The 111,556-nt window shown below is 61.6% G+C and carries 113 protein-coding genes, 4 tRNA genes, 3 rRNA genes, 1 riboswitch and 1 other annotated feature (2 of these 122 only partly in view); of the genes, 96 read left to right on the top strand and 24 right to left on the bottom strand.

Going from position 1 to position 111,556, the window contains the following annotated elements; genetic code table 11:
- The 37 genes from DN611_RS08425 to DN611_RS08245 all read left to right on the top strand — a co-directional run.
- On the top strand, positions 1-149 hold the 3' portion of the coding sequence (locus tag DN611_RS08425) for an ROK family protein (RefSeq protein ID WP_036631297.1). It extends 1,000 nt beyond the left edge of the window; only the last 149 of its 1,149 coding nucleotides appear in the window; its start codon lies off the left edge, out of view; it ends in the stop codon at positions 147-149.
- Between the two features lie 156 nt (positions 150-305).
- Entirely contained in the window at positions 306-1,238 is a 933-nt protein-coding gene (locus tag DN611_RS08420) for a carbohydrate kinase family protein (RefSeq protein ID WP_119311085.1), read from the top strand.
- A gap of 284 nt (positions 1,239-1,522) precedes the next feature.
- On the top strand, positions 1,523-2,182 hold the full coding sequence (gene tenA, locus DN611_RS08415) for a thiaminase II (RefSeq protein ID WP_119311084.1): 660 nt from the start codon (positions 1,523-1,525) through the stop codon (positions 2,180-2,182).
- 2 nt (positions 2,183-2,184) lie between these two features.
- Positions 2,185-2,940 carry an ABC transporter ATP-binding protein gene (locus DN611_RS08410; protein ID WP_025545093.1) on the top strand — a complete coding sequence of 252 codons (756 nt, stop codon included), beginning with the start codon at positions 2,185-2,187 and terminating at the stop codon, positions 2,938-2,940.
- Positions 2,937-3,692: an ABC transporter permease gene (locus DN611_RS08405; protein ID WP_025545092.1), complete on the top strand. Its 756-nt coding sequence runs from the start codon at positions 2,937-2,939 to the stop codon at positions 3,690-3,692. Before DN611_RS08410 ends, DN611_RS08405 begins: the two co-directional genes overlap by 4 nt.
- A gap of 64 nt (positions 3,693-3,756) precedes the next feature.
- Positions 3,757-4,770 (top strand): ABC transporter substrate-binding protein, encoded by a 1,014-nt coding sequence (locus DN611_RS08400; RefSeq protein WP_326131160.1) that lies wholly within the window; start codon positions 3,757-3,759, stop codon positions 4,768-4,770.
- A gap of 10 nt (positions 4,771-4,780) precedes the next feature.
- Entirely contained in the window at positions 4,781-5,962 is a 1,182-nt protein-coding gene (locus tag DN611_RS08395) for a M20/M25/M40 family metallo-hydrolase (protein WP_119311083.1), read from the top strand.
- Between the two features lie 149 nt (positions 5,963-6,111).
- Positions 6,112-7,173, top strand: coding sequence for a M23 family metallopeptidase (locus tag DN611_RS08390; RefSeq protein ID WP_021751258.1), 1,062 nt, complete (start codon positions 6,112-6,114; stop codon positions 7,171-7,173).
- The gene (locus DN611_RS08385; RefSeq protein ID WP_119311082.1) at positions 7,157-7,750 is read left to right on the top strand and encodes a peptidase M50; all 594 of its coding nucleotides are present in this window, start codon (positions 7,157-7,159) and stop codon (positions 7,748-7,750) included. The genes DN611_RS08390 and DN611_RS08385 overlap by 17 nt, the downstream gene beginning before the upstream one ends.
- 139 nt (positions 7,751-7,889) lie before the next feature.
- Positions 7,890-8,231 (top strand): 50S ribosomal protein L19, encoded by a 342-nt coding sequence (gene rplS, locus DN611_RS08380; protein ID WP_021751256.1) that lies wholly within the window; start codon positions 7,890-7,892, stop codon positions 8,229-8,231.
- Between the two features lie 138 nt (positions 8,232-8,369).
- Complete coding sequence (gene lepB / locus DN611_RS08375; RefSeq protein WP_119311081.1) at positions 8,370-8,963, top strand: signal peptidase I; 594 nt, start codon at positions 8,370-8,372, stop codon at positions 8,961-8,963.
- Between the two features lie 70 nt (positions 8,964-9,033).
- Positions 9,034-9,651, top strand: coding sequence for a signal peptidase I (lepB, locus tag DN611_RS08370; protein ID WP_025543971.1), 618 nt, complete (start codon positions 9,034-9,036; stop codon positions 9,649-9,651).
- Between the two features lie 68 nt (positions 9,652-9,719).
- Positions 9,720-10,616 (top strand): ribosome biogenesis GTPase YlqF, encoded by an 897-nt coding sequence (gene ylqF / locus DN611_RS08365; RefSeq protein ID WP_025543972.1) that lies wholly within the window; start codon positions 9,720-9,722, stop codon positions 10,614-10,616.
- Positions 10,617-10,629: 13 nt separating this feature from the next.
- On the top strand, positions 10,630-10,866 hold the full coding sequence (locus DN611_RS17300; RefSeq protein WP_025543973.1) for a PF20097 family protein: 237 nt from the start codon (positions 10,630-10,632) through the stop codon (positions 10,864-10,866).
- 62 nt (positions 10,867-10,928) lie between these two features.
- The gene (locus DN611_RS08355) at positions 10,929-11,165 is read left to right on the top strand and encodes a PF20097 family protein (RefSeq protein ID WP_025543974.1); all 237 of its coding nucleotides are present in this window, start codon (positions 10,929-10,931) and stop codon (positions 11,163-11,165) included.
- A gap of 7 nt (positions 11,166-11,172) precedes the next feature.
- Positions 11,173-11,796 (top strand): ribonuclease HII, encoded by a 624-nt coding sequence (locus tag DN611_RS08350; protein WP_083491062.1) that lies wholly within the window; start codon positions 11,173-11,175, stop codon positions 11,794-11,796.
- Positions 11,793-12,152: a YraN family protein gene (locus DN611_RS08345; protein WP_021751249.1), complete on the top strand. Its 360-nt coding sequence runs from the start codon at positions 11,793-11,795 to the stop codon at positions 12,150-12,152. The genes DN611_RS08350 and DN611_RS08345 overlap by 4 nt, the downstream gene beginning before the upstream one ends.
- A gap of 25 nt (positions 12,153-12,177) precedes the next feature.
- A complete protein-coding gene (thrC, locus tag DN611_RS08340; RefSeq protein ID WP_119311080.1) occupies positions 12,178-13,665 on the top strand; it encodes a threonine synthase in 1,488 nt (495 codons plus the stop codon).
- 104 nt (positions 13,666-13,769) lie between these two features.
- Positions 13,770-14,114 carry a hypothetical protein gene (locus DN611_RS08335; protein WP_021751247.1) on the top strand — a complete coding sequence of 115 codons (345 nt, stop codon included), beginning with the start codon at positions 13,770-13,772 and terminating at the stop codon, positions 14,112-14,114.
- 32 nt (positions 14,115-14,146) lie between these two features.
- Complete coding sequence (locus DN611_RS08330; RefSeq protein WP_021751246.1) at positions 14,147-14,374, top strand: hypothetical protein; 228 nt, start codon at positions 14,147-14,149, stop codon at positions 14,372-14,374.
- Positions 14,375-14,412: 38 nt separating this feature from the next.
- Complete coding sequence (locus DN611_RS08325; protein WP_119311079.1) at positions 14,413-15,099, top strand: metallophosphoesterase; 687 nt, start codon at positions 14,413-14,415, stop codon at positions 15,097-15,099.
- A gap of 90 nt (positions 15,100-15,189) precedes the next feature.
- Positions 15,190-16,662, top strand: coding sequence for a trigger factor (gene tig / locus DN611_RS08320; RefSeq protein WP_119311078.1), 1,473 nt, complete (start codon positions 15,190-15,192; stop codon positions 16,660-16,662).
- Positions 16,663-16,928: 266 nt separating this feature from the next.
- A complete protein-coding gene (locus tag DN611_RS08315) occupies positions 16,929-17,513 on the top strand; it encodes an ATP-dependent Clp protease proteolytic subunit (RefSeq protein WP_119311077.1) in 585 nt (194 codons plus the stop codon).
- 29 nt (positions 17,514-17,542) lie between these two features.
- Positions 17,543-18,865 carry an ATP-dependent Clp protease ATP-binding subunit ClpX gene (clpX, locus tag DN611_RS08310; protein WP_119311076.1) on the top strand — a complete coding sequence of 441 codons (1,323 nt, stop codon included), beginning with the start codon at positions 17,543-17,545 and terminating at the stop codon, positions 18,863-18,865.
- 70 nt (positions 18,866-18,935) lie between these two features.
- Entirely contained in the window at positions 18,936-21,359 is a 2,424-nt protein-coding gene (lon, locus tag DN611_RS08305; protein ID WP_119311075.1) for an endopeptidase La, read from the top strand.
- A gap of 12 nt (positions 21,360-21,371) precedes the next feature.
- Positions 21,372-21,968, top strand: coding sequence for a ribosome biogenesis GTP-binding protein YihA/YsxC (yihA, locus tag DN611_RS08300; RefSeq protein ID WP_021751239.1), 597 nt, complete (start codon positions 21,372-21,374; stop codon positions 21,966-21,968).
- A 149-nt stretch (positions 21,969-22,117) separates the two neighbouring features.
- Complete coding sequence (pyrH, locus tag DN611_RS08295) at positions 22,118-22,834, top strand: UMP kinase (RefSeq protein WP_021751238.1); 717 nt, start codon at positions 22,118-22,120, stop codon at positions 22,832-22,834.
- A 60-nt stretch (positions 22,835-22,894) separates the two neighbouring features.
- Positions 22,895-23,452 carry a ribosome recycling factor gene (frr, locus tag DN611_RS08290; protein WP_021751237.1) on the top strand — a complete coding sequence of 186 codons (558 nt, stop codon included), beginning with the start codon at positions 22,895-22,897 and terminating at the stop codon, positions 23,450-23,452.
- 434 nt (positions 23,453-23,886) lie between these two features.
- Positions 23,887-24,174: a hypothetical protein gene (locus DN611_RS08285; RefSeq protein WP_119311074.1), complete on the top strand. Its 288-nt coding sequence runs from the start codon at positions 23,887-23,889 to the stop codon at positions 24,172-24,174.
- Positions 24,175-24,217: 43 nt separating this feature from the next.
- Entirely contained in the window at positions 24,218-24,535 is a 318-nt protein-coding gene (locus tag DN611_RS08280; RefSeq protein ID WP_119311073.1) for a hypothetical protein, read from the top strand.
- Positions 24,536-24,950: 415 nt separating this feature from the next.
- Positions 24,951-25,697 (top strand): polyprenyl diphosphate synthase, encoded by a 747-nt coding sequence (gene uppS, locus DN611_RS08275; RefSeq protein ID WP_119311072.1) that lies wholly within the window; start codon positions 24,951-24,953, stop codon positions 25,695-25,697.
- Between the two features lie 33 nt (positions 25,698-25,730).
- The gene (locus tag DN611_RS08270; protein WP_025543988.1) at positions 25,731-26,615 is read left to right on the top strand and encodes a phosphatidate cytidylyltransferase; all 885 of its coding nucleotides are present in this window, start codon (positions 25,731-25,733) and stop codon (positions 26,613-26,615) included.
- Positions 26,616-26,672: 57 nt separating this feature from the next.
- The gene (locus DN611_RS08265) at positions 26,673-27,818 is read left to right on the top strand and encodes a 1-deoxy-D-xylulose-5-phosphate reductoisomerase (protein ID WP_021751230.1); all 1,146 of its coding nucleotides are present in this window, start codon (positions 26,673-26,675) and stop codon (positions 27,816-27,818) included.
- Positions 27,819-27,845: 27 nt separating this feature from the next.
- The gene (locus tag DN611_RS08260) at positions 27,846-28,916 is read left to right on the top strand and encodes a M50 family metallopeptidase (protein ID WP_021751229.1); all 1,071 of its coding nucleotides are present in this window, start codon (positions 27,846-27,848) and stop codon (positions 28,914-28,916) included.
- A 9-nt stretch (positions 28,917-28,925) separates the two neighbouring features.
- A complete protein-coding gene (locus DN611_RS08255) occupies positions 28,926-29,444 on the top strand; it encodes a GNAT family N-acetyltransferase (protein ID WP_021751228.1) in 519 nt (172 codons plus the stop codon).
- On the top strand, positions 29,441-30,481 hold the full coding sequence (gene ispG / locus DN611_RS08250; protein ID WP_119311071.1) for a flavodoxin-dependent (E)-4-hydroxy-3-methylbut-2-enyl-diphosphate synthase: 1,041 nt from the start codon (positions 29,441-29,443) through the stop codon (positions 30,479-30,481). The genes DN611_RS08255 and ispG overlap by 4 nt, the downstream gene beginning before the upstream one ends.
- 146 nt (positions 30,482-30,627) lie before the next feature.
- Positions 30,628-34,638 carry a PolC-type DNA polymerase III gene (locus tag DN611_RS08245; protein WP_119311070.1) on the top strand — a complete coding sequence of 1,337 codons (4,011 nt, stop codon included), beginning with the start codon at positions 30,628-30,630 and terminating at the stop codon, positions 34,636-34,638.
- Positions 34,639-34,733: 95 nt separating this feature from the next.
- On the opposite strand, the gene DN611_RS08240 is transcribed toward DN611_RS08245, so the two are convergent.
- The 6 genes from DN611_RS08240 to DN611_RS08215 all read right to left on the bottom strand — a co-directional run bounded on the left by DN611_RS08240 (position 34,734) and on the right by DN611_RS08215 (position 40,497).
- Positions 34,734-35,132: a thioesterase family protein gene (locus DN611_RS08240; RefSeq protein WP_025543991.1), complete on the bottom strand. Its 399-nt coding sequence runs from the start codon at positions 35,130-35,132 to the stop codon at positions 34,734-34,736.
- A 117-nt stretch (positions 35,133-35,249) separates the two neighbouring features.
- A complete protein-coding gene (locus DN611_RS08235; RefSeq protein ID WP_249390886.1) occupies positions 35,250-36,368 on the bottom strand; it encodes an ABC transporter substrate-binding protein in 1,119 nt (372 codons plus the stop codon).
- 74 nt (positions 36,369-36,442) lie between these two features.
- The gene (locus tag DN611_RS08230; protein ID WP_051320072.1) at positions 36,443-37,273 is read right to left on the bottom strand and encodes an ABC transporter permease; all 831 of its coding nucleotides are present in this window, start codon (positions 37,271-37,273) and stop codon (positions 36,443-36,445) included.
- Between the two features lie 32 nt (positions 37,274-37,305).
- Complete coding sequence (locus DN611_RS08225) at positions 37,306-38,187, bottom strand: ABC transporter permease (protein ID WP_025543993.1); 882 nt, start codon at positions 38,185-38,187, stop codon at positions 37,306-37,308.
- Positions 38,177-39,361 (bottom strand): ABC transporter ATP-binding protein, encoded by a 1,185-nt coding sequence (locus tag DN611_RS08220; RefSeq protein ID WP_119311068.1) that lies wholly within the window; start codon positions 39,359-39,361, stop codon positions 38,177-38,179. Before DN611_RS08220 ends, DN611_RS08225 begins: the two co-directional genes overlap by 11 nt.
- A 164-nt stretch (positions 39,362-39,525) precedes the next feature.
- Positions 39,526-40,497 carry an RluA family pseudouridine synthase gene (locus tag DN611_RS08215; RefSeq protein WP_119311067.1) on the bottom strand — a complete coding sequence of 324 codons (972 nt, stop codon included), beginning with the start codon at positions 40,495-40,497 and terminating at the stop codon, positions 39,526-39,528.
- A 106-nt stretch (positions 40,498-40,603) separates the two neighbouring features.
- On the opposite strand from DN611_RS08215, the gene DN611_RS08210 reads away from it, so the two are divergent.
- The 7 genes from DN611_RS08210 to DN611_RS08180 all read left to right on the top strand — a co-directional run bounded on the left by DN611_RS08210 (position 40,604) and on the right by DN611_RS08180 (position 45,575).
- Positions 40,604-40,942 carry a hypothetical protein gene (locus tag DN611_RS08210; RefSeq protein ID WP_119311066.1) on the top strand — a complete coding sequence of 113 codons (339 nt, stop codon included), beginning with the start codon at positions 40,604-40,606 and terminating at the stop codon, positions 40,940-40,942.
- Complete coding sequence (locus DN611_RS08205; RefSeq protein ID WP_021751218.1) at positions 40,939-41,409, top strand: hypothetical protein; 471 nt, start codon at positions 40,939-40,941, stop codon at positions 41,407-41,409. The genes DN611_RS08210 and DN611_RS08205 overlap by 4 nt, the downstream gene beginning before the upstream one ends.
- Positions 41,410-41,528: 119 nt before the next feature.
- Positions 41,529-42,035, top strand: coding sequence for a YceD family protein (locus DN611_RS08200; RefSeq protein ID WP_021751217.1), 507 nt, complete (start codon positions 41,529-41,531; stop codon positions 42,033-42,035).
- Between the two features lie 51 nt (positions 42,036-42,086).
- Positions 42,087-42,281: a 50S ribosomal protein L32 gene (gene rpmF / locus DN611_RS08195; RefSeq protein WP_025543998.1), complete on the top strand. Its 195-nt coding sequence runs from the start codon at positions 42,087-42,089 to the stop codon at positions 42,279-42,281.
- Between the two features lie 156 nt (positions 42,282-42,437).
- Positions 42,438-43,763, top strand: coding sequence for a ribosome biogenesis GTPase Der (gene der, locus DN611_RS08190; RefSeq protein ID WP_025543999.1), 1,326 nt, complete (start codon positions 42,438-42,440; stop codon positions 43,761-43,763).
- A gap of 2 nt (positions 43,764-43,765) precedes the next feature.
- Positions 43,766-44,458: a glycerol-3-phosphate 1-O-acyltransferase PlsY gene (gene plsY / locus DN611_RS08185; RefSeq protein ID WP_119311065.1), complete on the top strand. Its 693-nt coding sequence runs from the start codon at positions 43,766-43,768 to the stop codon at positions 44,456-44,458.
- 112 nt (positions 44,459-44,570) lie between these two features.
- Positions 44,571-45,575, top strand: a complete 1,005-nt coding sequence (locus tag DN611_RS08180) for an NAD(P)H-dependent glycerol-3-phosphate dehydrogenase (RefSeq protein WP_119311064.1) — start codon at positions 44,571-44,573, stop codon at positions 45,573-45,575.
- Positions 45,576-45,751: 176 nt separating this feature from the next.
- On the opposite strand, the gene DN611_RS08175 is transcribed toward DN611_RS08180, so the two are convergent.
- Positions 45,752-46,435, bottom strand: a complete 684-nt coding sequence (locus DN611_RS08175; protein ID WP_025544000.1) for a YjjG family noncanonical pyrimidine nucleotidase — start codon at positions 46,433-46,435, stop codon at positions 45,752-45,754.
- A gap of 113 nt (positions 46,436-46,548) precedes the next feature.
- On the opposite strand from DN611_RS08175, the gene DN611_RS08170 reads away from it, so the two are divergent.
- The 14 genes from DN611_RS08170 to DN611_RS08105 all read left to right on the top strand — a co-directional run bounded on the left by DN611_RS08170 (position 46,549) and on the right by DN611_RS08105 (position 57,220).
- A complete protein-coding gene (locus DN611_RS08170) occupies positions 46,549-47,388 on the top strand; it encodes a dipicolinate synthase subunit DpsA (protein ID WP_119311063.1) in 840 nt (279 codons plus the stop codon).
- The gene (locus DN611_RS08165) at positions 47,385-47,960 is read left to right on the top strand and encodes a dipicolinate synthase subunit B (RefSeq protein ID WP_025544002.1); all 576 of its coding nucleotides are present in this window, start codon (positions 47,385-47,387) and stop codon (positions 47,958-47,960) included. The genes DN611_RS08170 and DN611_RS08165 overlap by 4 nt, the downstream gene beginning before the upstream one ends.
- Before the next feature lie 548 nt (positions 47,961-48,508).
- Positions 48,509-50,039, top strand: a 16S ribosomal RNA gene (locus tag DN611_RS08160).
- Between the two features lie 105 nt (positions 50,040-50,144).
- Positions 50,145-50,220, top strand: a tRNA-Ala gene (locus DN611_RS08155).
- 31 nt (positions 50,221-50,251) lie between these two features.
- A tRNA-Ile gene (locus DN611_RS08150) sits at positions 50,252-50,328 on the top strand.
- Between the two features lie 316 nt (positions 50,329-50,644).
- A 23S ribosomal RNA gene (locus DN611_RS08145) occupies positions 50,645-53,483 on the top strand.
- A gap of 77 nt (positions 53,484-53,560) precedes the next feature.
- A tRNA-Lys gene (locus DN611_RS08140) sits at positions 53,561-53,636 on the top strand.
- A gap of 1 nt (position 53,637) precedes the next feature.
- Positions 53,638-53,712, top strand: a tRNA-Glu gene (locus tag DN611_RS08135).
- 86 nt (positions 53,713-53,798) lie between these two features.
- Positions 53,799-53,914: ribosomal RNA gene (gene rrf / locus DN611_RS08130) — 5S ribosomal RNA — on the top strand.
- The 16S, 23S and 5S rRNA genes sit together here with 4 tRNA genes alongside, the layout of an rRNA operon.
- Before the next feature lie 146 nt (positions 53,915-54,060).
- On the top strand, positions 54,061-54,891 hold the full coding sequence (locus tag DN611_RS08125) for a VanW family protein (protein ID WP_119311062.1): 831 nt from the start codon (positions 54,061-54,063) through the stop codon (positions 54,889-54,891).
- Positions 54,892-54,963: 72 nt separating this feature from the next.
- Positions 54,964-55,230, top strand: coding sequence for a hypothetical protein (locus tag DN611_RS08120; RefSeq protein WP_025545273.1), 267 nt, complete (start codon positions 54,964-54,966; stop codon positions 55,228-55,230).
- Between the two features lie 56 nt (positions 55,231-55,286).
- Complete coding sequence (locus DN611_RS08115; RefSeq protein WP_051320039.1) at positions 55,287-55,700, top strand: DUF2752 domain-containing protein; 414 nt, start codon at positions 55,287-55,289, stop codon at positions 55,698-55,700.
- Positions 55,701-55,809: 109 nt separating this feature from the next.
- A complete protein-coding gene (locus tag DN611_RS08110) occupies positions 55,810-56,304 on the top strand; it encodes an RNA polymerase sigma factor (protein ID WP_025545271.1) in 495 nt (164 codons plus the stop codon).
- Complete coding sequence (locus tag DN611_RS08105; protein WP_119311059.1) at positions 56,297-57,220, top strand: hypothetical protein; 924 nt, start codon at positions 56,297-56,299, stop codon at positions 57,218-57,220. The genes DN611_RS08110 and DN611_RS08105 overlap by 8 nt, the downstream gene beginning before the upstream one ends.
- A 44-nt stretch (positions 57,221-57,264) precedes the next feature.
- Here the strand turns inward: DN611_RS08105 and glyA are convergent, their stop codons facing one another.
- The 4 genes from glyA to DN611_RS08085 all read right to left on the bottom strand — a co-directional run bounded on the left by glyA (position 57,265) and on the right by DN611_RS08085 (position 61,359).
- Entirely contained in the window at positions 57,265-58,518 is a 1,254-nt protein-coding gene (glyA, locus tag DN611_RS08100; protein WP_119311058.1) for a serine hydroxymethyltransferase, read from the bottom strand.
- Positions 58,519-58,687: 169 nt separating this feature from the next.
- Entirely contained in the window at positions 58,688-59,275 is a 588-nt protein-coding gene (locus DN611_RS08095) for a 5-formyltetrahydrofolate cyclo-ligase (protein WP_119311057.1), read from the bottom strand.
- On the bottom strand, positions 59,272-60,486 hold the full coding sequence (gene dinB, locus DN611_RS08090; protein WP_119311056.1) for a DNA polymerase IV: 1,215 nt from the start codon (positions 60,484-60,486) through the stop codon (positions 59,272-59,274). Before dinB ends, DN611_RS08095 begins: the two co-directional genes overlap by 4 nt.
- A gap of 168 nt (positions 60,487-60,654) precedes the next feature.
- Positions 60,655-61,359, bottom strand: a complete 705-nt coding sequence (locus DN611_RS08085; protein ID WP_051320038.1) for an ECF transporter S component — start codon at positions 61,357-61,359, stop codon at positions 60,655-60,657.
- 104 nt (positions 61,360-61,463) lie between these two features.
- Positions 61,464-61,592, bottom strand: a riboswitch (FMN riboswitch).
- A gap of 150 nt (positions 61,593-61,742) precedes the next feature.
- Here DN611_RS08085 and DN611_RS08080 point away from each other — a divergent pair.
- The 4 genes from DN611_RS08080 (at position 61,743) to DN611_RS08065 (ending at position 64,440) form a co-directional block, all read left to right on the top strand.
- Positions 61,743-62,261 (top strand): SLOG family protein, encoded by a 519-nt coding sequence (locus tag DN611_RS08080; RefSeq protein ID WP_119311055.1) that lies wholly within the window; start codon positions 61,743-61,745, stop codon positions 62,259-62,261.
- Between the two features lie 200 nt (positions 62,262-62,461).
- Positions 62,462-63,025 carry a helix-turn-helix domain-containing protein gene (locus tag DN611_RS08075; RefSeq protein WP_025544924.1) on the top strand — a complete coding sequence of 188 codons (564 nt, stop codon included), beginning with the start codon at positions 62,462-62,464 and terminating at the stop codon, positions 63,023-63,025.
- Positions 63,022-63,573: a hypothetical protein gene (locus DN611_RS08070; RefSeq protein ID WP_021748744.1), complete on the top strand. Its 552-nt coding sequence runs from the start codon at positions 63,022-63,024 to the stop codon at positions 63,571-63,573. The genes DN611_RS08075 and DN611_RS08070 overlap by 4 nt, the downstream gene beginning before the upstream one ends.
- Positions 63,574-63,597: 24 nt before the next feature.
- Entirely contained in the window at positions 63,598-64,440 is an 843-nt protein-coding gene (locus DN611_RS08065) for a magnesium transporter CorA family protein (RefSeq protein ID WP_021748743.1), read from the top strand.
- Between the two features lie 60 nt (positions 64,441-64,500).
- Here DN611_RS08065 and DN611_RS08060 read toward each other — a convergent pair whose 3' ends face one another.
- Positions 64,501-65,118, bottom strand: coding sequence for a DUF1643 domain-containing protein (locus DN611_RS08060; protein WP_119311054.1), 618 nt, complete (start codon positions 65,116-65,118; stop codon positions 64,501-64,503).
- Positions 65,119-65,216: 98 nt separating this feature from the next.
- Between DN611_RS08060 and DN611_RS08055 the strand changes: the two genes are divergently transcribed.
- From DN611_RS08055 to hflX, 7 genes are all read left to right on the top strand, one after another.
- The gene (locus DN611_RS08055) at positions 65,217-68,543 is read left to right on the top strand and encodes a PD-(D/E)XK nuclease family protein (RefSeq protein WP_119311053.1); all 3,327 of its coding nucleotides are present in this window, start codon (positions 65,217-65,219) and stop codon (positions 68,541-68,543) included.
- Position 68,544: 1 nt separating this feature from the next.
- Positions 68,545-72,105, top strand: coding sequence for a helicase-exonuclease AddAB subunit AddA (addA, locus tag DN611_RS08050; protein WP_119311052.1), 3,561 nt, complete (start codon positions 68,545-68,547; stop codon positions 72,103-72,105).
- 12 nt (positions 72,106-72,117) lie between these two features.
- On the top strand, positions 72,118-72,534 hold the full coding sequence (locus tag DN611_RS08045) for an SRPBCC family protein (RefSeq protein ID WP_119311051.1): 417 nt from the start codon (positions 72,118-72,120) through the stop codon (positions 72,532-72,534).
- 1 nt (position 72,535) lies between these two features.
- Entirely contained in the window at positions 72,536-73,597 is a 1,062-nt protein-coding gene (locus tag DN611_RS08040) for a TRAP transporter substrate-binding protein (protein ID WP_119311050.1), read from the top strand.
- A 126-nt stretch (positions 73,598-73,723) separates the two neighbouring features.
- On the top strand, positions 73,724-73,927 hold the full coding sequence (gene rpmE, locus DN611_RS08035) for a 50S ribosomal protein L31 (RefSeq protein WP_021748737.1): 204 nt from the start codon (positions 73,724-73,726) through the stop codon (positions 73,925-73,927).
- A gap of 112 nt (positions 73,928-74,039) precedes the next feature.
- Entirely contained in the window at positions 74,040-74,552 is a 513-nt protein-coding gene (locus DN611_RS08030; RefSeq protein ID WP_119311049.1) for a flavin reductase family protein, read from the top strand.
- Between the two features lie 9 nt (positions 74,553-74,561).
- Positions 74,562-75,833, top strand: coding sequence for a GTPase HflX (gene hflX, locus DN611_RS08025; RefSeq protein WP_119311048.1), 1,272 nt, complete (start codon positions 74,562-74,564; stop codon positions 75,831-75,833).
- Here the strand turns inward: hflX and DN611_RS08020 are convergent.
- Positions 75,775-76,038, bottom strand: a complete 264-nt coding sequence (locus tag DN611_RS08020) for a hypothetical protein (protein ID WP_119311047.1) — start codon at positions 76,036-76,038, stop codon at positions 75,775-75,777. The genes hflX and DN611_RS08020 overlap by 59 nt on opposite strands.
- A gap of 85 nt (positions 76,039-76,123) precedes the next feature.
- Here DN611_RS08020 and DN611_RS08015 point away from each other — a divergent pair, with 85 nt between their 5' ends.
- Positions 76,124-76,342, top strand: coding sequence for a helix-turn-helix domain-containing protein (locus tag DN611_RS08015; RefSeq protein ID WP_119311046.1), 219 nt, complete (start codon positions 76,124-76,126; stop codon positions 76,340-76,342).
- Between the two features lie 26 nt (positions 76,343-76,368).
- On the top strand, positions 76,369-77,013 hold the full coding sequence (locus DN611_RS08010; RefSeq protein WP_119311045.1) for a YigZ family protein: 645 nt from the start codon (positions 76,369-76,371) through the stop codon (positions 77,011-77,013).
- Between the two features lie 40 nt (positions 77,014-77,053).
- Here the strand turns inward: DN611_RS08010 and DN611_RS08005 are convergent, their stop codons facing one another.
- Positions 77,054-77,269 carry a heavy-metal-associated domain-containing protein gene (locus tag DN611_RS08005; RefSeq protein ID WP_021748731.1) on the bottom strand — a complete coding sequence of 72 codons (216 nt, stop codon included), beginning with the start codon at positions 77,267-77,269 and terminating at the stop codon, positions 77,054-77,056.
- A gap of 40 nt (positions 77,270-77,309) precedes the next feature.
- Positions 77,310-77,456 carry a hypothetical protein gene (locus DN611_RS16815; RefSeq protein WP_174232997.1) on the bottom strand — a complete coding sequence of 49 codons (147 nt, stop codon included), beginning with the start codon at positions 77,454-77,456 and terminating at the stop codon, positions 77,310-77,312.
- Positions 77,457-77,734: 278 nt separating this feature from the next.
- Between DN611_RS16815 and nifJ the strand changes: the two genes are divergently transcribed.
- Positions 77,735-81,262 (top strand): pyruvate:ferredoxin (flavodoxin) oxidoreductase, encoded by a 3,528-nt coding sequence (gene nifJ / locus DN611_RS08000; protein ID WP_119311044.1) that lies wholly within the window; start codon positions 77,735-77,737, stop codon positions 81,260-81,262.
- Between the two features lie 72 nt (positions 81,263-81,334).
- Here the strand turns inward: nifJ and DN611_RS07995 are convergent, their stop codons facing one another.
- Positions 81,335-82,123: a GntR family transcriptional regulator gene (locus DN611_RS07995; protein ID WP_025544698.1), complete on the bottom strand. Its 789-nt coding sequence runs from the start codon at positions 82,121-82,123 to the stop codon at positions 81,335-81,337.
- 104 nt (positions 82,124-82,227) lie between these two features.
- Entirely contained in the window at positions 82,228-82,416 is a 189-nt protein-coding gene (locus DN611_RS07990) for a hypothetical protein (RefSeq protein WP_025544699.1), read from the bottom strand.
- Between the two features lie 105 nt (positions 82,417-82,521).
- On the opposite strand from DN611_RS07990, the gene DN611_RS07985 reads away from it, so the two are divergent.
- The 6 genes from DN611_RS07985 (at position 82,522) to DN611_RS07960 (ending at position 88,197) form a co-directional block, all read left to right on the top strand.
- Positions 82,522-82,806: a hypothetical protein gene (locus DN611_RS07985; protein ID WP_021749321.1), complete on the top strand. Its 285-nt coding sequence runs from the start codon at positions 82,522-82,524 to the stop codon at positions 82,804-82,806.
- 19 nt (positions 82,807-82,825) lie between these two features.
- Positions 82,826-83,071 (top strand) — a binding site (T-box leader).
- A gap of 71 nt (positions 83,072-83,142) precedes the next feature.
- Complete coding sequence (gene tyrS, locus DN611_RS07980; protein ID WP_021749320.1) at positions 83,143-84,378, top strand: tyrosine--tRNA ligase; 1,236 nt, start codon at positions 83,143-83,145, stop codon at positions 84,376-84,378.
- Between the two features lie 128 nt (positions 84,379-84,506).
- A complete protein-coding gene (locus DN611_RS07975) occupies positions 84,507-85,010 on the top strand; it encodes an RNA polymerase sigma factor (RefSeq protein ID WP_036630373.1) in 504 nt (167 codons plus the stop codon).
- Positions 84,985-86,067, top strand: a complete 1,083-nt coding sequence (locus DN611_RS07970; protein ID WP_145985077.1) for a hypothetical protein — start codon at positions 84,985-84,987, stop codon at positions 86,065-86,067. The genes DN611_RS07975 and DN611_RS07970 overlap by 26 nt, the downstream gene beginning before the upstream one ends.
- A gap of 113 nt (positions 86,068-86,180) precedes the next feature.
- A complete protein-coding gene (locus DN611_RS07965) occupies positions 86,181-87,191 on the top strand; it encodes a YeiH family protein (RefSeq protein WP_036630365.1) in 1,011 nt (336 codons plus the stop codon).
- Positions 87,192-87,384: 193 nt separating this feature from the next.
- Positions 87,385-88,197, top strand: a complete 813-nt coding sequence (locus DN611_RS07960; protein ID WP_119311042.1) for a helix-turn-helix domain-containing protein — start codon at positions 87,385-87,387, stop codon at positions 88,195-88,197.
- A gap of 103 nt (positions 88,198-88,300) precedes the next feature.
- Here DN611_RS07960 and DN611_RS07955 read toward each other — a convergent pair whose 3' ends face one another.
- Positions 88,301-88,867, bottom strand: coding sequence for a DUF5662 family protein (locus tag DN611_RS07955; protein WP_119311907.1), 567 nt, complete (start codon positions 88,865-88,867; stop codon positions 88,301-88,303).
- 118 nt (positions 88,868-88,985) lie between these two features.
- On the opposite strand from DN611_RS07955, the gene DN611_RS07950 reads away from it, so the two are divergent.
- The 9 genes from DN611_RS07950 to DN611_RS07910 all read left to right on the top strand — a co-directional run bounded on the left by DN611_RS07950 (position 88,986) and on the right by DN611_RS07910 (position 95,076).
- The gene (locus tag DN611_RS07950; RefSeq protein ID WP_021749314.1) at positions 88,986-89,429 is read left to right on the top strand and encodes a hypothetical protein; all 444 of its coding nucleotides are present in this window, start codon (positions 88,986-88,988) and stop codon (positions 89,427-89,429) included.
- Between the two features lie 28 nt (positions 89,430-89,457).
- Positions 89,458-89,649 (top strand): hypothetical protein, encoded by a 192-nt coding sequence (locus DN611_RS07945; RefSeq protein ID WP_119311041.1) that lies wholly within the window; start codon positions 89,458-89,460, stop codon positions 89,647-89,649.
- Positions 89,650-90,034: 385 nt separating this feature from the next.
- Positions 90,035-90,487, top strand: a complete 453-nt coding sequence (locus tag DN611_RS07940) for a hypothetical protein (protein ID WP_119311040.1) — start codon at positions 90,035-90,037, stop codon at positions 90,485-90,487.
- A gap of 70 nt (positions 90,488-90,557) precedes the next feature.
- On the top strand, positions 90,558-93,221 hold the full coding sequence (gene alaS / locus DN611_RS07935; protein WP_119311039.1) for an alanine--tRNA ligase: 2,664 nt from the start codon (positions 90,558-90,560) through the stop codon (positions 93,219-93,221).
- Positions 93,222-93,295: 74 nt separating this feature from the next.
- Entirely contained in the window at positions 93,296-93,919 is a 624-nt protein-coding gene (locus DN611_RS07930) for a hypothetical protein (RefSeq protein WP_119311038.1), read from the top strand.
- Positions 93,916-94,260 carry a TIGR04076 family protein gene (locus DN611_RS07925; protein WP_119311037.1) on the top strand — a complete coding sequence of 115 codons (345 nt, stop codon included), beginning with the start codon at positions 93,916-93,918 and terminating at the stop codon, positions 94,258-94,260. The genes DN611_RS07930 and DN611_RS07925 overlap by 4 nt, the downstream gene beginning before the upstream one ends.
- Positions 94,261-94,318: 58 nt before the next feature.
- Positions 94,319-94,516 (top strand): DUF4250 domain-containing protein, encoded by a 198-nt coding sequence (locus DN611_RS07920; RefSeq protein WP_025544731.1) that lies wholly within the window; start codon positions 94,319-94,321, stop codon positions 94,514-94,516.
- A 2-nt stretch (positions 94,517-94,518) separates the two neighbouring features.
- Positions 94,519-94,857, top strand: coding sequence for a histidine triad nucleotide-binding protein (locus DN611_RS07915; protein WP_021749307.1), 339 nt, complete (start codon positions 94,519-94,521; stop codon positions 94,855-94,857).
- 141 nt (positions 94,858-94,998) lie between these two features.
- Positions 94,999-95,076 carry an HIT domain-containing protein gene (locus tag DN611_RS07910; protein ID WP_084192840.1) on the top strand — a complete coding sequence of 26 codons (78 nt, stop codon included), beginning with the start codon at positions 94,999-95,001 and terminating at the stop codon, positions 95,074-95,076.
- A 134-nt stretch (positions 95,077-95,210) separates the two neighbouring features.
- Here the strand turns inward: DN611_RS07910 and DN611_RS07905 are convergent, their stop codons facing one another.
- Positions 95,211-96,674 (bottom strand): S-layer homology domain-containing protein, encoded by a 1,464-nt coding sequence (locus tag DN611_RS07905; RefSeq protein WP_119311036.1) that lies wholly within the window; start codon positions 96,672-96,674, stop codon positions 95,211-95,213.
- Between the two features lie 396 nt (positions 96,675-97,070).
- Here DN611_RS07905 and DN611_RS07900 point away from each other — a divergent pair, with 396 nt between their 5' ends.
- The 4 genes from DN611_RS07900 (at position 97,071) to DN611_RS07885 (ending at position 101,336) form a co-directional block, all read left to right on the top strand.
- On the top strand, positions 97,071-99,320 hold the full coding sequence (locus DN611_RS07900; protein WP_119311035.1) for a DNA internalization-related competence protein ComEC/Rec2: 2,250 nt from the start codon (positions 97,071-97,073) through the stop codon (positions 99,318-99,320).
- A 9-nt stretch (positions 99,321-99,329) separates the two neighbouring features.
- Positions 99,330-100,385 (top strand): DNA polymerase III subunit delta, encoded by a 1,056-nt coding sequence (gene holA, locus DN611_RS07895; RefSeq protein ID WP_021749854.1) that lies wholly within the window; start codon positions 99,330-99,332, stop codon positions 100,383-100,385.
- Positions 100,382-100,978 (top strand): toprim domain-containing protein, encoded by a 597-nt coding sequence (locus DN611_RS07890; RefSeq protein ID WP_119311034.1) that lies wholly within the window; start codon positions 100,382-100,384, stop codon positions 100,976-100,978. The genes holA and DN611_RS07890 overlap by 4 nt, the downstream gene beginning before the upstream one ends.
- Before the next feature lie 109 nt (positions 100,979-101,087).
- On the top strand, positions 101,088-101,336 hold the full coding sequence (locus tag DN611_RS07885; protein ID WP_051319917.1) for a DUF6514 family protein: 249 nt from the start codon (positions 101,088-101,090) through the stop codon (positions 101,334-101,336).
- Between the two features lie 75 nt (positions 101,337-101,411).
- On the opposite strand, the gene DN611_RS07880 is transcribed toward DN611_RS07885, so the two are convergent.
- Positions 101,412-102,170, bottom strand: a complete 759-nt coding sequence (locus DN611_RS07880; protein WP_119311033.1) for a helix-turn-helix transcriptional regulator — start codon at positions 102,168-102,170, stop codon at positions 101,412-101,414.
- Positions 102,171-102,268: 98 nt separating this feature from the next.
- On the bottom strand, positions 102,269-103,018 hold the full coding sequence (locus DN611_RS07875; protein WP_025544539.1) for a GNAT family N-acetyltransferase: 750 nt from the start codon (positions 103,016-103,018) through the stop codon (positions 102,269-102,271).
- A gap of 262 nt (positions 103,019-103,280) precedes the next feature.
- Here DN611_RS07875 and DN611_RS07870 point away from each other — a divergent pair, with 262 nt between their 5' ends.
- Positions 103,281-104,978, top strand: coding sequence for a glutamine--tRNA ligase/YqeY domain fusion protein (locus tag DN611_RS07870; RefSeq protein ID WP_119311032.1), 1,698 nt, complete (start codon positions 103,281-103,283; stop codon positions 104,976-104,978).
- A 45-nt stretch (positions 104,979-105,023) separates the two neighbouring features.
- Here the strand turns inward: DN611_RS07870 and DN611_RS07865 are convergent, their stop codons facing one another.
- Positions 105,024-105,434 (bottom strand): PaaI family thioesterase, encoded by a 411-nt coding sequence (locus tag DN611_RS07865; protein WP_021749861.1) that lies wholly within the window; start codon positions 105,432-105,434, stop codon positions 105,024-105,026.
- A 121-nt stretch (positions 105,435-105,555) separates the two neighbouring features.
- Here DN611_RS07865 and DN611_RS07860 point away from each other — a divergent pair, with 121 nt between their 5' ends.
- Positions 105,556-107,145, top strand: a complete 1,590-nt coding sequence (locus tag DN611_RS07860) for a carbohydrate-binding domain-containing protein (RefSeq protein WP_160117415.1) — start codon at positions 105,556-105,558, stop codon at positions 107,143-107,145.
- A 33-nt stretch (positions 107,146-107,178) separates the two neighbouring features.
- Here the strand turns inward: DN611_RS07860 and sigG are convergent, their stop codons facing one another.
- A complete protein-coding gene (gene sigG / locus DN611_RS07855; RefSeq protein ID WP_021749864.1) occupies positions 107,179-107,949 on the bottom strand; it encodes an RNA polymerase sporulation sigma factor SigG in 771 nt (256 codons plus the stop codon).
- A gap of 156 nt (positions 107,950-108,105) precedes the next feature.
- Here sigG and DN611_RS07850 point away from each other — a divergent pair, with 156 nt between their 5' ends.
- Positions 108,106-108,390 (top strand): YlmC/YmxH family sporulation protein, encoded by a 285-nt coding sequence (locus DN611_RS07850; protein WP_025544543.1) that lies wholly within the window; start codon positions 108,106-108,108, stop codon positions 108,388-108,390.
- A gap of 54 nt (positions 108,391-108,444) precedes the next feature.
- Here the strand turns inward: DN611_RS07850 and DN611_RS07845 are convergent, their stop codons facing one another.
- The gene (locus tag DN611_RS07845) at positions 108,445-110,274 is read right to left on the bottom strand and encodes a DUF4261 domain-containing protein (RefSeq protein WP_249390746.1); all 1,830 of its coding nucleotides are present in this window, start codon (positions 110,272-110,274) and stop codon (positions 108,445-108,447) included.
- 321 nt (positions 110,275-110,595) lie between these two features.
- Here DN611_RS07845 and rpsB point away from each other — a divergent pair, with 321 nt between their 5' ends.
- Positions 110,596-111,336 (top strand): 30S ribosomal protein S2, encoded by a 741-nt coding sequence (gene rpsB, locus DN611_RS07840; protein ID WP_036630655.1) that lies wholly within the window; start codon positions 110,596-110,598, stop codon positions 111,334-111,336.
- A 51-nt stretch (positions 111,337-111,387) separates the two neighbouring features.
- Positions 111,388-111,556: the 5' portion of a translation elongation factor Ts gene (gene tsf / locus DN611_RS07835; RefSeq protein WP_021749870.1), read on the top strand. It continues 749 nt past the right edge of the window; only the first 169 of its 918 coding nucleotides appear in the window; its start codon is at positions 111,388-111,390; its stop codon lies beyond the right edge, outside the window.

Genomic DNA, 111,556 nt, shown 5'->3' with positions numbered 1-111,556 from the left:
CCGCCATTGCCCGCCTGCGCCCAGCGGATGGGGGCGGCAGAGTCCTGGTGAGAAAGCCGCGCTTCCTGGGGGAGGGAGCGCTTCTGGGGGCGGCCTGCGGCGGGATCGCCCGGATCTTCTCGGGGGAGCTACCTCTTCAAAACGGGTGATTTCCCGGGGCGGCTTGCCGCAATATCGGAAATCCCACAAAAAGTACATTTTTCTCCTATAAAAACATCAGCTAAACGATTGACATTGAACGCTGGAAATGGTTTAATAATCGATGCGAATGATTGCAAAACCACCTCAGACAAGGAGGACCACTGGTGGACCTTTACAGCGTTGGCGAGATGCTAGTTGACTTTTTGCCGGGCAGTGAGCCCGGAAGCTATATTCGAAACGCCGGGGGCGCCCCTGCAAATGTGGCCATCGCCGCCGCCCGGAACGGGTTGGAGGCGGCCATGTGCTGCTCTGTGGGGGATGACGACTTCGGGCGGTACCTGCTGGGCACCCTCCGGGAAAACAGGGTGCGCTGTATCCGGCGGGAGCCCTGCCGGGAGGCGGTCACCACCATGGCGTTTGTCTCTTTGACGGAGGAAGGGGAGCGGAGCTTCACCTTTGTCCGCAAGCCTGGAGCGGATATGTTCCTTCGGGAGGAGGACGTACGGGAGGCGGACATCCGGGACACGGTGATCGTCCACGCCGGGTCGTGTTCTCTCTCCGCCTCCCCAGCGGCAGAGGCCACAGCCAAGGCCCTGCACCTGGGTCGGGAGATGGGCAGGCTGGTGAGCTTTGATGTGAATTACCGGGACATGATGTGGAACGGCAGTCAGGAGGCCTGCGCCGCAAAGGTGCGGGAGATCCTGCCGGACGTGGATCTGCTGAAGATCTCAGAGGAGGAGGCCGATATGCTGGGGGGCGAGGCGGAGCTGCCCGCCCTTATGGAGCGGTACGGATTGACGCTGGTGGTGCTGACCCTGGGCGGTCAGGGTGCCAGAGGATATTTCCGGGGGCGGCGCCTCGCTGTCCCGGGTCGGCGGGCCCACTGCGCGGATGCAACCGGCGCCGGAGACGCCTTCTGGGGCGGAATGCTGTCTCAGATGCGATTCCGGGGTGTCACCCAGGCGGAGCAGCTGACGGAGCCGCTGGTGCAGGAGGCGCTGGAGTACGGCAACGTCAGCGGATGGCTCTGTGTTCAGGGCAGAGGGGCGATCCCCTCCCTGCCCACCCGGCAGGAGATCGAGCGGCATCTGGTGTAAATGCGGGATTTTTACCGAAAACCGGGAAAAATTTATTGACAAAAAGAAGACGGGCTTTTATAATAAAACGTGCAAGGGAGCTTCCGCGAGGAGGCTGAGATGAGGGGCCGGTCCCTCGACCTGACCTGATGTGGGTAATGCCAACGTAGGGACGCAGCACAAGCTATTCGTGCGGAGTCTCTTCCGCACGGAAGAGATAGGATTGGAGCGAAGGCGGGGTGTCCCAAAGGGGACCCCGCCTTTTTGCATGGGGGCGGACCGGCCATTGGATAGGAGGAATACGAATGAGAACGACACAGCGGCTGTACGAGGCCGCCCATCCCATCTGGGAGCAGTGCCATGACCATCCCTTTGTCCGGGGGATTGGAGACGGCAGCCTGGACCTGGAGAAGTTCCGGTGGTTCCTGCTGCAGGACTATCTGTACCTGTTCGACTACGCCCGGGTGTTCGCCTACGGTGTAGTGAAGGCCCGGGACCCCGGCCTGATGCGGACCTTCTCCGCCAATGTGGACGCGATTCTGGGCGGGGAGATGAAGGTCCACCGGGCCTACATGGCCCGGTTGGGCATCACGGAGGAGCAGGTGTTTTCTGTCCAGCCGGCCCTCTCCAATTTGTCCTATACCCACTACATGCTCTCCTGTGCCGCCGCGGGCGGGCCGGCGGAGATCATCGCCGCCATCCTCTCTTGCTCCTGGAGCTATGCGGAGATCGGCACGCGCTTGGCGGCCATCCCCGGCGCGGCGGACCACCCCTTCTACGGCGAGTGGATCCGCAGCTACGCGGGGGAGGACTACCAGAAAACCAACGACGCGCTGGTGGAGCTGATGGACACCCTGGCGGAGAGCTGCACGGAGGCGGAATACCAGCGGCTGGAGGAGATCTTCATCAACTGCAGCCGGTATGAGCTGGGCTTCTGGGAGATGGCCTGGACGCTGGAGCGATGACCATGCTGGAATTTCAGAACGTCTCCTATCAGTACCCCAGCGAGGACTTCGATATCATCGACCACCTGAGCTTTGCCGTGGAACCCGGCTCCTTCCACTGCATCATCGGCATCAGCGGCTGCGGAAAGAGCACCATATTCCGCATGACCAACGGACTCCTAAAGCCCAAGGCGGGGACCATTCTGGTGGAGGGGAAGTCCATTGTGGGACGCAAGCACTACTGCGGCTATATGCCCCAGAAGGACCTGCTGTTCCCCTGGCGAACCGTGGGAGAAAATGTGGCGCTGCCCTTGGAGATCCAGGGGGAGCTGACCCGTGCGGAGCGCCGGGACCGGGCGGAGGCGGCGCTGGCCGACGTGGGACTTGCCGGCTGCGGCAGCAAGATGCCGGACGAGCTCTCTGGCGGGATGCGGCAGCGGGCGGCCTTTGCCCGCACCATGCTGACGGGCTGCGACCTGCTGCTGCTGGACGAGCCCTTCTCCGCCCTGGACTTCCTCACCCGGATCTCCATGCAGGAGTGGCTGCTGGACCAGTGGCAGCGGCACAAGAGGACCATCCTCTTCATCACCCACGACGTGGAGGAGGCGCTGTTCCTCTCCTCCAGCGTGCTGGTGGTGGAGCGCACCCCCATCCGGGAGCTGGCGGAGATTCCGGTCCCCGCGTCCTTCCCACGGGACCGCTCCTGCCTCAAACTGCCGGAGATGGTGGAGCTGAAGGAGCATCTCATCGACCTTCTGCGAAAGCAGGTGACCCCATGAAAAAGGCCTGTAAAGCAAATCTACCTGCCATGATTTTTCTCTTCGCCCTGTTGATTCTCTGGCAGGCGGGGGCCATGGGATTAGACGCGGCCTATATCCTGCCGTCTCCCACCCAGATCCTGGCGAAGCTGTGGGAGCTGCGGGATGTCCTCTTCACTGTTCATCTGCCCGCCACCATGCTGGTGACGGCCATCGGCCTGGGGATCTCTCTGGTGCTGGGCCTGGCCCTGGCGGTGGTGATGGACGAGAGCGACCTGGTCCGCAAGATGATCTATCCCATCGTGGTGGTGTCCCAGACCATTCCCACCACCGCCATCGCACCGCTCTTTGTGCTGTGGTTCGGCTACGGCATCTGGAGCAAGGTGCTGGTGACAGTGCTCATCACCTTTTTCCCCATCACCATCACAGTGTACGACGGGCTCCGCTCCGCCAAGACGGAGATGGCGGAGCTGCTGGAGACTTACGGTGCCACGAAGAAGGACATCTTTTTGAAGATCAAGGTGCCCTGCGCCCTGCCATACTTCTTCTCCGCCGTCAAGATGGCGGTGCCCATGAGCATCATCGGCGCGGCCATCGGCGAGTGGTTGGGGGCCAAGAGCGGCCTGGGCTACTTCTCCCGCCGCATGATGACCCAGTTGGACGGCGCCGGGGTGTTCGCCCCTATTGTGCTGCTGTCCGCGGCGGCCATCCTGGCGGTGGCCGTTGTGAACCTGCTGGAAAAGCGGTTCGTCCGCTGGAGGGGAGAGTCCTGAAACCTGCGGGGCGGGCCCCGCAGGAATCACCTGGATCCAGTTTATAAAGAAAGGAAGATTGATGATGAAACAGAAACTTGCGCTGTTGCTGACGGCGCTTCTGCTGCTCACCGGCTGCTCCTCCGGCGGAAGCGGGGACACGGCGGACGGGCAGGACGATGGAGAGCTGGAGACCATCGACGTGGTGCTGGACTGGTATCCCAACGCCGTCCATGCTTTCCTCTACGAGGCGGAGGAGAAGGGCTACTTTGCGGAGGAGGGCCTGCAGGTGAATATCCTGTTCCCCTCTAACGCCAGCGATCCCCTGACCATGACGGCGGCGGGCCGGGCGGATATCGGCTTCTACTATCAGGAGGACACCATCATCGCCAGGGCCAATGAGGACGTGCCGGTGAAGGTGCTGGGAGCTGTGGTCCAGCAGCCCATCAGCATCGTCTGTGCCCTGGCGGAGAAAAACATCAAGACCCCGGAGGACCTGATCGGCAAGACCATCGGCTACTCCGGCACCCGCTTCGGCGAGGTGGCGGTGGGCCAGATGTTGGAGACTGTGGGCGCCACGCTGGATGACGTGGAGTTGATCGACGTGGGCTTTGACCTGATGAGCGCCATGACCACCGGAAATGTGGACGCCACCTTCGGCTGCTTCATCAACCACGAGGTTCCTGCGCTGGAGGAGGAGGGCTTCGCCGTGGACTACATGGAGGTCATGGACTACGGCGTACCCAACTACTACGCGCTGATGCTGGTGACCGGCGAGGACCAGCTGGAGGCCAACCGGGACAAGTACACTCGGTTCCTGCGGGCCTGTCAGAAGGGCTTTGCCGATATGCAGGCGGACCCGGAGGAGGCATTGGGGCTCCTGTTGGCCAACCAGGACGAGGAGAACTTCCCCTTGACGGAGTCCGTGGAACGGCGAAGCTTTGATGTGCTGCTGCCCATCATGGAGACGGCCGACGCGCCCTTCCTGTCCCAGGACGTGTCCGTGTGGCAGGAGAACATCGACTGGCTCCAGAAGGTGGGCATGATCGACGCCGCCTTCGATCCGGCGGAGGTCATGGTGGACCTGCTGGCGGAGTGAGGCACGGCCGATGGAGGATGCCAAGAGACAGACACTGGCCCGGATCGTCCGGGCCGGGGCGGAGGAGATGCTGCCCCGCCAGCTGGCGCTGCTGGAACAGATCTGCGCCATCGACAGCGGCACCGGCAATGAGGCGGGCAACGCCGCCGTGACCGGGCTGCTGGAGCCGGTGCTCTCCGAGCTGGGGGCCCGGACAGAGCGGGTGACGGAGCCTGGTCTGGGGACCCATCTGGTGGCCCGGGTGCGGCCGGAACAGCCCCGGGGAAAGGTGCTGCTGGCCGCCCACCTGGACACGGTGTTCGGCCCCGGCTTTGCGGAAAAGCACCCCTTTCATATTGAAGGGGAGTGGGCCCACGGCCTGGGGGCCGGGGACTGCAAGAGCGGCGTCCTTATCTCCCTGTTCGGGGCGCTGATTTTGAAAAAGGCGGGCCTGCTGCCCCCCTGGGAGCTGACGTACCTTTTCACCTGTGACGAGGAGACCGGCTCCCGGTCCGGCCGCAAGGTCTACGCCCGGGAGGCGCAGGACGCGGCTCTGGCCCTGGTGTTCGAGGGCGGCCGGGAGCGGGACGGACGTCCCCGGTTTGTCACATCCCGCCGGGGGGTGATTCTGGGAACCGTCGACGTGGCGGGGCGGGAGGCCCATGCGGGCAAGGCGTATCTGGAGGGCCGCAGCGCCGTGCTGGAGCTGGCTCACCAGATCATCCGGCTATACAGCTTCAACGACTATGAGAAGGGCATCTACTACAATGTGGCGCCCATCTCCGGCGGACGGCCCAACGGCGTGGTGGCCGGAGAGGCCCGGGGGGAGTTCTGCGTGGCCGGGATTCCGGAAAACGCGGACTTCCCGGTGATCCAGGCCAGGCTGGACAGCATGGCGGACCAGGTGACGGTGGAGGGCTGCCGGGTGCAGGTCACCTACCGGACGCTGTTCCCCGCCATGGAGCGGAACGCCGCCAATCACAGCGCCTATCTCCGGGCGGCAGAGGCGGCGGAGCTGCTGGGTTGGGAGCCGGAGGAGATCGCGGACCCCACCGCCACCGACGGGGCCTATCTCTCCACTTACGGCGTCCCCACGGTGGACGCCCTCTCCGCCATCGCAGAACAGATCCACACCACGGAAGAGCGGGTGCGCATCCCCTCCATCCGGGACAGGACGGCCCTGTGTGCGGCGATGCTGGGCCTGCTGGGATAACGCCCCGCAAAGCGGGCAAGTGCAAGAGACTGGGAAGGGAGCCCCTTCCCGGTCTCTTTTTCGGCGGGGGCAGACGATTCCCAAAGACGCATATCCCGCCCGGTCGGCGCATAGAGTTTGGAATAGATTCCGACAGGGGAGGGAGCGTCATGGCGGCACGGCACGTTGGGCGGCGGATCGGCACCGTCTCGTCCCAGCATCGGGCGGCGGAAAGGCGGCGGCGGAGTACCCCGGCTGCGCCGCACAGGGTCCAGCGGGGAAAACGGGAAACTCTGACTCCGGGAGAGCGGCGGCATCTGATCCAGCTGGTGGCCTGCGGCAGCATCTTTGTGCTGCTGGTGGCGGTGAAGCTCCTGCTGCCGGGACGCATGGCCCAGGTGAATGCCAAGCTCACCGGAATGCTGGAACAGAACATCGATGTGCAGGCCGTGTTCTCCGCTGTGGGGCGGGCCGTGAGCGGCGAAGCGGATGTGGACGTGGCCCTTCAGGATATGTATCAGGCGGTGTTCGACCCTCAGGAGGATTCCGCCGTGGAGGTGTCAGCCCCGGCAGGGGGAGAGGCGGTGTCTCTCCAGCTTCCTGCGGCCATCGCGCCCCTGCGGGCCTTCCGGACCGGGACCGGCAGCAGCGACGGCTGGCTGGATCTGCCCGCAGCAGCATCCCAGACGGCAGAGACCGCGCAGACAGCAGAGGCCGATCAGACAGCGGAGACTGCGGAAACCGCATCCCAGGGCGCGGCGGAGGCGTCTACCCTGGCCTACGTCCTCTACTCCGACCAGAACCTGCCGGACAACGTGTGCCTGGAACAGGCCCTGCTGGGCTTTGATTACTGCACCCCGGTGATGGGCACCCTCACCTCTGATTTCGGCTACCGGGAGCACCCGGTGGAGGGAGAGGAGCGGTTCCACTATGGTATTGACATCGGCGCCGCCGCTGGGACGGAGATCGGCTGCTTTGCCGACGGTACCGTCACCGCCGTGGGGGAGAGCAGCAGCTACGGCAAGTACATCACCGTTGCCCACGAGGGGGGCTACTCCACCCTGTATGCCCATTGCAGCCGGATTATCGCCTCCTCAGGCGCCTCTGTGAAGGAGGGGGACGTGATCGCAGAGGTGGGGGAGACCGGCGTGGCCACCGGGCCTCATCTGCACTTCGAGCTCCATGAGGGCAGCCAGTACCTAAATCCCATCTACTATGTCTCGCTGGCGTGACCGGATTCGGATTTCCGGCGGCTTCTGGCTGCTGGCGGCCTGGTTCACACTGGTGAACGGCTGGCAGCTGCTGGCGGTGATCCTCTCCGCCGCGGCGCTCCACGAGCTGGGACACCTGCTGGTGCTGCGGCTGCTGGGGGCCCGGGTGCGGGAGCTGCGGGTCAGCGTCTTTGGGGCGGAGCTGATGACTTCCGCCGCCCGCCTGTCCTATCCGGGGGAGATCGCGGCGGTGCTGGCGGGGCCAGCAGTGAATCTGCTGTGCGCGCTGGTTCTGGGGGGCGCCCACGCCTGGGTGGCGGCGGGAGCCCATCTGTCACTGTGCCTCTTCAACCTGCTGCCGGTGCGGCCCCTGGACGGCGGCCGGGCGCTGTATCTCGCGGCCGCATGGCTGGCGGGTCCCTCCGCCGCGGAGCGCATCGCCTGCTGGGCGGGGGGCACGACGGCGCTGGCCCTGGGCGGCCTGGTGCTGTGGCTGATCGGGCGGACCGGCGGGAGCCTGTGGCTGCTGCCGGCTGCATTCGGCCTGCTGGCGGCGGCTCTTCGGGAACTGCACGGCAGAAAGGCGGATTTTTTGTAAAAAATACTTGCATTTTCCTCCTGGCCGTGGTATCCTATTACGGCTACAAAGGGTGGTCCTCTGCCGTGCACACGCCGGAGTGCGTTGATGTGCCTTTGAGAGAAGCGGCATGAACACCTATTATTTAGGAGGAACATCCATGGATCTGATTAAGGAACTGAACAAAGAGCGTCTGGAAGCGGAAGTGACCCCCGTCAAGGTGGGCGACACGGTCCGGGTGCACGTGAAGGTCAAGGAAGGCTCCCGTGAGCGTATCCAGGTCTTCGAGGGCACCGTCATCGCCAAGAAGCACGGCGGCATCACCGAGACCATCACCGTGCGCCGCATCTCCTACGGTGTCGGTGTGGAGAAGGTCTTCCCCGTGCACTCTCCCTCCATCGACAAGATCGAGGTGGTCCGCAACGGTGCTGTGCGGCGTGCCAAGCTGTACTATCTGCGCGGCCGCGTGGGCAAGGGCGCCAAGGTCAAGGAAAAGCTGTGATCCAAGACGAAAGAGAGGCGAAAGCCTCTCTTTTTTCTTGTCACACAAAATTTCCCCGGCATCTTGTGATTTTGACGGTTCTTTGATATACTAGCATACGTTATTGTGAAAAACTGCGGTGCTGGAGGAGGCGGTCACGTGCGGGGAGGAAAACGGCTCAACAGGGACGCGCTTTCCCTCCGCGGGCTGTACGAGTGGGTACAGGTGCTGGTGTGCGCCGTGACAGCAACGGTACTGCTGTTCACCTTTGCGGCGCGGGTGGTGCTGGTGTCCGGCCCCTCCATGCGGGAGACGCTCCAGCATCGGGACTGCCTGCTGGTGATGAACGCCCACCTGTGCGGTGGATTTGAGGCCGGGGACATCGTCATCATCCGGAAGGAGAGCTTCAAGGACGGGGAGCCCATCGTGAAGCGGGTGATCGCCACAGAGGGCCAGACGGTGGACATCGACTTTACCGCCGGTGCCGTCTATGTGGATGGGCAGCTGCTGGGGGAGGACTACATCCGCCAGCCCACCTATCTGGAGGAGGGGCTGGAGTTCCCTGTCACCGTGCCGGAGGGCTGCGTCTTTGTTATGGGCGACAACCGCAACGACAGCGATGACAGCCGGGATCCAGAGCTGGGGCCGGTGGATACCCGGCAGATTTTGGGACGGGCGGTGTTCCTGTTGTTCCCAGGCGTGACTGCGGACACCGACAAGCGGGACTTCGGCAGGATCGGCCCGCTGACATAAGAACAAGGAGACCTCCGGTGGGGGGCTTTCCATCAACAGGGGCGAAAGCGCCCGCGGAGGTTTTGCAGACATGTGGAAGAAAGAGAAGAAGCAGGAGACGCAGGAGGTGTCTCCGGAAAAGGAGGAGGGCCGGGACCTGTATGAGTGGGCCCAGGCGCTGGTGTGCTCCGTGCTGGCGGTGGTGCTGCTGTTTACCTTCGTCATCCGGCTCATCGGCGTGGATGGGCACTCCATGGTGCCCACCCTGCAGGACGGAGACCGGCTGCTGGTGCTGAACGCCATGCTGGACAACGACTATGGGTACGGCGACATCGTGGTGCTGCGGAAGGACACCTTTCTGGAGGAGCCCATCGTGAAGCGGGTGATCGCCACGGAGGGCCAGACGGTGGACATCGACTTTGTCTCCGGCGCCGTCTATGTGGACGGGGAGCTGCTGGAGGAGGACTATATCAACGAGCCCACCTATGTGGAGGAGGGGACGGAATTTCCCCTGACGGTGCCGGAGGGCTCCATTTTCGTCATGGGCGACAACCGAAACCACTCCAGCGACAGCCGCAGCAGCGACCTTGGCACGGTGGACACCCGGTATGTCATCGGCAAGGCGGTGTTCCTGCTGTTTCCCGGCGCGGACGAGGCCACCGGGCAACGGGACTTCGGCCGCATCGGCCCCATTGCGGGGATCGACTGAGCCACGGGGACAGCTTCCTGAGAAGAATTGATTGGGCGCCGCCCGCCGGGGCGGCGTGAGGTAGGACTATGAATATTCAATGGTATCCCGGTCACATGACCAAAACCCGGCGGATGATCGCCGAGCAGATCAAACATGTGGATGCAGTGTGCGAAATCGTGGACGCCCGAATCCCTGTGTCCAGCCGGAACCCGGATGTGGACGAACTGACGGCGGGGAAGCCCCGGCTGGTGGTGCTGAACCGGGTGGACCAGGCGGACCCAGACGCCACGAAGCGGTGGGCGGCCTGGTTCCGGGCAAAGGGGTACGCGGTGATGGAGTCCGACGCCAAGAGCGGCGCCGGGACAAAGCAGTTTGCCGCTGCTGTCAAGACGCTTCTTGCGGACAAGCTGCGCGCCTATGCGGAAAAGGGGCAGAACCGGGTGGTCCGGGTGATGATTTTGGGCGTGCCCAACGTGGGCAAGTCCACCTTTATCAACAGGATCGCCGGCCGCAAGACTGCCAAAACCGAGGACCGGCCCGGTGTCACCCGGGCCAAGCAGTGGGTGCCCATCGACCGCGGGCTGGAACTGCTGGATACCCCCGGCATTCTGTGGCCCAAGTTTGAGGACCAGAGCGTGGGGCTGAACCTGGCCTACACCGGCGCGGTGAAGGACGAGATCCTGGACATGGAGACCCTGGGCTGCCACCTGATGGCGTACCTGGGCACCAACTACCCGGAGGCCCTGAGGACCGGCTACAAGCTCCCATCCCTGCCGGAGCGTCAGGACGGCGGGGAGGACGTGGCCTGGGGCTACCGCCTGCTGGAGGCCGCCGGGAAAAAGCGGGGCTTTCTGATCTCCGGCGGCGAGGTGGACACGGAGCGGATGGCCAAGATCCTGTTGGACGAGTACAGAGCTGGCAAGCTGGGACGCTTCACACTGGAAATGCCGGAGGAGACGGAACAGCCTGCAGCGTCAGAATGAGGGAAGCGCGCCTATGAATTGCCCGTCTTGCGGAAAAGAGCTGGAGCGGGGGAGCCTTTATACGGAGCTGGGGCGGGGCCTTTTCTTCCTGCCGCCCGGCGGAAAAGTGGGATTCTGGGATACGAAGCGCAGTGTGGAACAGCACGGCGGGATTGTTTTGGATGGCCCGCATCATATACGGGGGAGCGACCGCGCAACTGTACATGGCTATGTCTGCCGCGCCTGCAAAAAGATCCTTCTGGAGTATTGACATCACTTGGCGGGAATCGCGGAAAGCGAAGGAACCTGCCCTGCGAGGAGGGAGGCATATCCATGAACTGCCCTGTCTGCGGAAAAGAGATGGAAAAGGGCCATGTCATCACCAAGAACAGCATCGGTCTTTTTTTCATGCCGGGAGAGAAAGACCTCCGCACGTTTTATACGAGGCGGAACATCGAGGCAGATGGCGGCATTGTGCTGGACGGACCGATGACGTTCCGCTACAACCGGACATGGCTTCCCGCCTGGGTCTGCCGTGGCTGTAAGAAGATCGTCATGGAGTATTGGTAGGATGGAAATGGACCTCTGGACCTATGAGCGTGAACAATGGAATAGTGGTCTCACGGCCCTCTGCGGAGTGGACGAGGCAGGAGCCGGGCCCCTGGCGGGGCCGGTGTACGCCGCTGCCGTCATTCTGCCCCGGGAGATCGGTTTTCCTGGCCTCAACGACTCCAAAAAGCTGACGGCGAAGAAGCGGGATGTCCTGTTCGACCAGATCACCGCCACGGCAGAGGCGTACAGCATCGCCTTTGTGACGGCGGAGGAGATCGACAGTTTGGATATCCTCAACGCCCGGATGCTGGCTATGAACCGGGCCATTGAGGGGTTATCCATTCGGCCGGACCTGTGCCTCATTGACGGCAACCGGGACCATGGCAGCAGCGTCTCCATCACGGCGCCCCACATGTGCCTGGTAGGCGGGGACGGGAAGAGTGCCTCCATTGCGGCGGCCTCCATCCTGGCCAAGGTCAGCCGGGACCGGTATGTGACCGGCGTGCTGGACCGGGAGTATCCCCAGTACCAGTTTGCCAAACACAAGGGCTATGGGACAAAGCTCCACTATGAAATGCTGGATCGGTACGGCCCCTGCCCTGCCCACCGGCGTACTTTTCTGAAGAAGTGGGAGGCCCGGCGCACATGAATACCACCAAGGCCCTGGGGGACCGGGGCGAGGCCGCAGCGGCACAGTACCTGCGGAAGAGGGGCTGCCAGTTGCTGGCAAGCCAATGGCGCTGCCGGTACGGAGAGCTGGATCTGGTGGCCCGGGACAGAGACGGCACCATCTGCTTTGTGGAAGTAAAGCTCCGCAGCGGCAGCTTCGCGGGCCTGCCGCGGGAGGCGGTGGACCGGCGGAAGCAGGAACGGCTCCGGGCCGCAGCGGCCTGCTATCTCAGTCAGCACGACCTGGACGCTCCCGCCCGGTTCGATGTGGCGGAGGTTTATACGGATGGGGTTCACCGCCCCCTCCGGCTGGAATATTTGGAAAATGCGTTTTGAAAAACAGTCAGAAGGAGAGAGCGACATGAAGTATTACAGCACACGGGACGCCGCCGTCCGCATGGACGCAGCGGAGGCCATCAAGATGGGCCTGAGCCGGGACGGCGGCCTGCTGACCCCCTGCGGGATCCCGCAGATCGACCGGGCTTTTTTGGAGAGCCTGGTGAATGTCCGGTACCAGGAGCGGGCTGCCAAGGTCATGGGCCTGTACCTGACCGACTACACCTATGAGGAGCTGTCCGGATTTGCGGAGAACGCCTACGGCCCTGAGAAGTTCGACTGTGACGCCGTGGCCCCTGTCCGCACGGTGGACGAGACCACCCACTGCCTGGAGCTGTGGCACGGCCCCACCAGCGCCTTCAAGGACATGGCCCTGCAGATGCTGCCCCAGCTGCTCTCCGCCGCCCTCCGCAAGACCGGAGAGTCCAAGACGGTATGCATCCTGGTGGCTACTTCCGGCGACACCGGCAAGGCTGCGATGGAGGGCTTTGCCGACGTGCCGCAGACGAAGATCCTGGTATTCTACCCCAAGGACGGCGTGTCCAAGGTCCAGGAGACCCAGATGGTCACTCAGGACGGCGCCAATGTGGGCGTCTGCGCCGTGGAGGGCAACTTCGACGACGCCCAGGCCGGTGTAAAGCGCATTTTCTCCGATGAGGCCATCCGGGCCACCCTGGCGGACCGGGGTTACTTCCTGTCCTCCGCCAACTCCATCAACTGGGGCCGCATCCTGCCCCAGGTGGTCTACTATATCTCCGCCTACTGCGACCTGGTCCGGGACGGGAAGCTCAGCATGGGCGACAAGGTGAACTTCTGTGTGCCCACCGGCAACTTCGGCGACATCCTGGCGGCCTACTACGCAAAGCGCATGGGACTGCCGGTTGGGAAGCTGATCTGCGCCTCCAACTGCAACGATGTGCTGACGGACTTCCTCCGCACCGGCGTGTACGACAAGAACCGTCCGTTCCATACCACCATGAGTCCCTCTATGGACATTCTGGTGTCCAGCAACCTGGAGCGGCTGCTGTTCGACCTCTCCGGCGAAAACGATGCGGAGGTGAAGGGCTACATGGATGCCCTCGCCAAGACCGGCAAGTACGAAGTGTCCGACGCCATCAAGGCGGCTCTGGCGGACCAGTTCTGGGGCGGCTTCTGCGGCGAGGCGGGCACCTCCGCTGCCATCGCCAAGTATTACAAGGAGAACGGGTATCTGATCGATACCCACACCGCCGTGGCCGCCAGCGTCATGGAACAGTACCGCAAGGCCACCGGCGACAAGACGGTGACGGTGTTCGTCTCCACCGCCTCCCCCTACAAGTTCTGCGACCACGTGCTGCGGGCCATCGGGGAGACCCCGGCGGGCGACGGCGTGGAGCTGCTGGACCAGCTGCATGAAACCACCGGCACGGCGATTCCCCGGCGCCTGGCGGCCCTGAAGGGCAAGGCCCGGCGGTTCGACCTCACCTGTGAGAAGCCCGGTATGGACAGCGTGGTGCTGGAGTTTTTGAAGTAAATCGCGCTGCAACAAAGCAACGCGGGAAACGGCTTAATGCGGCAGACTGTAAATCTGTTGCCTTTGGATTTTGGAAACCCGAAAGAGGGCAGGGAGGCTATTGCGTGAAGCCTTTGAGCCGGGCATTTGCCCGATTGGTGCTGCTGTTCTTTGCTTTGGGAATTTTCTTCCTGGCTGTCAACGAGCTGATTCCCTACCGGACCCTGGGAGACCGGTACCGGGTGATGGACACGGCCTATTGGATCAAAAACACCCTGCGGATCACAGGAATCGTGCTGCTGGTCAACGGAGGCATCCAGTGGGTCCGAAACCTCCGCTGCCCATACTGCGGCCGTGGGTATGCCATGCCATGGTGGCGGAAGGGGGAAAAGCACTTCTGTGACAGGTGCGGCAGGGAAATTGTCTTTGATGACCCGGAGGACCCAACCGAAAAACGCAAAGGGGAGTAGAGCACCATAGCACAGGAGCGGCGCTGTCCCTATTGCGGCGGCGAATTGGCGCCGGGCGGATCCGGGGCGAAGGCTACAAAGGGTCCCTCTGGCTCCCGGAGGGCAGCAAGCTGCCCGGCATTCTGCTGACCAAGACAGGCGTCCGGAAGGTGGGCGGACGCGTTTGGGGAAAGGTCAGCAGCGTGAAAATCGAGATGGACACAGATCAAGATAGATCAACAGAGTTCCGGGGAGTTGGAGCCGCCGAAGAGGACGGCTGACTCCGCCTCACGGGACACAGAGAAAGGAGGGGTGCCGCATGGCCCTCTACGCCATCGGGGACCTGCACCTCTCCCTGACAGCGGACAAGCCTATGGAGGTGTTCGGCCCCGCCTGGGAGAATTACACGGAGCGCATCGGCGATGCTTTGAGCCGGCTGACCGCCGGCGATGTGCTGGTCCTGGCGGGGGACACCTCCTGGGGCATCGACCTGAATGAGGCGGAGGCGGACTTCCGCTTTCTGGACCAGTTCCCCTGCAAAAAGTATCTGGTGAAGGGGAACCACGACTACTGGTGGTCCACGGTGTCCAAAATGAAGAACTTCTTCACGGAGAAGGGCCTTACCACCCTGGACTTTCTCCATAACAACTGCGCCCTGTATGGAGGCTACGCCCTGTGCGGGACCCGGGGATGGTTCTTTGAGGAGGACCAGAAGCCCCACAACGCCAAGGTCCTCAACCGGGAGGTGGGAAGACTGGAGACTTCCCTGAAGGCGGCGGAGGGACGGTCCATCTTCTGCTTCCTTCACTATCCGCCGCTGTATCAGGGCTACGAGTGCCCGGAGATCCTGCGGCTGCTCTCGGCCTACCCCGTGGAGCGGTGCTGCTACGGCCACCTCCACGGCTACGCCATCAAACGGCGGCTGGAGGGCGGGTGGAATGGGACGGACTTCTCCCTGATCTCCGCCGACTATCTGGGATTTGTTCCAAAAAAAATTTGTGAATAACGGAAAAAAGTATAGCATTTTCAGGTTTTGTATGGTAAAATACCATTTCGCACCGGCTTATGACCGGCGATGAACGGAGGAATAAACAAGATGAGTGTGAAAAGCTGCGAAAAGATCGAAAAGAGCCAGGTCGTTCTGACCATCGAGGTCGGTGCACCGGAGTTTGAAGCTGCCATCGAAAAGGCATATCAGAAGATGCGCAAGAAGATCAACGTGCCGGGCTTCCGCCCTGGCAAGGCCCCCCGGAAGATCATCGAGGGGATGTACGGCGCAGAGGTGTTTTTCGAAGAGGCAATCAATATCGCGTTCCCCGAGGCCTATGAGGCTGCCGTGAAGGAGCAGGAGCTCCAGGTGGTGGGCTATCCCTCTGTGGAGATCGAGGGCCAGGTGACCCGCGACGGCTTCACCTTCAAGGCCACCGCCCCTGTGTATCCCGAAGTGACCCTGGGCCAGTACAAGGGACTGTCCGCCCCCAAGGAGGAGGTCAAGGTCTCCGCTGCGGATGTGGACGAGCGCCTGAAGGCTCTGACCGACCGCAACACCCGTCTGGTGAGCGTGGACCGGGAGGCCAAGGAGGGCGACACGGTCGTCATCGACTTCGAGGGCTTCCTGGAGGGCAAGCCTTTTGAGGGCGGCAAGGGCGAGAATTTCAGCCTGGAGCTGGGTTCCCACACCTTTGTGCCCGGCTTTGAGGAGCAGCTTGTCGGCGTGAAGGCCGGCGATGAGAAGGACCTGGACATCACCTTCCCGGAGGACTATCACAAGGACCTGGCCGGCAAGGCAGTGGTGTTCAAGGTGAAGGTCCATGAGGTGAAGGAGAAGGAGATCCCCGCCCTGGACGATGAGTTCGCCAAGGACGTCAGCGAGTTCGACACTCTGAAGGACCTGAAGGCTGATCTGAAGAAGAAGATCACCGCCGAGCGGGAGGAGACCGTGAAGCGCGCCTTCGAGGACGCCCTGATGGAGCAGGTGGCTGAGAACATCACCGCCGATGTGCCCGACGCCATGGTGGAGGCCCAGTCCCGCCAGTTCCTGGACAACTTCAAGATGCAGCTGGCCCAGCAGGGTCTCCAGTACGACCAGTACATGAAGGCCACCGGCATGGATGAGGCCCAGCTGCTGGCCGACGCCAAGGAGCCCGCTCTCAAGCAGGTCCGCATGGATCTGGCCATGGCCGCCATCATCAAGGAGGAGAACATCGACGCCACCGATGAAGAGGTGGAGGCCGAGTTCCAGCGGATGGCCGACCAGTACGGCATGGATCTGGAGACCGTGAAGAAGTATCTCCAGGCTGAGCAGGTAAAGGACCAGCTGAAGAGCCAGAAGGCCATCGCCGTGGTGGTGGACAGCGCCACCGCCGTGAAGGCGGAGAAGAAGCCCGCCAAGAAGACTGCCAAGAAGGCAGAGGACGCCGAGGGTGAGGAGGCCGCTGAGGAAAAGCCTGCCAAGAAGACCACCCGCAAGAAGGCGGACGAGGACGGCGAGGAGAAGAAGCCTGCCAAGAAGGCCACCAAGAAGGCTGCGGCAAAAAAAGAAGAGGAGACGCCTGCTGAATCCAAATAATTCCGGGTATACTAGGAATTGACGGCCCCGGCGGAGCGGTGTGTTTTTCCGCCGGCGGAAGGCGCTCTACATCGATTTGACAGATTCCCGCATGGCGTCTATATTAAGATAGGCGTGTGCGTTGGCAGAGGCGCGGCGGCCCGCAGGCGGGCCGGGCGCTTTTGCCTTACCTGCCCCACCGGGGCGGGGAAGACGCATCGGGTTTGGGAGGAACAGATCTGTCATCTGTGCCGGTCCCCGGTGCGGAAATCAAGGAGGTTTTACCAATGAGCTTAGTCCCTTATGTAGTCGAGCAGACCAATCGCGGCGAACGGTCCTATGATATCTTCTCCCGTCTGCTGAACGACCGGATCGTCTTTCTGGGGGAAGAGGTCAACGCCACCACCGCCAGCCTTGTGGTTGCCCAGCTGCTGTATCTGGAGGCCCAAGACCCCGACAAGGACATCCAGCTGTATATCAACAGCCCCGGCGGCTCCGTCACTGACGGCATGGCCATCTACGACACCATGCAGTACGTGAAGTGCGACGTATCCACCATCTGCATCGGCATGGCCGCCAGCATGGGCGCGTTTCTGCTGTCCTCCGGCGCCAAGGGCAAGCGCATTGCTCTGCCCAACGCGGAGATCATGATCCATCAGCCCTCCGCCGGTACCAAGGGCAAGGTGACAGACATGGAGATCGACGTGGAGCACTTCCTGCGGATCAAGAAGAACTTGAATGAGATCCTGGCGAACAACACCGGCAAGACGGCAGGGGAGATCAAGGCGGCCTCGGAGCGGGACCACTGGATGACAGCCCAGGAGGCTTTGGACTTCGGCCTCATCGACAAGATCATCACCAGCAAGAAATAAGCACCAAATTCCAAAACTGAGGTAATACCATGAGTGACGAGAGCAAGAAGGGCCTGCGGTGCTCCTTCTGCGGCAAGCATGAGAGCCAGGTCCACCGGATGATCCAGGGACCCGGTGTGCGCATCTGTGATGAGTGCGTCCAGCTGTGCATGAGCATTTTGAACGATGGGTTTGAGGACACCTCTTCCAGCGCGCTGGAGGACCTGCCTGATCAGCTGCCCACGCCCCGCGAGATCAAGGACGTGCTGGACCAGTACGTCATCGGCCAGGACGAGGCCAAGGTGGCCCTGTCCGTGGCGGTGTACAACCACTACAAACGGATCTACTTCGGCGGGGACGAGGATGTGGAGCTGCAGAAGAGCAACATCCTGCTGCTGGGGCCCACCGGTTCCGGCAAGACGCTGTTCGCCCAGACGCTGGCCCGGATTCTGAAGGTGCCCTTCGCCATTGCGGACGCCACCACCTTGACGGAGGCCGGCTATGTGGGCGACGATGTGGAGAATATCCTGCTGCGGCTGCTCCAGGCCGCGGACTTCGACGTGGAGCGGGCGGAGCACGGCATCATCTATGTGGATGAGATCGACAAGATCGCCCGGAAGAGCGAGAACACCTCCATCACCCGGGACGTATCCGGCGAGGGTGTCCAACAGGCTCTGCTGAAGATCGTGGAGGGGACCGTTGCCAACGTGCCGCCCCAGGGAGGCCGGAAGCATCCCCACCAGGAGTTCATCCAGGTGAACACGAAGAATATTCTCTTCATCTGCGGCGGTGCCTTCGACGGGCTGGAGAAGATTATCGAGCGGCGGCTGGACCAGAAGTCCATCGGCTTCGGCGCCAACGTCCAGGGAAAGAAGGACAAGGACATCAGCAAGATCCTGCACGAGGTCCAGCCCCACGACCTGCTGAAATTCGGCATCATCCCGGAGTTGGTGGGCCGCCTGCCGGTGATCGCGTCTTTGAATGCGTTGAAGCGGGAGGATCTGGTCCGCATCCTGACGGAGCCCAAGAACGCCCTGGTGAAGCAGTACAAGAAGCTGATGGAGTACGACGAGGTGGAGCTGGAGTTCCAGCCGGAGGCCCTGGAGGCCATCGCCGACAAGGCCATCGAGCGGAACATCGGCGCCCGGGGCCTGCGGGCCGTCATGGAGGGTATCCTGACTCCCATGATGTACGACATCCCTTCCGACCCCGCTGTGGTGAAAGCAGTCATCACAAAGGACTGTGTGGAGGGCAGGAGCGGTCCCGAGCTGACCCACGACCCCAAGAAGATCAACTATTCTGTGAAATTGAACACCGGCAAGGGAGAGGGCAGGCCGGCTTCCGGCTCCTCGACCCCCGCGTCGGCGTCTTAATGAAGAGAGGGAGGGACGCTGCCGCGCCCCTCTCTCCTGTTTTACCATCCCCTCAGAAAGGAACAAGCACATGGAACTGACCACTTGGAATCTGCCCGTTCTGGCCCTCCGGGGCCTGACGGTGTTTCCACACATGACACTGACCTTTGACGTGGAGCGGCCGATCTCCATCGCGGCCCTGGAGCGGGCCATGGAGGCCGATCAGGACATCTTCCTGGTGACCCAGCGGGAGATCGGGGTGAACGCGCCGGAGGAAAAGGACCTGTACACCATTGGCACGGTCTCCCACATCACGCAGATCCTGCGGCTGGGCCAGTCCTCTGTCCGAGTGATGGTGGAGGGGCGGCAGCGGGCCCACCTGCGCCGCCTGTGGCAGACGGAGCCCTTCCTCCAGGCCAATGTGGAGGCCATCCCGGAGGAGCCGTCCTCTGAGGCCATGCGGAAGAGCCCCCGGACGGAGGCCCTGCTCCGCCAGACCTACGCCCTGTTCGGCGAGTATGCCGAGCAGGCCAGCGGTGTGCCGGAGGAGGTGGTGGCCACGGTGATGGACAGCCGGGACCCCGGCTTCCTGGCGGACTATATTGCCCAGAACATCGCCCTGCGCTACACCGACAAGCAGGAGATCCTGGAGGAATTCTCCCCCTTCGCCCGGCTGCGGAAGCTCAACGGTTTCCTGGTGCGGGAGAACAACGTGCTGGGCTTTGAGCACGAAATGGAGAGCAAGGTCCGGGACCAGCTGGTCCGCACCCAGCGGGACCAGATCCTCCGCACCCAGATCCGGGTCCTCCAGAACGAGCTGGGGGAGACCGATGACGGCGACGAGGACGAGATTGAATCCTACCGCCAGGAGATCCTGGCCCTGGAGCTGCCGGAGGAGACGGAGCAGCACCTGCTGAAGGAAGTGAACAAGCTGGCCAAGCAGCCCTTCGGCTCCGCCGAGGGTGCGGTGATCCGCAACTATCTGGACGTGTGTCTGGAGATGCCGTGGAACACCACCACAAAGGAGCGGGTCAGTGTGGACGCCGCCCGCAGGGTGCTGGAAAAGGACCACTTCGGCCTGGAAAAGGTGAAGGAGCGGATTCTGGAGACCATCGCCGTCCGGCAGATGAATCCGGACGTCAAGGGGCAGATCCTCTGCCTGGTGGGCCCGCCCGGCGTGGGCAAGACCTCCATTGCCATCAGCGTGGCCAAGGCGCTGAACCGGAAGCTGGCCCGCCTGAGCCTGGGCGGCGTTCGGGACGAGGCGGACATCCGGGGACATCGGAAGACCTACATAGGCTCCATGCCCGGCCGGATCATCGAGGCCATCAGCCGCAGCGGGTCTATGAATCCCCTTCTGCTGCTGGACGAGATCGACAAGTTGGGCAACGACTACCGGGGCGACCCGGCCTCCGCACTGTTGGAGGTGTTGGACAGCGAGCAGAACAGCACCTTCCGGGACCATTTCCTGGAGATCCCGGTGGACCTGTCCAAGATCATGTTCATCACCACCGCCAACACCACAGACACCATTCCCCGGCCCCTGCTGGACCGGATGGAGGTGATCCAGCTCTCCAGCTACACGGATGAGGAGAAGCTGCAGATCGCCAAGCGCCACTTGTTCCCCAAGCAGCTGGCAGAGCACGGACTGAAGAAGAGCGCTGTCCGCATCAGCGACGACGTGTACCGGGCCGTCATCCGGGACTACACCCGGGAATCCGGTGTGCGCCTGCTGGAGCGGCGGCTGGCTGCCATCTGCCGGAAGGCGGATATGCGCCTGCTGGAGGGCACTGTCAAGCGGATTACCGTGACAGAGGAGGAGCTCCCCAAGTTCCTGGACTGCCAGCCCTATCCCCCTGATCTCCACACGGACCGGGAGGAGATCGGCGTGGTGAACGGCCTGGCCTGGACTGAGGCGGGCGGCGAGATCCTGGAGGTGGAGGTCAACGTCATGGACGGCTCCGGCAAGCTGGAGCTCACCGGCAACCTGGGAGACGTGATGAAGGAGTCTGCTCAAGCGGCTCTCAGCTGCCTGCGGAGCCGGGCGGCGGTGCTGGGGATTCCAGCGGACTTTTACAAGACGAAGGACATCCACGTCCACTTCCCAGAGGGCGCAGTGCCCAAGGACGGCCCCTCCGCCGGCATCGCCGTCACCACTGCCATGCTCTCGGCCCTGACGGACCGGAAGATCAAGGCGGGCATTGCCATGACCGGCGAAGTCACGCTGCGGGGCCGGGTGCTGCCCATCGGCGGATTGAAGGAGAAGACCATGGCCGCCCTCCGCAGCGGCATCACCACGGTGCTGATTCCCAAGGACAACGTCCGGGATCTGGAGGAGATCGACCAGACCGTCCGGGCTGCCCTGCGGTTCGTGCCGGTGGAAACGGTGGACCAGGTGTTCGCCGCCGCTCTGTGCCCAGAGCGGGATCCCATCCGGGAAGAGGTGGCGGACCATGTGGCGGCCTTTGCCCCGGCGGGGCGTGAGAGCGGCCGTGACGCCGCCGTGCGGCAGTAAAGGAGTGTTTGTATGGCTTTGAATTTTGCCAAGGCGGAGTTTGTCCGCTCTGCCGGACGGCGGGAGGATTTCATTCGGGACGGTCTGCCCCAGTTCGCATTTGCAGGCCGGTCCAATGTGGGAAAGAGTTCTGTCATCAACCGGCTGGTGGGACGGAAGAACCTTGCCTATGTGGGCGCCTCCCCCGGCAAGACCACTCAGGTGAACTACTTCCTCATTGACCGCCGGGCCTATCTGGTGGATCTGCCGGGGTACGGCTATGCCAGGGTCTCCCAGGCGGAGAAGGAGCGGTGGGCGAAGCTGATGGAGAGCTACTTCCAGGAGGAGGCGGACCGGATCACCACCGGCGTGCTGATCGTGGACATCCGCCACAAGCCCACGGCCAACGATCTTGTGATGCACGACTGGTTCCGCCAGACGGGCTGTCCGGAGATCGTGGTGGCCAACAAGCTGGATAAGCTGAAAAAGAGCCAGGTGGAGCCGGCCCTTCAACTGGTCCGGGAGACGCTGGAGCTGACGGAGGCGGATATTCTGCTCCCCTTTTCCGCGGAGAAGGGAATGGGGAAAGAGGACCTGATCCGCCTGCTGGTCCAGACCTGCGGGGGATAATGCGGAAAGAGAGGACCACGGTCCTCTCTTCTTCCTGTCCGCAGGACCTGCTTTTTTGGAAAAACTTTGTCTACCCCCTATGCAAAAGCGGAAAAATACGCTAAAATATCAATGATATTTTGTGAGCAGAACAGACGGAGGTTTTCATCATGGCGAAGCCTGTGTATAAACGGGTCCTGCTGAAGATCAGCGGCGAGGCCCTGGCCGGTGACAAGCATACCGGCCTGGATTTTGAGGTGATTGGTCAGGTCTGCGATGTCATCAAGGAGTGTCTGGACATGGGCGTCCAGGTAGGTCTGGTGGTGGGCGGCGGCAACTTCTGGCGCGGTGCGAAAAACAGCGGCGGCGCCATGGAGCGCACCCGGGCCGACCACATGGGAATGCTGGCCACGGTGATGAACTGCCTGGCTGTGGCGGACGTGTGTGAGCAGAAGGGGATTCCCGTCCGGGTGCAGACCGCCATTGAGATGCGGGCTGTGGCGGAGCCCTACATCCGTTCCCGGGCCATTCGGCACCTGGAGAAGGGCCGGGTGGTGATCTTCGGCGCAGGCACCGGCAATCCCTACTTCTCCACGGACACTGCGGCGGTGCTGCGGGCGGCGGAGATCGACGCCGACGTGATTTTGCTGGCCAAGAACGTGGACGGCGTCTACACGGCCGACCCGGTAAAGGACCCCACTGCGGTGAAGTACGACGTCATCACTTATGACGATGTGCTGGCCCAGCACCTGGCGGTGATGGACTCCACCGCCACGTCCCTGTCCATGGACAACCACATTCCGGTGCTGCTGTTTGCCCTGAAGGACCCGCGGAACATCATCCGGGCCCTGTGCGGTGAGAACGTGGGCACCATCGTCAAGGAATGAGAGCACGCATGCGCGACAGCGCCTCCCCATACACTCAACTGTGAAAGGAAGGACCTATTTATGCTGAAGGAAGATTACAAGATTTATGAGGGCAAGATGAAGAAGAGCATCGACTCCGTGGCCGCGGACTTTGCCTCCGTGCGGGCGGGCCGGGCCAATGCCTCCGTGCTGGACCGGATCATGGTGGACTACTACGGCAGCCCCACCCCCATCCAGCAGATTGCGGCCATCTCTTCCCCCGACGCCCGGACACTGCTGATTTCCCCCTGGGACAAGACGGCGGTGAAGAGCATTGAAAAGGCCATCCAGAACTCCGATCTGGGTATCAACCCCCAGAACGACGGCGCCAGCATCCGGCTGAGCTTCCCCCAGCTGACGGAGGAGCGCCGCAAGGAACTGGTGAAGCAGATTCACAAGTACGCGGAGAACGGCAAGGTGGCCATCCGCAACATCCGCCGGGACGCCATGGAGGCGTTCAAGAAGAAGGAGAAAGCCTCCGAGATCACGGAGGACGATCTGAAGCAGGCGGAGAAGGATCTCCAGAAGCTGACGGACGACAGCTGCAAGGAGCTGGATGCGCTGCTGGCCAAAAAGGAAAAGGAACTGATGGCGGTGTAAAAGCCGCCGGGGCCTCCGGCGGGAGCACGGCTGCCCGCCGGGGGCATTGCACATTTTGTAAGGTGCTGTCACCCTTTCAGGGTCTGTGAGGTGACCTGCGGTCACTCGGGGCCGCCGCCCGGCGGCCGGGGGGATTCTGCTCCCGCCGGAGCCGCTTCCACGGGGGGCCGGTAAAAGAGAAAAAACGCTTCAGAACCGTTCCGGTGCAGCGGCTCTCCGCGCTGACAGGCGCCGGTGTATCAGTGCAAGCGCCGATTTGGGCTGGCCTTTGGGCACACCATGGCTTTCTGCGATTCCCCGACTGCCGTCCTGTGGCGGATGGTGCAGATCTCATCGGGGTGGTCGTCGTATTGGCGTCCTCCTCTGTTCACTGCTGTTGGACCGGCAGCTGCGGAAGTGGAATCTGGGGGTTATTGACTGAAGGAGAGGGGACTATGAAACTGGAACAGAAATGGTATTCGGCAGCCAGGGGAACACTGTTTGCAGCGGTTTTGCTTTTGTGTCTGGCGGGCGGGATCCGGGGCGGACTGGGGTTGGTATTCCTGGCCATGGGAGTTGCTGCGGCAATCGCCTTTAGGGGGATTGAACTGCGCCATCTCCGCTGTCCCAACTGTGGGCGCTTCATCCTGCCCTGGTTTTCCATGGAGGAGACCCAATACTGCCGCGCCTGCGGCTTCCACTTTCCTTGGAAGTTCGACCGCTGGTGGGAAAAGGGGAACTAAGCAGCCGACACATTTCTCCCGATACAAAAAGGAGGAGGTACAAATGTCGTTTGAAGCAGAAGTGATTCCCCTGTTCATCGGAGGTGTGATCGCGGTCAGCGCGATAGAGTTTTTCCTGGGCTGGCGGAGTCTGCGGCATCGGAAGGATCTCCGGGGGCTGTTTGCCGGGCACGTGGTTGCCATGCTGCTGGGATTTTTCTTCTTGATTCGCAGTCTGTTTGCCAACTGGCTGGGGCTCTCTCTGGGTATTGCCTCCATTTCCAACTCTGTGAATATAGGCCTTTTCGGCCTCTGCTGGGCTGTCAGCGCCCTCTGCGTGGCAGTGATGCTTTCCCGCTTGGCGGCTGTACCAAGATATTAATCATCCCGGTGTGCGGTTCTGGCTATCCAGTAAATACCTGTGTTTCTTGCCACAACGCTCGGCCAGTGCGCAGCAGCTGCGCAGTTTTTGGCGGTTCTGCCGCCTTACAGACGCGGCGTACCGCTTGCGGGTAAAGCGGAACGGGCGGAAAGAGCAGCTGGTCAAATGCGGTTTTGCACCCCCGATTTTCATCGGTCTCCCGTAAATACACAGGCACCGTCTCACACCGGCTCCGCTGTATTTTGCACAGTGGGGAGAGGAGGGGCGCAGTTTTGCCGCAGGCGGAAACTGCGTTTAGCGGACTTTGCGATGACGACAATGGGGGAGAGAATGGGCCAGCCATCATCATGGCTGCATTTCCCGTCCAATGGGACAGATCCCCCCAACAATCCATTTTGAAATGAGAGAATTTATCATGCCAGAGAGTATCAACGGTGCGGTGGACCAGCCCTTGGTCCCGCCCCGCCACATTGCGATCATCATGGACGGCAACGGCCGCTGGGCCACGAAGCGGGGCCTGCCCCGCACCGCTGGCCACAAGGCAGGAGCGGAGACGTTCCGCCGCATCGCTACCTACTGCAAGAACATCGGCGTAAAGTACCTGACGGTGTACGCCTTTTCCACGGAAAACTGGAAGCGGTCAGAGGTGGAGGTCTCTGCCATCATGGCCCTGCTGAAGCGGTATCTGCTGGAGGCAGTGGACACCATGGAGAAGGACCACATCCGGCTCCACTTCTTCGGGGACATGACCCCTATCGCCCCGGATCTGCGGGCCCTGGCCCGGGAGACGGACGAGATCACGGAGCACCTGTCCAAGGACGATTTCCAGGCCAATGTGTGCCTGAATTACGGCGGGCGAGACGAGATTCTGCGAGCAGCCCGGCGTTTTGCCACCGACTGCGCCGCCGGAAAGAGGCGGCCGGAGGAGTTGGATGATGCCCTGTTCTCCAGCTATCTGGACTCTGCGGGAATCCCGGACCCGGAGCTTATCATCCGGCCCAGCGGAGAGCAGCGGTTGAGCAACTTCCTGCTGTGGCAGTGCGCCTATTCGGAGTTCTATTACACGGATACCCTGTGGCCGGACTTCGACGAAGCGGAGCTAGACCGGGCCATTGCAGCCTACCAACAGAGAGACCGCCGGTTCGGCGGCGTAAAGAAATAAACCTTTACAGAAATTGAGAAAAGGGCTGATCCTATGTTCAAGCGTGTGATGGTGGCCGTAGTGGGCCTGCCGCTCCTGATACTGATCCTGGGCTGGGCCCCGTCCTGGGCCACCATGCTATTGCTGGCGGCCATGTGCGCCATCGGCGCCTGGGAGCTGATGCGCGCGGCGGCGGGAGAGAGGGGCAAGCCCCTGACCCCCCTGACAGTGATCGCCGCGGCGGCGGTGCCGGTGTGCGTGTACGGGGAAATGTCCATTGAGAACACGGAGCTGACTGCCCTGCCGGTGCTGCCCTTCGCCGCCCTGTTGGGCGCGGTGTTCATCTTTGCGATCTTTGCCCTGGCTATCCACCGGTATGACGAGGAGCAGGGCATCCCCTTTGCCGCTGTCACCTGCGCTATCTTCGCCGGGCTGGCGTTCCCCTTGATGTTCTCCTGTCTGCTGCGGCTTCGGATGATGCCCGCCATCGGGATGCTGCAGGTGTTTCTGCCCTTGGCCATCTCCTTTGGCAGCGACACCTTCGCGCTCTTTGCCGGAATGCTGTGCGGCAAGCACAAGCTGGCCCCCAAGGTCAGCCCCAAAAAGACTGTGGAAGGAGCCATAGGCGGTCTGCTGGGTGGTGTCATCGGCATGACGGTTTTTAAGCTAGTCGCGGACAGCATGGCACACACCCTGACTGTTTATCCGCCAATCGAGATGGCAGCTGGTCCGCAGATCTCCTGGGGGGCAGTCTTTGCACTGGGTATTATCGGCAGCACCATCAGCCAGATCGGCGACCTGAGTTTCTCCGTCATCAAGCGGGAGTTCGGCGTCAAGGATTATGGCAACCTGCTGCCGGGCCATGGCGGCATCCTGGACCGGTTTGACTCTGTTACCTTCGTGGCGCCCTTCGTGTGGCTGGCCTTACAGCTGCTCTGAACGGGTGATTTGGGAAGATTTAGGATTGTTTTCAGCTGTTTAGAATAGGATAATGCTATGAGCAAGACGATTTCAATTTTAGGTGCCACCGGTTCTATCGGCCGCCAGACATTGGACGTGGCGGAGCAGCTGGGACTGCGTGTGGCCGCCCTTACCGCCCACATGGATGTGGAGCGGCTGGAGGCGCAGGTCCGAAAATTCCGGCCCCGGCTGGCGGTCCTCACCGATGAGGCGGCGGCCCGTGACCTGGCGGTACGCCTGGCCGACATGGACACCAAGGTTTTGGGAGGCCCGGAGGCCCTGCTGGAGGCCGCTGTCTGCCCGGAGGCGGATACGGTCGTCACCGCCGTGGTGGGTATGGTGGGACTGCGTCCCACCCTGGCCGCCATCCGGGAGAGAAAGCGCATCGCCCTGGCCAACAAGGAGACGTTGGTCTGCGCCGGACAGCTGGTGATGGATGCGGCGGATACGCACGGCGCCGAGATCGTGCCTGTGGACTCGGAGCACTCGGCCATCTTCCAGTGCCTTCAGGGCTGCGCCGACCGCCGGGAGATCCGGCGGCTGATCCTGACCTGTTCCGGCGGGCCTTTTTACGGCATGACCTATGAAGAAGTGGGCAAAATGACCAAAGCGGATGCCCTCCGCCACCCCAACTGGACCATGGGACCCAAGATCACCGTAGACTGCGCCACGCTGATGAACAAGGGGCTGGAGGTCATCGAGGCCATGCGCCTCTACCGTCTGCCGCTGGACCAGGTGTCGGTGGTGATCCACCGGCAGAGCATCGTCCACTCCCTGGTGGAGTACCGGGACGGGGCGGTCCTGGCCCAGCTGGGCACACCGGATATGCGCCTGCCCATTCGATATGCCATGACATACCCCGAACGGGTGGAAAGTCCGGCGGAGCCGCTGGACCTGCTGTCCTGCCCGCCCCTGACCTTCGCCCAGCCGGACCGGGATGCATTTCCATGTCTGCAGCTGGCAGAGGCGGCGGCGGCTCAGGGCGGCACCGCCTGCGCTGTTTTGAACGGCGCCAATGAGGAGGCGGTGGGCCTGTTCCTGGCGGGCAGGATCGGCTTCCACGACATTCCCCGCCTGGTGGCGGAGGCCCGGGCAGCTGTGCCGGCGGAGCAGGAACCGGCGCTGGAGGACATTCTGGCGGCGGACCAGGCGGCGCGGCAGGCGGTGCTGGACCGGGCTTGAAGCAAGTTTTTTGACGGGAGTTTTTGCATGACCATTGTGTATATCCTGGCGGCCATTCTGATTTTCGGCGTACTGATCGCCGTCCACGAGCTGGGCCACTTCCTGGCCGCCAAGCTCTGCGGCGTGCGGGTCAACGAGTTTTCCATCGGCATGGGGCCTCTGATCTGGCACAAGGAGACGGAGGAGACCCAGTATTCCCTCCGGTTGCTGCCCATCGGCGGCTTCTGCGCTATGGAGGGGGAGGATGAGGACTCTGGCGACGAGCGGTCTCTGGGCCGTCAGGGCTTCTGGAAAAAGGTGGTGATTTTTGCCGCCGGCTCCTTTATGAATTTCCTGGCGGGGTTCCTCATCATTCTGGCGGTGTATAGCGGTGCCCAGGGATTTCTGATCCCGGCGGCCGCCGGGACCGCGCCGGAGTTTGAGGAGCGGAACGGCCAGACTATCCAGGCCGGAGATATTTTTTATTCCGTCAATGGGGAGCGGGTGTACCTGTACAGTGACGTGTCCCTGCTGATGAGCCTGCACCAGGGCCAGCCCATGGATTTGGTGGTCCTGCGGGACGGCGAGAAGGTGGAGCTGAACGACGTCACATGGGGCACCTACACCGGCACAGAGGGGGAGACCTATCAGGGCTACGGCGTCTATATCGCAAGAGACCAGATTGAGGAGGCCAATCTCTGGACGATCCTGAAGACCAGCTGGCTGAACACCATCGACTTTGTGCGGATCGTGCGGCTGAGCCTGCAGATGCTGGTGACCGGTCAGGCGGGCATGGACGATCTCAGCGGCCCGGTGGGCATCGTCTCCACTATCACCCAGGTGGGCACCGCGTCAGAGACCATTGCCGCCGCGGTGGAGAACATCCTCTACTTCGGCGCCATGCTGGCGGTGAACCTGGCAGTGATGAACATGCTGCCCATCCCGGCTCTGGACGGCGGCAAGATCTTCTTCCTCATCATTGATGAGATCGCCATGAAGCTGTTCCGAAAGAAGATCCCGGAGAAGTATGAGATGGCGGTGAACACCGTGGGCTTTGTGGCCCTGATGGGCTTCATGCTGGTGGTGACATTCAATGATGTGTTCAAACTGTTCGGATAGGAGCGAGTCATGACGGACTTTACCCTGCGGCCCTGGCGGGAGGCAGATGCTGCCTCCATCGCCCGGTACGCGGACAATGCAAAGATCGCCGCCAACCTGCGGGACGTGTTTCCCTGCCCCTATGCCCCACAGGATGCGGCCACGTTTGTGGAGAGCTGCATCCGGCAGGAGGGCCGGGGTCAGATGTGCCGGGCCATTGAGGTGGACGGCGAAGCTGCGGGCAGCATCGGCCTGTTCCTGGGCAGCGATGTATACCGGAGGAGCGCAGAGCTGGGCTACTGGCTGGGAGAGCCCTTCTGGGGCCGCGGGATCATGACCGCCGCTGTGGAAACCATGTGCCGGGAGGGCTTTGCAGCCTGGGACATCGTCCGCATCCACGCTGAGGCATTTGCCAGGAATGCGGCCTCCCGCCGGGTGTTGGAGAAGGCGGGGTTCGCCCTGGAGGGCACTCTGCGGCGGAGCGTGTACAAAAACGGGGAGATGCTGGATTCCTGCATTTACGCCCTGGTGAGGGAGGAAGCGCCATGACAAAGCGTTTGATGGTGGGGGATGTGGCCGTGGGCGGCGGTGCCCCAGTGTCTATTCAATCCATGTGCAATACCAAGACCGACGATGTCCGCGCCACTGTGGAGCAGATCCACGCGCTGGAGGCCGCCGGATGCGAGATCATCCGCATTGCCATTCCGGATCAGGCCGCGGCAGAGGCGGTGGACCGGATCAAGGAACAGATTTCTATCCCCCTGATCGCGGATATCCACTTCAACTACAAGTATGCCTTGGCGTGCGCAGAGCGGGGCATCGACGCCATCCGCATCAATCCCGGCAACATTGGCGGGGAGGAGAAGGTGAAGGCGGTGGCGGACATCTGCCGCCAAAAATCCATCCCCATCCGCATTGGGGTCAACGGCGGATCTCTGGAAAAGGACCTGCGGGCCAAATACGGCGGCGTCACGGCAGAGGCATTGGTGGAGAGCGCCATGGGCCACGTGGCCCTTTTGAACAAGTTCGATTTTGATGACATCTGCATCTCCGTCAAGTGTTCCGATGTGCCCCTGACCATGGCGGCCTACCGGCTGCTCAGCGAGCGGACAGACTACCCTTTGCATCTGGGCGTGACAGAGGCGGGCACCCCTTCCATGGGGCTTGTGAAATCCGCCATGGGAATTGGGGGCCTGCTGTGCCTGGGGATCGGAGATACCATCCGGGTGACGCTGACCGCCGACCCGATCGAGGAGATTTTCGCTGCCAAGAAGATTCTGAAGGCCGCCGGACTCCGTAAGGAGGGCGTGAATCTGATCGCCTGCCCCACCTGTGGTCGCACCCGCATCGACCTGATCCCCATGGCGGAAGAGGTGGAGCGGGGCCTCATGAACTGCACGAAGAACATCACCGTAGCGGTGATGGGCTGTGCCGTCAACGGCCCCGGCGAGGCAGCGGCGGCAGATATCGGCATCGCTGGCGGCAAGGGTGAGGGACTGATTTTCCGCAAAGGAGAAATCCTTTACAAAGTACCGCAGGAGCAGCTGGTGGACAAGCTGATGGAGGAAATTGAAAAACTCCCATGAGGAATGAGAAGTTAGGAATTCGGAATTGTTGTGTTCCGCCTCTGGTGGGACAATGCTCATACGTCCGGCGTTGCCGGACGCCGGAATTCCTCATTCCTAATTTCTGATTTCTCAGCATTTGATTCCTGTTTAACAAGGTGGCGTCTATGTCAAGAGATATACCCTTTTTTGAAATGTTTACTGAGCTGCAGCTCTCCGGAGAGCTGCGGCTTCGTTTGGCCGGCGCAGTGGTGAACGGCGCTTGCATCGACCAGGCCGGCATGTCGCTGGCGCTGCGCCTCACCACCAGGGCGGAGCTGGGAGATGCGGAGCTGGAGGAGCTGAAGCATCTGCTGATGGGCGTATACGGCTTCCGACAGGTGACGACGGAAGTCACCTGCAAGGCTCCTTCTTCCCAGGCCGCAGCCGCAGGGAGCCGCCCGGCTGCTTCGGTCCCGGCGGCCCCCTCCGGCAGTAAGGGCGAGAAGCAGGCCGCAGGCAAGGTCCTGATGGGCAAGCCCATTCGCATCCAGCCGGTGCCCATGAAGATCCTGGACCTGAAGATGGGGAATGCCACCGTGGCGGGGAAGGTGTTCGCCTTCGAGTGCCGGGAGACCCGGCGGCCCGGTATGTGGCGGCTGAGCTTCGACATGACGGACTATACCAACTCCGTCACCGTTCAGAAGAACCTGACGGAGAAGGAGGCTCAGGGACTGGAGAGCGCCATCAAGCCCGGCATGTGGCTGTGCGTCCAGGGCAAGATGGAGCCCACCTGGGACGGGAAGGACATCCAGCTGAACCCCTACCACATCCAGCTGGCGGAGCACACTGAGCGGCAGGATACCGCCCCGGAGAAGCGTGTGGAGCTGCACCTCCACACGAAGATGAGCAATATGGATGCCCTGACGGACACGAAAGAGGTGGTCCAACAGGCTATCCGGTGGGGACATCCCGCCATCGCCATCACGGACCACGGCGTGGCCCAGTCCTTCCCGGACGCTTGGCACGCCGCTGGGGACAAGATCAAGATCCTCTATGGCGTGGAGGGCTACTTTGTCAACAACATCGATGACCGGGTGGTGGTCCACGGCCCTCAGGACTGCTCCCTGGACGGGGAGTTCGTGTGCTTCGACATCGAGACCACGGGCCTCAAGGTGGACCGGGAGGCCATTACGGAGATCGGCGCCGTGGTGCTGAAAAACGGTGAGATTACGGATCGGTTCCAGACCTTCGTCAACCCCAACCGGCGGCTGACGCCGGAGATCATCGGCCTCACCGGCATCACCGATGACATGCTGAAGGACGCCCCTCAACTGAAGGAGGCCCTGGCGGAATTTTTGAAGTTCGTGGACGGCCGCCCCCTGGCGGCCCACAACGCAGAGTTTGACATCGGCTTCATCCGGGCGGGCTGCCGGAAGGTGGGGCTGGACTTCCAGCCCACCTATGTGGACTCCCTGATTCTGGCACAGAACCTGCTGCCGGATCTGGGAAAGTACAAGCTGGACATCGTGGCGGACCGGCTGGAGCTGCCCAACTTCAACCACCACCGGGCCAGCGACGACGCCGCCACCGTGGGCTATATGCTGATCCCCTTCTGGAAGATGCTCCACGAGCGGGGCATCCACACCCTCCAGGCGGTAAACCGCGAGATGGAGAAGCTGCGGCCCCTGGGCAGCAAGACCAACCGCTTCCCCAAGCACATCATTCTGATCGCCCGGAACAAGGTGGGGCTGAAAAACCTGTACCAGATGATCTCCGCCTCCAATCTGAAGTATTTCAAGCGGGTGCCCACCATCCCCAAGAGTCTGCTGCTGGAGCACCGGGAGGGCATCATTGTGGGTTCCGCCTGTGAGGCGGGCGAGCTGTTCCGGGCCGTGGCGGACCACAAGGACTGGGAAGAGCTGAAACGCATCGCCTCTTTCTACGACTATCTGGAGATCCAGCCCCTGTGCAACAACGCCTTCATGTTGCGAAACGGCGACGTCCAGTCGGAGGAGGAGCTGCGGGAGTTCAACCGCACCATCGTCCGGCTGGGAGAGGAGTTGGGCAAGCCTGTCTGCGCCACCGGCGACGTCCACTTCCGGGAGCCGGAGGACGAGGTGTACCGCCACATCCTGCTGGCCTCCAAGAAGTTCCCGGACGCCAACGCCCCGCTGCCCATCTACTTCAAGACCACCGATGAGATGCTGGAGGAGTTCGCTTACCTGGGGAAGGAGAAGGCCTATGAGGTGGTGGTGACCAATACCCAGGCCATCGCCGACCAGGTGGAGACTTTCCCCTTGCTGCCGGAGGAGCTGTTCCCGCCCCGGCTGGAGAACTCCGAGGAGGAGCTGAATTCCCTGGTGTGGAACAAGGTCCATGAGCTGTACGGCGAGGACCCGCCCAAGCTGATTGTGGACCGGCTGAACGTGGAGCTGGGCGGCATTCTGGGCAAGTACGACGTGGTGTACATGTCCGCCCAGAAGCTGGTGCAGCGGTCCCTGGAAAACGGCTACCTGGTGGGCTCCCGAGGCTCCGTAGGCTCGTCCCTGGTGGCCTATATGTCCGGGATCACAGAGGTGAACAGCCTTCCGCCCCACTACCGCTGCCCGAATTGCAAGCATGCGGAGTTCATTCAGGACGGCTCCTACGGCTGCGGCGCGGACATGCCGGACAAGATCTGCCCGGTGTGCGGCACAGAATACATCAAAGACGGCTTCGACATCCCCTTTGAAACCTTCCTGGGCTTCGGCGGCGGCAAGGTGCCGGATATCGACCTGAACTTCTCCGGTGAGTATCAGGCCCGGGCCCACCGCCACGCCATCGAGATGTTCGGAGAGACCCAGGTGTTCCGGGCCGGTACCATCGGTACACTGGCGGAGAAGACCGCTTACGGCTTCGTGAAAAAATACCTGGAGGAGAACGGCATGACTGTGGGCCGGGCAGAGGAGAATCGCCTGACCCTGGGCTGCGTGGGCACCCGCCGGACCACCGGTCAGCACCCCGGCGGCCTGGTGGTCGTTCCCGACGATATGGACATGGAGGACTTCTGCCCGGTCCAGCACCCGGCGGACGCCGACGACTCCGACACCATCACCACTCATTTTGAATACCACTCTATGGAGGCAAACCTCCTGAAGCTGGACATGCTGGGACACGATGACCCCACCATGGTCCGCATGATGGAGGATCTGACCGGTGTCAACGCCCGCCAGATTCCCCTGGATGACCCGGACACCATGTCCATCTTCACCTCCAGCAAAGTGCTGGGATACGAGAACGACGAGATTCTGGGCCCCACCGGCGCCGTGGCGATCCCGGAGTTCAACACCCGATTCACCCGGCAGATGCTGGTGGATACCCAGCCCAAGGACTTCAACACGTTGGTACGGCTCTCCGGCTTCTCCCACGGGACAGACGTGTGGCTGGGCAACGCCCGGGAGCTGATCGTCAGCGGCACCGCCTCCGTTCTGGAGACGGTGGGCTGCCGGGACGATATCATGCTGTACCTGATCTCCAAGGGCCTGGACCCCAAGATGAGCTTCAAGATCATGGAGAAGGTCCGCAAGGGCAAGGTGAAGAAGGGCGGCTTTGACGAGGGCTGGGTGGAGGCCATGCGGGACCACGACGTGCCGGAGTGGTACATCGACTCCCTGGCCAAGATCGGCTACCTGTTCCCCAAGGCCCACGCGGTGGCCTACGTGATGATGGCCTTCCGCATCGCCTGGTTCAAGGTCCATGAGCCCCTGGCATTCTATGCAACCTTTTTCTCCGTCCGGGCCAAGGCCTTTGATGCGGAGTACTGCTGTGCCGGAAAGGATGCGGTGAAGCGGAAGATCCGGGAGATCGAGAACAACAAGGACGCCACGGCGGTGGAGCAGAACCTGCTGACCACCCTGGAGGTGTGCTATGAGTTCTACCTGCGGGGCTTCCACTTCGACACGATCAACATTTATGAGTCCGATGCCACCAAGTTCAAAGTGACGGAGAACGGTCTGCTGCCGCCCTTCACAACGGTCCACGGCCTGGGAGAGGCGGCGGCCATCGACACAGTGGAGAAGCGGAATGGGAAGGAGTTCGTCTCCGTTGAGGAGTTCGCCATGTGCTGCAACAAGCTGTCCAAGACCCATATTGAGCAGCTGAAGGCGCTGGGAGCCTTCGCCGGGATGGCGGAGACCAGCCAGCTGACGCTGTTTTGATCCCCGTGGGAGCGATTTCCCCACGGCACCGCGATAGCAGAAGAAAAGGGAGGACCCATTCCGGGTCCTCCCTTGTTTTGTCCATGTGGAAAGAATTACTTCTTCTCCAGCTTGGCATTGCATTTTGCCAGAAATTTTTCGTTCTTGACGATGGCCCGGGTGTGGGTGCCGCTGCCGATGGGGCCGCTCTCATCCCAGGCTTTCACAGCGAAGTCCACCATTTTGCCGTTTTCCGAAACGGCGGTGATCTCTGCCTCCGCCCACACCTTCATGCCGATGGGAGTGGGAGCGTCGTGGGAGATGTCCAGATGGGTGCCCACACTGCCCTGGCCCTCCTCCAGAAAGCTCTGCAGACAGGTCATGGCGGCATTTTCCATCAGGGCGGACATATAGGGCGTGCCGAACACCGGCAGGGCACCGGAACCCACGTTAGCGGCGGTAAGGGCGTCCGTAACAGTTTGCTCCAGGCGGCATTTTGTTCCAATCAAAATCATGAGAGGATTCCTCCTTGGTAAAATATCTTCCGCCTTTCCAGTGTACAGGAAAGCAGTGGAATGCGCAAGGGAAAAAGAAGCGGCACCGGGTAGTGTTCCGGTGCCGCATTTTACAGCTCAGATACCGAGTTGCGTCCAGAGGTCGTTATAGAGGGTGCGCGTCTCAGCAGGGAGGACCAAGTAGGCCTCACACCGGTCCAGCACCTCCTGGGAGGGGGCCATGATCTCATAGAGAGCGGGATCCAGGGGCTCTCCGTAGGTCTCCTCATAGTAGGCAGGATAGGTCTCCAGCGCCTCAGCGTTGGGAGAGGCGTACCAGATATAGTCCATATTCCGCAGGTTTGCCTCAGTGGAGGCCATAAAGTTGATCCAGGCCTCCGCCTCCTCCTTGTGCTGGGAGGTTTTGAGAACGCACATGGCGTCCACGAACCAGTTGCTGCCCTCCTCGGGCACTACATAGGCGAGATCTTCGTTGTTTTCCAGCATGCTCAGATAGTCACCGGCATAGTAGGTGGCAATGGCGGCGTTGCCGCCCTCCATCTTCTGAAACACCTCGTCCATGACCTTTCCCTGATACACCCCGTTCTTTACGGCGTCGGCGATGAGCTGGTAAGCCTCCTGAATCTCCGCTTCGTCAGTGGTATTCACAGAGTACCCCAGGTACAACAGGGCGATGCCCAGAGCATCCCGGGAGTTGTTGATAAGCAGCACGTTCCCGGCGTACTGGGGATCGAACATGGCGCTCCAGCTGGTAATGGGCTCCTGCACCTTGGCGGTGTTGGAGATGATGCCCAGAGTGCCCCAGGTGTAGGGCACGGTGTACTTGTTCTCCGGATCGTAGGACAGATTCTTGAAGCGGTCGTCGATCTTCTCAAAATTGGGGATGTTATCATAATTGAGCTCGGCCAGCATATCCTCTTCGATCAGCTGGGAGATCATGTAGTCGGAGGGGACGATGACGTCATAGTCCACGCCGCCCATGCTCAGCTGGGAATAGAGGACCTCGTTGCTCTCTGCGGTCTGGTAGTTGACTTTGATGCCGGTCTCTTCTTCAAATTGGTCGATCAGGGACTCGTCGATATATTCACCCCAGCTGCACACGTTGACCACACGGTCCCCGCTGCCGCTGCCGTTACTGCTGCCGGAATTTTCCGAGTCAGAGGTGTCCTTGCGCACGGAGCATCCGGACAGGAACAGGCTCGCCGCCATCAGTAAGGCGAGAGTCAAGGCTACCATTTTTTTCAATTGATCATTCCTCCAGTGTTGATTTGAATGCGTATCTCAAGACCCGCAGGCCGTGGGACCGATAGTCATGCGCGGGCTCGCTCCCGCAGGCGCTCCTGCCGGGATTCCCGGACATTGATGATGATGAGCAGCAGCAGCACAGCGCCGAAGAGCAGCGTGGAAATGGCATTGATCTCCGGGCTGACCCGCTTTTTCGTCATGGAATAGATGGTCATGGCCAAAGTGGACACGCCGGAACCGGCGGTGAAGTAACTGATGATGAAATCGTCGATGCTCATGGTGAAGGCGATCAGTGCGCCGGAGATGATGCCGGGCTTGATCTCCGGGATAATGACCTTCCAGAAGGCCTGCATCCAGGTGCAGCCCAGGTCTTGGGCCGCGTCCACTAGGTTTTTGTCCATCTGGCGCAGCTTGGGCATCACTGTCAGGATAACGTGGGGGATGTTGAAGGTCACATGGGCCAGCAGCAGTGTACCGAAGCCAAGATAGATGTTCTCCTCCATCCAGAAGGTATCCTGCGCCTGGTTGAACCAGACGGCAAAGGCCTTCCACAGGCCGAAAAAGGCCACGAACAACAGACACATGGAGACGCCGGTGACGATCTCCGCATTCATGACGGGAATGTTGTTCACCGTCATCAGGGGCGTGCGCCACCGCCGCCGCATACTGGCCAGGCCAATGGCTGCAAAGGTGCCCGCCACAGTGGCAATCAGCGTGGAAAGCACGGATACCAGCAGCGTGGTATAGACACTCTGCATAATGAGGCGGTTCTGGAACAGCTCCGCATACCAGTGCAGGGAGAAGCCCTTCCACACCGCGCTGCTGTTGCCGGCATTGAAGGAGAAGATGATGAGAATGAAAATCGGCGCATACAGGAATACGAATACCAACGCCATGAAGATGCGGTTTCCCAGCAGATGCTTCCGTTTCACAGCATCACCGCCTGTTCCTCACCGTCGCCGAAACGGTTCATCACCAGCATACACACCACCACAATGGCCATCATCACAAGCGCGATAGCCGCCCCGAGCTGGGGATTATAGGCCCCGCCCAGGAACTGCTGTTCGATCAGGTCGCCCAGCATCATCTGGGTGCCGCCGCCCAGCAGACGGGAGATGGCGAAGGTGGACACGGAGGGCACGAACACCATGGTGATGCCGGAGAGCACCCCCGGCAAAGACAGGGGCAGGATGACCTTGCGGAACACCTGCACGCTGCTGGCGCCTAGGTCCCGGGCCGCTTCAATGAGGGAATGGTCCAGCTTTACCAGCACGGAGTAGATGGGCAGGATCATGAAGGGCAGGTAGTTGTACACCATACCCAGCACTACGGCGCCCTGGGTACCGATCATCTGGAAGTGATCGATGGGGACATACGCGGCGGGATCAGATGCAAAGTGCATAGCGATCTGGTTGTAAAGGTCGATCAGGCCGATCTGCTGAAACAGCTGGTTCAAAAGTCCGTTGTTCTCCAGAATGGACATCCAGGAATAGGTCCGCAGCAGAAAATTCATCCACATGGGCAGCATGATGAGCACCATAGCGATGCGCTGCACCTGCGGCCCCTCCTTGGAGAGCATATAGGATACCGGGTATCCGATCAGCAGAGCGATCAGTGTGGCGATGATGGCCAGCTTAAACGAGCGGGTGAACACTGCTGTATAGGTACCCATGCGGGCGAAGTTCTCCAGCGTGAAGTCCCCGGCGGCGGTGCTGAAGGCATAGACCACCATAATGATGATGGGCGCCACCACGAAGATGGACATCCATCCCACATAGGGAACGGCGAACAATGAGAGCTTATTTTTCATCCTCGCTCTCCTCCTCATCCGCCTCCCAGTTGGCGTCGCTCATCTCCTCATATTCTTCCGAGAAGGAGGAGTAATCGCCGAACATCCCGGAATACGGACTCTTTTTCATAATGTGGATGCCGTCGGGATCGATCTTGATGCCGATCCGGGCGCCCACGGGGGAATGGTCTGTGGTTTGGATAAGCCATTTGAAGCCCCGGAAATCCACGATGATGTCGTACTGCATCCCCTTGAAGGTGACAGAGGTGACAGTCCCCACCAGTTGTCCCTGCTCCATGGGGACGATGTCGATGTCCTCGGGCCGGATGACCACGTCCACCGGCTCGTTCTCAGCAAAGCCGCCGTCCAGGCAGGGAAACTCCCGGCCGTACATCTTCACCAGCTTGTCCCGGACCATGACGCCGTCAATGATGTTGGACTCACCGATGAAGTCCGCCACAAAGGCGTTCTTGGGCTCGTTATAGATATCCTCCGGCGTGCCGATCTGCTGGATGCAGCCCTTGTCCATCACTACGATGGTGTCGGACATGGTCAGGGCCTCCTCCTGGTCGTGGGTGACGTAGATGAAGGTGATGCCCACCTGCTGCTGGATTTTCTTCAGCTCCAGCTGCATGTCCTTGCGGAGCTTTAGATCCAGAGCGCCCAGGGGCTCGTCCAGCAGCAGCACCTTGGGCCGGTTTACCAGGGCCCGGGCGATGGCCACCCGCTGCTGCTGGCCGCCGGACAGGGCGTCCGGCTTGCGGTTTTCAAAGCCCTTCAGGCTGACAACCTCCAGCATTTCCAGCACACGCTGACGGATCTCCGTCTCCGGGATCTTTACCCGGCGCTTGCCGGAGGGATCCTTCGGGTCCGGCCGCTTCTGCATCCGCAGGCCGAAGGCCACGTTCTCAAACACATTCATGTGGGGAAACAGGGCGTATTTCTGGAACACCGTGTTGATCTGCCGCCGATAGGGCGGAACGTCATTAATCCTCACACCGTCGAACAGGACGTCTCCCGACACAGGGGTCGTGAAGCCGCCAATAATACGCAGCGTTGTGGTCTTGCCGCAGCCGCTGGGTCCAAGCAGTGTGAGGAATTCTTTGTCGTTGATATAGAGGTTTAAATCGTTGAGAACCACTTCGTCGTCAAACGCCATACGGATGTTCCGCAGACGAATCAACTCTTTGGACATGTATCCTCCCCCATTTCATAATAATTTTGATTACAATGAAACGCCTCTTTTCTCTGTTGAGGGGGAACCTTTCTCGTCGAAATTCAGCAATAACAAACTATATCCGATGTGTGGCGAAAAGTCAAGCAAAATCAAAGATTTCGCCGGGGTTTTACGGGAATTTTTTAAGGAGCTTCCGGCGCGGGAAAATACTTGTCCCGGAAGGGCACATCCGCCACGGTGAAGACCCTGCCCCGCAGGTAATTCAGCGCCCCGGCGTCCGTGGGGAAAGGGAAGGCCAGCTGGTAGGAATACAGGGCCTGCCGGGTCTCGCCGTAGCGGCGGTTCACATCCCCCCGGCCGTACTTGCCGTCCCCCAGCAGGGGACAGCCGATCTCCGCCATGGACACCCGGATCTGGTGGGTCCGGCCGGTGAGCAGCCGACACTCTACCAAAGACAGCGGGCCCCGGGTCTCCAGAGTCCGGTACAGGGTCACGGCAGTCTTTCCGCCGGGAATGGGACGGCGATAGAAAGCCACCTGCTTTTTCGCCTCATCTTTTAAAAGAAAGCCCGCAATCTTCCCCTCCACTGGCTTGGGGCGGCCTACGGTGATGCAGAGATAAGACTTCTCCACCTCATGGTTTTTGATCTTCTCATTTATGATCCGCAGGGTCTCCGCGTTCTTGGCGGCAATGACAATGCCGCCGGTGTTCCGGTCGATCCGGTTGCACAGGGCGGGCGCAAAGGCGTTCTCCCATTTGGGATTCCACTCTTTTTTCTGGTACAGGTAGGCCTGAATGTGGTTGATGAGGGTGTTGACCTTCTCCGTCTCATCGGCGTGGACCACCAGCCCCGGCCGCTTGTTCACCAGCAGCAGATTCTCGTCTTCGTACACGATGTCCAGCTGGGGACGGAACACGGTGAGAAAGATGTTTTCCTCAGAGGGCTTGTCAAAGAACTCGTCGTTGATATATAATTGTAAAATATCGCCGGACTCCAGCCGTGTGTCCCGCTTGGCACCCCTGCCGTTGACTTTGATCCGCTTGAGGCGGATGTATTTCTGCAGCAGGGTGGGGGGCAGCAGGGGCAGGCTTTTGGCCACAAAGCGGTCCAGCCGCTGTCCGGCGTCGTTTTTTCCAATGGTGAGTTCCCGCATGGCATCCTCCGATGGGCAAGTATTTGATGCTACCATCATACCTGTTTGCCGGGCGCTTGTAAAGCGGGGAGAGAATTTTTTGAATCGGTTAGGAGAAACTGGACGTATGGCGCAGCATGACGGAAACAAACAGCGGGGCTGGGTGAACTATTTCCGGGTCTTGGCAGGGGGCTACCTGCTGTATCTGGCCTACCAGCTGATGAAGGGCATCTGGGACGGGACCGCCGAAACCGTGGCTCTGAACGCGGCGGCGGGCGCAGTGTTCGCCGCGGCAGGGGCGATGGTGCTTTGGCGGGAGTGGAAGGCGTACCAGTACGCCAAGGCTCACAAGGACGACCCGGATAGCTGGAGCCAGGACGACGCCCTGCCGGAGCAGAAGCGTCCGGCGACACCTGCAGAACAGGTCGGACCCGAAGCGGACCAGAAGGGACGGGACGAGGAATGAAGCTGGAAGAGCTCTGCGCCGCCGTGCAGGAGGCGCGCTATTACAACGAGCGGTTCACCCGCCGGGAGTACACCAGCGCCTTCCGGACCTACACGGAGCGATTCGGACCACTGTACATGGAGGCCGTCCGGGAGACGGCGGAGGACCCTGACGGCCGCCGGGTACTGGCGGAGCAGCTGCTGGACCTGCTGGAGGCAGGGTGGAAACGCCAGCGCCCCTGGAACCGGACCATGGTCCAGGCCCGGGAAAAGCAGATGCTGGTGACGTATCTTTCCCCCATGCTGCTGGGACTGGAGGAGCCCCTGTGCCAAGAGCTGGCGGAGCGGCTGCGGGACGGCTGGAACACCCGCCGGCCCAAGGACATCTACAACATCACCACCTATGCCCGGCTGCAGGAGGGCTTCCGCAATGTGATCCTGGGCATCGACATCACCGGCTGGCAGAAGCGTCGGGAAGAGGAGAGCTGAACAGAGCGCCTGCCCGGAAACGAAAAAATTTGCCCGGAAACGGCAAAAACATGAAAAAATTGTTTGACAACCGGGCACACATCCCTTATAATACTATTCGTGTCATTACGAGGTAGCTTATGCGTTTTGATGTAAGACCCATACTGCATGCCCCTGGCAAGCGCCTGACGTTCCAGTTTTCTCTGGACTTGTCCGACGTGGAATTTGCCGGACGGCATCCCATCAGCCGCCCTGTGGAGGTGGAGGGCGCGGTGAGCAACACCGCGGATCTCCTGGAGCTGGAGCTGACGGCCCGGACCACGCTGGACGCGGTCTGCGACCGGTGCGGCAAGGCGTTTCTTCAGGACAAGACCGTTCCCTTTCGCTGCCTATTGGCGGAAGAGCTCCAGAACGAGGACAACGACGAGATCGTCCTGCTGGAGGATGGGGAAGTGGATGTGGGCGATCTGGCCCGCACGGCGTTCATCCTTGGAATGGACACCAAGACATTGTGTTCGGAAGATTGCAAAGGACTGTGCCCCCGGTGCGGTGCCGACCTGAACCTCGGCCCCTGCTCCTGCGGGAAGGAGACGGATCCCCGTCTGGCGGTCCTGGCAAAGCTTTTAGAGAACAGAGAGAACGAATGAATAAGGCCGGGGGCGACTCCGCTGCCTTTGAAAGATCAAGGAGGTGTCACAATGGCAGTACCTAAGGGAAAAGTATCCAAAGCTAGACGCGACAAGCGCCGCAGCTCCCACTGGAAGCTGGCGGCTCCCGGCCTCGTCAAATGCCCGAAATGCGGTGCGCTGCACCTGCCTCACAGAATGTGCCAGGAGTGCGGTACTTACAACGGCCGCGAGGTCAAGGTTGTCAAGTCCGTGGTGGCGAAATAAGACGTGCCCTGTGGATCGGGAGGGAAGAGCAACATCTTCCCTCCTTTTTCTGCGTCCATACTGTGTAAAAATCGGAGGACGTCTTGCCATTTCGCCGGTCACTGGGTATAATATGACCATGTATGTCTGCTTGATAAAGAAGGGAAGTGAGCGCCGGTGAAACCCATCGTCGCCATCGTGGGCCGGCCCAATGTGGGCAAGTCCATGCTGTTCAACAAACTCATTGGAAAGCGCCTCTCCATTGTGGAGGACACCCCGGGCGTCACCCGGGACCGCATCTATGGGGAGACGGACTGGAACGGCCGGTCCTTCACCCTTATCGACACCGGCGGTATCGAGCCCCGGACCGACGACCAGATCCTGTCCTTCATGCGGGATCAGGCCCAGATCGCCATCGAGAACGCCACTGTCATCATCTTTCTGACGGATGTCCGCACGGGCCTCACCGCCTCTGACCAGGAGGTGGCCAACATGCTGCTGCGCAGCGGCAAGCCCATCGTGCTGGCAGTGAACAAAATGGACTCCACTGGTGTCCCGGACCCGGACTTTTATGAGTTCTACAACCTGGGACTGGGGGATCCCATCGCTGTCTCGGCTGTCCATGGCCACGGCACCGGCGACCTGCTGGACGCCTGTCTCCAGTACTTCCCCCCAGAGGAGGACGAAGAGGAGGAGGACGACGCCATCAAGGTGGCTGTTATCGGCAAGCCCAACGCCGGCAAGTCCTCCCTGGTGAACAAGATCCTGGGGGAGGAGCGGGTCATCGTCTCCAACGTGGCCGGCACCACCCGAGACGCCATCGACTCCTACTTTGAAAACGATCAGGGCAGGTTCGTCTTCATTGACACCGCCGGCATCCGCCGCAAGTCCAAGGTGGAGGAGGACATCGAGAAGTACTCCGTTCTCCGGGCCACCCTGGCCATTGAGCGCAGCGACGTGTGCCTGATCCTGATCGACGCCACCGAAGGCGTCACCGAGCAGGACACCAAGGTGGCGGGCTTGGCCCACGAAGCCGGGAAGGCCAGCATCATCGTGGTCAACAAGTGGGATCTGATCGAAAAGGACGGCAAGACCATGGACAAGATGCGGGAAGAGGTCCGCAACGGCCTGGCCTTCATGACCTATGCCCCCATCCTGTTCATCTCAGCCAAGACCGGCCAGCGGGTGGACCGGCTGTTCGAGCTGATCGACTATGTCTCCAACCAGGCCAGCACCCGGATCACCACCGGTATGCTGAACAGCGTCCTGGCGGATGCCCAGACACGGGTTCAGCCCCCCTCCGACAAGGGCCGCCGGTTGAAGATCTACTACATGACCCAGGTGGGCATCCGGCCACCCCACTTTGTGGTGTTCTGCAACGACAGCCGCCTGTTCCACTTCTCCTACCAGCGGTATCTGGAGAACTGCCTGCGGAACACCTTTGGCCTGGAGGGCACGCCTATCACCCTCTCCATCCGCCAGCGGGGCGAGAAGGAGGGGTGAGAATGGGCGCAGTGGTATGGTTTCTCATTTCCCGGATGGAACTGTGGCTGGTGGCTGCGATCGCCTACTTCTGCGGCTGTTTCAATGGGGCGGTCATTATTTCTAAATACATCCTGCGAGACGATGTTCGCAGGCATGGCAGCGGCAATGCAGGATTAACCAATTTTTACCGTACCTTTGGTGGACCGCTGACTTTTGTGGTAATCTTATGTGATGTCCTCAAAGCCGTAATAGCGGTTCTGATCGCGGCTCACATCGGCGGCGGGTTTGATCCCAGGATGATGCCGGATATGCCGCTGAGTACGGAGATGACGGTCTATTATGTGGTCTTGTTCAAATACTGGGCTGCCCTGTTCTGTCTGCTGGGTCACATGTTTCCCTGCATGTTCCACTTCAAGGGCGGCAAGGGCATCCTCTCCGGCGGCACCATCGTCTGGATGATCGACTGGCGGATCGGCCTGGTGGTCTGGGTGGGATTTCTGCTCTTATTCCTGCTGACGAAGTATGTATCTCTGGGATCTGTCTGGGCTGGGGCCAGCTTCCCTTTTGCCACTTGGTATTTCTATCCGGATCCGGTCATCGTGCTCCTGGCGTTTCTCCTGGGAGCCTTGATTTTGTGGAAGCACCGGAGCAACATCGTCCGCCTTATCCATGGCAACGAGAATAAATTCAGCGTACACCGCAAAAAAAATTAGGAATGCGGCATGGTGCGGTCCGGCAGAGCCGGACAAAATGGAATTGTTTCGCCATAGGCGGAACAGCTCGATTTCTAACTCCGGATTCCTAATTTGAGGGGGAGGAATACAGATGAAAACAGTTGTATTGGGCTCCGGCGGCTGGGGCACGGCCCTCAGCCAGATCCTGTGCGACAACGGACACGAGACCTATCTCTGGTCCCACAGCCCCGCCAAGGCGGCGGAGATGGCCCGGACCCGGGAGAACCCGCTTTTGCAGGGCGTCCATCTGCCGGAATCCCTCCACATCACCGGGGATTTGGACTGCTTGAAGGGCGCCGACCTGGTGGTCAGCGCACCGCCCTCCTTCGCCGTGCGGGAGACAGCAAAAAAAATGGCCCCGTATCTCACGGAGAAGACTGTGGTGGTGTCCGTTTCCAAGGGGATTGAGCGGGACACAAATCTGCGTCTCAGCCAAGTGATCCAGGAGGAGACGGAGAATATCTGTAAAGTAGCAGTTCTTTCTGGCCCTTCCCATGCAGAGGAGGTGGGGATCCGCCTGCCTACCGGCTGCGTGGCCGCCTGCTTGGATGTGGATGCGGCGCGTTTTGTGCAGGACGCCTTCATGAACGACTACTTCCGGGTGTACACCAGCGGCGACGTCGTGGGCGTGGAGCTGGCGGCGGCGCTGAAGAACGTCATTGCCCTCAGCTGCGGTGTGTGCGACGGTCTGGGCTATCAGGACAATACCAAAGCCCTGCTGATGACCCGGGCTATGGCGGAGATTACCCGCTTGGGGGAGAAGCTGGGGGGCTCCCGGCAGACCTTCGGCGGCTTGGCCGGTATGGGGGATCTGATCGTGACCTGCACCTCCATGCACTCCCGGAATCGCCGGGCGGGCATCCTCATTGGCCAAGGCAAAACGCCCCGGGAGGCCATGGAGGAAGTAGGCGCCGTGGTGGAGGGATACTTCGCCGCGGAGAGCATTCACCAGCTCAGTGAGCGGGTAGGCGTGGAAATGCCCATCAGCCGCTGTGCCTACGAAGTCCTCTATCAGGGCAAGCAGATCCGGGGCGTGGTAGCGGAGCTGATGACCCGGGCCAAGAAGGATGAACTGCTGGAGACGGCGTGGCTGTGAGGGGGGCACCCGGCCATGCGCGTTCCTGCGCAGAGAGAAAGGGTAAGAGACCGGAGGGATCCGGTCTCTTATTGTTTCTGATCGCGACTCTCAGTTTTGAAGATGAAATGATCCCGGTGAGGCATCTTGGAGGGCACTCACCGGGATTTTTCAGATTCAAACAGGAAAGCGTACTCTCAGACAATATCCAGCAGCTCCCGCAGGTCCCGGATCTCATAGTCGATCCGCAGGTCCTCTGGCCGGGCCTTTCCAGCAGGATTGTACCAGCAGCAGGGAAGTCCGGCATTGTTGGCGCCCTGGATGTCTGTGGAGAGGGAGTCTCCGATCACGAGACCGTTCTCCGGCGTCAGGCCGGGTATGCGGGAGCGGACATAGGCATAATAAGCCGGGTCCGGCTTGGAGGCTCCGGCGTCCTCGGAAATAAAGGCGTCCGTGATGAGAGCTGCGAACACACTGCCCTGCAGGCGGCTGCGCTGGACGGAGGCCACAGCGTTGGTGACAATGTACAGCTTGTGCCCCCGGCGGACCAGTTCCCGGCAGACCGCCTCCGCGTGAGGCAGGGGATAGACCCCGGCACCCAGGGCAGTGAGGTAATCCCGGTTGCACTTGTCTGGGTCCCGCGGCAGCTTCAACGCCTGAAAAAAGCGCACAAAACGCTCCAACGTCACATAGTCCTTGGAGACCTCTCCCCGGTCAAAGGCTGCCCACAGCTCCTGGTTGATCCGGTGGTAGAGGGCGCGGGTATCCAGCGTATCCGGAACGCCGTTGCTCCGGCACATGGCAGAAAAGGCACGGGCCGCGGCTTTTGGAAAGTCGAACAGGGTGTCATCCGCGTCAAAGAGCAGATAGGGAAATTTCATGGTGAGAACTCCTTTCGGGAGAGTTTGACCACATGTATCGTATCACATCCAAACAGGAAAGGCAATCACCGCCGCCCCCGCCGTGCATACCATGGCTTGAGGGGGAATGCCGGATGAACAAGACCTTTGGCGTGATCGGCGGAGATCGGCGGCAGGCAGAGCTTGCACGGCTGCTGGCGGAGGAAGGGCGCACGGTCTGGACCAGCGGAGTGGCCGGATGCCCGGATCTGCCTGCGCAGGCAGCGGCCGCGGACGTGGTGATCCTTCCGCTGCCGCTCTGCCGGGAGGACGGGATACTAAACAGTGAGACGGAGGATCTGCCCACCAGTGCGCTGTTCCGCCGTTTCAGTCCCGGCCAGCTGTTGCTGGCAGGGCAGGTTCGTCCCGCCCAGCAGATAGAGGCTGAGAACTGCGGGCTGACGCTGGTGGACTACTTCCAGCGGGAAGAGCTGACCGTTGCCAACGCGGCGGCCACGGCGGAGTCGGCCCTCCAGATCGCTATGGAGCATCTGGACCGGACGCTCCTGGGGATGGAGTGTTTGGTGCTGGGCTTCGGGCGGATCGGAAAGCTGCTGGCCTATCGGCTTCATGGGCTGGGCGCCCATGTTACAGTCACTGCCAGAAAACCGTCGGACCTGGCTTGGATCCGTGCCTATGGCTGGCAGGCGCTGGAGACCGGACGCCTCGATGGTGCGCTGTGTGACTTCGGCGCCGTGTTCAACACGGTCCCCTCGCCCGTCCTGGGCCACCTGCTGCTGGCGCAGCTGCCGAAGGGCTGCCTGTGTGTGGAGCTGGCCTCCGTCCAGGGCATCGACCTAGCTGCTGCAGAGGAGCTGGGACTGCCCCACGTATGGGCCCGCTCCCTGCCGGGGCGGATGGTGCCTGCCGCAGCGGCGGTGGCTATCCGGGACGCAGTCGACTACATTTTAAAAGAACGAGGTGACCCTGTGTGAGAAAAGAACGGGTCGGATTTGCGATGTGCGGCTCCTTCTGCACCCATGAAAAGGTGCTGGCGGAGCTGGAGAAGCTGGTGCAGCTGTATGAGACAGTCATCCCTATCGCGTCGGAGATCTCCGCCTTCACGGATACCCGCTTCGGGACCTCTGATGACCTGATGGAGCGGTTGGAGGATTTGACAGGGCATGAGGTGCTTTGTGACATCCCGTCTGTGGAGCCCATCGGTCCCAAGGGGCTGCTGGATGTTCTGGTGATCGCCCCGGCTACGGGGAATACCATAGCCAAGCTGGCGGCGGGCATCACGGATACGGCGGTTACGATGGCGGCCAAGGCCCATCTGCGGAACGGGAGGCCGGTGGTGATTGCCATGGCCAGCAACGACGGCCTGGCGGCTGGCGCCCGGAATATCGGGGAACTGCTGGTGCGGAAGAACTACTATTTCGTTCCCTTCGGGCAGGACAACGCCCGGGCGAAACCCAGTTCCCTGGTGGCGGACTTCTCCAAAATCCCGGAGACGGTGGAAGCCGCTCTGCGAGGCGAACAGATACAGCCGCTGCTGCTGCGATGAGGGAAGAGACGCGGGAATCAAACCCGCGTCTCTTTTTCGCAGCTTTATTTAAACTGGATAAAATCGACAAAAGAAGCGTGTTAAATCAATATTAACAATAAGTATAACTTATGATAGAAGGAGTCTCATCAGTTTGAGTACTTATTAAGCACGAAAAAGAAGGTGAATCCGGAAAACAAGAGAAAAAAATGAACAAAAGCAGAAGAAGAGGGTTGACTTTTCTGGCAAGCTCTGGTATTCTAACTAAGCTGTCGGGCGTGAGAGTGAAACACCAAAACGCAGAGCTTCAAGAAAAAACTTGAAAAAATGTGTTGACAAAGTAAGAACTTTGTGGTAAAGTAAATCTCACCGCCGGGAACGGCGTGCACCTTGTAAATTAAACAATGTAACGAAAAGGAAGCACCAGAAGGCGAGCTCATTTAGATGAGTTTGCCAAAGGACAAAGCCGTCTCACTGGGTTGAGTCAATTACCGGTGGGATGGAGAAATGAAGCTATGACAAATAGCTCTATGAAGGTTTGAACGGACTACGGTTCGTTTAGATACCATTTTATAGAGAGTTTGATCCTGGCTCAGGACGAACGCTGGCGGCGTGCTTAACACATGCAAGTCGAACGGAGCACCCTTGACTGAGGTTTCGGCCAAATGATAGGAATGCTTAGTGGCGGACTGGTGAGTAACGCGTGAGGAACCTACCTTCCAGAGGGGGACAACAGTTGGAAACGACTGCTAATACCGCATGACGCATGACCGGGGCATCCCGGGCATGTCAAAGATTTTATCGCTGGAAGATGGCCTCGCGTCTGATTAGCTAGATGGTGGGGTAACGGCCCACCATGGCGACGATCAGTAGCCGGACTGAGAGGTTGACCGGCCACATTGGGACTGAGATACGGCCCAGACTCCTACGGGAGGCAGCAGTGGGGAATATTGGGCAATGGACGCAAGTCTGACCCAGCAACGCCGCGTGAAGGAAGAAGGCTTTCGGGTTGTAAACTTCTTTTGTCAGGGAAGAGTAGAAGACGGTACCTGACGAATAAGCCACGGCTAACTACGTGCCAGCAGCCGCGGTAATACGTAGGTGGCAAGCGTTGTCCGGATTTACTGGGTGTAAAGGGCGTGCAGCCGGGCCGGCAAGTCAGATGTGAAATCTGGAGGCTTAACCTCCAAACTGCATTTGAAACTGTAGGTCTTGAGTACCGGAGAGGTTATCGGAATTCCTTGTGTAGCGGTGAAATGCGTAGATATAAGGAAGAACACCAGTGGCGAAGGCGGATAACTGGACGGCAACTGACGGTGAGGCGCGAAAGCGTGGGGAGCAAACAGGATTAGATACCCTGGTAGTCCACGCTGTAAACGATGGATACTAGGTGTGCGGGGACTGACCCCCTGCGTGCCGCAGTTAACACAATAAGTATCCCACCTGGGGAGTACGATCGCAAGGTTGAAACTCAAAGGAATTGACGGGGGCCCGCACAAGCGGTGGATTATGTGGTTTAATTCGAAGCAACGCGAAGAACCTTACCAGGGCTTGACATCCTACTAACGAAGTAGAGATACATCAGGTGCCCTTCGGGGAAAGTAGAGACAGGTGGTGCATGGTTGTCGTCAGCTCGTGTCGTGAGATGTTGGGTTAAGTCCCGCAACGAGCGCAACCCCTATTGTTAGTTGCTACGCAAGAGCACTCTAGCGAGACTGCCGTTGACAAAACGGAGGAAGGTGGGGACGACGTCAAATCATCATGCCCCTTATGTCCTGGGCTACACACGTAATACAATGGCGGTCAACAGAGGGAGGCAAAGCCGCGAGGCAGAGCAAACCCCCAAAAGCCGTCCCAGTTCGGATCGCAGGCTGCAACCCGCCTGCGTGAAGTCGGAATCGCTAGTAATCGCGGATCAGCATGCCGCGGTGAATACGTTCCCGGGCCTTGTACACACCGCCCGTCACACCATGAGAGTCGGGAACACCCGAAGTCCGTAGCCTAACCGCAAGGAGGGCGCGGCCGAAGGTGGGTTCGATAATTGGGGTGAAGTCGTAACAAGGTAGCCGTATCGGAAGGTGCGGCTGGATCACCTCCTTTCTAAGGAGACCTGGGCAGAGCAAGCTCTGCCTGGAATTCCTGGTCAGCTGGAGCGGAAAAAGAGTTACGTTGTTTAATTTAGAGGGCGTACGCCGGGAGATAGAAGGGGATATAGCTCAGCTGGGAGAGCGCCTGCCTTGCAAGCAGGAGGTCGCCGGTTCGAACCCGACTATCTCCACCAAGAGAATAAAGCGTCACCTCGTCCAAGACGAGGGCCCGTAGCTCAGCTGGCTAGAGCGTACGACTGATAATCGTAAGGTCGGTGGTTCGAGCCCACTCGGGCCCACCAGGCGATTTGCCTTTGGATTTGAAGACCTGATCGAAAGATCGGATCTTCAAATCTGACTGCAAAAGCGGTTGGAAGCTGTGCCGGAGACAAGCGAAAGCTTGCGGACGGCGATCTGCACCTTGAAAACTGAACAATGTGACAAAAGCAAGTAAGGCAACAGAGAGGTTTCTCTGTGGAAACACAGAGGAAACAAATTGATTGTGGAACAGCATCCGAAAGGATGCAGGGTGACATACAATTTCGATCTTTGTAAAGCCTGCATAATTCTCAAAGAGAACCAAGAATTCTCTGACAAGTCGCTGTGAGAACAGCGATAGGTCAAGCTGGAAAGAGCGCAAGGGGAATGCCTTGGCATCAGGAGCCGAAGAAGGACGTGACAAGCTGCGAAAAGCCTCGGGGAGGAGCAAATATCCATTGATCCGGGGATATCCGAATGGGGCAACCCGGCTGGACAATATCCAGTCATCCTGCGTTGAACAAAATAGGCGTAGGAAGGGAACCGCCTGAACTGAAACATCTAAGTAGGGCGAGGAAGAGACATCAACCGAGATTCCGCAAGTAGTGGCGAGCGAACGCGGAAGAGGCCAAACCGAGGGATTTATTCCTCGGGGTTGCGGACAGTCATTTAGCGGAAGTTATCTAGGAGAAGGGTCTGGGAAGGCCCGCCACAGAGGGTGAGAGCCCCGTATCCGAAAGAGAAGGCCGTGCGACTGAATCCAGAGTACCGCGGGACACGTGAAACCCCGTGGGAAACAGGGGGGACCACCCTCCAAGCCTAAATACTACCTGATGACCGATAGAGGAGCAGTACCGTGAGGGAAAGGTGAAAAGGACCCCGGGAGGGGAGTGAAAGAGAACCTGAAACCTTGTGCTTACAAGCTGTCAAAGCACGTTAACGTGTGATGGCGTACTTTTTGTAGAACGGTCCGGCGAGTTATAGTAACGAGCGAGCTTAAGGCATTCAGTGCCGGAGGCGAAGCGAGAGCGAGTCTGAATAGGGCGTAAAGTTCGTTGCCATAGACCCGAAACCGGGTGACCTACCCATGAGCAGGTTGAAGTGGGGGTGAAACCCCATGGAGGACCGAACCGACCCCCGTTGCAATGGTGGCGGATGACTTGTGGGTAGCGGTGAAATTCCAATCGAACTCGGAGATAGCTGGTTCTCCCCGAAATAGCTTTAGGGCTAGCGTTATGTTAGATTACCGGAGGTAAAGCACTGAATGGTAGCGGGGCCGATAAGGTTACCAACGCCTATCAAACTAAGAATGCCGGCTAATTGATGCATAGCAGTCAGACAGTGTGAGATAAGTTTCATTGTCAAAAGGGAAACAGCCCAGACCTACAGCTAAGGTCCCGAATAGATGCTAAGTGGAAAACGATGTGGAGTTGCGAAAACAACCAGGATGTTGGCTTAGAAGCAGCCACTCATTAAAAGAGTGCGTAATAGCTCACTGGTCGAGTGACTCTGCGCGGAAAATGTAACGGGGCTAAGCATCTAACCGAAGCTTAGGATTGTCGTAAGACAGTGGTAGGGGAGCGTTCCATGTGGGGTGAAGTCGTAGCGAAAGCAGCGGTGGACTGCATGGAAGTGAGAATGCCGGAATGAGTAGCGAGAATTATGTGGGAATCATAATGGCCGAAAATCTAAGGTTTCTTGGGGAAGGTTCGTCCGCCCAAGGTAAGCCGGGAGCTAAGGCGAGGCCGAAAGGCGTAGTCGATGCACATACGGTAGAAATTCCGTAGCCACCGAACTTTAAGTCAGAGGGACACTTTTGGATAGCGGAACCCGGGCGTTGGTTGACCCGGGCGAAAGGGAGCGAAAATATAGTAGCGAAGTCCGCGATGCTGAGAGGCGAGAAAAGCTCTGATGGATACTAAGGTGCCCGTACCGCAAACCGACACAGGTAGATGAGGAGAGAATCCTAAGGCCAACGGGAGAAGGGTTGTTAAGGAACTCGGCAAGTTGACCCCGTAACTTCGGAATAAGGGGAGCCTCGAAAGAGGCCGCAGTGAAAAGGCCCAAGCAACTGTTTACCAAAAACACAGGTCTATGCTAAATCGAAAGATGACGTATATGGGCTGACGCCTGCCCGGTGCCGGAAGGTTAAGAGGAGATGTCAGCGCAAGCGAAGCATTGAATTGAAGCCCCGGTAAACGGCGGCCGTAACTATAACGGTCCTAAGGTAGCGAAATTCCTTGTCAGGTAAGTTCTGACCCGCACGAAAGGCGTAATGATTTGGGCACTGTCTCAACAGCCCGCCCGGCGAAATTGTAGTACTGGTGAAGATACCAGTTACCCGCAACTAGACGGAAAGACCCCATGGAGCTTTACTGCAGCTTAATACTGGAATTCGGTAACCCATGTACAGGATAGGTGGGAGGCTTGGAAGCAGGGGCGTCAGCTCTTGTGGAGCCGCCGGTGGGATACCACTCTTGGATTGCTGAATTTCTAACCTGCGGCCGTGAATCCGGTCGGGGGACACTGTTAGGCGGGCAGTTTGACTGGGGCGGTCGCCTCCTAAAGAGTAACGGAGGCGCTCAAAGGTTGGCTCAGCACGGACGGAAATCGTGCAGTGAGTGTAAACGTAGAAGCCAGCCTAACTGCGAGACCGACGGGTCGAGCAGTAACGAAAGTTGGAGTTAGTGATCCGGTGGTATGTGAGTGGAAATGCCATCGCTCAACGGATAAAAGCTACCCTGGGGATAACAGGCTGATCTCCCCCAAGCGTCCACAGCGACGGGGAGGTTTGGCACCTCGATGTCGGCTCGTCACATCCTGGGGCTGAATTCGGTCCCAAGGGTTCGGCTGTTCGCCGATTAAAGTGGCACGCGAGCTGGGTTCAGAACGTCGTGAGACAGTTCGGTCCCTATCTGTTGCGGGCGGAAGAGATTTGAAGGGAGCTGTCCTTAGTACGAGAGGACCGGGATGGACGTACCTCTGGTGCACCAGTTGTCCTGCCAAGGGCATAGCTGGGTAGCTAAGTACGGACGAGATAAACGCTGAAAGCATCTAAGCGTGAAACTCCCCCTAAGATGAGATCTCTCACCTCGAAAGAGGGTAAGGGCCCAGGAAGACTACCTGGTAGATAGGCCGGAGGTGGAAGTGCAGTAATGTATGGAGCTGACCGGTACTAATAGCCCGAGGGCTTGACCTACGAGAAAGCAGGCGAGCCTGAAAGCAGCGTCACATTGTTCGGTTTTGAGGGTGCAGGGAAGCATGCTCAAGGGATTTGCACCTTTAGCTCAGTTGGTAGAGCAACTGACTCTTAATCAGTGGGTCCCCGGTTCGAGTCCGTGAAGGTGCACCATGGCCCGTTGGTCAAGTGGTTAAGACAGCGGCCTCTCACGCCGTTAACATCGGTTCGAATCCGGTACGGGTCACCAGACTTTTCAAGGGCGAAAGTTCTTGACAAGGGAAGCGAAATACAATATAATACAGTTTGTTCTCCGGCAAGACCGGATGACATAGAGTTGGTGCTGATTAGGGCGAGGGTCCACCCGTTCCCATTCCGAACACGGCAGTTAAGCTCGTTCCTGCTGACAATACTTGGCTGGTGACGGCCCGGGAAGATAGGTAGCGCCAACACTGAGAGACAGTCAATTGACTGTCTCTTTTTTGTTATTGTTTGTAACAGTTTTGTGAGGATTTATGGGACCGAACACTTTAAAATCGTTTTAGGTTCTGATTTCGTCTTTATTTGCGAACGGTCTGGGAAATAGGGAGGAGGTCCCATGGTAGATCCCAATAATCGACAGCTCTGGCCGCCCATTCACCGCAGCTGGCTGCGTTTGCGTCTGGGAAAACTCTATTACGGCGGACGGCGCCGTCTTCTGTGGATGTCGCCCCGGTTTCACTGGGCCAAACAGCGTCAGACGGAGCGCCTGCCGTATATGCTGATTTCACACGCCACACCCTTGTACCGCCATCTGCGAGGGGAGGATCAGGAACTCCAGGAAAACAAGGTGGCTAATCTCCGGCTTGCAGTGGCCCGGCTGGATGGGATTGTCCTGTATCCCGGCGAGACCTTCAGCTATTGGCGGCTGATCGGAAAGCCCACCCGCCGGAAGGGCTATCGAGACGGGATGGTGCTGTTTCTAGGCCGGATCGGCAGCGATGTGGGAGGCGGGCTGTGCCAGCTCTCCAATCTGATTTTCTGGATGACTCTCCACACGCCGCTGACGGTAGTGGAGCGGTACCGTCACTCTCACGATGTCTTTCCGGATACCAACCGGACCCAGCCCTTCGGCAGCGGCGCCACCTGCGCCTATCCCCACCGGGATCTGATGATCCGCAACGACACGGAACAGCCCTTCCAGCTCTGTGTCCAGGTGGGAAAGCAGGTTCTGAAGGGAGAGTGGCGGGCCCCGGCACCTCCGGTCTGCCGCTATGAGATCGTAGAGAGGAACCACCGGATGGACCAGGCATCCTGGGGCGGATATGTGCGGCATAACGAGCTGTACCGCCGCATCTATGACCTGGAGGGGGGCCTGCTGGAAGAGGAATTCCTCTTTGCAAATGACGCCATCATGATGTACAGCCCGCTTCTGCCGGAGGAGTCCTGACGCGGGCTTGTATTCTTTCCAAAACCGTGGTACACTATGGACAACCCCACTGAACCAAAGAGAGGTGTTTTTATGGATGCAAAAACGACGGGTATTGTCGCTTATATTACCTGGATCGGTCTGGTGATTGCCTTTGTACTGGGCGACCGGGAGGGCGCGAAATTCCATCTGAATCAAGCGCTGGTGATCTGGCTGGCGGGGCTGCTGAGCTTCATTCCATGTATCGGCTGGCTGTGGGGCATTTTTTGCTTCATCTGCGCGGTGATGGGCTTCATCTCCGCTGTCAATGGAGAGGAGAAGGCAGTTCCTCTGCTGGGACAGATCCGGTTGCTGAAGTAAAGGAGAAAGGGCCGCGCGCTGCGCGGCCTTTTTGCTGTTTACAGGGAGGAAATTTTATGCAGAGAGGTTCTATGACAGACCGGGAGGCCTATCCGACCGCCTGGATCACCCTGGCGGTTCTGGTGTTGCTATATCTGCTATGGCGCTTTGCGCTGGGGGCACCCACTGTCAGCCGCTGCTGGGTCTGGGAGCACTGGCATGTCTACTGCCCGGGCTGCGGAGGGACACGGGCGCTGATGGCCCTAGCCCAGGGACGGGTGGGCGCGGCTCTCTGGTACCACACGCCGGTGGTGATCACGCTGGCCCTGGCAGCGATCTATCTGTTTTCTCAAACCGCGTGGCGGCTGCGGGGAAAGCGGGGCTGGGTCCTGCGCTATGACCGCCGCTGGCCGATGGTCCTAGTGGGGCTGTTCCTGGCCAACTGCGTGGTCCGGAACGTCCTGTGGCTGGGCCTCGGCGTCCCGCTGTGAAGCGAATATGAGCCGCCTCATTGCGAGGCGGCTTTTTTGCGAGTACACCGTAACATTTTGCCACGCTGCTGGGTCATACAGGCAGAACAGGAGAAGGGGGGGGAAGGACATGACGCTGCCGGAGCAAGAGCGGGAGCGGTTCTGCCAAGTGCTGCATCACAGCCGGACCAGCCTGTACCGTCTGGCTTTCAGTATCACCCGGAACAGCAGCGATGCCCAGGAGGCGGTGGCAGAGGCAGTCTGCCGGGCCTATGAGCGGTATCCTCAGCTGCGGGAAAAGGAGAAGCTGCCCCGGTGGCTGCTGAAGATCACCGCCAATGAGGCCCGGCGTCTCTGCCAACGGCGAGGCCGGACAGTCTCTTTGGATGATCTGCCCACGGAACCGGCAATACCGGGCCGGGAGACGGGGGACGATACCCTTTGGCAGGCGGTGCAGACCTTGCCACGAGACCAGCGGGAGGCGGTGGTGCTGTTCTACTATGAGGACCTGCCCACAGAGGAGATCGCCCGGATCGTGGGGACGTCCCCGGGGGCGGTGCGGGTCCGGCTGAGCCGGGCACGTGAGAAGCTGCGGAGCATCTTGAAGGAGGGAGACTATGGATGAGCTGGACGCCCGCCTGCGGGCAATGGCAAAGCGGGAGGACTGGGCCCTGCCCGCAGCCTATGAGTCGGCTATGGACGGGCTGGAGGAACAGATCCGCCAGGGGGGCACCCTGGACCGGCCCGGAAAACGGCGGCTGGGGAAGCGGGTGCTGATCCTAGCGGCCATCGTAGCGGTGCTGCTGGCAGCGACGGCGGTGTCCATGGATTTTTGGAATGTCCGGGTGGAAGATGTTCTGGTGGGACAGGAAAGTTCCAGCTATCGGGTAAACGGAGAGATTCCCGTGATCCCTTTGGAGAGCTTTTCGGATGAGGTCGCGTCTGCTATGGAGGATGTTTCACAGAAAATGGAAGAGCAGGATCTCTATTTGAATTCCAGTCCAGGATATTGGCTTCGCACCTTTGACCGCTGGGCAGACTGTGAGGAGTTTATCGGGTTCCCTCTGAACAATCCCTTGGAGAAGTCCAGCCTGCTGGAGACAGCCAACTACTTCGCCATCGCGCAGGATGCGGAGACCCTGAATGAAGAGAGCCAACGCCATTGCGCGGTTGCTTTGCAAGGAAATATTAAAGGCGAGCTGCAGCACGTGACAATAGATACCGGCTATCTCATGGGGCCGATCCGCATTCAAATGACAGTTTCGCTTTATCCGGAGGGAAGCGGCATGGAGCCCGGGACAGGGGGCAGCTGGAACGGGGAAGCGGAATTTGAAATTACCTCCGGTGTGACTGGTGAGGGTATTCCTTATACATTGGTGGTATCCGAGACCCCGGAAAGCGATTACTACAATGACTTTTCTAGTGCAGACGCCTATTTTGTTTTGAAGAACGGGCTTTATACCCTCGATGCCGTATCTCCGGGCAGGGACAGCGGAGCGGACGCGAAAGCTGCCCTGGAAGAGCTCCTGGCCCTCTTCTGAGGAAAGGAAAAACCCGCGGAGGCATTGCCTCCGCGGGGGTTGTTTTAGTCCTGATACAGCGGGAACCGCTTGCACAGCTCCGCCACTTCCGCACGGACCTGCTCCGCATGGTCCGCATAGTCCTCTTTTGCCATGAGGCCCATCCACCGGGCGATCTCCGCCATCTCCGGCTCCCGGAAGCCCCGGGTAGTGACGGCGGGAGTGCCCACCCGGATACCGCTGGTGACGAAGGGCTTCTCCGGGTCGTTGGGGATGGTGTTCTTGTTCACCGTGATGCCTACCTCATCCAGCCGGTGCTCATACTCCTTGCCGGTGAGGCCAAAGTGCCGGGTATCCACCAGAATCAGATGGTTGTCCGTGCCGCCGGAGACCAGCCGGAAGCCCTGCTCGATCAGCTTTTCCGCCAGAACCCCGGCGTTGGCAGCCACCTGCCGCCCATAGGCCCGGAACTCCGGCTTCAGCGCCTCGCCCAAGCACACGGCCTTGGCGGCGATGATATGCTCCAGCGGACCGCCCTGTGTGCCGGGGAACACGGCGGAGTTGATCTTTTTGTACAGGTCGTCGTCATTGCACAGGATCATGCCGCCCCGGGGACCCCGCAATGTCTTGTGGGTGGTGGTGGTCACCACATCGGCGTAGGGGATGGGGGAGGGATGAACACCGGCGGCCACCAGACCCGCAATGTGGGCCATGTCCACCATCAGCCGGGCGCCCACTGCGTCGGCGATCTCCCGGAACTTGGCAAAGTCCAGGGGGCGGGGATAGGCGCTGGCCCCTGCCAGGATCAGCTTGGGGCGGCACTCCTTGGCGATGGCCATCACCTGCTCGTAGTCGATGGTCTCTGTGTCGTCAGACACGCCATAGGGAACGATGCGGAAATATTTGCCGGAGATGTTCACCGGGCTGCCGTGGCTCAGATGGCCGCCATGGGCCAGATTCATACTGAGCACTGTGTCACCGGGCTGCAGCAGGGCAAAGAACGCCGCCAGATTGGCGTTGGCGCCGGAGTGGGGCTGGACATTGGCGTGCGCACAGTCGAACAGCTGACAGGCCCTCTGCCGCGCCAGCTCCTCCGTCACGTCCACGGCATAGCAGCCTCCGTAATACCGCTTTCCAGGATAGCCCTCCGCATACTTATTGGTGAGACAAGTGCCCATGGCCAGCAGGACGGCCTTGCTGACGATGTTCTCGGAGGCGATCAGCTCAATGTTGTGCTGCTCCCGGTCGAATTCCTTCTGAATAGATGCCCCCACCTCGGGGTCGGCCTGGGAGAGAAAGTCCATGATGTCCTGGATCATTGCAGGGGTCCTCCTTCGTGTGATCCGGTCTTCCGGAAAATATAAGCCTTTTCCAGCTTATCAGAGTTCCAGGGACCTGTCAAGGGAACAAGAGGTAATACCCCCACAAAATGTTGTAGAGATAGTGGGAATATTTTGACGATTTTGTGGGAGGCGGACCTTTTCCCAGTCATTCCAGCCGGGATGGCGTGCCGTCCTCAAAAAGTCCGGCTTCTGTCAGCACCCAGGGGATGGGATAGTCGTGGACGCCGAAGGGGATCTCCTGGCGCAGCAGCCGCTCCCGGCACAGCAGAACCGCCGCGCCCCGGTAGTGGGCCAGGAAGCGGTCGTAATAGCCGCCGCCCCGCCCCAGACGGCGGCCCTCCCGGCTGCAGGTGACACAGGGGATCACCGCCAGGTCGATCTGGTCCGGGGAGAGGGCAGGGCTGTCTGCCGGAGGCTCCAGAATGCCGTAGGCGCCGGGGAAGAGCTCCTTCAGGTCGCGGATGGCCCGCAGCTCCATGATGCCATCCGCCACACACAGAGGGACGCACAGCATCTTGCCGTCTGCCAGAGTCTGCTCCAGGATGGGACGGGTGTCGATCTCCCGCCCGGCGGAGACGAAGCAGAACACCGCTCCGGCACTGCGATACTCCGGAAGAGCCAGGAGATGGCGGGCGATGGCCCGGTTCGCCGCTTCCCGGTACCGGAAGGGGAGCTGGGCGCTGAGGCGCCGGATCGTAGCCCGGAGCTGCTGTTTTTCCTCGTCTATTGTCATGGCAGGGGATCCTCCTCTTTCTCTGGACGGGCCGCGCCGTAGGAGATGACGTCGGTCCCGAACTTTCCACGGAGGCGGTCCATAGCCGCCTCCAGCTTTTCCTGTTTTTCTTTTTTGGGCGCCGCCCCAGCTGTGAACAGGTCTACCTGTTCATAGGCGTCCTCCGACCGAACCAGATGGATGGCGGTAACAGTCAGGGCCCGCACGGGAGCCGGGGGTTTCCACAGCTGGCCGGTCAGGTCCATGGCCGCCGCCGTCAGCTCCCGGATCAGGTGGGTGGGGGCGGAGAGCTGCATCTGACGGGAGCGGTCATGGAACTGGGGATCCCGCACCGTCACCTGGACGCCGCCGGCATACAGCCCGCTGTGCCGCAGTCGGGTGGCCACGGAGTCCGCCAGCACGGCGACGCCGCCCCGCACCTGCTCTGCGGTGGTGAGGTTTTTCGGGAAGGTAGTGCCGTTGCCTACGGACTTCACCATCTCCGGCTCGTACCGGGAGCGGACTGGATCGGTGTCCAGCCCGTTGGCATAGTCGTGGAGCTGGACGCCCATTTTGCCCATCAGGGTCTCCAGGGCATCCCGCTTGCAGGCCGCCAGCTCTCCGATGGTCTTCACGCCGAACTGGGCCAAAATCTTCCGGGCGGCGCCCCCCACGTACAGCAGCGCCCCCACCGGCAGAGGCCAGACCAGCCTCTGCCAGTTCTCCCGGGAGACGACAGTGGTGGCGTCGGGTTTCCGGTAGTCGCTGCCCAGCTTGGCAAACACCTTGTTGAAGGAGACCCCCACTGAGAGGGTCAGTCCCATCTCCTGCTTCATCCGTTGCCGCAGATGGTCTGCCAGGGCCTTGGCATCACCGCCGAAGAGGTGGAGGGTATGGGTGACGTCCAGCCAGCTCTCATCGATGCCGAAGGGCTCCACCAGGTCCGTGTACTGCTCGTAGATGGTGTTGACCTCTTTGGAGACCTGCCGGTACAGTTTGTGGTGGGGTGGCAGCAGCACCAGCTCCGGGCACTTTTTCTTGGCCTGCCAGATGGTTTCCGCCGTCTGGACGCCGAATTTTTTCGCCGGTTCATTCTTGGCCAGGATGATGCCGTGGCGGGAGGTGGGATCTCCGCAGACCGCCACGGGCACGTTCTGCAGGTCTGGTCGGCTCCGCAGCTCCACGGAGGCGTAAAAGCTGTTCAGATCGCAGTGCAGGATGATGCGGTCCATGGCCCCGCCTCCTTTCTCACTTCTATTATAGCACATCTGTTCGTTCCTGAAAAGGGAGAAGGGATGGGAAGGTTTTGACATACCGGCGCGGGGAGGCGGAGGGACGGATATGGGCCGCAGTAAAAGGCGCGGGGACGGTATCCGCCCCCGCGCCTGTGGTGTTCAAATTTACAGAATCCCCATCAGCACCAAGGCCAGCACCACAAAGGTCGCCAGCAGGGCCAGGGAGAACAGGAGGAACCCGGCGCTCAGCTTGCCCTTGCCCTCGACAGGCGCATGGGACTCCGGTACCAGCCGGGCCTTCCGCAGGGCGGTGACCACCGGCTTGTAGAGCAGCAGGATCAGCGCCATGTTCAGGCCGCCCTTCACCAGGTTGAAGGGCAGGAACACCGGGATCAGCATGGGGACCACGATTTCCTCGCGATCCATTCCCATGTAGATGGGCGTGATGAGATAGTTCCACAGCAGCATCACCACGGTGAGGCAAACAGTGCCCAGGGCCAGACCGATGACGGCGCCCTTGCGGGTGTGGAACTTCTTGTAGACGAAGGCGGCGGTGCAGCAGAAGGCGCAGGTGGCCAGCACGTTCATGATGCAGCCGATGGGGCCGGTGTCGCTGACGGTGAACATCTCCACCACGGCCACCACGATGGAGATGACGGCGGCGGACAGAGGTCCGAAGAGGAAGGCGCCGATGCAGATGACCGTGTCCTTCAGGTCCATCTGCAGGAAGCCGGACACCTGTGGCAGCATCTTGCTGAGGAGCATCACCACATAGGCGATGGCCGCCAGCATGGCCAGGGAGGTGATGGTTCGGACGTTTGTTGCGGGCCGGGAGGGGTTCTTGATGGCGTTGGCATTGGGTTCAGACATAAAAATACACTCCTTTTCGTTGCTTGAAAACACCCTGGACGCTTTGGCTTCTCCAAGGTGATCCACGCAACGCAGGAGCGCGAACAAACGCGCGGCCACGCCGCACTCATCTTCTTCCATCCAGACTGTAACTGTTGGTCCCGGAGTTTCACCGAGTCAGCGCCTGTGCATACGCGCAGGCGGTCGCGGACTGTACCGCCAGTGGGGAATTTCACCCCGCCCTGAAGACAAAGTATTCAGTTGCTTTCTGGCCATAGTATATGACAGCGCGGAAGAAATTGCAAGTCCCTAAATGAAAAAACGGCAAATTTCCCGTGGGTCTTTACAAACAAGAACGGATGTTCTATACTGAATCAAAGACCAGAAGGAGGGAGGCGGAGACCATGCGGGGGCGGCAGTCGGCCTGCTGCTTTACCGGGCACCGGCCCGGTAAGCTGCCATGGCGGTATAACGAGGAGGACCTGCGCTGCGTGTTGCTCAAGGCCCGCATCGCAGACGCGGTGGAGGCGGCCTATCAGGAGGGATTCCGTCACTTTCTCTGCGGCATGGCCCTGGGCTGTGACCTGTATTTCTGCGAGTGCGTCCTCCGCCTGCGCCAGACGCACCCGGACGTGACGGTGGAGGCGGCCGTCCCATGTCCCTCCCAGGCGGATGCCTGGCCGCCGGACCAGCGGCGGCGGTATGAGCGGCTGGTGGCTGCCTGTGACTTTGAGACCCTGGTGTCCGCCTGCTACACCCCCGCCTGTATGCAGCGGCGGGACCGGTATATGGTGGACCACGCCGCGCTGCTGATCGCCGCCTTTGACGGGTCTCCCGGCGGAACCCGGTACACGGTGGAGTACGCCATGCGCCGGGGGCTGGAGATCGTGGACCTGCCCATTGTGCTGGAGCCCGCCCGATAGGCCGGGGCGCTTGGATGCGGAGACGTCCGGTGCCTCGGCTTTTTTCTTGCAATATGGGCCGGAGCCGTTGCGCGGGGAGCCCTGTTGTGGTATGTTGGAGAGGAAGGCAATCTGAGATTGCGGAACTTCCATGCTTGGTTGCTGGTATGCAACCGGGCGGCCTGATAAGCTGAAGGCATCCAAGAGAAGGGAGAATGCCTATGACATTCGGAGAGAAGCTGCAATCCCTCCGGCAGAGAGCCGGCATGAGCCAGGACGCGCTGGCCGAGCGCCTGCAGGTGAGCCGGCAGGCCGTCAGCCGCTGGGAACGGGACGAGACCATGCCGGAGACGGACAAAGTGGTGGCCCTGGCGGATATTTTCGGTGTGACAACAGACTATCTGCTCCGCCTCCAGCCGGAGCAGACGGAGCCGGAGGAGAAGCAGCCGCCGCCCCAGGAACGGAAGGACTGGGTGGAGCGTTTTTTGGCCTTTAGCAAGCGGAAGTGGTACCTGCTGGGATGGGTGCTGATCGCCTGGGGCGTATTGGATCTGGTGCAGCTGGCGCTGTTTTATCTGGCGTACCGGGGGATGCTGGGCGGATTTACGGGTCTGATCGGCTGGGATATGGCGGAGATGGGCGGAGTGAATCTGCTTGACGTGTTCCCGGCAGGTGTGCTGCTGTTCCCGGCCCTGTACGCCGCCGTGAAGATCGCGGCGGGGGTGCTGGTGCTGTATTTCGGAAAAAGGCATGTACAAAAGAAGCGGGAGGAGGAAATGCAGTGAAGGGAATCTTTTGGGGGTTCTTCTTGATCTTTATCAATTTTTATGTGACAATCAACGGACATACACTGAATCTGCTGCCGACCTTTGCGGGTTATATCTTACTCTATCGGGCAGCAGGGGAATTGTTGGGAGAGAGCGGTCGATTCGGGAAACTCCGCCCCTTTGCTGTGGCTGTGGCCATATACACGGGTATCCTGTGGGTGGGAGACTTGCTGGGCGTGACCGGCGCAAACTGGCTGAGTACGCTCCTGGAGCTGGCTGCTCTGGCGGTCGCCCTGTATATTTCCTGGAGCGTGATCCAGGCCATTTTGGAGATGGAGACCCATTATGGGACAGATCTGAACGGCACTTCGGCACGGACCGCCTGGTTTGTCCTGTTGGCGGCACAGATTGCCGGAACGCTGGGCGGCCTGCTGCTGGACGCTTTGGCACTGATGGCCCTGATTGCCCTGCTGGTGGGCATCATCTGGTTTCTCGCGGCACTGTGGAAGTGCGCCGGGCTCTATGACGGCCTGCCGCCCAAGGACGCCGGCCTGGAAAACCTGTGAGAGACCGAGAGGAGAGAGACCGCCATGCGAAAGGTACTGCCCATGTCCCGCATCCGGGAGATGGAGCCCTATATGGACGCCAAGGTGCTGGACTACATCCACGAGGGGCAGATCGAAGCGTTTGAGGGCTTTGAGGACTTCGATCTGATCGCCTTTGACTGGTACGACGTGCGCAGCGAGCGGACGGCAGCATCCCAGATGCTGCTGTATCTGGACCGGGAGGACCTGTTCGTCTTCTGTGAGGACGACGCAGCGGAGGACGCCGCCCAGGCGGCCCTGCTGGTGCCGGAGGAAGAGGCACTGTCCAACGAGCAGGTGCTCCACCGCTTCTTCGTCCGGCTGCTGAGGGGGGATATGGCCCATCTGGACCGGCTGGAGGCGGACATCAGCGATGGGGAGACAGAGGTGCTCACCGGTGCCCATGAGGCGTATCTGGACCGGATCATCGCTTGGCGGCAGGAGCTGCTGCGGCTGAAGCGGTACTACGAGCAGCTGGATTCCATCTTTGACGAGCTGGCGGAGAACGACAACAGCCTGCTGGGCAAGCAGAACACCCGCCGTTTTGCAAACTTGGGCAATCGGATGGAGCGGTATCTGAACGCGGTCCAGTCCCTGCGGGAGTCCGTGGCCCAACTGCGGGAGGCCTATCAGTCCCAGCTGTCCATCCAGCAGAACGACCTGATGAAGATCTTCACCGTGGTGACGGCGGTGTTCCTGCCCCTGACCCTGCTGGTAGGCTGGTATGGGATGAACTTTGTGGGGATGCCGGAGCTCCACTGGAAGTACGGATACCCGGCGGTGATTCTGGTGAGCGTGGGGATCGTGGCGGCGCTGGTGATCTACTTCAAGAAGAAAAAGTGGCTGTGACACAGAAAAACAGCAGGCCGCCCCCCAATGGGGGCGGCCTGCTTTGTGCCTCGCAGCGGTTCAGGTTGCCCGGGCCCGCAGATATCTGTCGATGTCGAAGGCCAGCAGCTTCGTGTCCCCCTTGAGATACAGGGGGTGGTGGGGGTGGCCGGATTTCAGCAGGGGGCCGGCGGTGAACCACCCGGCCCCGGCGGCGCTGGCGTCGGCGGCAAAGTCCCGCATACAATCCATCAGATACCCCCGCTTCTCGATGATGTTCCCCCAGGCGGCCCACAGGGCGGGGGCCGGGGACAGAGAGAGGAGATACCGGAAGGCCCTTCGGTTCTCCGCATGGAGCACCGGGTTACAACTTCGCTCCATGTCGTCGGGCCGGGTGGCCCGCTGGGCGTAGACGTTGAACATCAAAAAGCTGTCGTACCCGTTGGAAAGCGCGATCCGCTGGGCGGACTGGAGGGTGGGGTCCAGAGCGTCCGGCGCGGCGGTGGAGGGGTTGATACCCATGCAGATCAGGGGCTTCCGGCCCCGTGTGCCCAGGATGTACCGGTATTCCGAATAATGGTTGGGGACGTACAGCCACCGGCTCACATCATAGTCCGGCGACGGCCGGAGGGCAGCGGCCAGGGCGTCGTCAAAGAGCTCCAGCGCCAGGGTGGCTGTGGGGCCTTGGGGAATGTGCATGGGTCAGTCCTCCTCGGAAAATCTTCAAGAAACAGGATAGCACGAATCGGCGGGATATGCTACAATGAATTTTGAAATTGCGCAAAGGAGGTCCCGCCATGCTGACGATCCTGATGGGCCGGGCCAAAACGGGAAAATCGGAACAGGTGCTCCGCCGGATCGGAGAACTGGGGGATTCCAGCCGGCAGATCCTGCTGGTGCCGGAGCACGCCTCCCACCAGGCGGAGGTGGATCTGTGCCGGGCCTGCGGAGACACTGCCAGCCGCCATGCGGAGGTCCTCAGCTTCCGCCGCCTGTGCGACCGGGTGCTGACCATCACCGGCGGCGCCGCTCAGGTGACATTGGATGCCGGCGGCAAGCTGTTGACCCTGCAGAAGGCCCTGGGAGAGGTGGCCCCCTTGCTGAAGGTGTATCGCCGTCCCTCTCAGAAGGCGTCGTTTTTACAGCAGCTGCTGGACCTCTTCGACGAGCTGCGCTGCTACGACGTGTCCCCAGAGCTGCTGGAGAGCCAGGCACGGGAAATCCAGGGCGCCACCCGGGACAAGCTGCTGGACCTGAGCCTGCTGTACGGCGCCTATGAGTCCCGGCTGTACCGCCCCGGCCTTGATGCCCGGGACCGGATGACCAAGCTCTGCGAGGCGCTGGAGTCCTCCCGCTACGCTTTCGGCAAGGACGTGTTTGTGGACGGCTTCACGTACTTCAACGCCCAGGAGCGGCAGGTGCTGGAGAGCATCCTGCGGCAGGCTCGGTCTGTCACTGTCACGCTGCTGGGGGAGCCGGACAGCGCGGAGGAGATGTTTCAGGTCTCTCTCCGCACCCGGGACCAGCTGACGCGGCTGGCGGACCAGGCGGGCTGCCCATGGGAGGTCCGGACGCTCACCAGCGCCGACGACTCCGCCCTGGGATATTTGGAGCATCACTTCTTCGGAGAGGGGGAGCCCTACCAAGGAGACAGCTCCGCCATCCGGGTCCGGGAGGCGGACACCGCTTTTTCCGAGGTGGAGCAGACGGCAGCGGACATCCGCCGCCTGGTAGCGGCGGGGAAGTGCCGCTACCGGGATATCACCGTGGCCGCCCGGAACATGACCGACTACGAGGGCACCATTGAGACGGTATTCGAGCGGTACAGCATCCCCGCCTATCTGAGCCGCCGGAGCAGTATGTTGGAAAAGCCCGTGTGGAGCCTTATCACCGGCGTCCTCTCCGCTCTGGAAAACGGCTTGGAGTACGAGGACATGTTCCGTTGGCTGAAGACCGGCCTGGCGGGCCTGATGCCGGAGGAGTGCGATGAGCTGGAAAACTACGTTCTCACCTGGGAGATCCACGGGAAGATGTGGCTCCGGGATGTGGACTGGACCGACAATCCGGACGGTTATGGCGCACCTTGGGATAAGCGCCGCCAGGCCCGCCTGGACCGGGTGAACGAGCTGCGCCGCCGGGTACGCGCACCTCTTGCGGAGCTGTATGAAGGGCTGAAAGGCGGCGTTACAGCTGGGGAGAAAGTAAATTCCCTTTATAGTTTCCTGGAGCATCTGAATCTCCAGAACGCGCTGGAGGAACAGATGCGGGCCCAGGCGGAGGCAGGGCGCCTCCAGGACGCGGAGGAGACCGCCCAGCTGTGGGAGATCCTCTGCGCCATCCTGGACCAGTTCGTGGAGATCCTGGGGGACGAGCCTATGGGGACCGATGAATTCAGCCGCCTGCTGCGGCAGGTGGCCTCCCAGTACAGCGTGGGCACTATCCCCGTGTCTCTGGACCAGGTGTCCGTCACGGAAATCACCCGAAATGACCGTCACACGGATGCCTACCTGTTTCTGCTGGGGGCCAATGACCACGTGCTGCCCGCTGTGGGACAGAGCGGCGGCATTCTCAACGACGATGACCGGGAGGAATTGGCCCAGCGGGGCATCCGCCTGGCGCCCAGCGGCATGGAACAGATGGGCATTGAGCTCCAGAACCTCTACGCCGCTCTGGTTCAGCCCCGGGAGGGGCTGGTGGTCAGCTACCCCACGGCGGACGTGTCCGGTGCAGAGCTGCGGCCTGCCTTTGTAGTGGACCGCCTGCTAACGCTGTTTCCGGAGCTGCGTATCGAGCACGAAGGGACTGACAAGGTTTATCGCCTTACAGCAAGGATCCCTGCCTTGGAGACCGCAGGGACCGCCCCAGGGGGGATCCTGTGGCGGTATTTCGCAGATGACGAGGTCCTGGCGCCCCCCATGGCGGCCATGGAGCGGGCGGCTGCGCTGAAGCGGGGGAGCCTCTCCAGGAGCGCGGTACAATCGCTGTACGGGGAGCGAATCTCCATGTCCGCCTCCCGGGTGGAGCGGCTGCGGAGCTGCCACTTCGCCTACTTTATGGAGTACGGCCTGAAGGCCAAGGCCCGCCGGGCGGCGGCCTTTGACGCCCCCCAGATCGGAACCTTCCTCCACTACCTGCTGGAGCACGTCACAAAGGACGTGCTGGACCGGGGCGGCTTTGCCGCAGTGGGAGAGGAGGACCTCCACGCCTTGGTGCGGCGCTATATTGAGCAGTATGCGGCGGAGGTGCTCCAAAATCTGGAGGGCCGGAACGCCCGGTTCCGGTACCTCTTCGCCCGGCTGCGGAACACCGCTTACGCGGTGGTGGACCAGATCGCCGAGGAGATGCGCTGCTCCGACTTCGTGCCCCTGGCCTTCGAGCTGTCCTTCGGCGAGCGCGGAGAACTGCCGGCGGTGACGGTCAGCGAGCCGGACGCGGAGCTGCGAATCGGCGGCAAGGTGGACCGGGTGGACGGCTGGGTGAAGGACAACAGACTGTATCTCCGGGTAGTGGACTACAAGTCCGGCAAGAAAGCCTTTGACCTGGCCGCCGTCCGGATGGGCCTGGATATCCAGATGCTGCTGTACCTGTTCGCCCTGAAAAAGGAGGGCAAGCAGCGGTTTGGCATGGACATTGAGCCCGCCGGGGTGTTGTATCTCCCTGCCCGGGATGAGATTCTCTCCGCCGAGCGAAATATCACGCCGGAGCAGCTCCAGAGCCAGCGGGAGAAGGAGCTGCGCCGAACGGGCCTGCTGCTCTCTGAACCGGAGGTGCTCCAGGCCATGGAGCACGAAGCTCTGCAAAGTCCCCGGTTCCTACCGGTGCGGGTAAACCGGGAGGGGGACGTGTCCGGCGCCCTGGCCTCCGCCGATCAGCTTGGGCGGCTGGGGCAGTATGTGGAGCGGCTGCTCCACCAGATCGCCCGGGAGGTCCGGGACGGCAACATCGACGCGGACCCCTGCTGCCACAATGAGGACGACAGCTTCTGCAAATACTGCGACTGGGCCGACGCCTGCCACTTCCAGGATGGGCGGGACGGCGACCACCTGCACTACATCCTGCCGGTAAAGCCGGAGGAGTTCTGGCGCCAGGTGGAAGAGGAGACAGAGAGAGGAGGCGGACAGTAACATGGCAAAATTGACCCTGACCCCCCAGCAGCAGGCGGTGGTGGAAAACCGGGGCGGCAGCCTGCTGGTGTCCGCCGCCGCCGGCTCCGGCAAGACAAAGGTACTGGTGGACCGGCTTTTCCGCTATGTGACGGAGGAACGCTGCAATATCGATGATTTCCTCATCATCACCTACACCAAGGCCGCCGCGGCGGAGCTGCGGAGCAAGATCGCCTCCGAGCTGTCCAAGCGGCTGGGCCAGACGCCGGGGGACCAGCAGCTCCGGCGGCAGCTGCTGCGGGTGTATCAGGCGGACATCAAGACCGTGGACGCCTTCTGCACGTCGCTGCTGCGGGAGAACACCCACCTCCTGGCCCGGGAGGGGGACAGCCGGGCCCTGACCCCAGACTTCCGGGTGCTGGACGATAACGAGGCCCAGCTGATCCGCCAGCGGGTGCTCTCCCGGACGCTGGAGGACTTCTATGACCAGCTGGACGAGGGCCGTGGCCTGCTGGCGGACACGCTGGGGGCCGGACGGGACGACAGCCGTCTGGCCGCCCTGGTGCTGGAGCTGTACGACAAGGTCCAGAGCCACGCGGACCCGGCCGGGTGGCTGGCGGAGAACCGGACCGTTTGGAGCGGCTGGGAGGGCGGCTTTGATGACACCCCCTACGCCGCTGAGCTGCTGGCCTCCATCCGCCGGAAGGGGGCCCACTGGGGGGCCCTGCTCCGGTCCGCCTCCGCCCGGACCGAGGGGGACGAGGCGCTGTACCGGGGGTACGGGGAGAAGTTTCTCCAGGTGTCTGTGGCCTTTGACGCCCTGGCCCAGGTCCAGACCTGGGAGGCGGCCCGGCAGACGGAAGCGGCCGTCGCCTTCCCCCGGCTTTCCACCCCCAGGGGGCGGAAGGACGAGCCGGGTATTGCCGCGCTGAAACAGGTGTGGGAGCGGTGCAAGGCGGAGGAGAAGAAGCTGGCGGGCCTGTTGTCTGTCTCTGAGGAGGAGGCTATGGAGGACCTGACTGCCGTGGCCCCGGCCATGGTGGCCCTGCTGGAGCTGACGGAGGACTTTGCGGAGCGGTACCGGCAGGAGAAGCTGCGGCTGAACGCTGCCGACTTCTCCGACCAGGAGCACTTGGCCCTGGGCCTGCTGGTGGGTTCCGGCGGTGCCCCCACAGAGCTGGGGGAGCAGGTGGCGGCCCGATACCGGGAGATCCTGGTGGACGAGTACCAGGACACCAACGAGATCCAAAACGCCATCTTCCGGGCGGTGTCCAAAAACGGGCAGAACATCTTCACTGTGGGGGACGTGAAGCAGAGCATCTACCGCTTCCGCCTGGCGGACCCCACCATTTTCCTGGGAAAATACAACCGGTTCAAGTCCTGGCAGGAGGCGGCTGACGGAGAGGAGCGGAAGATCCTGCTGTCCCGCAACTTCCGCTCCCGGCGGGAGATTTTGGAGAGCACCAACTTCATCTTCTCCAACATTTTGTCTGTGGAGATGGGGGAGATGGACTACGGCGAGGACGAGGCCCTCCACTTCGGGGCGGCGTATTACCCGGAGCGGATGGATTGCCAGACAGAGTTCCATCTCATCTCTGCCCACCAGAAGGCGGGGGAGAATGACAAGCCGGTAAAGAAGGTCACCGCCGAGGCCCGGTTCGTGGCGGCGCGCATCCGGAAGCTGCTGGATGAGGGCTATCCCGTCACGGAGAGCGACGGCACCCTGCGCCCCTGCCGGCCGGAGGATATCGTGATCCTGATGCGTTCCCCCGGCAGCCGGTCTGCCGCCTTCGCCGCCGCCCTGGCAGAGCGGGACATCCCCTGTTCTTTCCAGGAGAGCGGGGACTTCTTCCACACCATGGAGATCTCCGTCATGCTGTCCCTGCTGGAGATCGTGGACAACCCCCGGCAGGACGTGCCTCTGATCTCCGTCCTCCGGTCACCCCTGTTCGGCTTCACGGCGGACCGGCTGGCGGAGGTTCGCTCCGCCGCCCCCACCGGGGACTACTACGACGCTGTGACCGCCGATGGGGGAGAGGACTGCAAAGACTTCCTGGCAATCCTCTCGGATCTGCGGCAGGCGGGCCGGGACATGAGTGTCCACCGCCTGGTCTGGCACATCTACAACCGACTGAATGTGCTGGGGGTCTTCGGCGCCATGGATGATGGTGCGGCCCGGCGGGAGAATCTCATCGCCCTGAGCCAGCACGCGGAGAAGTTTGAGAGCAATGGATACCGGGGCCTCTTCGCCTTCGTCACGCAGCTGCGGCGGCTGCTGGAGCAGGACCAGGCTCCCGCCACCCGGGGCCCGGCGGAGGCTGCCGGCGTGCGGCTCATGAGCATCCACAAGTCCAAGGGCCTGGAGTTCCCCATTGTCATCCTGGCGGACCTGGACCACGCGTTCTCCCGGCAGGACTTCGACACGCCGGTGCTGGTGCATCCGGACATGGGCCTGGGGCCCAAGCGCATCGACCTGGAGCGGAAAATCCAGTATCCCACCCTGGCCCGGCTGGCCATTCAGGAAAAGCTGCGGCGGGAGAACCTGGCGGAGGAGCAGCGCATCCTCTACGTGGCCATGACCCGGCCCAAGGAGAAGCTGATCCTGGTGGACGCCCTGTACAACGCCCCCGGGCGGCTCCAGAAGCTGGCCGCTGTGGCTGCCTGTCCCGTGCTGCCGGAGACGGTGGCAGAGGGCCGCACCCTGGGGGACTGGGTCCTGCTGCCCCTGCTGTGCCGGCCGGAGGCCGCGCCCCTGCGGGCTATGGCAGAGACAGAGATTGACCAGCTATATATTGGAGAGGACAGCCCCTGGCAAGTGTTTTTGCATGACAGTGAGGACTACCGGGAACGGCCCGCCCGGCCCCAGGCGACGGCGGAGGAGACAGGGGAGACCGCCCTCTTTGACCCGGAGCTGCTGTCTTTCATCTACCCCTACCAGCGGGAGACGGCCCTGCCCGCCAAGGTGACGGCCACCCAGCTGAAGGGCCGCCCTGCGGACCAGGAGATCGCGGAGTATGCCGCCCATACCCCGTACCTCCGGCCCCTGAGCCAGCCGAATTTCCGGCGGGAGCGGCAGGGCCTGACCCCGGCAGAGCGGGGCACTGCCACCCACCTGGTGCTGCAATACCTGGACTTCTCAAACGTTGACGTGGCGGGCCAGATCGAGGCCCTGCGGCAGCGGAGCCTGCTGACGGACCAGCAGGCCGCGGCCGTGGAGACCGCGCCTTTGGAGCGGTTTCTCCGCTCCCCCCTGGCGGAGGAGATCCGCAAAAGCCGAAGCGTCCTGCGGGAGTATCGCTTCACCCTGCTGATGGATGCCCGGGACTACGATCCCGCCGCGGCGGCGGGGGAGGAAATCCTCCTCCAGGGCGTGGTGGACTGCTGCTTCGAGACGGCAGACGGCCTGACCGTGGTGGACTTCAAAACGGACCGTGTGTTCTCGGCATTGGAGGTCCGGCAGCGGGCGGAGCACTACCGCCCCCAGCTGGAGGCATACAGCCGGGCCCTGGAGCGGGTGCTGGAAAAGAAGGTGGTCCGCCGGGCCCTGTATTTCCTGGCTGCAGGCGAGACCATGGAGATTTGAGGAGGAAGGCCAATGGGAAGGGAAATCGTCAGTATAGCCACGGCCCTGGTGCCGTATCCGCCGGAGCGGGTGTGGGCGGTGGTGACGGATCTGGACTGCTGGCAGTGGCGCAGCGATCTGAGCCGCCTGGACCACGTCGGTGAGGACGCCTTTACGGAGTACGACAGAAGCGGCTTTCCCACCCGCTTCACCGTCACGGAGCGCCGCCCCCTGTCCCGCTGGGCCTTTGACCTGGACAATGCCAACCTGGCGGGCCGGTGGGCCGGGGAATTCCGGCCGGAGGGCGGCGGCACCCAGGTCACCTTCACCGAGACCATCACCGTAAAAAAGCCCTGGATGCGCTTTTTTGCCAAGGGCTACCTCCGCCGCCAGCAGGCTCGGTATCTGGCGGACCTGGGGCGGGCGCTGGAACAAGAAGGAGGGACCTGAAATGAAGCGCCGTCTTACCAAGCTGACCGCTGCCGGTCTGGCGGTCCTGGCCCTTACCGGCTGCACCGGCGGGGCACAGGAGGAGGTTTCAGAGGAGCCGCCGGTTCCGAAGAATGTTGAGACAACCTGGACCCTGGTGGTGGGCCAGCCGGAGGGCTCCACCTGCTGGGACGCGGCGGAATCTTTTGCCGAGGCACTGTCCGACGCCACGGAAGGCGCCGTGGCGGTGGAGGTCCAGCCGAGACCCCTCGATAGGGTTACCTCCCTGGAGCAGGCTGCGGCCGGGATCGTGGACCTCTATCTGGACAGCAGTTTCATATATGGCTCCTACGGCGACGAAGAAGAGTTGGGCAGACCGTTTTTCTCCGTGACCATGCCCTTTCTGTTCCCGGACGCCGAAACGGCGGCGGAGGTCCTGGACAGCACCGGCGGAGAGGCACTGAACGGCGTCCTGGCGGAGCTGGGGCTCCGGGGCTTGGCATACGGGGAGCTGGGCTTCCGGTATCTGACCGCCGACCGGCCGGTGACCACTCCGGAGGACCTGGAAGGGCTGCGCATCCGCACGGCGGGCCTGCTGGAGCTGTTCGAATCCTACATCGGCTGCTGGGGCGTCCGCCTCTATCCCTCCAGTTATTCAGATGTGATGACGCCCCTGTCTAACGGTACTTATAACGGCCAGGAGAGCACCCTGGCGGAGGCGGACGCGGCGGGCTACCAGACGGTCCAGACGGACGTGACCATCTTCCCGGCCTTTTATGAGCCCGCCATCCTCACCATGAACAGTGATCTGTACGACTCCCTCTCCCCGGAGCTGCGGGAGGCGGTGGACCGCTGCGGCCGGGAGGCCATGGCGGACCAGCGGCTCCGGAACCGGGAGCAGGAGGCGGAGATCCTGGAGCGGTGGCAGGAAGAGGACGGCATCGCCGTCCATGTTTTGACCGAGGAGCAGTGGAGCGCCTTCCAGGCCCTGACGGAACGGCTTTACGACCCGGAGGACCCGGACCATCAGGACTGGTTTGCGGACTGCACGCCGGAGTGGGTGGAGCAGTTTCGCCCCTCCTGAAAAAATCTCCGGAAAAATGAAAAAAGGTCTTGCAATCTTGACGTCCGTGTGATACACTAATAAACGCCTTTATGGGGTGAAAGCTCCGGCGAGGTAGTCTGGATCAGAAAGAGGTGAACGAGAGCAATGAAGGAAGGAATCCATCCCAATTATCAGCAGACTACGATTACTTGCGCCTGCGGTAATGTGATTGAGACAGGTTCTACCAAGAAGGATATCAAGGTGGAAGTCTGCTCGAAGTGTCACCCCTTCTTCACGGGCAAGCAGAAGCTGGTGGATACCGGCGGACGCGTGGCCAAGTTCAACAAGAAGTTCGGTCTGGACAAGTAAGTCTGACACGTCACAAAAAGGGTCTGCCGGTTGGGCAGGCCCTTTTTTCATTTACTTTTCCGGCAAAAGCGCATATACTGTATGGTATCAATGAAGCGGAAGGAGCGTTTGCATGAAGCTGCATCCTGTGGAGTTGGAGCGTTTGACGCCGGAGATCCTGCATGTTTTTGGACGGCAGCCCCCGCTGCTGACTGCCGGAGACAAGACCGGCCTGAACACCATGACCATCGGCTGGTGCCAGTTGGGCCGGCTGTGGAACCTGCCGGTCTGCACAGTCTACGTGCGGCCCGAGCGATATACCTATCAATTTATGGAGTCCCACGATTATTTCACCGTCTCCATCCTGCCGGAGGAGGCAAAAAAAGTGACCGCCCTCTGCGGCAGCAAGAGCGGCCGGGACATGGACAAGGTGAAAGCGTGCGGCCTGACGGTCCGCTGGGGGGCCGGGGACGCGCCCTTCTTTGACGAGGCGGAGTGGGTCCTGGTGTGCCGGAAGCTGTACGCCCAGGACATGGACCCTGCCTGCGTGCTGGGGGAGGGGGAGATCCTGCCCTTCTACACGCCGGGGCAGGGCGGCTGGCACCGGATCTATGTGGGCCAAGTCGTGGAGGCCTATCAAAAATAAGGAGTTTGCATGGCAGAGACACAGGAAGTACGAGACAAAGTGGTGCTGGTGGGGTTGAACTCCCCGGTGCTGAAAAAAGAGGAAAACGCCGACGAGGATACCATGGAGGAGCTCTCCGCCCTGGTGGAGACCGCCGGAGGCGAGACCGTGGGGATTGTGCTGCAGAACCGGCCGTCCCCGGACCCCCGGACCTTCATCGGGGAGGGCAAGGTGGCGGAGGTGCAGCTCTACTGCGAGAACACCGGCGCCACCATGGTGATCTTCGACAACGATCTGTCCCCCTCCCAGATGCGGGTGCTGACGGAGCTGCTGGGCGTTCAGGTGCTGGACCGGTGCGGATTGATCCTGGACATCTTCGCCCAGCGGGCCAAGACCAAGGAAGGGCGGCTCCAGGTGGAGCTGGCCCAGTACCAGTATCTGCTGCCCCGGCTGACCGGCATGTGGACCCATCTGGAGCGGCAGGCGGGCACCAGCGGCAAGGGGCCCATCGGCTCCAAGGGCCCCGGCGAAACCCAGCTGGAGACGGACCGCCGCCACATCCGCCGGAAGATCGACAAGCTCCGGGAGGACCTGGAGGAGGTCCGCCGGGTGCGCTCCACCCAGCGGCAGCGGCGGCAGAAGAACGAAATCCCGGTGGTGGCCATTGTGGGCTATACCAACGCGGGCAAGTCCACGCTGCTGAACCACCTGACCGGAGCGGGCATCCCCGCCAACAACCGGCTGTTCGACACGCTGGACACCACCAGCCGCCTTCTCACGGTCAGCGACACGCTGGACGTGGTGATCTCCGACACGGTGGGGTTCATCCGCAAGCTGCCCCACCAGCTGGTGGAGGCATTCAAGGCCACGCTGGAGGAGTTGGAGTACGCAGATCTGCTGCTCCACGTCATCGACGTGTCCAACCCGGAGTGGCAGCAGCAGGCGGCGGTGGTGGAGAACCTGATCCGGGAGCTGGGGGCCGGAGAGCTGCCCCGGATCGACGTGTTCAACAAGTCCGACCGGCTGCCCGCCGGAGAGATCATGCCCCACGGTCAGGATATCTGCTCCCTCTCCGCCAAGACCGGCGAGGGTGTGGACAAGCTGTTGGAGATGATCGGGGAACGCCTGGACAGCGGCAGCCGCCGCTGTGTGCTGCACATCCCCTACGACAAGGGCGGCCTGCTGGACCAGCTGTACCGGGAGGCCAAGGTGGAGAACGTGGAGTACGGGGAGACCATCGCGGTCACGGCGGTGTGCACGCCGAAGGTCCTGGGGCAGATGGCGCCGTTCCTTGTGGAATGAGCGCCCCCAGGCCCGCCCCGGTGCGCAGGCCCAGCAGGAAGGCGTGGATGGCGGTGAATTCCAGGGTCTTGTCGAATTCCTCCCGGAATTGATATTCCAAGTCGCTCTCCATCAGGGACAGCCACATCTCATATTCTTCCTGGGGCGCCGCCTCCACATAAGGGCGGATATACCGGGGATAGAGCCATTTCATAAAATCAGACATTTCTGTGTTTCCCCCTTTCTGAAATACGCCAGATCAGGTGTATTTCGATCATATCACACCTGATCTGGCGTGTCAAGGAGGATCTATGAAAATAGGAAGCAGATTAAAAGCGCTCCGGAAAGAGCGCAGAGAGACACAACTGCAAGTCGCCCAAGCTGTCGGCATGGGAGATCGCCACTATCAGCGGGTTGAAAATGATGAGGGCCTGCCGGGACTGGAGATTTTCAGTGCCCTGGCGGACCACTTCGGCGTGTCCATGGACTACCTGGCGGGCCGGACGGACCGGCGGGACGTATGGAAATGAGCGCAGAGCGGACAGGGAGGACGGCCATGACCACCTATCGGGTGCCCTTTGAAAACGGGGAGAGCGAGTTCACCGAAAAGCGCTCCCGCTTCATCAGCCACATCTGGCGGGTGGAGACCGAGGCGGAGGCCCGGGAGCGCATCGAGGAGATGAAGAAGCGCTACTACGACGCCCGCCACAACTGCTGGTGCTATCTGCTGCAGGAGGGCGGCGTGGTCCGCTACTCCGACGACGGGGAGCCCCAGGGCACGGCGGGCCAGCCCATGCTGAACGTGTTCCAGCGGGAGAGCGTCACCAACGTGTGCTGCGTGGTGACGAGGTACTTCGGCGGCGTGCTGCTGGGGGCAGGGGGACTGACCCGGGCCTATACCAAGGGAGCCAAGGACGCCCTGGACGCCGTGGGCATCAGCACCATGAGCCTGTGGACGCTGTGGGACGTGCCCTGCACATACCCCCTCTTCGAGCGGGTGAAGCTGGAGATCACCGCTTGCGGCGGCGTGGTGCGGGACACGGAGTACGGCGCGGACATCCGCCTGCGGGCGGCGTTCCCGGCGGGCGGGGCGGAACTGTTCGTCCCCCGCCTCACGGAGCTCTCCGCGGGGAGTCTGGCTATGGAGGCGGCGGGGGAGGAGTTTCTTCCAGGCCCCCGGGAGTCCGCCAACGGAACATAAACAAACCGGGAGCCGGCTTTTTGGCCGGTTCCCGGTTTTGTTATGCGTGTTCCTGCCGGACGTGGTAGCCCAGCGCCTGGATCTTTTCCAGAATGTCCGCCTGCCGGACGCCTGTGGCGTCGTAGTCCACCGCCAGCTGTCCGCCGCTGCTGACACTGACGGAGGTGACGCCCGGCAGGGTGTCCAGCTCCCGCTTCAGCAGCTTCACGTCATGCCGGTCCGCGTTCCGGTCCAGGGAGACGGAAATGCTTGCCATTCGCTTCACCTCCCAGCTGTGGGGAAGAAGTCCGGAGTCCTCACAGGTCCTCCAGGTCTGCCGCCGGAATGTCGTTTTCCACGTTGTCCCGGGCCAGATCGGTGTCCAGCACCGGATAGACGCTGGGGATGGGCTTCTCCGGCTTTCTCCGCCGGGGGAGCTCTACCTTGCAGCTGTCATCATGCATTTAGATCACCTCCGCCCTAGCTTGTCCCGCGCCGGGCCGAACCATGCCGGAAAAAGCCGGAAAACAGCGGCAGGCACATGCCCGGCCTGGACGCAAAAGCGCGGCCGGGCACAAAAACTCCGGGGAAAACTGGGGAGATTGCCGTCCGCATCCGTGGAAAATCCGCGGGATTTTTCATAAATTCCATGGATTTGGACAGGAGGCATCCCCCTGCGGTAAAGTAGGAAAGGAAATCACGCTGTCCTCCCCGAGAGGATGGAAAAAAGGAGCGAGACCGCATGAGCCTCAAGAAATTCAAGACCATGGACGGCAACGAGGCAGCCGCCTATATCTCCTACGCGTTCACGGAAGTGGCGACGATCTACCCCATCACGCCCTCCAGCCCCATGGCAGACCACGTGGATGAGTGGGCCGCCGCTGGCATGAAGAATATCTTCGGCCAGCCTGTGAAGCTGATGGAGCTCCAGGCCGAGTCCGGCGCCTGCGGCGCCATGCACGGCGCGCTGGAGACCGGATCCTTGGCCACCACCTACACCGCCTCCCAGGGCCTGCTGCTGATGATCCCGCCCATGTACCGAATCGCGGGCTCCATGCTGCCCGGTGTCATGCACGTCTCCGCCCGGACGGTGTCCACCCACGGCCTGTCCATCTTCGGCGACCACTCTGACGTCATGGGCTGCCGCCAGACGGGCTTCGCCCAGCTGGCCTCCTCCAGCGTGCAGGAGTGCATGGACCTGGGCGCCGTAGCCCATCTCGCCGCCATCAAGGGCAGCATCCCCTTCCAGCACTTCTTTGAGGGCTTCCGAACCTCCCATGAGATCCAGAAGATCGAGGTGCTGGACTACGACGACATGAGCCGCCTGGTGGACTGGGACGCCGTCCGCCGCTTCAAGGCCCGGGCCCTGAACAGCGAGCATCCCACGGTCCGCAACACCGTCCAGAACCCGGACACCTTCTTCCAGCACCGGGAGGCCTGCAACGGCGCCTATGACCGCCTGCCCGCCATCGTGGAGGAATACATGAAGGCCGTCAGCGACCTGACGGGGCGGGACTACCAGCTGTTCAACTACTACGGCGCGCCGGACGCGGACCGGGTGGTCATCGCCATGGGCAGCGTCTGCGGCACCCTGGGGGAGGTCATCGACTACCTGAACGCCCAGGGCGAAAAGGTGGGCATGATCCAGGTCCATCTGTACCGCCCCTTCTCCGTGTCCCACTTCCTGGCCAAGCTGCCGGATACCGTCCAGACCGTCTCCGTCCTGGACCGGACCAAGGAGCCCGGCGCCATCGGCGAGCCCCTGTATGAGGATGTGTGCACCGCCCTGGCGGAAGCCGGGCGCAGCGGGATCAAGGTGCTGGCCGGCCGGTACGGCCTCAGCTCCAAGGACACCACCCCCGCCCAGATGAAGGCTGTGTACGACAACATGGCCGGCGAGCAGAAAAACCACTTCACCGTGGGCATCGTGGACGATGTGACCCACCGCTCTCTGGACGTGGGGGAACACATCAGCACCGCCGGCGGCTCCACCATCGAGTGCAAGTTCTGGGGCCTGGGCTCCGACGGCACCGTGGGCGCCAACAAGAACTCCATCAAGATCATCGGCGACAACACGCCCCAGTACGTCCAGGCGTATTTTGAATATGACTCCAAGAAGTCCGGCGGCGTCACCAAAAGCCACCTGCGCTTCGGCAAGGAGTCCATCCGCTCTGCCTACTACGTCACCCAGGCGGACTTCGTGGCCTGCCACAAGCAGAGTTACATCCACTCCTATGACATCGTCCACGAGGTGAAGCCCGGCGGCACCTTCCTGCTGAACACCCTGTGGAAGGGGGAGGAGCTGGAGCGGAATCTGCCCAACCACGTGAAGCGGACGCTGGCCCGGAACCATGTGAAGTTCTATACCATCGACGCCGTGTCCATCGCCCAGGAGCTGGGTCTGGGCAACCGGACCAACACGGTCCTCCAGGCGGCGTTCTTCAAGCTCTCCGGCGTGCTGCCGGTGGATGAGGCCGTCCAGTACATGAAGGACGCCATCACCCACAGCTACTTCAAGAAGGGCGACAAGGTCCTGAACATGAACTACGCCGCTGTGGACCGGGGCCTCCAGTCCGTGGAGGAGATCCGAGTGCCCGACAGCTGGAAGGACCTGCCCGACGAGCCCCTGGAGCAGACTGAGGCCGCAGGTGTGCCGGACTACGTCCGGGACGTGCTGATCCCCGTCAACGCCCAGGCCGGCGACAAGATCCCTGTCAGCAAGTTCCTCAGCTTTGCCGACGGCGTGACGGAGGTGGAGACCTCCAAGTACGAAAAGCGCGGCATCGCCGTGGATGTGCCCCAGTGGCTGCCGGACAACTGCATCGGCTGCAACCAGTGCTCCCTGGTGTGCCCCCACGCCGCCATCCGGCCCTTCCTGTTTACCAAGGAGGAGGCGGAGCAGGCCCCGGCCGGCTGCATCACCCACAAGGCCAACGGCAGGGGGATGGAGAATTATACCTTCCGCATCCAGGTGGATCCCCTGGACTGCCAGGGCTGCGGCAGCTGCGCCGACGTGTGCCCCGCCAGGGAGAAGGCCCTGGTGATGAAGCCGCTGGAGTCCCAGATGCCGGAGCAGGACAACTGGAATCACTGCCTGTCCCTCTCCGAGAAGGCCAATCCTCTGGACAAGTTCACCGTCCGGGGCAGCCAGTTCCAGCGGCCGCTGATGGAGTTTTCCGGTGCCTGCGCCGGCTGCGGCGAGACCCCCTACATGAAGTTGATGACCCAACTGTTCGGCGAGCGGATGTACATCGCCAACGCCACCGGCTGCGCCCAGGCCATGTTTCTGTCCGTGCCCTCCATTCCCATGGTGAAGGACTCCGCCGGTCACGGCCCGGCCCTGTCCAACTCCCTCTTCGAGAACAACGCCGAATACTCCCTGGGCATGTGCCTGTCCGTGGACCAGCAGCGCAACCAGGTCAAGACCCACGCCAAGGCCGCCCTGGACACCACCTCCGACGCTGCCCTGAAGGCCGCCCTGGAGAGCTGGCTGCAAGACGGCGACGACGGCGACAAGACCCGGGCCGTGTCCGACGCCCTGATCGCCGCCCTGAACCAGACCGCCGACTCCAGCGCCGACGTGCGGTTCCTGCGGGACAACGCCGACCAGCTGGTGAAAAAGACCATGTGGATGTACGGCGGCGACGGCTGGGCCTATGACATCGGCTACGGCGGCTTGGACCACGTGCTGGCCTCCGGCATCGACGTGAACATCCTGGTGGTGGACAACGAGCTGTACGCCAATACCGGCGGCCAAGCCTCCAAGGCCACGCCCATCGGTGCGGTGGCTCAGTTCGCCGCCAGCGGCAAAAAGACCCCCAAGAAGGACCTGGGCATGATTGCCATGAACTACGGCCATGTCTATGTGGCCCAGGTGTCCATGGGCGCCAACCCCGCCCACGTGGTGAAGGCCCTGAAGGAGGCCGAGGCCCACAAGGGCCCGTCCCTCGTCATCGCTTACGCCCCCTGCATCAACCACGGCATCGCCAAGAGCATGAAGGTGAGCCAGGCGGAGCAGAAGCTGGCGGTGGAGTGCGGCTACTGGCCCCTGTTCCGGTACAGCCCTGAGCTGGCGGCGGAGGGGAAGAACCCCTTCCAGCTGGACAGCAAGGCCCCCAACGGCAAGCTGCGGGAGTTCATGATGGGCGAGGTCCGGTTCTCCGGCCTGACCCGCACCTTCCCTCAGATCGCCGAGCAGCTCTTCGCCGAGGCGGAGGAGCAGTGCGCCGCCCGGTACGCCCAGTACGAGAAGCTGGCGGCCCAGAAATAACTTTGCTGAAATCGACACTCCTATAAACGAAAGCGCCCCAGGGCTTTGCCCTGGGGCGCTTTCGTTCCGCCGTCAGCGGGATCCGGCGGCGTGAAAGGTGCGGTTGATGAGGCAGCGGCTGCAGCAGAAATCGATGTGCCGCTCCATGGCGGAGCGAGCCAGCTCCGGCAGCCCCAGGCCGATGGCGGAGCAGATAGCCACGTGCTGGGAGCCCATGACGATCAGATTGTCCTTTTTCTGTTCCGTGGCAACGAACTCGCAGGAGCGGATAGACAGGTAGTGAAGGGTGCCCTGGAGGGTCTCGAACATGTCGATGAGATACTCGTTCTCTGTGGTCAGCACCAGCTGGTGGTGGAACTCCAGGTCGATCTTGGCCCGCTCGGAGGCGGTGGGGGCGGTATCCAGATCCTTCGCAAAGTCCTGCCAGGCGGACTGGAACTGGTCTGCCAGCTTCTGGAGCCTGGGCAGGTCAATCAGGGTCCGCTTCTGTGCGCAGAGGAAGGCCGCCTCTCCTTCGATGGCCCGCCGGGCCACGAACAGGTCCTCCAGGGACTCGCTACTGAGGTCAAAGACGAAGTAGCTGCGGTATTTGCTGTCGCTGCTGCGGACGGCGGTCACCAGGCCGTTTTCCTCCAGCCGCTCCACCGCCCGGGTCACCGGGGAGGTGCTGACCCCCATCTGCTCCGCCAGCTTGGAGATGTTCAGCTTGCTCCCCGGCGGGATGGCGGAGGAGAAGATGGCCTTCTCCAGCAGTTCATAGACGATGTCGGAGATCTTGGCAAAGGGATTCTTCTCCTGGGCCGCTGTGATGTTCTGTGCGGTGAATCGGCAGCCGTCCCGCTGTCTGGGATCCTGGGGCATAGGGCACCTCACTTCTGAAAAATATCTGTATCCTATCATAGCGGCCGCGGGCGCGAAAATCAAGCCCGGCGCAGAAAACCGCGCCGGACCGGGAGGGGGCTCCTTCAGTCCCGGAGGTCTTCCTCCAGATTGATTTTGCCGTGGACCTGCTCGAACTCCGTGATACAGCGGCGGATCAGGTACAGAATCTGCCCGCTGCCTGTTCGTCCTTCATATTCCGCGATATAAAACAGCTTGTCATGTGTCTCCTTATCCATGCGAAATCCAAGATGACTGTCCCGTGGCTTTTTCATAGTAAACTCCATTTCAGTAGAATATAAGTTGATTTTAAGTACAAAACGAGTTACTATGTAAAAAGCGTACTAGAATATAGACACAAAATTTAGGGAGGTGTCAGAATGGACGATCTGGAGGCGGCGGAGGCATACAGGCGGGAAGCGGAGTTCTATAAGGAGAAAGCGGAGGAGAACATCCGGTACAAGTACCTCTATCTGCGGCTCGGCGGCGAGATGTATGAAGTCCTGGAGATCTTGCGGCGGACACCCTGCGCCTGCGCCCCGCTTCAGGAGGCGGAGAGCCGTCTCCGCCAGATGCTGGAACAGGCGGATGAGGACGACTGCCAGAAGGGTGTATACGATTTCTTCCGCAAAAAGAAAGGCCGTCCACCAGTTGACAAGCTGTAAAAAATCGGCTAGAATACCTCTTACAGTGATGAAGCGGAGCAGTACCCGGGAAGACCGCCCCCAAGAGAGCCTCTGGTCTGGTGGAAAGAGGCGGGCAGGGCCCGGCGAATACACCGCGGAGCTGGCACCCAAACGGCCTTCGGCCCAGTAGGCGTGCTCCGGGAGCGCCCGTTACAGCGCCGCCGTGTGTTCGCACGGCCTGAGGCGTCTGCCCGCGAGGGCGGCGCGAACAGAGGTGGTACCGCGAGAACTTCTCGCCCTCTGTCCCCTGGGGGACAGAGGGCGTTTTTGATACCTGTCCCAGATTTCACAAACGGACAAAAGGAGAGACAAATCATGCAGATCTACGAGGAACTGAAGGCCCGGGGGCTCATCGCCCAGGTGACGGACGAGGAGGAGATCCGGGAGTTGGTGAACAACGGCAAAGCCACGTTCTATATCGGCTTTGACCCCACGGCGGACAGCCTGCACGTGGGCCACTTCATGGCCCTGTGCCTGATGAAGCGGCTGCAGATGGCGGGCAACCGCCCTATCGCCCTGATCGGCGGCGGCACCGGCTATATCGGCGACCCCTCCGGCCGGACGGACATGCGTTCCATGATGACGCCGGAGACCATCCAGCACAACTGCGACTGCTTCAAGAAGCAGATGGAGCGGTTTATCGAGTTCGGCGAGGGCAAGGCCCTGATGCTGAACAACGCCGACTGGCTGCTGAAGCTGAACTATATCGAGCTGCTGCGGGAGGTGGGCGCCTGCTTCTCCGTCAACAACATGCTGCGGGCCGAGTGCTACAAGCAGCGGATGGAAAAGGGCCTGAGCTTCCTGGAATTTAACTATATGATTATGCAGTCCTATGATTTCTACCACATGTTCCAGACGGTGGGCTGCAACATGCAGTTCGGCGGCGACGACCAGTGGAGCAATATGCTGGGCGGCACGGAGCTGATCCGGCGCAAGCTGGGCAAGGACGCCTATGCCATGACCATCACGCTGCTGATGAACTCCGAGGGCAAGAAGATGGGCAAGACCGCCAGCGGCGCCGTGTGGCTGGACCCCAACAAGACCTCTCCCTACGACTTCTACCAGTACTGGCGGAACGTGGGAGATGCCGATGTGCTCAAGTGCATCCGGATGCTGACCTTCCTGCCGCTGGAGCAGATCGACGAGATGGATACCTGGCAGGGCAGTCAGCTGAACACCGCTAAGGAGATCCTGGCCTTCGAGCTGACCAAGCTGGTTCACGGCGAGGAAGAGGCCGCCAAGGCCCAGGAGGCCGCCCGCGCCCTGTTCGGCGGCGGCGGGGACAGCGCCAACATGCCCTGCACCAAGCTCTGCCGGGAGGATTTCACCGCCGAGGGAGAGATCGACATTCTGACCCTGCTGGTAAAGTGCGGCCTGGCTGCCTCCAAGGGCGAGGCCCGGCGGCTGGTGCAGCAGGGCGGCGTCACGGTCTGCGGCCAGAAGGTGGCCGATATTGAGGCCAGGTTCAGCTGCAAGGACTGCTGCGGCGAGGGCGCGGTCATCAAAAAGGGCAAGAAGGTCTATCACAAGGCCGTGCTGGAAGAGCAGTAAGCGGACATTCGATCAGCCCGCCGGGATATTCCCGGCGGGCTTTTTTGTATGTCCCTGTCAGATGGCAGCCTCATCATTCGTTTTATCAGCAGAACGGCGCCGGCAAAGGAGTTGATTGTACGGAACAAATCACATATACCCGCCCGGAAGCGGAGGAACTGGTAGAGCGGTGGTCGGACACCGTGCTGCGGATCGCCTGGACCTGGACGGGCAGCGTCCACGACGCCCAGGACATCTGTCAGACGGTGCTTTTGAAGCTGCTGACCAGTCCCCGCCGCTTTGCGGAGGAGCGGCTGGAGCGGGCCTGGGTGGTCCGGGTGGCCGTCAACTGCTGCAAGGACTGGAAGAAATCCGCCTGGGTCCGGCGGCGCCTGCCGTTGGAGGCGGCGGCCCACGCGGCGGTCCATCTGCCGGAGCCAGGGGAGAGTCCTGTGCTGGCGGCGGTGCAGGCCCTGCCGGAGCGATACCGCCAGGCGGTGTACCTGCGGTATTACGAGGGATACGAGCCGGCGGAGATCGGGACGTTGATGGGCTGCACGGCCAGTCAGGTCAGCACGTATCTCTACCGGGGCAAGGCAAAATTGCGGAACATGCTGGGAGGCGCTTATGGACAGGAATGCTTATCAGAGTGAGTTGGACCAGGTACAGTTCACGGAAGCGGGGAGGTCCGCCCTGACGGACGCCCTGATGGCGGAGCAGGCCGGACCGCCGGTCCAGCACCGGAGCTTGTGGATGAAACGGGGGATGGCGGCGGTACTGGCAGCAGTGCTGTTGGTGGGCACGGCGGCGGCTGTTACTGCGTCGCTATGGGACAGCTTTTTCGGCAGACTGGACCCGGGGGAGCAGGCGGTGGTGGACACCCTCAGCGGCGGCCTGCCGGGTGCGGTCTCCGCAGGTGGAGCCATGATGACACCTATGGCGGCCTTCGGCATGGATGGGGTATTCTACCTGATGCTGGAGATTCAGGCCCCAGAGGGCACGGTCCTGCCACCCTTGGACGGTGAAAATGAAACCTACCAGCTCTTCGGCGATGATATTTTGAACGGCGAGTGGCTTGAGCTGCGGGAGCCGGACGGCGGGGACCCGGCGATCTCTTATTCCACGGAGTTCACTTGGCTGGAGGACCCGGATCCTGCGGACAACACGCTGACAGTGGTACTCTCCATTCTGGCGGACGGAGACTTGGAGGGAAAGGTCCTCCACATACCGGGGCTGTGGAAGCAGACGGATGGGAAGGCCTATACGGAGATCTTCTCCGGCGATTTTGACTTCGTGCTCTCCGGTGGTCTGGCGGAAGATAGCCTGCTGGCGGTGGATGTTGCTGGTGTCACGGCACAGGCGCCCTGCGGCACCTTGACCATGGAGCGTCTGAAGGTCTCTCCTCTGGGGCTCCAGTGGAGCTATCACTACGATGAGAACGCCGTCCAGGCCGCAGCGGCAGAAAACGGCAGAGACGCCGTGGCGCTTGTGACGGCTGACAGCGGAGAGGTAGTGGAATTCTCAGATATAGCAATCCCCGACACAGAACTGCTGCTGGTTTTGAAAGATGGGACGCAGGTGGAGGTTGCCAGCAGCTTCAGCAAGGGCGGCAGCGGCTGGATGGAGCAGAGCGGCTTCTTCGCCCGGCCTGTGGATCTGTCTCAAGCGGACTATCTGCTGTGGGGAGAGACGGAGATCCCCCTCCACTGAGCCTGGCATTGCATCATGGGGGCGGCCAGAGGCCGCCCCGGATTTTTTTGACAAATCCTTTACGCCGTGATATGATACAACCCCGAATGAAACAGATGGAAAGGAATTGTATTATGGAATTTGTCAGGAAAAACGCGCCGGGCATCCTGATCTGCCTGGTGATCGCCGTGCCCGCGTGGCTGCTGGGGCAGCGGTTCGAGGTGGTGGGCGGCCCGGTGTTCGCCATCCTCATCGGCATGGTGATCGCTCTGTTCTGGAAGGACCAGAAGGCCGCCAGGAGCGGAATCACGTACACCTCCAAAAAGATCCTCCAGCTGGCGGTGGTGCTGCTGGGCTTCGGCATGAATCTCTCCAGCGTGTTACAGGTGGGGGGACAGTCACTGCCCATCATCGTCTCCACCATCGCCACCAGCCTGATCGTGGCCTTCGCCCTCTATAAGGCCCTGCACATGGACAGCAACATCTCCACTCTCATCGGCGTAGGCTCCTCCATCTGCGGCGGCAGCGCCATCGCCGCCACTGCCCCGGTCATCGACGCGGATGACGAGGAGATCGCCCAGGCCATCTCTGTGATCTTCCTGTTCAACGTCATCGCGGCTCTGATCTTCCCCACTCTGGGAGGTGTGCTGGGCCTCTCCAACGAGGGCTTCGGCCTCTTTGCCGGCACCGCGGTGAACGATACCTCCTCCGTCACCGCGGCGGCCGCCGCCTGGGACGGAATGCACCCCGGCGCCAATACCCTGGACACTGCCGCCATCGTGAAGATGACCCGGACTCTGGCCATTATCCCCATCACGCTGGTGCTGGCCCTGCTGAGGACCCGCCGGGAGGGAAAGCAGGGCGGCGCCCAGGTGGACATCAAGAAAATCTTCCCCTGGTTTGTGCTGCTGTTCCTGCTGGCTTCCATCATCACCACGGTTCTGCCCATCCCCGCAGCTGCGGTGAGCTTCCTGAAAAACGCCAGCAAGTTTTTCATCGTCATGGCCATGGCAGCCATCGGTCTGAACACCGACATCGTGAAGCTGGTGAAGACCGGCGGCAAGCCTATCTTCATGGGCTTCTGCTGCTGGGTGGCCATTGCCGGCGTCAGCTTGCTGGTCCAGCACCTGCTGGGGATCTGGTAAAACACCCTGCCTCATCGTCCATCGCAGCAGGAACTCCCGCCATAGCACCCGGAGCCTGGCAAAAATCTGGAATCCCCTGGGCCTCAAGGGCTGCAACCTGGGGTTGACAAAGTTCCACCCGCCGCGTTCTTGCCAGGTGCGCGGCGGGTGGCTTATCATAAGGGCATCCAAATGAGAAAGCGAGTGTTCTCCGATGACATTTTCCGAGAAATTGACGGGGCTGCGGCGGAAGTCCGGCATGAGCCAGGAGCAGCTGGCAGACCGCCTGGGGGTCACCCGGCAGTCTGTCAGCAAGTGGGAGGGCGGCACTGCCATGCCGGAACTTGTGAAGTTGATCTCCTTGTCAGAGCTGTTCGGCGTGTCCGTGGACTATCTGGTGAAGGACTGGATGGAGGAGCCGGACAATCCATGCGGCGGAAGCGGGGAAATCTCTTCCAAGCAGGCAGACCGGCTGGAGAAAAAGGTGGACGAGCTGACCAATTATGTGAAGGGCAGGGTCTACCGCTACGACAGCAAGACCCGGATCTTCGGCCTGCCCCTGGTGTCTATCCGGTTCGGCTTCGTCCGGAACGGGAAACTGTCCATGGATAACACGGCCAAGGGCATCATCGCCATCGGCAACTGCGCCATCGGCGTGGTGGCCATCGGCATCGTGGGGGTGGGCCTGTTCACCTTTGGCGTGCTGGCCATGGGAATGCTGTCCCTGGGCATCGTGGCGGGGGGATTGGCGGCTTTTGGCGTGGCGGCCCTGGGGTATCTGGCCCTGGGGGTCAGCGCCGTGGGGGTCTATGCCGGCGGCGTGGCGGCCATTGCCGCCAAGATCGCCGTGGCGGTTTCCGCCGTGGCGCCCACCGCCGTGGGGGAGTTCGCCTCCGGCAGCCATGTGCTGCTGTGGGGAGACGGCCTGACGGCCCCGGAGGTCCAGACCTTTCTGCTGGAGCACCACCCGGACCTGTGGCGGCCCCTGCTGCGGCTGCTGACGGAGATCGGCGCCCATATCAAGTAAATCGCTGCCCAGTCTCATGCCGGCGGGCAAACATGGTCAATGTTTGCCCGCCGGCATACGGCTCTTCTCGGCATCAGTGGGAGGGGGACAGTCTGTGCACCTGTCAAAAGCGCCGGGGGTCCGGCGGTGGGGCATCCTGGGACTTTCCCAGGATCTCCTGCCGGATATATGCAAAGGCCGCGTCCTCGCCCTCATCCCGGAGCTTTAAAAGCATGGTCTCCAAAAGCGCCGCGGTGGCCGGGTGGATCAGCAGCCGCCGGTCCTTGCCCCGGAGATAGAACTGGTAAGGGTCACCGGGATTGAAATCCTTTCCCCGGTAGACCTTGCTGGCGGCCAGACGGTCGCAGAACATCTCCGCCACATATTTTCTCGGCATCTCCACACCTACGATCCCTTCGCCGGTGGGGCTGTAATCCGTCCAATACTCAAAGTGGTGGCAGTTGCGGCCCTTGTGGTGGAGCCAGGAGGCGCTGTATCCATGTTCCTTCCGCTGGGCGTCGTTTGGGCTGTGATCCCCCTGGAAGTATTTCACCCCGGCAAAGAACTCCACAGGGGCGTACTTGGACAGGTCATGGATCAGGCCCTGCCAGTACAGCCCCAGGCGGAAGCAGTACTTCCGCACCAGTGCCCGGTGGCGGTTTATGGTCCGCAGATGGGCCCAGAAATGCAAGGAGATCACCCCGTTTCCAGTATCTTACGTTCCAGTATAGCACGGCAGGGGCAAAATGACGAGCAAATTTTTTGCATGGAATCCAACCTCCAGCAGACACTAGCCGGGAGGTGTTTTGATGGAGGGAGTTATCTTCTGCTGTCCCCCGGCGTGGAGAAAGCTGCTGCCGCCCGGCGTTCTGGGGGCGGAGCGGGCGGAGGCGCTGGCGGAACAGTATTGGCCACTGCTGGTCCTGACCCGCCGGGGGTGCGGGGAGCTGGGGGATACGGCCGCCCTGTGCCGGGTGCTGCTGGTGCCGGGGGATTGTACCGCGCCGCTGGAGCGCATCACGGCGGAGACGGTGGTCACCTATGGCCTGTCCTCCAGGGACAGTCTCACCCTGTCCAGCCTGGCGGAACCGGTCCTCTGCGTCCAGCGGCAGCTGCCTCGGCCGGGCGGCGGCGTGGTGGAGCCCCAGGAATTTCCACTGCCGGAACTTCCGGCTCCTGCGGCGGAGCTGCTGCCGCTGCTGGGCCTGCGGCTGTTGCAGCTGCCACAGACAAGTGCCCCCTTTGTGTGGTAGGCTAAAAACAAAAAGGGGGGGCTGCAACATGGCGTGGCATGAGATTCTGGCGACGGGGATCATTCTGGCGGGCACTGCGTTTTACTGTTGGGCGGCGTACAGCCGGAAGAGCGGACCTACCAGCTGCATCGGCTGTGGCAAGTGCGTGGCGGACGGCGTCTGCATTCTGACAGGAAAGAAGGTCCCGGGGATTTCCGGAGGCAAGGGAAAAAAACTGTGATTTTCCCGTTGACAACCGGGCAGAAACGTTTATAATAATTGTGTCTGAAAACAGCAAAAAGCTATGACAAAGCCAGCTTCGCGAGACCGGCCAAGCGAGAGGGGAGACGGTGCGAGCCCCTTGCCCACGCCGCGGAGCAGCCACTTTGGAGCGGCCTGCGGCGAGCGGGACGGCTCATCCCCGTTAGCGGATGACATGAGATGTCCCCATGGGACAGATCAGGGTGGTACCGTGGAAGTTCTTCCGCCCCTGACGTGCGTCAGGGGCGGTTTTTCTGCTTTAGAAAAGAGGGGATATACTGGTGTTCTTTCAGCGAGCCCAATCTCCGCACCCGTCCCGCCTGGGTGGCATCCAGATTTTTTCCGATTCAGAGGGGAGATTCCTTTTGTTTCCGGTGATCCGCAGCCGGAGCGGGCCTTCGCACATTCTTGCAGCGGTAAAGACCCTGTCCCCGCCGCTGACGGCTCCGGAGCTGGGGACGGCACTGCTGGCTCTGTGGGATCGATGGGAGGACACTCCCTGCTGGGAGGAGCTGCCGCCGGAGCTGACGGAGGTCCCCTTCTGGAAGGGAACCGCCCGGTCTTATCGGGCTTTCTTTCGGGCGCACCGGTTGATTGTCGCGGCGTTCGGACATCCGAACCCGGGAGACATCTCCTTGGCTTACTGGCCCCGGCATCTGGAGAACAACAGCTGGGGCGTGGTCAAGGGACAGGTGGAGCTGCAGGTGCGGCTGGACAGGGAACTGCCGGATCTGCCCCGGAAGATCGGCATGGCGGCCCGGCAGCTGCTGGCCGCGGCGGAGCTGACGGATCCCACCATGCCGGCGACTGGAAAATAACAGGCGGTATTGCTTTTATTTATCATATATTATTGAGAATAAAAAGATATTTTTAGGAGGAAGAACATTTATGGCACATCCCACATACGGACTGAACGAGCTGCGGGAGATGTTTCTCAAATTCTTTGAGACAAAAGAACACCTGCGGCTGCCCAGCTTTTCCCTGATTCCCCAGAACGACGCCAGCCTGCTGCTGATCAACTCCGGCATGGCGCCCATGAAGCCCTGGTTCACCGGGGAGGAGGAGCCCCCCCGCCATCGGGTCTGCACCTGCCAGAAGTGCATCCGCACCGGCGACATCGAGAACATCGGCAAGACCGCCCGCCACGGCACCTACTTCGAGATGCTGGGCAACTTCTCCTTCGGAGACTACTTCAAGCGGGATGCGATCCACTGGGCCTGGGAGTTCCTGACCTCTCCCGAATGGGTGGGTCTGGAGCCGGACCGGCTGTATCCCTCCGTGTTCGCCGGCAACGAGACCACCCCCGCCGACGATGAGGCCTTCGCCATCTGGCGGGATGAAATCGGCATCCCCGAGGATCGGATCTTCAAGTTCGGCAAGGAGGACAACTTCTGGGAGCACGGCTCCGGCCCCTGCGGCCCCTGCTCCGAGATCTACTATGACCGGGGCCCTGAGTGGGGCTGCGGAAAGCCCGGCTGCACCGTGGGCTGCGACTGCGACCGGTATATCGAGGTCTGGAACGTGGTGTTCTCCCAGTTCGACAACGACGGAGAGGGCCACTACACCGAGCTGAAGCAGAAGAACATCGACACTGGCATGGGCCTGGAGCGTTTGGCCTGCGTCAGCCAGAACGTGGCCAGTCTGTTCGACGTGGACACCGTCATGAACATCACCAACAAGGTCAGCGAGATCACCGGCGCCAAGTACGAGCAGAGCGACAAGATCGACGTCTCCCTGCGGGTCATCACCGACCATATCCGCTCCGCCACCTTCATGATCTGTGACGGTGTTCTGCCCAGCAACGAGGGCCGGGGCTATGTGCTGCGCCGCCTGCTGCGCCGGGCCGCCCGGCACGGCAAGCTGCTGGGAGTGAACCATCCCTTCTTATATGAGGTGTGCGACACCGTGGTCCATGAGAACGAGGGCCACTATCCCGAGCTGCGGGAGCGGCAAGCCTATATCACCAAGGTCATCCGCACGGAGGAGGAGAACTTCGCCAAGACCCTGGACGCCGGCATGAAGATCTATGACGATATGCTCTCCGCCCACAAGGCCCAGGGGGAGACCGTGTTCTCCGGCGCTGACGCCTTCAAGCTGTACGACACCTACGGCTTCCCCATCGACCTGACCGTGGAGATGGCGGAGGAGGCCGGCATGACCGTGGACCAGGAGGGCTTCAAGGCTCTGATGGAAGAGCAGAAGGTCCGCGCCCGCAAGGCCCGGGAGGCCCTGGGCGACCTGGGCTGGGCAGGCATCGAGTTCGGCAAGGACATGCCCGCCACGGAGTTCGTAGGCTATGATCGCTCCAGCGAGCAGGGCAGAGTCCTGGCCCTGGTGGCCGACGGGGAACTGCGGGACGAGCTGGCTCAGGGCGTGGAGGGCATCCTGGTGCTGGACCAGACGCCGTTCTATGCCGAGATGGGCGGCCAGGTGGGAGACCACGGCACCATTCAGGGACCCAACGGCACCTTCCAGGTGACGGATGTTCAGAAGAACAAGGGCGGCAAGTTCATGCACTCCGGCAAGGTGGTCTCCGGCACCCTCAGCGTGGGGGAGACCGTCACCGCATCCATCGACATGGAGCGCCGGAAGGCCATCATGCGGGCTCACAGCGCCACGCATCTGCTGGACGCTGCCCTGAAGAAGGTCCTGGGCGACCATGTGCATCAGGCGGGCTCCCTGGTGGAGCCGGACCGGCTGCGCTTTGACTTTACGCACTTTGAGGCTATCACCCCGGAGCAGCTGGCTCAGATCGACAAGCTGGTGAACGACGCCATCCTGGAGGGCTACCCCGTAGCGACGGAGGTGCTGCCCATCGAGGAGGCCAAAAAGAAGGGCGCCGTGGCCATGTTCGGTGAGAAGTACGGCGATATCGTCCGCGTGGTGGAGATGGGCGACTTCTCCATGGAGTTCTGCGGCGGCACCCATCTGGACAACACCGCCAAGGCCGGTCCCTTCCGCATCAAGTCCGAGGGCTCCGTCGCCTCGGGCGTCCGCCGGATCGAGGCCACGGTGGGCCGACTGAGCCTGGACACCATGAACCGGAATCAGGAGCTGCTGTTCCACGCCGCTCAAGTGCTGAAGACAACACCTGGTGAGCTGGCCGCCAAGGCGGAGCAGCAGGCAGCGGAGATGAAGGAGCTGCGCCATGAGCTGGAGAAGTTCAAGTCCGAGGCGTCCCTGGGCGAGGCCCGGCAATTCCTGACCGCCGCCAAGAACGTGGGCGGCCTGAAGGTCCTGACCGCTATCCGTAACGGCATGGATGCGAACGCCCTGCGGCAGATGGGCGATTTCCTGCGGGACAAGGCCCCGGATGTTGTGGCAGTGCTGGCTTCTGCCAATGGGGAGAAGATCACCTTCCTGGCAGTCTGCGGTCCCGAGGCGGTGAAGCGCGGCATCAAGGCCGGCGACCTGGTGAAGAGTGTCTGCGCCATCTGCGGCGGCAAGGGCGGCGGCAAGCCTGATAGCGCCATGGGCGGCGGCAGTGACCTGCTGAAGCTGGATGATGCACTGGCCACCGTGGATGATTTTGTGGCGGAAAAGCTGAAGTAAGCTGTAGATGACACCTTCCCCGGGGCCTCGCCGGGCAAAGGCCTGGCGGGAGCAGAGTGGAGTGGGAGAACTTTATGTCAACTCGAGAGGACGTCAAGACGTTTTTCGGCCTGCCTCTGGACTTCTCCATGCTGGAGCTGGAACCGGAGACAGACGCCGACCCGGTACGGTATTTCTGTACCCCGGAAAATGCCGAGATCATTGGCTGGGGCAGTTGCGGGACGCACTTCGTCCTCCTGCCGGGGGATGAGGCGGTGTACTGCGTGGAGCCGGAGCTGGCAGAAGAGGGCACCTTTGTGCTGCCGGTGGGGGCGGACTTCCGGGAGTTCCTTTCCCATCTGTTCTACTGCAAATGTACCAGTCCTCTGGCGCAGATCTTCATGCTGGACGCGACCCGGTTCCGGAAGCTTCTGGAGGACAACGATGCCAACACCTGGCCGGGCTGCGAGGAGGACTTCAAGAGCCGGGACGCATCCCTGGACCTGTTGGCGGAGACATTCCACATCCGGTCCCGGGACCCATTCCAGCGGGTGAAGGAGCTCCAGACGGGCTTTGACCCGTCGGTCCTGAATTTCTCCGACGCATATTATGACACACTGGGGTTAGAGAAGCCCAAGCGGGGGATGCAGAGGAAGGAAAAGCCCCTGTTTGAATTTCCACCTATCACATTTGATCTTTACCAGGAGGACGATCCATGAAAAAAGTCAAGATCACCGTCTTGAAAACCACCCTGGATGAAGAGCTGGCGGCGGAATACGGCGCTGAAGGGCTGGGCCCCTGCCCCATGCTGCGGGAAGGCCAGGTGTTCTACGCCGACTACGCCAAGCCGGATGGCCTCTGTGACGAGGCCTGGAAGGCTATCTATCAGTATGTGTTCGCCCTGGCCCACGGGGCGGGAGAGGGTCTGTTCTATTACGGCGACTGGATCCGCAGGCCCGGCGTGGCCATCTGCTCCTGCAACGATGGGCTCCGCCCCGTGATCTTCAAGCTGGAGACCACAGAGGAGGAAGCATCCGTCAACTACACACCCGTGCGGTAAAATTATTTACTTTCAGAATATCGCAAGTATTTTCCCTTTACAGAGAAAGGGGGCTGCCATGCTGCTGCCCAAGGACCCCTACATTCTTCTGAGCTTCCTCAACGCCCGCCTCCGGGACCAGTATGCGGACCTGGAGGATCTGTGCGCGTCCCTGGATGCGGACGAGCAGTCCCTGCGGGAGACGCTGGCGGGGGTTGACTATCGCTACGATCCCGTTTATCATCAGTTTATACCGATCACATCAAAGGAGGTTTGAAAATGTCCGATTGCCTATTCTGCAAGATCGTTGCCGGGGAGATCCCCAGCAGCAAGGTCTACGAGGACGACGTGTGCTACGCCTTCAATGACATTGATCCCCAGGCGCCCACCCACTTCCTGGTGGTACCCAAGGCCCACATTGGCTCTGTGTCTGAGATCACCGCGGACAACAGCACAGTGGTGGCTCATATCTTCGAGGTCATTGCCAAGCTGACAAAGGAAAAGGGGCTGGACAGCTACCGGGTGGTCTCCAACATCGGCGAGCAGGCGGGACAGAGCGTGTTTCATCTGCACTTCCATGTACTGAGCGGCAGAGATATGACGTGGCCTCCGGGCTGATGCCTGGGAGCCACGGCCCCGGCGGGGCCGCACGCGAGAGCGCGTGCAAGCGTTTTGCGAAGCAAAACCTTGGAGCGGGCGGGCTTTGCCTGCCCGCTCAAGTTTTATCCGGGGCCCCCACCGGGCTTGGCCAGGTGGGGAATGCAGGCGGGGCAGAGCGTGTTTCATCTGCACTTCCACGTACTGAGCGGCAGAGATATGACGTGGCCTCCGGGCTGATGCGGCCTTCGAGAGGGGCGGCTGTACCGCTGAGGCAAAATGATTTCAATTTCCTGATTTGCCGTCCGTTGGAGCATAAGAGAGCGCCGCGAGCTTTGCTCGCGGCGCTCTCTTACTGAATTAGAAGGGGGGGGTTACAGCTCACCGCCGGAGAGGACCGGGGTCAGGTCCTCAAAGTTGGAGAAGCTGGGATAAGAGATGCGCACATCATCGCCGGTGGCGTTGACATCCATCTGCATATCCATCTGGAGCTTGGCAGTAATCTGCGCATTTTCGGTCTCCGTGACAGGCAGGCCCAGCACCAGATCCAGGTCGAAGTCCGCGGTGCAGGACTCCAGCTCTCCGTCGGAACCGACGGTGTAGACGTATGTGCAGCTCTGCAGATCTGCGGTGAGGTCCACCGGGCTCTCCATGGCGGCAAGCTCTTCCTGCAAGGCCGTCAGCAGATCCTCCAGAAGGCTGTTCAGGCTGTCATCCATCTTCATGGTGTATACGGTGCGGGAGCCCGTGCGGGAGACGTCGATGGAGTCGATCATGGGCAGCATCATGCTGTTCATCTGGCCGCTGATCTGCAGCATCTCCTGGTAAAACTCCGCGAACCCGTCCATGTTGCCAACCGGATATTTGTACCGGTCTGTGGTTCCGTCCATCTCCTCCTGGATATAGACCCAGCCGTCCTGCATCCACTCCTGAACAGAGACTTGATCCTGCATGGTCACATCGGGGCCGGCGCCTGCCGTGTTGGATTCCATGTTCATGTTCATGGAAATGGCCAGCTGGAGCGGGTCTTTCAGAATCATCTGGATGCGGCCGTTTCCGGAGACGGCCACGGACATGGTTTCGTGGATGGTCTCGGTCCCATCGGAGCCGTCAACGGCAATGTCCATCCCCATATTCATGGTATAGTCCGCGTCGATGCCGGTGGAGGAGGCCTGGCTGGCGGCGGTCAGGGCCCGGTAGGCCTCGATTTTCTCGGTAATGGGCCGGGCGGCCTCGGCGTCAATGGCGCCGCTCTCCACCAGGCTGGCCAGCAGATAGGTGCTGCCGTCCTTGAGATCAGCGCCCAGGGCCTGGTAGGTGACGGCAGCCAGATCGTCCCGCAGGAAGGGGGCGGCGTCCAGCATGGAGAGGTTGAACAGGCCGTGGAGCATGGCGAAGTCCAGCGTGTCTGCGTACAGGAAGTCCACGCCGTCCTCATAGCCTAGTGCCCGCAGCAGGAAGGCGCAATACATTTTTGCGCTGCACGGACTGGATGCGCCGAAAGTGGTGGCGGAGGTGCCGTTGGTGATGCCTTGGCTGTACAGCCAGGCGACGGAGGGGGCCGCGGTTTCGCTCACGTCGGTGAAGGGCATGGAGATCTCTCCCGCCTCATAGGCGGCTTTGGCCTCGTCCTCGGCGCCGTAGAGCCGCACCAGCATGATGGCGGCCTCGGAACGGGTAGGGGCGCGGTCCAGCTCAAAGCCGCCGGCGGTGCCCCGGAACACGCCGATGGCGGACAATTCCTCCGCAACGGAGTCGTAGGAAGAGGCGGAGGCGGTCCCGGCCATTGCCGCAGTCAGCAACAAGGTCGCGGCCGGTATGGTCAGAATGCGTTTCATGGTCAACGCTCCTCTCTTTTTTGGTGGAAGAATTTCCACTGATTACTGCTATCTTACGCCGGGCGGAGAGAGCCGTCAAGAGCAGGGAACATGATTTATGGAAAAAGGGCTGGTATTTCCCGCCGGTTCCCGGTATAATGTACCCAAATGGTTTCTCTTTCCCCATTTTTCCAAACAGCTGTGATCGGCTGGGGCGAGGCGGGAAAGCAGAATCATTGGGAGAAAGCGCGTCCGGCCAAAGGGCTGACACGGGGCAACGGAGCAGGTGCCGTGAATCCCGGCGGCCTATGCATGGATCCGGCGGAGAGAGCAAAATTGCGGCTCTTTTGCAGCCTGCCCGCTGTTCTGGGCAGCCGCTGGACGAGCTGTTTGGCAGGATGGAAAAGAGGAGAGACCATGCGCAAGCTGGCCGCGTTCACCGTGTCCTTCGCTCTGGGGATCTGTCTGGCCCAGTATCTGCTGCCGGAGAGGCTTCTTCTGCCCGTGGCGGCAGTTTTCTTTGCCGCGGCCTGCCTCGCCCTGCTGCTGCCGGGACTTTGGCGGAAGCGGGTGTTGCTGGTGGGCACGGGGCTGGCCCTGGCCCTGGGGTGGAACTGGCTGTACAGCTATGCTGTACGGGCGCCTCTTGCGGCCCTGTCCGGCAGCGAGGGCACCGCTTCCATGACTCTTTTGGAGTACGCCGTCCCCACGGACTACGGCGCCAAGGTGACAGTGAAGCTGGAGGGGGTTCCCCTGGGCAAGGTGGTCTGCTACGGCGGGGCGGACCTGCTGGACCTGGAGCCGGGCCAGACGGTGGCGGCACAGGTGAAATTTCAGGATTCCGCCCGGCTTCGGGAGGATACCATTACCAACTTCACCGCTCAGGGAGTGTTCCTGCTGGCCTACCAGCGGGGAGACGAGGCCGTCTACGGTGAGGGATCCGCCGGCTCGCCACGGTGGTGGCCCGCCCATGCGGCCCGGGCCATGCAGAACCGGGTGACGGCGCTGTTTGACGGAGATGAGGCCGCGTTCCTCAGCGCCATCCTCACCGGGGACACGTCCGGATTGTCGGAAGAAGCCCGGTCCGACCTGTCGGAGGCGGGACTCAGCCACATCCTGGCCGTGTCCGGGTTGCACTGCGGCTTTCTGATGACGCTGATTCTGCTGCTCACAGGACGGCACCGGCACCGTCTGGCGGCGGCGCTGGCGCTGCCCGTCCTGATGTTCTATACGCTGTTGACCGGGGCCAGTCCCTCGGTGGTCCGGGCCTGCATCATGGTGGTGTTCGTGCTGGCGGCACCCCTGTTTCAGCGGGACAGCGACCCGCCCACCACGCTGTCCGCCGCCCTGTTTTTGATCCTGCTGGCGAACCCCTTTGCGGCGGCCTCCATCAGTCTGCAGCTGTCCTTCGGAGCCATGGCGGGGCTTCTCTGGCTGACGCCGAAGCTCCAGGACCTGCTGTTGGGGGAGAGACCGAGTGGGAAGGTCTGCCGACTGCTGGTTTCCAGCCTGTCGGCCACCGTGGGGGCCATGGCATTCACGGTGCCCTTGTGCGCTGTCTACTTCGGGTCGCTGGTACTGATCTCTCCGGTAAGCAACCTGCTGTGCCTGACAGCCTCCAGCCTTGTGTTCACGCTGGGGCTTGGGGCAGTCCTGGCGAGCTTCCTCTGGGTGCCTCTGGGGACGGTGATCGGCTTCGTGCCGGCTTTGCTGACCCGGTATATCCTCTGGATATCCGGGGTTCTGGCGTCTGTCCCCCACCACGCCCTGTACTTCACCAACCCGTATCTGAAATACTGGCTGGTATTTCTGTATGTCCTCTTCGCCGCGGCCTTTTTCCTGCGGCCCAAGGCCCGGCGGAAGTATGCCGTGGCCGGTGTGCTGGCGGCGGTATCCCTGGCGGTGACGGTGCGGCTGGGCGCGCCCCACTACACCCGGGGCGGCCTGGACGCCTATGTGCTGGACGTGGGGCAGGGGGAGAGCGTGCTGCTGACCTCCGGCGGGAAATTTGCCCTGGTGGACTGCGGCAGCCGCAACAGCTGGTACGACGCCGGCGGCATCGCGGCGGATCACCTGGCCACCATGGGCTGTGGGACGCTGGACTATCTGATTCTGACCCACTACGACTACGATCACATCTCCGGCGTGGCGGAGCTGCTGGCAAGAGCGCGGGTGGACACTCTGCTCCTGCCGGACGTGTCCGACGATGCAGGGGCGCGGTTCCGGGTGGAGCTGGCCGCCCGGAACCACGGCGTGGACATTCAATACGTGGAGGCGGAGACGGTTTACACCCTGGGGGAGAGCAGCCTCACCATCTACCCGCCGGGGGACGTGGAGGGCGACAACGAACAGGGGCTGGCCGTCCTGTGCACCTATGGCGACTACGACCTGCTGATTACCGGGGACCGGAACATGGCGGCGGAGCGGCAGCTGATCGCCGACCATGATCTGCCCGACATCGAGGCCCTGGTAGTAGGCCACCACGGCTCCAAATCCTCCACCTCGAAGGAGTTGCTGGAGGCCCTGACGCCGGAGACGGGCATCATCAGCGTGGGGGACAACAGCTACGGCCACCCCACGGAGGACGCCCTCCGCCGCCTGGTGCTGGCAGACGTGGAGATCTACCGGACGGACAAGCAGGGTACCGTCCATCTATCTGTGAATTGAGGAGACACCATGGCATACGCGAAAAAGACATCCAAGGCCAACGAGGCCTTTCAGAAACTGAAAAACGACCTGGCCGCGGGAACGGCGGGGAACGCCTACATCTTCTACGGGGAGGAGACGTATCTCCGGGAGTACTATCTCAAAGAGCTGCGGAAGAAGCTGGTCCCCGCCGGGTTTGAGGAGTTCAACTACCACACCCTGGAGGGGAAGGACCTGACGGTCCAGACCCTGGCAGAGACGGCGGAGGCCATGCCCATGATGGCGGAGCGGACGCTGATCGTGGTGTCGGACTTCGACCTGTTCAAGCTGAACGAGGAGCAGCGGGAAAAGCTGATCGCCTTTTTGGAGGATGTGCCGCCCTACTGCTGCGTGGTGTTCCTCTACGACACGGTGGAATACAAGCCCAACCGCACCATGAAGAAGCTGTACAAGGCCGTCACCGACCACGTGGAAGCGGTGGAGTTCCGTCCGGCGGACAACAGCGACCTGGTGGTGTGGATCGCCCGGCGGTTCAAGGCCCTGGGGAAGGAGATCGACCGTCAGACGGCGGAGTACCTGATCTTCACCTGCGGCGGTCTGATGACGGGGCTGGTGCCGGAGATCGCAAAGATCGGCGCCTACGCCAAAGGCAGGGCCATCACCCAGAAGGACATCGACGCTGTGGCGGATCCGGTGCTGTCGGCGGAGGTGTTCCGCCTGTCCGACGCGGTGCTCCAGGGGAATTACGACGGGGCGGCCCGCATCCTGGGGGATCTGCTGAAAATGCAGACAGAGCCCATCATGATCCTGGCGGCTTTGGGCAGCCAGCTCCGGCGCATCTATACCGCCCGGATGGCCATTGACAGCGGCAAGGACAAGTACTGGCTCATGGAGCTGTGGGAGATGAAGAGCGACTATCCGGCCAAACTCCTGCTCTCCGCCGCCAAAAAGACCACGGCCGCCTGGTGCGCCGACGCGGTGCAGATGTGCCAGGTGCTGGACCGGCGGATGAAGAGCGAGAAGGGCGTGGACGCCGTGGGCGAGCTGAAGCTGCTGCTGGTGCGTCTGGGGGCGCAGCGGCGATGAAGAAAGCGATCCGAGAGGTCATTGTGGTAGAGGGCCGCTACGACAAAAACGCCCTCAGTCAGGTGGTGGACGCTACCATCATCACACTGGGCGGCTTCGCCGTGTTCAACGACCGGGAGAAGCTGGCCTTTCTCCGCCGCCTGGCGGAGCAGAGGGGGCTCATCGTGCTGACGGACAGCGATGGGGCAGGGTTCGTCATCCGGAACTATCTGAAGGGTGCTCTCCCACGGGATCGGGTGAAGCAGGCATATATCCCGGACATCCCAGGCAAGGAGCGCCGCAAGCGGACCCCCGGCAAAGAGGGCAAGCTGGGCGTGGAGGGTATGAGGCCCGCCGTGCTGCTGGAGGCCCTGCGCCGGGCGGGCGCCACCTTCGCCGACGAGGGGGCGGCGGAGTGTCCGGGAGACCCTATCACCAAGGCGGATCTGTTCGCCCTGGGCCTCACCGGCGGAACCGACAGCGCCGCGAAGCGCCGGGCGCTGCTGAAGCAGCTGGATCTGCCGGAGCACCTGACGCCCAACGGCATGTTAGAGGCGTTGAACCTGTTATACAGCCGGGAGGAGTTCCTTTCCCGAATGGTGAAAACTCAGTAAAAAGCGGGAGGAAGCCGGGCCATCGACAGGGTTCGACAGCATTCCCCCAAACGGCAGTGCTACAATTTTTTTGTTCGTGTGTGACAACAGACAGAAGGAGGAAATCGAGGTGCGGGCCTTCCTGGTAGGAAGAAGGCCGTGCCGCGGCGTACCGGTGGACTACTTTCTGCTGGTGGAGGAGTGGGACGCCCTCTGGGAGTGCTACGGCATCCGCGTGGAGAGCGGCGGGGAGCGGACGGAGATCCCAGGGATCACCGCCTCGCAGTCTGGGATCCTGTCGCTGCTGTCCAAGCTGATGCGGGGGAGCGTGACGCCCGTCGCGGCGCGGGATGTGGTGGAGGACTGGCTGCTGGAATAGCGTGCAGTCCGGCCGTAAAAAGGAGTCCGGAGAGGATGCAGGGTGTGCATTCTCTCCGGACTCTTTTTACAAATTTCAGGGCGCTTTTGCCAACGCCGCCAGAACGGCGGACAGGAGCGGGCACAGGACCAGTCCCGCCGCCAGCAGCCGTCCCCGGCGGGAAGCGAACGTCACGCCCTTCCGTCCCGCCCGTTCCGCCAGCAGCCCCATGGGGAGGGACAGCAGATAGATGCATCCCCAGAAGGCCCAGCCGTAGTGCCCGTGTCCCATGGCCGCTCCCGGCGGGTGGGGCCCCAGAACCAGCCCCATCAAAAATCCGATGAGAAAATAGGCGCAGGTGGTGCAGGAGAGCCGGTACCGCCCCAGCAGCGCCGTCAGGGCGGAGAGGGCCATGGCCCACCAGAAGAGACCGCTGCTGAGGAGCCAGCCGTAGAGATAGCTCTCCCCGCCGCTGGGCCGCTCCCACAGCAGCCAGCCCAGCAGGGAGCTGTCCTCCAGGGGGCACCAGAGGATGCGGCCCAGCAGGTAAAAGACAAGATACCCCGCAGTTACCGCCAGAGCCGCCAGGACCCGGGGACGCCGGCGGCTCCGGGACCACAGGGGTGGAGGTGCCTCTGCCGCCGGAGCGTCCGCCTCCTCTGATGGGAGCAGCAGGTCCACCGTGGTGCCGAAGAGCTCCGCCAGGCGGAAGAGGTTCTCCGTGCTGGGGGCGCTCTGGCTGGACTCCCATTTGGTAACCGCCTGGCGGCTGACATCCATCCGGCGGGCCAGAGCCTCCTGGGACAAGCCTGCCCGTCGGCGGTGTTCCCTGATCCGCTGACCCAGCGTGGTCATGGACACACCTCCTTTCAGACTTTATGCTACCAGAATTCAACTCCTTTGACCACCAACTATCCGGCAACAATCGGTTGCGGCGGCGGAAAAGGGCAGCTTTACCGCTTCAGCAGCCGCCGTAGAGAAGCGGCGTCCAGCAGGTTCACCGTCTGGAAGGCACCGCCGTAAAACACGGCGTAGTTGTTGAACACGCAGGGAAGAGCCTTGGCCTTCTCCAATGTGTCCACAGGCACCAGAGAATACGGAGCCCCGGCCTCTCCACACACCTGCCGGATGATCTCCAGGCTGTTGACCGCATAGGGACACTGGTCACTGTAATAAATCGTCAGCGCCTTTTCCTCGATGGTCCCCGCCCTGGCTTGGTCCGTAAAGCGGGGGAGGGTACCGTCGAAGGATCGGGCCAGCAGGGTGTAGCCATAGCCCGTTTCATCCACCGTCTCAAAGCCGTACTTCCGGGCGAAGGACTGGTCGGAGAGCCAGGCCTTCTGTTTTTCCGCCCCCAGCATGCAGATGCCGGATTTTCCCCGGTCCCGGGCGTCCGCCAGGCAGTGCTCCATCAGCGCCCGGCCGTACCCCTTGCCCTTGTATGCACCGGCCACCCAGAGGCAGTAGAGGTACAGATAGTTGTCCCCCTCTACAGGGACCCAGGCGGTCTCCAAAGGGGCGTGCTCGATAAAGACCTTTTCCTTGACATCCAGTTTCCGGAAGACGTGCCCCTCCGGCAGGCGGTCCACCAGCCACCGGCGTTTAGCCTCCACGCCGGGGTGGGGCTTTTTGCTGCGGATGATGCAGCACAGGTGCTGATCGGCGATGTTTTCCGCCGTCAGATCGATGAATCCCGGTTCCATACAGACGCTCTCTTTCCGCCGGAGACGCCGGCCTTTTTTTCGTATCGTACCAGATCCGGCGGAAGAACGCAACTGTCCTGCCGGTTCGCCAAAGGCGCTGCCAGCGGCAGGTTTATCTTAATGATAAGTTTTTGCTGTCCCCATGCCGCCAATGGCCGTCTAAAACAACGTATTGCATTTCCCCGTCAGATTTTGTATAATAAATATCCTAACGTGTACGCATACCAACGATACACTGCGCGAGAGGGAGGAATGACAGCGCATGGCAGAGGAGATCAAGCTGACGCAGGACGAGGCGCCGGAGAGCCGGAACTTTATCCACGCTTTCATCGAGGGGGACATCGGCCCCGGCGGCCAGTTCGAGGGGATGACCGTCCACACCCGGTTCCCGCCGGAGCCCAACGGCTACCTGCACATCGGGCACTGCAAGGCGCTGACCATCGATTTCGGCACGGCGGAGAAGTTCGGCGGCCTGTGCAACCTGCGGATGGATGACACGAACCCCACCAAGGAGGACGAGGAATTCGTAGACGCCATTCAGCAGGACATTCACTGGCTGGGCTTTGACTGGGGCGACCGGTTCTTCTACGGCTCGGATTACTTTGACGAGGATTATCGTCAGGCGGTGGGCCTCATCAAGAAGGGCCTGGCTTATGTCTGCGAGCTGACGCCGGAGCAGTTCAAGGAGTACCGGGGAGATACCACCACTCCGGCCCGCTCCCCCTGGCGGGACCGGCCCATCGAGGAGAGCCTGGACCTGTTCGAGCGGATGAAGAACGGCGAGTTCCCGGAGGGCAAGTACACCCTGCGGGCCAAGATCGACCTGGCCAGCGGCAACTTCAATATGCGGGACCCGGTGCTCTACCGGATCAACTACCTGCCCCATCACCGCCAGGGGAACAAGTGGTGCATCTATCCCATGTACGACTTCGCCCACCCCATCCAGGACGCGCTGGAGGGCATCACCCACTCCCTCTGCTCCCTGGAGTTTGAAAACCACCGCCCCCTGTACAACTGGGTGGTAGAGCACTGTGACCTGCCCAGCCATCCCCGGCAGATCGAGTTCGCCCGCCTGGGCATCGACCACACGGTGCTGAGCAAGCGCAAGCTCCGCAAGCTGGTGGAGGAGGGGAGGGTCTCCGGCTGGGACGATCCCCGGATGCCCACGCTCTGCGGCCTGCGCCGCCGGGGCTATACGCCCCGGTCTATCCGGAACTTCTGTGAGCGCATCGGTGTGGCAAAGTCTGCCAACGTGGTGGAATACGGCTTCCTGGAGCACTGCCTGCGGGAGGACCTGAACGAGACCGCCCAGCGGACCATGGCGGTGATCCGGCCCATCAGGCTGACCATCACCAACTATCCGGAGGGGAAAAGCGAGACCGTTACCGTGGAGAACAACCCCCTGGACCCCGCCGCCGGCACCCGGGAGATCGCCTTCTCCCGCAACCTCTGGATCGAGTCCGACGATTTCCTGGAGACCCCGGTGCCCAAGTACAAGCGGCTCTACCCCAATGGACCGGAGTGCCGCCTGAAAGGGGCTTATCTCATCCGCTGCACCGGCTGCGTGAAGGACGAGAACGGCAGCGTCACCGAGGTGCTGGCGGAGTACGACCCGGAGAGCCGGGGCGGCGACCCCGCTGACGGCCGGAAGGTGAGGGGTGCCACCATCCATTGGGTGGATGCCGCCACCGCCATCGACGCGGAGGTGCGGCTGTACGACAACCTGTTCACCGACGCGGACCCGGACGCCGCCGACAAGAACTTCCTGGAGTGCCTGAACCCCAACTCCCTGGAGGTCCTCACCGGCTGCAAGGTGGAGCCTTCCCTGGCGGATGCCGCAGCTCCCGCCAGCTTCCAGTTCATGCGCCTGGGCTACTTCTGCCTGGACAGCAAGGACTCCAAGCCCGGCCATCTGGTGTTCAACCGATCTGTGAGCTTGAAGGACAGCTTCAAGAAATAAGCATGCAAAAAGACCGCCGAAGGGCGGTCTTTTTGTATGCGCTTCTCACAGCGGGATCTCCCGGTCCAGCTTGTAGAAGGTGAAGGACCCGTTCCCCAGCAGCGTCCCCGCCTGATCCCGGATCTCCACCTCGTAAAAGCAGAGAGTTCGGCCGGGCTTGGTCTCCCGGGCCTCTGCCACCAGATGGTCCCCCAGCTTGGCGCTGCGGAGAAAGTTGTAGGAGGCGTTCACCGTCACGGCATAATATCCGTGGGAGGCCATGGCGGAGCCGCAGGCCGTGTCTGCCAGGGAGAAGTAGCAGCCCCCGTGGGCAACCCCCACAGGGTTGGCGTCCTCCGCCGTGATGTCCTTTACCGCCCGGGCGTAGCCGGGGCCGATCTCCTCCACAAAGATCCCCAGCCGCTGGGCGAAGGGGTTGGAGCTGTTCCGGGTGTCTCTGAGCTTTTTGTAGTCCATGTGTGCGGTCTCCTCGTTTTTGATGACTTGCTTTCAGCTTACTCCGAACTTGTGAAAAGGTCAATTTTTTTCCTCCTTTTTTCAGTGGAAATTCAGAAATCCATGATAGACTGCCTCCATCTTGACGGAAAGGATTTGCTGCAATGAAACGAATTGCTTCTCTCTTGCTGGGGCTGGCGATGGCTGCGGCGCGCAGGGCCGCGAGACGGCCGCGCAGGAATTTCCGGACGCTGTTTCCATCGTCCTCTCGGATGACGGCATTATTGTGGACGGGAAGGCGGTCTCCACAGACGAGTCAGCCGCCGTCCACACGGCCCATGACATTGTCTGCTATGAATCCGGCCGCGACTTCACCTACGGCGAGGGCACGGAGGCCGACGAACACACCGCCGAAGAGGCGGAGGCCCACACGGTGGTCCACATCACACAACCCGGCACCTACGCCCTCAGCGGCACCCTGTCCGCAGGACAGATCGCTGTGGACCTGGGGGAGGACGCGGAGGACGACCCGGCGGCAGTGGTGACGCTGATCCTGAACGGCGTGGACATCACCTGCACTGTGGCCCCGGCGGTGATTTTCTATAACGTCTATGAGTGCGGCAGCACAGACGAGGACACCGCCTCGGAGACCGTGGACACCTCCGCCGCCGGTGCCAACGTGCTGATTGCTGACGGTACTATCAACAACGTCACCGGCTCCTATGTGGCCCGGATCTACGACCCGGACAGCGTGGTGCTCAGCGAGGACGGAATGACCGTGGAGGACAGCGAGAAGCTCCACAAATACGACGGCGCATTTTACTCCAAGATGTCCATGAATGTGGACGGGGGTGAGGCCGGCACTGGTGTGCTGAACATCACCGCCGACAATGAGGGGCTGGACACGGAGCTGCACCTCACCATCAACGGCGGCACCATCAACATCACCTCCGGCAATGACGGCATCAACACCAATGAGGACAATGTATCCGTCACCACTGTCAACGGCGGTTCCGTGAACATTCAGGTCGCCGGCGAGACCGGCGAAGGCGACGGCATCGACTCCAACGGCTGGCTGGTAATCAACGGCGGCGCCGTCACCGCCGCGGCCTGCTCCGACAGCGGGGACGCGGGTATCGACGCCACCATGGGCATCACCATCAACGGCGGCACAGTAGCGGCCTCCGGCAATATGTATGACCAAATCGACGGCGGGGCCCAGAACTATGTGGTGTTCTCCTTTGCATCCCGGCAGAACGGCGGCCAGACCTATACCCTGCAAAACGCCGACGGGGAGACTGTGGGCACCTGGACGCCGGCAAACGACTTCACCTGTCTGGTGGTGTCCTCCCCGGACCTGACGGCAGGGGACTACACCCTGTGGCAGGGAGACACCCAACTGGCCGGCACCATGTCCGACGGCGTGGGCAGCCCCGGCGGCGGTCGGCACATGGGCGGTGAGGCGCCTCCCGCGGACTTGGATCCCTGGCAGGCGCCGGAGGGCGAGGTGCCGGAGAACGCTGGCAGTGAAGTTCCGGACGATCCCCCTGAGCGCCCGGATGGGGAAATGGAGCCTGACGGTAGGGAATCTCCCGCAGGCGGCCGCGGCCCCGGCGGCGGAGAGGGCGGCCAGAGCGCCGCGGGCCTGTCCAAGACATTCACTTTGTCGGATGGCGGGAGCTTCTTTAACGGGCTCTCACCGACGGAGACAACAGAAGCCTCTGAGACGTAAAGACAGCGGGGCCGGTTTCCCGGCCCCGCCTGCTCATATATTTTTTTTGATGGTGTTGATGGCGCCCTTCTCCAGCCGGCTCACCTGAGCCTGGGAGATGCCGACCTCCGCGCTGACCTCCATCTGGGTCTTTCCCTCGTAGAACCGCAGGGAGAGGATGCGCCGCTCCCGGTCATCCAGCCGCTTCATGGCCTCTTTCAGGGCGATGCGGTCCGTCCAGGCCTCGTCGGTGTTCCGGGTGTCGCTGACCTGGTCCATGACGCAGATGGCGTCGCCGCCGTCGGAGTATACCGGCTCGTACAGCGACACGGGATCCACGATGGCGTCCATGGCGAAGACCACTTCCTCCCGGGGGATGCCCAGCTCCTGGGCGATCTGTTCCACCGTGGGCTCCCGCTGGTTTTCCGCCAGGTACTTGTCCCGGACCTGCAGGACTTTATAGGCCGTGTCCCGCATGGAGCGGGACACCCGGATGGCGCTGTTGTCCCGGAGATATCGGCGGATCTCGCCGATGATCATGGGCACGCCGTAAGTGGAAAACCGCACTGGCTGATTGATATCAAAGTTATCGATGGCCTTGATGAGCCCCACGCAGCCCACCTGAAACAGGTCGTCGGCGTTCTCGCCCCGGCCGGCGAAGCGCTGGATGACGGAGAGCACCAGCCGCAGATTTCCCTCGATCAGTTCCCGGCGGGCCTCCTGGTCCCCGGCCTTGGTGCGGCGCAGGAGTTCCATGGTCTCCTCGTTTTTCAACACCTTCAGCTTTGCCGTGTTGACGCCCGCGATCTCCACCTTGCCCTGCATGGCTGTGCCCCCTCAAACCCTGAAACTTCATGAGTTCAGTATGGCCGGAGGGCTTTTTTCCTATACTGGAAGCTTTTGTCGCTTTCTGCCCGTCTGCATAAAACAGTGTTGGGACATTCCGTCCACTGCATAGTCTCAAGGCAGGGGGTGAGCGCGGTGCAGTGCAGGATCCGGGATTTCCGGTGCAAGGAGGTCATCAACGTCTGCGACGGCTGCCGCCTGGGCTACGTGTCGGACCTGGACGTGCGGGTGCCGGAGGGGCAGGTGGTAGCCATCATCGTCTACGGCCCGGGCCGCTTTTTCGGCCTGTTCGGCAGGGGGGAGGAGTTCTACATCCCCTGGGAGTGCATCCAGCGGATCGGAGACGACATCATCCTCATCGACAAGCCCTTTCAGCGGCGGGATCCCCGCCTGGAGCGGAAGCGGCGCAAGCGTTGCTGACAAATGCCCCCGCGGCTTTCACCGCGGGGGCATTTGCGTATGCCGGCGGAGCGGTCACGGCTCCTCCGGATAGCTGATCTTCAGCGTCATGCCGTCGTGCCAGACACCGGCGCTGCGGGAGATGGGCAGATACTGCCCCTCGGTAAAGCCGATGGTCTCCCCGTCGTGGAAGGTGACATCCTCCTCCAATACATAGCTGGCCAGATCCAACAGGAAGCTGTGCAGGTCACCCGGGGCAGCCTGGGTGTCCAGAACCTCTATCTCCTCCTTGCCGAAGGCCGCAAGGCCGTCAGTGTAGCCGCACAGGCCCTCTTCCCGGCGGTAGAGGCCCATCCACACCAGATCCAGCAGGGGCAGCTCCCCGTCCTCCATGGGTTGAGACGCGTTAAGATAGAACTCCGGCTGGTACACGGTGCCGTTGGCGTAGACACCCAGCGTTCCGCGCTGGCGGCAGGCGGCACACACCAGCTTCACCTGGAGTATGGCCGCCTCTCGGACGGATTCCTCCCGGGGCAGGACGGTCACCAACAGCTGGCCCCGGTGGCGGGCAGCAGATTCCGCTGCCTCCGGCCACAGGTAGTTGTGGGCGGCGTTTTCCTCCGCCTCGCCGTGGGGCACAGGGAATGGGTATAGGCAGACCGCCGCCAGCATTCCACTGACCTCAAAGGTCAGGGTGCTGCCGCCGTCTTCAGATTCCTCCGCCTCTGTGAGGCAGGGGATGCCGTACAGATCCCGCAGATCCCGGCGGAACTGGTCCGGGTCCCAGGCAGGCGCTTCCAGTAGGACAAAGGCCAGGAAGGCGCCGCCCTCCGGCCGGGTCAGGGCGGGCTGCCGGTCCTCGCTGCAAAGGGAGAAATCCCTGTCGAACAGGACCATCTGCTGGTCCTGCCCCCGGATGTAACACAGGCGCATCGTCCGGTCCGGATGGACCGCGAACCATTCCAGGGATAGTCCCTCCGTTCCCAGCCCCGCCTGGGCGGCCAGGAAGGTTCGGCCCCGGCGGTCCAGCTCCGGCAGCCGGCGCACAAACTCACGGACCCAGGAGAGGGGAAACTTGGACAGCGCCGCCTCGTTCATGAAGAAACGCCCCAGCAGGCTGCCGTTCTGATAGGGCAGCCGGAAAGTGCAGTAGGGGGCGTCCGCCTCCCACTCCGTGGGGGAGAGGGCGGTCTTGATGGCGGCGAGGTTCTCCGGATCGCAGCAGATCCCGGCGATGGACAGCCGCTTTTCCGCCTCGTTTTCGTCTCCGCCGGCCTGCAGAACCGCGTCGCACTCCGGATCGATCCAGTGGAACTCCATCTCCTCCAGAGTCCGGCCCTCCTGGATCTCCCGACGGAGGGTGGTGAACTCGTAGTCCCCAGGCACCAGAGCCAGCCCCCGGTCCACCGCCTCCAGAGCACCGGACGCATCGCCGAAGTGAGCCCGGAGCTTGGCGGTCTCCAGCCAGCCCCAGGGATACTCCGGGTCCAGGGACACGCCGGTCTCCGCATAATGCCGGGCCTCCTCCAAGCGGCCGCAGTACATCAGGGCGCAGGCGTAGCGATAGTACCAGATCCCGCTCCCGGCCGCCTCCGCCGCCGGTTCCGAGGCGGGCATCCACTGGGCAGCTTTATAATAGTAGTCATAGTCGTCGATGTTGTTGCAGGCATAGGCGTACCACAGGGCAAGATCCAGATCGCCCCGGGCCTGCTCCTCCGTGAACTCTCCCTGACGCACACCGTCCCGGACCCGCTGGTCTAGGTAGTCCAGCATTTTGTAAAAGTAGCCGGAGACGTCTCCGCACAGTTCCTCCAGTGCCGCCACATCCTCCGCCATCAGGACCGGCGGAACCTTTTCACCGGGAACCGTTCCACCCGGAGATGATTTCTGCTTTTCAGTGTCCATCCATGTGCTCCTTTCTGATCTGCCGCGTTTTTATATAAACTGAAAATGGGATTTTGGTCATTATAGCAGACAGACAGGCGCGGCGCAACAACAAATGGGGGGCTGCTGGGGAACTCGGACAAATTCGGACAAAACCGGGAATTTTACACGGCTTTTGGGAAAAAATACTTGCATTGCACACTGGATTGTGATACTATATTTCAGCATTCCGCACGGTGCGTCGACTTTCTGTCTGTGCCCGGGGCCCAAAACGGCCGGGTTGGCAGGGGGGATGAAACCGCCGGAGGACCAACTAAATTGAAATTGGAGGAACACACAACTATGGCAAATTCTAGCGTCGTATCCATGAAGGCCCTGCTGGAGGCGGGCGTCCACTTCGGTCACCAGACCCGCCGTTGGAACCCCAAGATGGCTCCCTATATCTACACGGAGCGCAACGGCATCTATATCGTGGACCTGCAGAAGACCGTCCGCAAGCTGGAGGAGGCATACAGCTTCGTCCGTCAGCTGTCTGAGAGCGGCCAGTCCCTGCTGTTCGTGGGCACCAAGAAGCAGGCGCAGGAGGCCATCCGCGAGGAGGCCACCCGTTGCGGCCAGTTCTATGTGAATGCCCGGTGGCTGGGCGGCATGATGACCAACTTCAAGACCATGCGCACCCGTGTGGACCGGCTGAACCAGCTGAAGACCATGCAGGAGGACGGCACCTTCGACATGCTGCCCAAGAAGGAAGTCATGAAGCACCTGGGCGAGATCGCCAAGCTGGAGAAGTACCTGGGCGGCGTGAAGGAAATGAAGAAGCTGCCCGGCGCCCTGTTCATCGTGGACACCCGCAAGGAGCGCAACGCCATCGCCGAGGCCCACAAGCTGGGTATTCCCGTGGTGGCCATCGCCGATACCAACTGCGATCCCGATGAGATCGATTATGTGATCCCCGGCAACGACGACGCCATCCGCGCCATCAAGCTGATCTCCTCCATCATGGCCAACGCCGTGCTGGAGGGCAAGCAGGGTGAGCAGACCGCTGAGGCCGCCTCTGAAGAGGCTGCTGCCGACGCTGAGTAATCTGCGCCTGCATTTGCGCGTATATACCAAAACTGTTTGGAGGAATTCAAAATGGCTTTTACCGCAGCTGATGTAAAGAACCTGCGCGAGATGACCGGCGTGGGCATGATGGATTGCAAGAAGGCGCTGACCGCCTCCGACGGCGATATGGACAAGGCCGTGGAGTGGCTGCGCGAGAAGGGCATGGCCGCCTCCGCCAAGAAGGCCGGCCGCATTGCCG

Source organism: Oscillibacter sp. PEA192, from assembly GCF_003574015.1.
Lineage (GTDB): Bacteria > Bacillota > Clostridia > Oscillospirales > Oscillospiraceae > Oscillibacter > Oscillibacter welbionis.
Note: the sequence above shows the minus strand (reverse complement) of the source record. Positions and strands in the feature narration are given on the sequence as shown.

Excerpts from the sequence above, each read along its gene's own strand:
- DN611_RS07965 (WP_036630365.1), top strand. The coding sequence starts at position 86,181 with ATGGAATTTGTCAGGAAAAACGCGCCGGGCATCCTGATCTGCCTGGTG.
- DN611_RS08115 (WP_051320039.1), top strand. The coding sequence starts at position 55,287 with ATGCAGAGAGGTTCTATGACAGACCGGGAGGCCTATCCGACCGCCTGG.
- DN611_RS08405 (WP_025545092.1), top strand. The coding sequence starts at position 2,937 with ATGAAAAAGGCCTGTAAAGCAAATCTACCTGCCATGATTTTTCTCTTC.
- DN611_RS07990 (WP_025544699.1), bottom strand. The coding sequence starts at position 82,416 with ATGAAAAAGCCACGGGACAGTCATCTTGGATTTCGCATGGATAAGGAG.
- DN611_RS08410 (WP_025545093.1), top strand. The coding sequence starts at position 2,185 with ATGCTGGAATTTCAGAACGTCTCCTATCAGTACCCCAGCGAGGACTTC.
- ispG (WP_119311071.1), top strand. The coding sequence starts at position 29,441 with ATGACAAAGCGTTTGATGGTGGGGGATGTGGCCGTGGGCGGCGGTGCC.
- DN611_RS08245 (WP_119311070.1), top strand. The coding sequence starts at position 30,628 with ATGTCAAGAGATATACCCTTTTTTGAAATGTTTACTGAGCTGCAGCTC.
- DN611_RS08170 (WP_119311063.1), top strand. The coding sequence starts at position 46,549 with ATGAACAAGACCTTTGGCGTGATCGGCGGAGATCGGCGGCAGGCAGAG.
- DN611_RS08055 (WP_119311053.1), top strand. The coding sequence starts at position 65,217 with ATGCTGACGATCCTGATGGGCCGGGCCAAAACGGGAAAATCGGAACAG.
- plsY (WP_119311065.1), top strand. The coding sequence starts at position 43,766 with ATGGGCGCAGTGGTATGGTTTCTCATTTCCCGGATGGAACTGTGGCTG.
- DN611_RS08280 (WP_119311073.1), top strand. The coding sequence starts at position 24,218 with ATGTCGTTTGAAGCAGAAGTGATTCCCCTGTTCATCGGAGGTGTGATC.
- rplS (WP_021751256.1), top strand. The coding sequence starts at position 7,890 with ATGGATCTGATTAAGGAACTGAACAAAGAGCGTCTGGAAGCGGAAGTG.
- rpmF (WP_025543998.1), top strand. The coding sequence starts at position 42,087 with ATGGCAGTACCTAAGGGAAAAGTATCCAAAGCTAGACGCGACAAGCGC.
- DN611_RS07870 (WP_119311032.1), top strand. The coding sequence starts at position 103,281 with ATGGCAGAGGAGATCAAGCTGACGCAGGACGAGGCGCCGGAGAGCCGG.
- DN611_RS07865 (WP_021749861.1), bottom strand. The coding sequence starts at position 105,434 with ATGGACTACAAAAAGCTCAGAGACACCCGGAACAGCTCCAACCCCTTC.
- DN611_RS07970 (WP_145985077.1), top strand. The coding sequence starts at position 84,985 with ATGGACAGGAATGCTTATCAGAGTGAGTTGGACCAGGTACAGTTCACG.
- DN611_RS08315 (WP_119311077.1), top strand. The coding sequence starts at position 16,929 with ATGAGCTTAGTCCCTTATGTAGTCGAGCAGACCAATCGCGGCGAACGG.
- DN611_RS08085 (WP_051320038.1), bottom strand. The coding sequence starts at position 61,359 with ATGTCTGAACCCAATGCCAACGCCATCAAGAACCCCTCCCGGCCCGCA.
- DN611_RS08235 (WP_249390886.1), bottom strand. The coding sequence starts at position 36,368 with ATGGTAGCCTTGACTCTCGCCTTACTGATGGCGGCGAGCCTGTTCCTG.
- DN611_RS08075 (WP_025544924.1), top strand. The coding sequence starts at position 62,462 with ATGACATTCGGAGAGAAGCTGCAATCCCTCCGGCAGAGAGCCGGCATG.
- DN611_RS07845 (WP_249390746.1), bottom strand. The coding sequence starts at position 110,274 with ATGGACACTGAAAAGCAGAAATCATCTCCGGGTGGAACGGTTCCCGGT.
- DN611_RS08325 (WP_119311079.1), top strand. The coding sequence starts at position 14,413 with ATGGCCCTCTACGCCATCGGGGACCTGCACCTCTCCCTGACAGCGGAC.
- DN611_RS08255 (WP_021751228.1), top strand. The coding sequence starts at position 28,926 with ATGACGGACTTTACCCTGCGGCCCTGGCGGGAGGCAGATGCTGCCTCC.
- DN611_RS07925 (WP_119311037.1), top strand. The coding sequence starts at position 93,916 with ATGAAAAAAGTCAAGATCACCGTCTTGAAAACCACCCTGGATGAAGAG.
- DN611_RS07920 (WP_025544731.1), top strand. The coding sequence starts at position 94,319 with ATGCTGCTGCCCAAGGACCCCTACATTCTTCTGAGCTTCCTCAACGCC.
- addA (WP_119311052.1), top strand. The coding sequence starts at position 68,545 with ATGGCAAAATTGACCCTGACCCCCCAGCAGCAGGCGGTGGTGGAAAAC.
- DN611_RS07900 (WP_119311035.1), top strand. The coding sequence starts at position 97,071 with ATGCGCAAGCTGGCCGCGTTCACCGTGTCCTTCGCTCTGGGGATCTGT.
- DN611_RS08015 (WP_119311046.1), top strand. The coding sequence starts at position 76,124 with ATGAAAATAGGAAGCAGATTAAAAGCGCTCCGGAAAGAGCGCAGAGAG.
- DN611_RS08270 (WP_025543988.1), top strand. The coding sequence starts at position 25,731 with ATGTTCAAGCGTGTGATGGTGGCCGTAGTGGGCCTGCCGCTCCTGATA.
- DN611_RS08040 (WP_119311050.1), top strand. The coding sequence starts at position 72,536 with ATGAAGCGCCGTCTTACCAAGCTGACCGCTGCCGGTCTGGCGGTCCTG.
- DN611_RS08125 (WP_119311062.1), top strand. The coding sequence starts at position 54,061 with ATGGTAGATCCCAATAATCGACAGCTCTGGCCGCCCATTCACCGCAGC.
- tig (WP_119311078.1), top strand. The coding sequence starts at position 15,190 with ATGAGTGTGAAAAGCTGCGAAAAGATCGAAAAGAGCCAGGTCGTTCTG.
- DN611_RS16815 (WP_174232997.1), bottom strand. The coding sequence starts at position 77,456 with ATGCATGATGACAGCTGCAAGGTAGAGCTCCCCCGGCGGAGAAAGCCG.
- DN611_RS08400 (WP_326131160.1), top strand. The coding sequence starts at position 3,757 with ATGAAACAGAAACTTGCGCTGTTGCTGACGGCGCTTCTGCTGCTCACC.
- DN611_RS08005 (WP_021748731.1), bottom strand. The coding sequence starts at position 77,269 with ATGGCAAGCATTTCCGTCTCCCTGGACCGGAACGCGGACCGGCATGAC.
- DN611_RS08210 (WP_119311066.1), top strand. The coding sequence starts at position 40,604 with ATGGCGCAGCATGACGGAAACAAACAGCGGGGCTGGGTGAACTATTTC.
- DN611_RS07875 (WP_025544539.1), bottom strand. The coding sequence starts at position 103,018 with ATGGAACCGGGATTCATCGATCTGACGGCGGAAAACATCGCCGATCAG.
- DN611_RS07960 (WP_119311042.1), top strand. The coding sequence starts at position 87,385 with ATGACATTTTCCGAGAAATTGACGGGGCTGCGGCGGAAGTCCGGCATG.
- DN611_RS08200 (WP_021751217.1), top strand. The coding sequence starts at position 41,529 with ATGCGTTTTGATGTAAGACCCATACTGCATGCCCCTGGCAAGCGCCTG.
- lon (WP_119311075.1), top strand. The coding sequence starts at position 18,936 with ATGGAACTGACCACTTGGAATCTGCCCGTTCTGGCCCTCCGGGGCCTG.
- DN611_RS08230 (WP_051320072.1), bottom strand. The coding sequence starts at position 37,273 with ATGGCGTTGGTATTCGTATTCCTGTATGCGCCGATTTTCATTCTCATC.
- DN611_RS07880 (WP_119311033.1), bottom strand. The coding sequence starts at position 102,170 with ATGACCACGCTGGGTCAGCGGATCAGGGAACACCGCCGACGGGCAGGC.
- DN611_RS07905 (WP_119311036.1), bottom strand. The coding sequence starts at position 96,674 with ATGAAACGCATTCTGACCATACCGGCCGCGACCTTGTTGCTGACTGCG.
- DN611_RS08240 (WP_025543991.1), bottom strand. The coding sequence starts at position 35,132 with ATGATTTTGATTGGAACAAAATGCCGCCTGGAGCAAACTGTTACGGAC.
- DN611_RS08205 (WP_021751218.1), top strand. The coding sequence starts at position 40,939 with ATGAAGCTGGAAGAGCTCTGCGCCGCCGTGCAGGAGGCGCGCTATTAC.
- uppS (WP_119311072.1), top strand. The coding sequence starts at position 24,951 with ATGCCAGAGAGTATCAACGGTGCGGTGGACCAGCCCTTGGTCCCGCCC.
- rpsB (WP_036630655.1), top strand. The coding sequence starts at position 110,596 with ATGGCAAATTCTAGCGTCGTATCCATGAAGGCCCTGCTGGAGGCGGGC.
- DN611_RS17300 (WP_025543973.1), top strand. The coding sequence starts at position 10,630 with ATGAATTGCCCGTCTTGCGGAAAAGAGCTGGAGCGGGGGAGCCTTTAT.
- DN611_RS08285 (WP_119311074.1), top strand. The coding sequence starts at position 23,887 with ATGAAACTGGAACAGAAATGGTATTCGGCAGCCAGGGGAACACTGTTT.
- DN611_RS08080 (WP_119311055.1), top strand. The coding sequence starts at position 61,743 with ATGCGGGGGCGGCAGTCGGCCTGCTGCTTTACCGGGCACCGGCCCGGT.
- DN611_RS08095 (WP_119311057.1), bottom strand. The coding sequence starts at position 59,275 with ATGACAATAGACGAGGAAAAACAGCAGCTCCGGGCTACGATCCGGCGC.
- DN611_RS08385 (WP_119311082.1), top strand. The coding sequence starts at position 7,157 with ATGTCTCGCTGGCGTGACCGGATTCGGATTTCCGGCGGCTTCTGGCTG.
- DN611_RS08355 (WP_025543974.1), top strand. The coding sequence starts at position 10,929 with ATGAACTGCCCTGTCTGCGGAAAAGAGATGGAAAAGGGCCATGTCATC.
- nifJ (WP_119311044.1), top strand. The coding sequence starts at position 77,735 with ATGAGCCTCAAGAAATTCAAGACCATGGACGGCAACGAGGCAGCCGCC.
- DN611_RS07995 (WP_025544698.1), bottom strand. The coding sequence starts at position 82,123 with ATGCCCCAGGATCCCAGACAGCGGGACGGCTGCCGATTCACCGCACAG.
- DN611_RS08390 (WP_021751258.1), top strand. The coding sequence starts at position 6,112 with ATGGCGGCACGGCACGTTGGGCGGCGGATCGGCACCGTCTCGTCCCAG.
- ylqF (WP_025543972.1), top strand. The coding sequence starts at position 9,720 with ATGAATATTCAATGGTATCCCGGTCACATGACCAAAACCCGGCGGATG.
- yihA (WP_021751239.1), top strand. The coding sequence starts at position 21,372 with ATGGCTTTGAATTTTGCCAAGGCGGAGTTTGTCCGCTCTGCCGGACGG.
- DN611_RS07910 (WP_084192840.1), top strand. The coding sequence starts at position 94,999 with ATGCAGGCGGGGCAGAGCGTGTTTCATCTGCACTTCCACGTACTGAGC.
- DN611_RS08110 (WP_025545271.1), top strand. The coding sequence starts at position 55,810 with ATGACGCTGCCGGAGCAAGAGCGGGAGCGGTTCTGCCAAGTGCTGCAT.
- tyrS (WP_021749320.1), top strand. The coding sequence starts at position 83,143 with ATGCAGATCTACGAGGAACTGAAGGCCCGGGGGCTCATCGCCCAGGTG.
- DN611_RS07985 (WP_021749321.1), top strand. The coding sequence starts at position 82,522 with ATGGACGATCTGGAGGCGGCGGAGGCATACAGGCGGGAAGCGGAGTTC.
- tenA (WP_119311084.1), top strand. The coding sequence starts at position 1,523 with ATGAGAACGACACAGCGGCTGTACGAGGCCGCCCATCCCATCTGGGAG.
- DN611_RS08045 (WP_119311051.1), top strand. The coding sequence starts at position 72,118 with ATGGGAAGGGAAATCGTCAGTATAGCCACGGCCCTGGTGCCGTATCCG.
- DN611_RS08105 (WP_119311059.1), top strand. The coding sequence starts at position 56,297 with ATGGATGAGCTGGACGCCCGCCTGCGGGCAATGGCAAAGCGGGAGGAC.
- frr (WP_021751237.1), top strand. The coding sequence starts at position 22,895 with ATGCTGAAGGAAGATTACAAGATTTATGAGGGCAAGATGAAGAAGAGC.
- holA (WP_021749854.1), top strand. The coding sequence starts at position 99,330 with ATGGCATACGCGAAAAAGACATCCAAGGCCAACGAGGCCTTTCAGAAA.
- DN611_RS08065 (WP_021748743.1), top strand. The coding sequence starts at position 63,598 with ATGCGAAAGGTACTGCCCATGTCCCGCATCCGGGAGATGGAGCCCTAT.
- glyA (WP_119311058.1), bottom strand. The coding sequence starts at position 58,518 with ATGATCCAGGACATCATGGACTTTCTCTCCCAGGCCGACCCCGAGGTG.
- DN611_RS08225 (WP_025543993.1), bottom strand. The coding sequence starts at position 38,187 with ATGAAAAATAAGCTCTCATTGTTCGCCGTTCCCTATGTGGGATGGATG.
- DN611_RS08175 (WP_025544000.1), bottom strand. The coding sequence starts at position 46,435 with ATGAAATTTCCCTATCTGCTCTTTGACGCGGATGACACCCTGTTCGAC.
- DN611_RS07950 (WP_021749314.1), top strand. The coding sequence starts at position 88,986 with ATGGAGGGAGTTATCTTCTGCTGTCCCCCGGCGTGGAGAAAGCTGCTG.
- alaS (WP_119311039.1), top strand. The coding sequence starts at position 90,558 with ATGGCACATCCCACATACGGACTGAACGAGCTGCGGGAGATGTTTCTC.
- sigG (WP_021749864.1), bottom strand. The coding sequence starts at position 107,949 with ATGCAGGGCAAGGTGGAGATCGCGGGCGTCAACACGGCAAAGCTGAAG.
- DN611_RS08215 (WP_119311067.1), bottom strand. The coding sequence starts at position 40,497 with ATGCGGGAACTCACCATTGGAAAAAACGACGCCGGACAGCGGCTGGAC.
- DN611_RS07930 (WP_119311038.1), top strand. The coding sequence starts at position 93,296 with ATGTCAACTCGAGAGGACGTCAAGACGTTTTTCGGCCTGCCTCTGGAC.
- lepB (WP_025543971.1), top strand. The coding sequence starts at position 9,034 with ATGTGGAAGAAAGAGAAGAAGCAGGAGACGCAGGAGGTGTCTCCGGAA.
- DN611_RS08395 (WP_119311083.1), top strand. The coding sequence starts at position 4,781 with ATGGAGGATGCCAAGAGACAGACACTGGCCCGGATCGTCCGGGCCGGG.
- DN611_RS08030 (WP_119311049.1), top strand. The coding sequence starts at position 74,040 with ATGAAGCTGCATCCTGTGGAGTTGGAGCGTTTGACGCCGGAGATCCTG.
- DN611_RS07945 (WP_119311041.1), top strand. The coding sequence starts at position 89,458 with ATGGCGTGGCATGAGATTCTGGCGACGGGGATCATTCTGGCGGGCACT.
- DN611_RS08265 (WP_021751230.1), top strand. The coding sequence starts at position 26,673 with ATGAGCAAGACGATTTCAATTTTAGGTGCCACCGGTTCTATCGGCCGC.
- DN611_RS08010 (WP_119311045.1), top strand. The coding sequence starts at position 76,369 with ATGACCACCTATCGGGTGCCCTTTGAAAACGGGGAGAGCGAGTTCACC.
- DN611_RS07915 (WP_021749307.1), top strand. The coding sequence starts at position 94,519 with ATGTCCGATTGCCTATTCTGCAAGATCGTTGCCGGGGAGATCCCCAGC.
- DN611_RS08350 (WP_083491062.1), top strand. The coding sequence starts at position 11,173 with ATGGACCTCTGGACCTATGAGCGTGAACAATGGAATAGTGGTCTCACG.
- DN611_RS08260 (WP_021751229.1), top strand. The coding sequence starts at position 27,846 with ATGACCATTGTGTATATCCTGGCGGCCATTCTGATTTTCGGCGTACTG.
- pyrH (WP_021751238.1), top strand. The coding sequence starts at position 22,118 with ATGGCGAAGCCTGTGTATAAACGGGTCCTGCTGAAGATCAGCGGCGAG.
- DN611_RS08345 (WP_021751249.1), top strand. The coding sequence starts at position 11,793 with ATGAATACCACCAAGGCCCTGGGGGACCGGGGCGAGGCCGCAGCGGCA.
- clpX (WP_119311076.1), top strand. The coding sequence starts at position 17,543 with ATGAGTGACGAGAGCAAGAAGGGCCTGCGGTGCTCCTTCTGCGGCAAG.
- DN611_RS07890 (WP_119311034.1), top strand. The coding sequence starts at position 100,382 with ATGAAGAAAGCGATCCGAGAGGTCATTGTGGTAGAGGGCCGCTACGAC.
- DN611_RS08120 (WP_025545273.1), top strand. The coding sequence starts at position 54,964 with ATGGATGCAAAAACGACGGGTATTGTCGCTTATATTACCTGGATCGGT.
- DN611_RS08020 (WP_119311047.1), bottom strand. The coding sequence starts at position 76,038 with ATGTCTGATTTTATGAAATGGCTCTATCCCCGGTATATCCGCCCTTAT.
- rpmE (WP_021748737.1), top strand. The coding sequence starts at position 73,724 with ATGAAGGAAGGAATCCATCCCAATTATCAGCAGACTACGATTACTTGC.
- hflX (WP_119311048.1), top strand. The coding sequence starts at position 74,562 with ATGGCAGAGACACAGGAAGTACGAGACAAAGTGGTGCTGGTGGGGTTG.
- DN611_RS08060 (WP_119311054.1), bottom strand. The coding sequence starts at position 65,118 with ATGCACATTCCCCAAGGCCCCACAGCCACCCTGGCGCTGGAGCTCTTT.
- DN611_RS08180 (WP_119311064.1), top strand. The coding sequence starts at position 44,571 with ATGAAAACAGTTGTATTGGGCTCCGGCGGCTGGGGCACGGCCCTCAGC.
- dinB (WP_119311056.1), bottom strand. The coding sequence starts at position 60,486 with ATGGACCGCATCATCCTGCACTGCGATCTGAACAGCTTTTACGCCTCC.
- thrC (WP_119311080.1), top strand. The coding sequence starts at position 12,178 with ATGAAGTATTACAGCACACGGGACGCCGCCGTCCGCATGGACGCAGCG.
- DN611_RS08220 (WP_119311068.1), bottom strand. The coding sequence starts at position 39,361 with ATGTCCAAAGAGTTGATTCGTCTGCGGAACATCCGTATGGCGTTTGAC.